At 56.5% G+C, this 115,343-nt stretch carries 104 protein-coding genes and 5 pseudogenes (2 of these 109 running past the window's edge); 78 read left to right on the top strand and 31 right to left on the bottom strand.

The window, feature by feature from the left end:
* The 18 genes from AABB92_RS07540 to AABB92_RS07455 all read left to right on the top strand — a co-directional run.
* A protein-coding gene (locus AABB92_RS07540; RefSeq protein WP_031377676.1) for a lysophospholipid acyltransferase family protein crosses the window boundary here: on the top strand, positions 1-228 show its 3' portion. 573 nt of this gene lie to the left of the window's left edge; 228 of the gene's 801 nt are visible here — the last part of the coding sequence; the start codon falls outside the window, past its left edge; its stop codon occupies positions 226-228.
* A 13-nt stretch (positions 229-241) separates the two neighbouring features.
* Positions 242-499 carry a phosphopantetheine-binding protein gene (locus AABB92_RS07535; protein WP_031377675.1) on the top strand — a complete coding sequence of 86 codons (258 nt, stop codon included), beginning with the start codon at positions 242-244 and terminating at the stop codon, positions 497-499.
* A gap of 16 nt (positions 500-515) precedes the next feature.
* Positions 516-770: an acyl carrier protein gene (locus AABB92_RS07530; protein WP_031377674.1), complete on the top strand. Its 255-nt coding sequence runs from the start codon at positions 516-518 to the stop codon at positions 768-770.
* 6 nt (positions 771-776) lie between these two features.
* Positions 777-1,337, top strand: a complete 561-nt coding sequence (locus tag AABB92_RS07525) for a COG4648 family protein (RefSeq protein WP_031377673.1) — start codon at positions 777-779, stop codon at positions 1,335-1,337.
* A complete protein-coding gene (locus AABB92_RS07520) occupies positions 1,334-2,653 on the top strand; it encodes a class I adenylate-forming enzyme family protein (protein ID WP_031377672.1) in 1,320 nt (439 codons plus the stop codon). Before AABB92_RS07525 ends, AABB92_RS07520 begins: the two co-directional genes overlap by 4 nt.
* Positions 2,640-2,987 (top strand): 3-hydroxyacyl-ACP dehydratase FabZ family protein, encoded by a 348-nt coding sequence (locus AABB92_RS07515; RefSeq protein WP_031377671.1) that lies wholly within the window; start codon positions 2,640-2,642, stop codon positions 2,985-2,987. The genes AABB92_RS07520 and AABB92_RS07515 overlap by 14 nt, the downstream gene beginning before the upstream one ends.
* Positions 2,981-4,690, top strand: coding sequence for a glycosyltransferase family 2 protein (locus tag AABB92_RS07510; RefSeq protein WP_031377670.1), 1,710 nt, complete (start codon positions 2,981-2,983; stop codon positions 4,688-4,690). Before AABB92_RS07515 ends, AABB92_RS07510 begins: the two co-directional genes overlap by 7 nt.
* A complete protein-coding gene (locus tag AABB92_RS07505; RefSeq protein WP_031377669.1) occupies positions 4,683-5,096 on the top strand; it encodes an acyl-CoA thioesterase in 414 nt (137 codons plus the stop codon). Before AABB92_RS07510 ends, AABB92_RS07505 begins: the two co-directional genes overlap by 8 nt.
* Positions 5,090-5,698, top strand: a complete 609-nt coding sequence (locus AABB92_RS07500) for a LolA family protein (RefSeq protein ID WP_046288403.1) — start codon at positions 5,090-5,092, stop codon at positions 5,696-5,698. The genes AABB92_RS07505 and AABB92_RS07500 overlap by 7 nt, the downstream gene beginning before the upstream one ends.
* On the top strand, positions 5,685-7,991 hold the full coding sequence (locus tag AABB92_RS07495) for an MMPL family transporter (protein WP_193387669.1): 2,307 nt from the start codon (positions 5,685-5,687) through the stop codon (positions 7,989-7,991). Before AABB92_RS07500 ends, AABB92_RS07495 begins: the two co-directional genes overlap by 14 nt.
* Positions 7,988-8,560 carry a DUF3261 domain-containing protein gene (locus AABB92_RS07490; protein WP_031376529.1) on the top strand — a complete coding sequence of 191 codons (573 nt, stop codon included), beginning with the start codon at positions 7,988-7,990 and terminating at the stop codon, positions 8,558-8,560. Before AABB92_RS07495 ends, AABB92_RS07490 begins: the two co-directional genes overlap by 4 nt.
* Positions 8,557-9,717 carry a beta-ketoacyl-[acyl-carrier-protein] synthase family protein gene (locus AABB92_RS07485; protein WP_046288401.1) on the top strand — a complete coding sequence of 387 codons (1,161 nt, stop codon included), beginning with the start codon at positions 8,557-8,559 and terminating at the stop codon, positions 9,715-9,717. The genes AABB92_RS07490 and AABB92_RS07485 overlap by 4 nt, the downstream gene beginning before the upstream one ends.
* Positions 9,707-10,183: a hotdog family protein gene (locus AABB92_RS07480; RefSeq protein WP_031376530.1), complete on the top strand. Its 477-nt coding sequence runs from the start codon at positions 9,707-9,709 to the stop codon at positions 10,181-10,183. Before AABB92_RS07485 ends, AABB92_RS07480 begins: the two co-directional genes overlap by 11 nt.
* Entirely contained in the window at positions 10,180-10,911 is a 732-nt protein-coding gene (locus AABB92_RS07475) for a 3-ketoacyl-ACP reductase FabG2 (RefSeq protein ID WP_031376531.1), read from the top strand. Before AABB92_RS07480 ends, AABB92_RS07475 begins: the two co-directional genes overlap by 4 nt.
* Entirely contained in the window at positions 10,908-12,143 is a 1,236-nt protein-coding gene (locus tag AABB92_RS07470; RefSeq protein ID WP_031376532.1) for a beta-ketoacyl-ACP synthase, read from the top strand. Before AABB92_RS07475 ends, AABB92_RS07470 begins: the two co-directional genes overlap by 4 nt.
* Before the next feature lie 175 nt (positions 12,144-12,318).
* On the top strand, positions 12,319-14,541 hold the full coding sequence (locus AABB92_RS07465; RefSeq protein ID WP_031376533.1) for a TonB-dependent receptor: 2,223 nt from the start codon (positions 12,319-12,321) through the stop codon (positions 14,539-14,541).
* Positions 14,542-14,682: 141 nt separating this feature from the next.
* Complete coding sequence (locus AABB92_RS07460; protein ID WP_162836818.1) at positions 14,683-14,826, top strand: hypothetical protein; 144 nt, start codon at positions 14,683-14,685, stop codon at positions 14,824-14,826.
* Positions 14,827-14,864: 38 nt separating this feature from the next.
* Positions 14,865-15,038, top strand: a complete 174-nt coding sequence (locus AABB92_RS07455) for a hypothetical protein (RefSeq protein WP_162836817.1) — start codon at positions 14,865-14,867, stop codon at positions 15,036-15,038.
* On the opposite strand, the gene AABB92_RS07450 is transcribed toward AABB92_RS07455, so the two are convergent.
* Entirely contained in the window at positions 15,026-16,189 is a 1,164-nt protein-coding gene (locus AABB92_RS07450) for a glycoside hydrolase family 1 protein (RefSeq protein WP_031376534.1), read from the bottom strand. The two genes, AABB92_RS07455 and AABB92_RS07450, sit on opposite strands and share 13 nt — an antisense overlap.
* Positions 16,190-16,345: 156 nt before the next feature.
* Here AABB92_RS07450 and AABB92_RS07445 point away from each other — a divergent pair, with 156 nt between their 5' ends.
* On the top strand, positions 16,346-17,806 hold the full coding sequence (locus AABB92_RS07445) for a phospholipase D family protein (RefSeq protein ID WP_031376535.1): 1,461 nt from the start codon (positions 16,346-16,348) through the stop codon (positions 17,804-17,806).
* A gap of 351 nt (positions 17,807-18,157) precedes the next feature.
* On the opposite strand, the gene mdoC is transcribed toward AABB92_RS07445, so the two are convergent.
* Entirely contained in the window at positions 18,158-19,282 is a 1,125-nt protein-coding gene (gene mdoC / locus AABB92_RS07440) for a glucans biosynthesis protein MdoC (protein ID WP_031376536.1), read from the bottom strand.
* Positions 19,283-19,550: 268 nt separating this feature from the next.
* Between mdoC and AABB92_RS07435 the strand changes: the two genes are divergently transcribed.
* The 3 genes from AABB92_RS07435 to AABB92_RS07425 all read left to right on the top strand — a co-directional run bounded on the left by AABB92_RS07435 (position 19,551) and on the right by AABB92_RS07425 (position 24,020).
* Positions 19,551-21,086, top strand: coding sequence for a glucan biosynthesis protein G (locus AABB92_RS07435; protein WP_176035886.1), 1,536 nt, complete (start codon positions 19,551-19,553; stop codon positions 21,084-21,086).
* Complete coding sequence (gene mdoH / locus AABB92_RS07430) at positions 21,079-23,631, top strand: glucans biosynthesis glucosyltransferase MdoH (protein WP_046288400.1); 2,553 nt, start codon at positions 21,079-21,081, stop codon at positions 23,629-23,631. Before AABB92_RS07435 ends, mdoH begins: the two co-directional genes overlap by 8 nt.
* 149 nt (positions 23,632-23,780) lie before the next feature.
* Positions 23,781-24,020 (top strand): YceK/YidQ family lipoprotein, encoded by a 240-nt coding sequence (locus AABB92_RS07425; protein ID WP_031376538.1) that lies wholly within the window; start codon positions 23,781-23,783, stop codon positions 24,018-24,020.
* On the opposite strand, the gene AABB92_RS07420 is transcribed toward AABB92_RS07425, so the two are convergent.
* The 3 genes from AABB92_RS07420 to AABB92_RS07410 form a co-directional block, all read right to left on the bottom strand.
* Complete coding sequence (locus AABB92_RS07420; RefSeq protein WP_031376539.1) at positions 24,011-24,412, bottom strand: MysB family protein; 402 nt, start codon at positions 24,410-24,412, stop codon at positions 24,011-24,013. The two genes, AABB92_RS07425 and AABB92_RS07420, sit on opposite strands and share 10 nt — an antisense overlap.
* Before the next feature lie 116 nt (positions 24,413-24,528).
* Entirely contained in the window at positions 24,529-24,795 is a 267-nt protein-coding gene (locus AABB92_RS07415) for a hypothetical protein (protein WP_031376540.1), read from the bottom strand.
* A 545-nt stretch (positions 24,796-25,340) separates the two neighbouring features.
* Entirely contained in the window at positions 25,341-26,264 is a 924-nt protein-coding gene (locus AABB92_RS07410; protein WP_031376541.1) for a Kdo(2)-lipid IV(A) acyltransferase, read from the bottom strand.
* 254 nt (positions 26,265-26,518) lie between these two features.
* On the opposite strand from AABB92_RS07410, the gene trhO reads away from it, so the two are divergent.
* On the top strand, positions 26,519-27,568 hold the full coding sequence (gene trhO / locus AABB92_RS07405; RefSeq protein WP_031376542.1) for an oxygen-dependent tRNA uridine(34) hydroxylase TrhO: 1,050 nt from the start codon (positions 26,519-26,521) through the stop codon (positions 27,566-27,568).
* Positions 27,569-27,608: 40 nt separating this feature from the next.
* On the opposite strand, the gene AABB92_RS07400 is transcribed toward trhO, so the two are convergent.
* From AABB92_RS07400 to grxB, 9 genes are all read right to left on the bottom strand, one after another.
* Entirely contained in the window at positions 27,609-28,184 is a 576-nt protein-coding gene (locus AABB92_RS07400; RefSeq protein WP_046288399.1) for a YceI family protein, read from the bottom strand.
* Position 28,185: 1 nt separating this feature from the next.
* Positions 28,186-28,758, bottom strand: a complete 573-nt coding sequence (locus AABB92_RS07395) for a cytochrome b (RefSeq protein WP_031376543.1) — start codon at positions 28,756-28,758, stop codon at positions 28,186-28,188.
* Between the two features lie 294 nt (positions 28,759-29,052).
* Complete coding sequence (gene solA, locus AABB92_RS07390) at positions 29,053-30,165, bottom strand: N-methyl-L-tryptophan oxidase (RefSeq protein WP_031376544.1); 1,113 nt, start codon at positions 30,163-30,165, stop codon at positions 29,053-29,055.
* 97 nt (positions 30,166-30,262) lie between these two features.
* Entirely contained in the window at positions 30,263-30,517 is a 255-nt protein-coding gene (gene bssS, locus AABB92_RS07385) for a biofilm formation regulator BssS (RefSeq protein WP_031376545.1), read from the bottom strand.
* A gap of 249 nt (positions 30,518-30,766) precedes the next feature.
* Positions 30,767-31,039 (bottom strand): hypothetical protein, encoded by a 273-nt coding sequence (locus AABB92_RS07380; protein ID WP_031376546.1) that lies wholly within the window; start codon positions 31,037-31,039, stop codon positions 30,767-30,769.
* Between the two features lie 146 nt (positions 31,040-31,185).
* Positions 31,186-31,431: a DNA damage-inducible protein I gene (dinI, locus tag AABB92_RS07375; RefSeq protein ID WP_031376547.1), complete on the bottom strand. Its 246-nt coding sequence runs from the start codon at positions 31,429-31,431 to the stop codon at positions 31,186-31,188.
* 62 nt (positions 31,432-31,493) lie between these two features.
* Positions 31,494-32,537 carry a dihydroorotase gene (pyrC, locus tag AABB92_RS07370; RefSeq protein ID WP_031376548.1) on the bottom strand — a complete coding sequence of 348 codons (1,044 nt, stop codon included), beginning with the start codon at positions 32,535-32,537 and terminating at the stop codon, positions 31,494-31,496.
* A gap of 131 nt (positions 32,538-32,668) precedes the next feature.
* Entirely contained in the window at positions 32,669-33,232 is a 564-nt protein-coding gene (locus AABB92_RS07365) for a lipoprotein (RefSeq protein WP_031376549.1), read from the bottom strand.
* Between the two features lie 115 nt (positions 33,233-33,347).
* Positions 33,348-33,995 carry a glutaredoxin 2 gene (gene grxB / locus AABB92_RS07360; RefSeq protein ID WP_046288398.1) on the bottom strand — a complete coding sequence of 216 codons (648 nt, stop codon included), beginning with the start codon at positions 33,993-33,995 and terminating at the stop codon, positions 33,348-33,350.
* A 294-nt stretch (positions 33,996-34,289) separates the two neighbouring features.
* Between grxB and rimJ the strand changes: the two genes are divergently transcribed.
* From rimJ to murJ, 4 genes are all read left to right on the top strand, one after another.
* On the top strand, positions 34,290-34,880 hold the full coding sequence (gene rimJ / locus AABB92_RS07355) for a ribosomal protein S5-alanine N-acetyltransferase (RefSeq protein WP_046288397.1): 591 nt from the start codon (positions 34,290-34,292) through the stop codon (positions 34,878-34,880).
* Between the two features lie 15 nt (positions 34,881-34,895).
* On the top strand, positions 34,896-35,531 hold the full coding sequence (locus AABB92_RS07350; RefSeq protein ID WP_031376550.1) for a YceH family protein: 636 nt from the start codon (positions 34,896-34,898) through the stop codon (positions 35,529-35,531).
* A 1-nt stretch (position 35,532) separates the two neighbouring features.
* Entirely contained in the window at positions 35,533-36,453 is a 921-nt protein-coding gene (locus tag AABB92_RS07345) for a Gfo/Idh/MocA family protein (RefSeq protein WP_031376551.1), read from the top strand.
* Between the two features lie 122 nt (positions 36,454-36,575).
* Positions 36,576-38,114, top strand: coding sequence for a murein biosynthesis integral membrane protein MurJ (gene murJ, locus AABB92_RS07340; RefSeq protein ID WP_031376552.1), 1,539 nt, complete (start codon positions 36,576-36,578; stop codon positions 38,112-38,114).
* A 61-nt stretch (positions 38,115-38,175) separates the two neighbouring features.
* On the opposite strand, the gene flgN is transcribed toward murJ, so the two are convergent.
* From flgN to flgA, 3 genes are all read right to left on the bottom strand, one after another.
* On the bottom strand, positions 38,176-38,607 hold the full coding sequence (flgN, locus tag AABB92_RS07335) for a flagellar export chaperone FlgN (protein ID WP_031376553.1): 432 nt from the start codon (positions 38,605-38,607) through the stop codon (positions 38,176-38,178).
* A 5-nt stretch (positions 38,608-38,612) separates the two neighbouring features.
* Positions 38,613-38,915 carry a flagellar biosynthesis anti-sigma factor FlgM gene (gene flgM, locus AABB92_RS07330; protein ID WP_031376554.1) on the bottom strand — a complete coding sequence of 101 codons (303 nt, stop codon included), beginning with the start codon at positions 38,913-38,915 and terminating at the stop codon, positions 38,613-38,615.
* Between the two features lie 103 nt (positions 38,916-39,018).
* Complete coding sequence (flgA, locus tag AABB92_RS07325; RefSeq protein ID WP_031376555.1) at positions 39,019-39,678, bottom strand: flagellar basal body P-ring formation chaperone FlgA; 660 nt, start codon at positions 39,676-39,678, stop codon at positions 39,019-39,021.
* A gap of 154 nt (positions 39,679-39,832) precedes the next feature.
* Here flgA and flgB point away from each other — a divergent pair, with 154 nt between their 5' ends.
* From flgB to flgL, 11 genes are all read left to right on the top strand, one after another.
* Entirely contained in the window at positions 39,833-40,246 is a 414-nt protein-coding gene (flgB, locus tag AABB92_RS07320) for a flagellar basal body rod protein FlgB (RefSeq protein WP_031376556.1), read from the top strand.
* Between the two features lie 2 nt (positions 40,247-40,248).
* Positions 40,249-40,653, top strand: coding sequence for a flagellar basal body rod protein FlgC (gene flgC / locus AABB92_RS07315; protein WP_031376557.1), 405 nt, complete (start codon positions 40,249-40,251; stop codon positions 40,651-40,653).
* Positions 40,654-40,665: 12 nt separating this feature from the next.
* Positions 40,666-41,340 carry a flagellar hook assembly protein FlgD gene (gene flgD, locus AABB92_RS07310; protein ID WP_031376558.1) on the top strand — a complete coding sequence of 225 codons (675 nt, stop codon included), beginning with the start codon at positions 40,666-40,668 and terminating at the stop codon, positions 41,338-41,340.
* Positions 41,341-41,366: 26 nt separating this feature from the next.
* The gene (gene flgE / locus AABB92_RS07305; protein ID WP_031376559.1) at positions 41,367-42,641 is read left to right on the top strand and encodes a flagellar hook protein FlgE; all 1,275 of its coding nucleotides are present in this window, start codon (positions 41,367-41,369) and stop codon (positions 42,639-42,641) included.
* Positions 42,642-42,661: 20 nt separating this feature from the next.
* A complete protein-coding gene (locus AABB92_RS07300) occupies positions 42,662-43,420 on the top strand; it encodes a flagellar basal body rod protein FlgF (RefSeq protein WP_046288396.1) in 759 nt (252 codons plus the stop codon).
* A 17-nt stretch (positions 43,421-43,437) separates the two neighbouring features.
* Positions 43,438-44,220, top strand: a complete 783-nt coding sequence (gene flgG / locus AABB92_RS07295; protein WP_046288395.1) for a flagellar basal-body rod protein FlgG — start codon at positions 43,438-43,440, stop codon at positions 44,218-44,220.
* Positions 44,221-44,280: 60 nt separating this feature from the next.
* Positions 44,281-44,991, top strand: coding sequence for a flagellar basal body L-ring protein FlgH (locus tag AABB92_RS07290; protein ID WP_031376561.1), 711 nt, complete (start codon positions 44,281-44,283; stop codon positions 44,989-44,991).
* Positions 44,992-45,000: 9 nt separating this feature from the next.
* The gene (locus AABB92_RS07285; RefSeq protein ID WP_031376562.1) at positions 45,001-46,110 is read left to right on the top strand and encodes a flagellar basal body P-ring protein FlgI; all 1,110 of its coding nucleotides are present in this window, start codon (positions 45,001-45,003) and stop codon (positions 46,108-46,110) included.
* A complete protein-coding gene (gene flgJ / locus AABB92_RS07280) occupies positions 46,110-47,069 on the top strand; it encodes a flagellar assembly peptidoglycan hydrolase FlgJ (RefSeq protein ID WP_031376563.1) in 960 nt (319 codons plus the stop codon). Before AABB92_RS07285 ends, flgJ begins: the two co-directional genes overlap by 1 nt.
* Before the next feature lie 124 nt (positions 47,070-47,193).
* Positions 47,194-48,843 carry a flagellar hook-associated protein FlgK gene (gene flgK, locus AABB92_RS07275; protein ID WP_031376564.1) on the top strand — a complete coding sequence of 550 codons (1,650 nt, stop codon included), beginning with the start codon at positions 47,194-47,196 and terminating at the stop codon, positions 48,841-48,843.
* Between the two features lie 14 nt (positions 48,844-48,857).
* The gene (gene flgL, locus AABB92_RS07270; RefSeq protein WP_031376565.1) at positions 48,858-49,823 is read left to right on the top strand and encodes a flagellar hook-associated protein FlgL; all 966 of its coding nucleotides are present in this window, start codon (positions 48,858-48,860) and stop codon (positions 49,821-49,823) included.
* 169 nt (positions 49,824-49,992) lie between these two features.
* On the opposite strand, the gene rne is transcribed toward flgL, so the two are convergent.
* Positions 49,993-53,367, bottom strand: coding sequence for a ribonuclease E (gene rne / locus AABB92_RS07265; RefSeq protein WP_031376566.1), 3,375 nt, complete (start codon positions 53,365-53,367; stop codon positions 49,993-49,995).
* A gap of 572 nt (positions 53,368-53,939) precedes the next feature.
* Between rne and rluC the strand changes: the two genes are divergently transcribed.
* Positions 53,940-54,896 (top strand): 23S rRNA pseudouridine(955/2504/2580) synthase RluC, encoded by a 957-nt coding sequence (rluC, locus tag AABB92_RS07260; protein WP_031376567.1) that lies wholly within the window; start codon positions 53,940-53,942, stop codon positions 54,894-54,896.
* 11 nt (positions 54,897-54,907) lie between these two features.
* On the opposite strand, the gene AABB92_RS07255 is transcribed toward rluC, so the two are convergent.
* Complete coding sequence (locus tag AABB92_RS07255) at positions 54,908-55,495, bottom strand: Maf family protein (RefSeq protein ID WP_031376568.1); 588 nt, start codon at positions 55,493-55,495, stop codon at positions 54,908-54,910.
* A gap of 140 nt (positions 55,496-55,635) precedes the next feature.
* Here AABB92_RS07255 and yceD point away from each other — a divergent pair, with 140 nt between their 5' ends.
* From yceD to ptsG, 14 genes are all read left to right on the top strand, one after another.
* On the top strand, positions 55,636-56,157 hold the full coding sequence (yceD, locus tag AABB92_RS07250; protein WP_031376569.1) for a 23S rRNA accumulation protein YceD: 522 nt from the start codon (positions 55,636-55,638) through the stop codon (positions 56,155-56,157).
* 14 nt (positions 56,158-56,171) lie between these two features.
* Positions 56,172-56,342, top strand: coding sequence for a 50S ribosomal protein L32 (gene rpmF / locus AABB92_RS07245; protein WP_003849870.1), 171 nt, complete (start codon positions 56,172-56,174; stop codon positions 56,340-56,342).
* A gap of 25 nt (positions 56,343-56,367) precedes the next feature.
* Positions 56,368-57,408, top strand: a complete 1,041-nt coding sequence (gene plsX / locus AABB92_RS07240; RefSeq protein WP_069728168.1) for a phosphate acyltransferase PlsX — start codon at positions 56,368-56,370, stop codon at positions 57,406-57,408.
* The gene (locus AABB92_RS07235) at positions 57,409-58,362 is read left to right on the top strand and encodes a beta-ketoacyl-ACP synthase III (protein ID WP_031376570.1); all 954 of its coding nucleotides are present in this window, start codon (positions 57,409-57,411) and stop codon (positions 58,360-58,362) included.
* Positions 58,363-58,378: 16 nt separating this feature from the next.
* Entirely contained in the window at positions 58,379-59,311 is a 933-nt protein-coding gene (fabD, locus tag AABB92_RS07230) for an ACP S-malonyltransferase (protein WP_046288394.1), read from the top strand.
* Positions 59,312-59,321: 10 nt separating this feature from the next.
* Positions 59,322-60,056, top strand: a complete 735-nt coding sequence (gene fabG, locus AABB92_RS07225) for a 3-oxoacyl-ACP reductase FabG (protein WP_031376571.1) — start codon at positions 59,322-59,324, stop codon at positions 60,054-60,056.
* 154 nt (positions 60,057-60,210) lie between these two features.
* A complete protein-coding gene (gene acpP, locus AABB92_RS07220) occupies positions 60,211-60,447 on the top strand; it encodes an acyl carrier protein (RefSeq protein ID WP_003849865.1) in 237 nt (78 codons plus the stop codon).
* 85 nt (positions 60,448-60,532) lie between these two features.
* On the top strand, positions 60,533-61,774 hold the full coding sequence (gene fabF, locus AABB92_RS07215; RefSeq protein ID WP_031376572.1) for a beta-ketoacyl-ACP synthase II: 1,242 nt from the start codon (positions 60,533-60,535) through the stop codon (positions 61,772-61,774).
* 106 nt (positions 61,775-61,880) lie between these two features.
* A complete protein-coding gene (gene pabC, locus AABB92_RS07210) occupies positions 61,881-62,696 on the top strand; it encodes an aminodeoxychorismate lyase (RefSeq protein WP_046288538.1) in 816 nt (271 codons plus the stop codon).
* Entirely contained in the window at positions 62,693-63,712 is a 1,020-nt protein-coding gene (gene mltG, locus AABB92_RS07205; RefSeq protein ID WP_031376573.1) for an endolytic transglycosylase MltG, read from the top strand. Before pabC ends, mltG begins: the two co-directional genes overlap by 4 nt.
* Positions 63,702-64,334, top strand: a complete 633-nt coding sequence (tmk, locus tag AABB92_RS07200) for a dTMP kinase (RefSeq protein WP_031376574.1) — start codon at positions 63,702-63,704, stop codon at positions 64,332-64,334. Before mltG ends, tmk begins: the two co-directional genes overlap by 11 nt.
* Entirely contained in the window at positions 64,334-65,323 is a 990-nt protein-coding gene (holB, locus tag AABB92_RS07195; protein WP_046288393.1) for a DNA polymerase III subunit delta', read from the top strand. Before tmk ends, holB begins: the two co-directional genes overlap by 1 nt.
* Positions 65,324-65,340: 17 nt before the next feature.
* Positions 65,341-66,132, top strand: a complete 792-nt coding sequence (locus AABB92_RS07190) for a metal-dependent hydrolase (RefSeq protein ID WP_031377249.1) — start codon at positions 65,341-65,343, stop codon at positions 66,130-66,132.
* Positions 66,133-66,424: 292 nt separating this feature from the next.
* The gene (gene ptsG, locus AABB92_RS07185; RefSeq protein ID WP_031377250.1) at positions 66,425-67,858 is read left to right on the top strand and encodes a PTS glucose transporter subunit IIBC; all 1,434 of its coding nucleotides are present in this window, start codon (positions 66,425-66,427) and stop codon (positions 67,856-67,858) included.
* 55 nt (positions 67,859-67,913) lie between these two features.
* Here the strand turns inward: ptsG and bglB are convergent, their stop codons facing one another.
* Both bglB and AABB92_RS07175 read right to left on the bottom strand, forming a co-directional pair.
* On the bottom strand, positions 67,914-69,053 hold the full coding sequence (gene bglB, locus AABB92_RS07180) for a beta-galactosidase BglB (protein WP_031377251.1): 1,140 nt from the start codon (positions 69,051-69,053) through the stop codon (positions 67,914-67,916).
* A 12-nt stretch (positions 69,054-69,065) separates the two neighbouring features.
* Positions 69,066-70,655: an MFS transporter gene (locus AABB92_RS07175; RefSeq protein ID WP_031377252.1), complete on the bottom strand. Its 1,590-nt coding sequence runs from the start codon at positions 70,653-70,655 to the stop codon at positions 69,066-69,068.
* A 363-nt stretch (positions 70,656-71,018) separates the two neighbouring features.
* Here AABB92_RS07175 and hinT point away from each other — a divergent pair, with 363 nt between their 5' ends.
* From hinT to AABB92_RS07125, 11 genes and pseudogenes are all read left to right on the top strand, one after another.
* A complete protein-coding gene (hinT, locus tag AABB92_RS07170) occupies positions 71,019-71,369 on the top strand; it encodes a purine nucleoside phosphoramidase (protein WP_031377253.1) in 351 nt (116 codons plus the stop codon).
* 20 nt (positions 71,370-71,389) lie between these two features.
* A complete protein-coding gene (locus AABB92_RS07165; RefSeq protein WP_031377254.1) occupies positions 71,390-71,758 on the top strand; it encodes a YcfL family putative periplasmic lipoprotein in 369 nt (122 codons plus the stop codon).
* Positions 71,759-71,769: 11 nt separating this feature from the next.
* Entirely contained in the window at positions 71,770-72,366 is a 597-nt protein-coding gene (gene lpoB, locus AABB92_RS07160; protein ID WP_046288392.1) for a penicillin-binding protein activator LpoB, read from the top strand.
* 16 nt (positions 72,367-72,382) lie between these two features.
* Positions 72,383-73,165 (top strand): thiamine kinase, encoded by a 783-nt coding sequence (gene thiK, locus AABB92_RS07155; protein ID WP_052720612.1) that lies wholly within the window; start codon positions 72,383-72,385, stop codon positions 73,163-73,165.
* Positions 73,166-73,204: 39 nt separating this feature from the next.
* Positions 73,205-74,245: a beta-N-acetylhexosaminidase gene (gene nagZ, locus AABB92_RS07150; protein WP_031377256.1), complete on the top strand. Its 1,041-nt coding sequence runs from the start codon at positions 73,205-73,207 to the stop codon at positions 74,243-74,245.
* A 40-nt stretch (positions 74,246-74,285) separates the two neighbouring features.
* A complete protein-coding gene (gene ycfP / locus AABB92_RS07145; RefSeq protein WP_031377257.1) occupies positions 74,286-74,828 on the top strand; it encodes an alpha/beta hydrolase YcfP in 543 nt (180 codons plus the stop codon).
* Positions 74,829-75,039: 211 nt separating this feature from the next.
* Positions 75,040-76,344 (top strand): NAD(P)/FAD-dependent oxidoreductase, encoded by a 1,305-nt coding sequence (locus AABB92_RS07140; protein WP_031377258.1) that lies wholly within the window; start codon positions 75,040-75,042, stop codon positions 76,342-76,344.
* A gap of 572 nt (positions 76,345-76,916) precedes the next feature.
* Positions 76,917-78,566, top strand: coding sequence for a ShlB/FhaC/HecB family hemolysin secretion/activation protein (locus AABB92_RS07135; RefSeq protein ID WP_238585833.1), 1,650 nt, complete (start codon positions 76,917-76,919; stop codon positions 78,564-78,566).
* A gap of 39 nt (positions 78,567-78,605) precedes the next feature.
* Positions 78,606-83,072 (top strand): annotated as a pseudogene (locus tag AABB92_RS23440) (two-partner secretion domain-containing protein); the annotation flags it as partial.
* Between the two features lie 30 nt (positions 83,073-83,102).
* Positions 83,103-89,549, top strand: a pseudogene (locus AABB92_RS23435) (hemagglutinin repeat-containing protein); the annotation flags it as partial.
* Positions 89,549-90,088 carry a hypothetical protein gene (locus AABB92_RS07125; protein WP_031377823.1) on the top strand — a complete coding sequence of 180 codons (540 nt, stop codon included), beginning with the start codon at positions 89,549-89,551 and terminating at the stop codon, positions 90,086-90,088. The pseudogene AABB92_RS23435 and the gene AABB92_RS07125, both read left to right, overlap by 1 nt.
* A 216-nt stretch (positions 90,089-90,304) precedes the next feature.
* Here AABB92_RS07125 and AABB92_RS23430 read toward each other — a convergent pair whose 3' ends face one another.
* Positions 90,305-90,415 carry a SymE family type I addiction module toxin gene (locus AABB92_RS23430; protein ID WP_082097598.1) on the bottom strand — a complete coding sequence of 37 codons (111 nt, stop codon included), beginning with the start codon at positions 90,413-90,415 and terminating at the stop codon, positions 90,305-90,307.
* A 71-nt stretch (positions 90,416-90,486) separates the two neighbouring features.
* Here AABB92_RS23430 and AABB92_RS07115 point away from each other — a divergent pair, with 71 nt between their 5' ends.
* Complete coding sequence (locus tag AABB92_RS07115; RefSeq protein ID WP_031377822.1) at positions 90,487-90,792, top strand: hypothetical protein; 306 nt, start codon at positions 90,487-90,489, stop codon at positions 90,790-90,792.
* Positions 90,793-90,835: 43 nt separating this feature from the next.
* Here the strand turns inward: AABB92_RS07115 and AABB92_RS07110 are convergent.
* Positions 90,836-91,097 (bottom strand): annotated as a pseudogene (locus tag AABB92_RS07110) (transposase); the annotation flags it as partial.
* Here AABB92_RS07110 and AABB92_RS07105 point away from each other — a divergent pair.
* The 8 genes and pseudogenes from AABB92_RS07105 to AABB92_RS07080 all read left to right on the top strand — a co-directional run.
* Positions 91,090-93,828 (top strand): annotated as a pseudogene (locus AABB92_RS07105) (hemagglutinin repeat-containing protein); the annotation flags it as partial. The pseudogenes AABB92_RS07110 and AABB92_RS07105 overlap by 8 nt on opposite strands.
* 9 nt (positions 93,829-93,837) lie before the next feature.
* Entirely contained in the window at positions 93,838-94,581 is a 744-nt protein-coding gene (locus AABB92_RS23425; protein WP_425343576.1) for an HNH/endonuclease VII fold putative polymorphic toxin, read from the top strand.
* A complete protein-coding gene (locus tag AABB92_RS07100) occupies positions 94,571-95,191 on the top strand; it encodes a hypothetical protein (protein WP_031377911.1) in 621 nt (206 codons plus the stop codon). The genes AABB92_RS23425 and AABB92_RS07100 overlap by 11 nt, the downstream gene beginning before the upstream one ends.
* Positions 95,192-95,304: 113 nt before the next feature.
* A pseudogene (locus AABB92_RS07095) lies at positions 95,305-96,084 on the top strand (hemagglutinin repeat-containing protein); the annotation flags it as partial.
* 590 nt (positions 96,085-96,674) lie between these two features.
* Positions 96,675-97,238, top strand: coding sequence for an Ail/Lom family outer membrane beta-barrel protein (locus AABB92_RS07090; protein WP_031374469.1), 564 nt, complete (start codon positions 96,675-96,677; stop codon positions 97,236-97,238).
* A gap of 298 nt (positions 97,239-97,536) precedes the next feature.
* Positions 97,537-97,947, top strand: a complete 411-nt coding sequence (locus tag AABB92_RS23420) for a DUF2569 family protein (protein ID WP_425343570.1) — start codon at positions 97,537-97,539, stop codon at positions 97,945-97,947.
* A gap of 117 nt (positions 97,948-98,064) precedes the next feature.
* Positions 98,065-98,604, top strand: a complete 540-nt coding sequence (locus AABB92_RS07085; RefSeq protein WP_031374470.1) for a hypothetical protein — start codon at positions 98,065-98,067, stop codon at positions 98,602-98,604.
* Positions 98,605-99,006: 402 nt separating this feature from the next.
* Complete coding sequence (locus AABB92_RS07080) at positions 99,007-99,549, top strand: glycine zipper 2TM domain-containing protein (protein ID WP_031374471.1); 543 nt, start codon at positions 99,007-99,009, stop codon at positions 99,547-99,549.
* 127 nt (positions 99,550-99,676) lie between these two features.
* On the opposite strand, the gene mfd is transcribed toward AABB92_RS07080, so the two are convergent.
* Both mfd and AABB92_RS07070 read right to left on the bottom strand, forming a co-directional pair.
* The gene (mfd, locus tag AABB92_RS07075; RefSeq protein ID WP_046288387.1) at positions 99,677-103,120 is read right to left on the bottom strand and encodes a transcription-repair coupling factor; all 3,444 of its coding nucleotides are present in this window, start codon (positions 103,118-103,120) and stop codon (positions 99,677-99,679) included.
* A gap of 185 nt (positions 103,121-103,305) precedes the next feature.
* Positions 103,306-103,515 carry a hypothetical protein gene (locus tag AABB92_RS07070; RefSeq protein ID WP_031374472.1) on the bottom strand — a complete coding sequence of 70 codons (210 nt, stop codon included), beginning with the start codon at positions 103,513-103,515 and terminating at the stop codon, positions 103,306-103,308.
* Between the two features lie 248 nt (positions 103,516-103,763).
* Between AABB92_RS07070 and lolC the strand changes: the two genes are divergently transcribed.
* The 4 genes from lolC to cobB all read left to right on the top strand — a co-directional run bounded on the left by lolC (position 103,764) and on the right by cobB (position 107,887).
* A complete protein-coding gene (lolC, locus tag AABB92_RS07065) occupies positions 103,764-104,963 on the top strand; it encodes a lipoprotein-releasing ABC transporter permease subunit LolC (protein ID WP_031374473.1) in 1,200 nt (399 codons plus the stop codon).
* On the top strand, positions 104,956-105,660 hold the full coding sequence (lolD, locus tag AABB92_RS07060; protein WP_031374474.1) for a lipoprotein-releasing ABC transporter ATP-binding protein LolD: 705 nt from the start codon (positions 104,956-104,958) through the stop codon (positions 105,658-105,660). Before lolC ends, lolD begins: the two co-directional genes overlap by 8 nt.
* Complete coding sequence (lolE, locus tag AABB92_RS07055) at positions 105,660-106,904, top strand: lipoprotein-releasing ABC transporter permease subunit LolE (protein ID WP_031374475.1); 1,245 nt, start codon at positions 105,660-105,662, stop codon at positions 106,902-106,904. Before lolD ends, lolE begins: the two co-directional genes overlap by 1 nt.
* Before the next feature lie 149 nt (positions 106,905-107,053).
* On the top strand, positions 107,054-107,887 hold the full coding sequence (gene cobB / locus AABB92_RS07050; protein WP_031374476.1) for a Sir2 family NAD+-dependent deacetylase: 834 nt from the start codon (positions 107,054-107,056) through the stop codon (positions 107,885-107,887).
* Positions 107,888-107,921: 34 nt separating this feature from the next.
* On the opposite strand, the gene potD is transcribed toward cobB, so the two are convergent.
* From potD to potA, 4 genes are read right to left on the bottom strand one after another with little or no spacing between them, the layout of a single operon-like run.
* Positions 107,922-108,965: a spermidine/putrescine ABC transporter substrate-binding protein PotD gene (gene potD, locus AABB92_RS07045; RefSeq protein ID WP_031374477.1), complete on the bottom strand. Its 1,044-nt coding sequence runs from the start codon at positions 108,963-108,965 to the stop codon at positions 107,922-107,924.
* 13 nt (positions 108,966-108,978) lie between these two features.
* A complete protein-coding gene (gene potC, locus AABB92_RS07040; RefSeq protein WP_031374478.1) occupies positions 108,979-109,752 on the bottom strand; it encodes a spermidine/putrescine ABC transporter permease PotC in 774 nt (257 codons plus the stop codon).
* Positions 109,749-110,600, bottom strand: a complete 852-nt coding sequence (potB, locus tag AABB92_RS07035) for a spermidine/putrescine ABC transporter permease PotB (RefSeq protein ID WP_089561182.1) — start codon at positions 110,598-110,600, stop codon at positions 109,749-109,751. Before potB ends, potC begins: the two co-directional genes overlap by 4 nt.
* Entirely contained in the window at positions 110,593-111,708 is a 1,116-nt protein-coding gene (gene potA, locus AABB92_RS07030; RefSeq protein WP_046288386.1) for a spermidine/putrescine ABC transporter ATP-binding protein PotA, read from the bottom strand. Before potA ends, potB begins: the two co-directional genes overlap by 8 nt.
* Before the next feature lie 315 nt (positions 111,709-112,023).
* Here potA and pepT point away from each other — a divergent pair, with 315 nt between their 5' ends.
* Positions 112,024-113,253, top strand: a complete 1,230-nt coding sequence (gene pepT / locus AABB92_RS07025; RefSeq protein WP_031374480.1) for a peptidase T — start codon at positions 112,024-112,026, stop codon at positions 113,251-113,253.
* Positions 113,254-113,365: 112 nt separating this feature from the next.
* Here pepT and AABB92_RS07020 read toward each other — a convergent pair whose 3' ends face one another.
* On the bottom strand, positions 113,366-114,490 hold the full coding sequence (locus AABB92_RS07020) for a ribosomal protein uL16 3-hydroxylase (RefSeq protein ID WP_031374481.1): 1,125 nt from the start codon (positions 114,488-114,490) through the stop codon (positions 113,366-113,368).
* A gap of 57 nt (positions 114,491-114,547) precedes the next feature.
* On the bottom strand, positions 114,548-115,343 hold the 3' portion of the coding sequence (gene phoQ / locus AABB92_RS07015) for a two-component system sensor histidine kinase PhoQ (protein ID WP_031374482.1). Its footprint extends 665 nt past the window's final position; only the last 796 of its 1,461 coding nucleotides appear in the window; its start codon lies off the right edge, out of view; it ends in the stop codon at positions 114,548-114,550.

Genomic DNA, 115,343 nt, shown 5'->3' with positions numbered 1-115,343 from the left:
CGTGCCGGGTGCGATCTGCGGGTGGTTCACATCACCTGTAGCCAGCGTATGCTCGATAAACAGAGCCGCTGGTATCAAATTCCGCCGGTTAAACCGTTGTTTACCGTGCGCGTACAAGCGCGAATCGACAGCCAGTCGTTTTGCGAAAGCAACCAAGATGCACAGCCGCTGGCCGCGCGTCGCCTGACCCGCCATTTACAACAGGCGCTGGTTCCCCTGAATAGGTAATACGAAAACCGGTATGGACTCATTAATCAACGATATCAAACAGATGATTATCGACACCCTCAACCTGGAAGATATCCGTCCCGATGATATCGACACCGAGGCCCCGCTGTTTGGCGAGGGGCTGGGGCTGGATTCAATCGATGCGCTTGAACTCGGTCTGGCGGTAAAAAATCGTTACGGTGTGGCCCTCTCCGCCGAGAGTGAAACCCTGCGCGCGCACTTCTTCTCTGTTGCCTCTCTGGCCGCGTTTGTTGATCAACAACGCGCCTGAACGCTGAGACAAAATTATGATGACCCAAGACCAGATATACCAGGAAGTTGCGTCACTGCTGACCAGCCTGTTTGAAATTGATGCGGCTGAGATTCATCCGGAGGCGCGTCTGTATGAAGATCTCGAACTCGACAGCATTGATGCGGTTGATATGGTGGTTCACCTGCAGAAACGTACCGGCCGTAAAATTAAACCGGAAACCTTCCGCGCGGTGCGTACCGTGCAGGATGTGGTGGATGCGGTTGAACAACTGATGCGCGAAGACGCCTGATCCGCCGTGCTTGCCGCCCTCCGACTGCTGAATCTGCTCACTCTGCTGGCCTGGCCGCTGCTGGTCTGGCTGGCGCTGACGCAACCGCGCTGGCAAGGGCTGTTCTGGCTGCTGGCGCTGCTGTTTGGCTTGCGCTGGCAGGTGCTGCGTCGCCAGCACAATGCGCTGAGTCACGTGATGGGCTGGCTGGCGCTGGCTGGCGCGCTGCTGTGTATCAGCAGCCAGTTACTGCGCAGTCAGCATCTGCTGTTGTGGTATCCGCTGGCGGTGAATCTGGCGATGCTGCTGGTGTTTGGCTCCTCGCTGTGGAGTGCCATGCCGCTGGTGGAGCGCATCGCGCGGCTGCGTGAACCGCAGCTGCCGCTCGCGGCGGTGCGCTACACCCGGCGTGTTACCCAACTGTGGTGCCTGTTTTTTATCGGCAACGGCAGCATGGCGCTGGTGACCTGCCTGCTGGGCGATCTGCGGCTGTGGACGCTGTGGAACGGCGCGATCAGCTACCTGTTGATCGGCACCCTGATGGCGGGGGAGTGGCTGGTGCGTCAGCGGGTGAGGCGAAAAGCATGAAGGTAGCCGAATGGCTGAGCGGGCCCGAACGCGAAGTCGCGTGGCGCGGCGATCGGCCGTTAATGCTCAGCACTATGCGTGCGCAGGTGCGGGCGCTGAGTCAGCGTCTGGCCGCCGACCCCGGGATGCGCTGGGCGCTCTGCTTCGATGACAGCTACCGTTTTTGCGTGGCGCTGCTGGCCTGCTGGTACGCCGGCAAAACCCCGGTGTTGCCGGGGCACTGTCGCGCCGCGCTGCTCAATGAGATGCGCGATCGGCTGGATGGCGTTATCGCCGATATGCCGCTGAGCCTCGACCTGCCGCTCTGGCATTGCGACGATGCGGAAGCGCCAGGCATCCTGCCACCGCTGTCGGCGCAGGCCGGGCTGGTGCTTTACACCTCCGGTTCCACCGGTGCGCCACGTCAGGTAGTGAAATCACTAGCGGTAATGGAGCAGGAAACCCGCTGGCTGATCGATCTGTGGGGCACGCCTCTGCAGCAGTGCCGGATTATCGCCTCGGTCAGTCATCAGCATCTGTATGGTTTATCGTTTCGCATTTTTTTGCCGATGGCGCTTGGCTTGCCGTTTGCCGCGCAGCCGGTGTTTTATGGCGAACAGCTGGCGCAACTGACGCGTCAATGGCGCTACGCCTTTATCAGCAGCCCGGCGTTTTTATCCCGGCTGGATGACGGACTCGATGCGCCCGACTGCGCGCTGATCGTCTCGGCCGGTGGCGCACTGCCGTGGTCTGATGCCGCACGCGTCCGGCAACGATTCGGCTGCCCGGTCAGCGAGATTTACGGCAGCACCGAAACCGGGGTAATCGCTGCACGGCAGTTTGACCGGCCCGACGCGGCCTGGCGCTGTATGCCCCAGGTCAGACTCGCAGCCGTCACGCCCGACCGCTGGCAGGTCTGGTCGCCGCTGATCGCCGGATCTGACGGCTGGCGGCTTGACGATCGTCTGCTGATGCAGCCGGACGGCCAGTTTCAGCTGGCGGGACGCCACGATCGGATTGTCAAAATCGGCGATAAGCGCGTCTCGCTGAGTGAGGTTGAACGGCGTCTGTTAAGCCTGCCGGAAATCACTGATGCGGCGGCGCTGGCGGTGACGCGACAGGGACGACAGGCGATTGGCGTGGTGGTGGCGCTCAACGCTGTGCTGGATGACGCCGCGCTGCATCAGCACAAGCAGCAGTGGAAACGACAGCTGCAGCAGTGGCTGGAACCGCTGGCGATACCGCGCTACTGGCGGGTGGTCGCCGCCATTCCGGTGACCAGCCAAAGCAAACGCGCCTGGCTGCAAATTGAGGAGCTTTTCGATGTTGCCGATTGAACGCAATCGCCTGCTGCAGGATAACAGCGTCACGCTGACGCTACAGATTGATGCCAGCCTGTTCTGGTTTCAGGGCCATTTTCCCACTTTACCGATTCTGCCCGGTGTCGCCCAGCTCGACTGGGTTATGCACTACGGCGTCGGCATTCTGGCGCCCGGCAAACAGTTTGCCGCCATTGATAACATCAAATTCCAGCAGCCGGTGCCGCCCGATTCGCTGCTGCAACTGCGTCTTGACTGGGATGCGGAAAAATCACGCCTCAGTTTTCGCTACAGTCTGCTGGGTGAGGGCACGGAGCAGAGCGCCAGCAGCGGGAAAATTACGCTGTGTTAGGGGCGACATTCTCTCCCTGCGTGGTGATCCCGTGTTACAACCACGGGGCGATGATGGCCTCGGTGCTGACGCGGCTGGCACCGTTTAATTTACCGGTGATCGTTGTTGATGACGGCAGCGATGCCACCACTCAGCTCCAGCTGGCGACGCTGCACGCCCCGCAGCTCAGCGTGCTGCGTCTCGACAGCAATCAGGGTAAAGGCGCAGCAGTGATCCACGGCCTGCGTGCCGCCGCCGCACGGGGCTTTACCCACGCGGTACAGATCGACGCTGACGGCCAGCATCAGGCAGAAGACCTGCCGCTGATGCTGGCCGAAGCGCAGCGCTATCCTGACTGGCTGATCTCCGGTCAGCCGCTGTATGACGATTCGATTCCCAAATCACGCCTCTATGGCCGCTACATCACCCATTTCTGGGTCTGGGTTGAGACGCTGTCGCTGTCGATCCGCGACAGCATGTGTGGCTTCCGCGTCTACCCGCTGGCGCCGGCGCTGGCGTTGTGCGATCGCCGCGCGATCGGCCAGCGAATGGATTTCGACACCGAGATCATGGTCCGGCTCTACTGGCAGGGCACCCGCAGCCGCTTTATTTCCACCCGGGTGACCTATCCGGCCAGTGGTTTGTCGCACTTTGATGCGCTCTATGACAACCTGCGCATCTCCTGGATGCATACCCGACTCTTTTTCGGCATGCTGCCGCGAATCCCGCGTCTGCTGGCGATGCGCCGGCAGACAGCTCACTGGTCGGCCGAACCGGAACGCCGCGGGCAGTGGGGATTACGTCTGATGCTGGCGGTCTATCGCTACGGCGGCCGCCTGCCGTTTATGCTGTTGTTATGGCCGGTGGTGGCGGTCTACTGGCTGAGTGGACAGCGTGCCCGTCGCGCCTCGCAGCAGTGGCTAAGCCAGGTTCGTCTGATTGCGCAGCAGCGGCAGATTTCCCTGCCTGCGCCGCTCAACAGCTACCGTCATTTTCTGCGTTTTGCCGGGGCGATGCTGGATAAAGTTGCCAGCTGGCGGGGCGATCTTCACTGGGGGCGCGATATCGATTTTGCACCCGGTGCCGAAGCGGTGATCCGCACGCCGTCGCCGCAGGGCAAGCTGATTCTGGCCTCGCACCTTGGCGACATTGAAGCCTGTCGCGCCATGGCTCAGCAGGTGAGCGGGCTGGTCATCAATGCGCTGGTGTTTACCGACAATGCTCAGCGCTTTCGCGCGGTGCTGGAAACCATTGCACCGCAGGCCGGAGTAAACCTGATGCCGGTTAGCGATATCGGCCCGGATACCGCCATTCTGCTGCAGCAAAAGCTGGATGCTGGCGAATGGGTGGCGATTGTCGGCGATCGCACCGCGGTTAATCGCCAGCGCGGTGGCGAACGCCGGGTGATCTGGAGTGAGTTTCTTGGCCGGGCTGCGCCGTTTCCTCAGGGACCGTTTGTGCTGGCTGCCGCTTTACGCTGCCCGGTACTGCTGATGTTTGCCCTGCGTCAGCAGGGTAAATTGCGCATTCATTGCGAAGCGTTCGCTGACCCGCTGCTGCTGCCGCGAGCACAACGACAGCAGGCGCTGCAGCAGGCGGTCGATCGCTATGCGGAGCGGCTGGCGCACTACGCGCTGCTGGCCCCGCTTGACTGGTTTAACTTTTTCGATTTCTGGACGCTGCCTGATTCGCAGACCTGCCACAAGGAGTCCGACCATGCCTGAACATCGTGCTGAAATAGCGCTGACCGTCTCCTTTCACGACTGCGACCCGATGGGCGTGGTCTGGCACGGTAACTACTTTCGCTATTTTGAGCAGGCACGCGAAGCGTTACTGCGCAGCATCAACTATAGCTACGCCGAGATGGCCGCCAGCGGCTACGTCTGGCCGGTGGTCGATACCCGGGTGAAATACCGTCAGCCGCTGCGCTGTGAAGAGACCATCTCGGTCATCGCGCGCATTACTGAGTATGAAAATCGCCTGCGCATTGACTACGAGGTCCGTAACGCGGCCGGTCAGATCACCACCAAAGCACATACGCTGCAGGTGGCGGTGGAGCAGGCGACCCAGGCGCTCTGCTTTGTCTCACCAGACATTTTACTGGAACGTTTAGGAGTGAAGGGATGCTAAAAGTAATGCTTACCGGCCTGCTGTTGTGGGCCAGCGCTGCCAGCGCGGTGACGCTCGACCAGCTGCAGCAGCGATTTGCCAGCCAGCCGGTGATCCGTGCCGATTTTACCCAGACCCGAAACATTGCCGGGATGCGTCAGCCGCTGGTGTCGCATGGACAGATGCTGATCGCCAGCCAACAGGGGCTGTGGTGGCATCAGCAGACGCCGTTTGTGATGACACTGCTGCTGGATGATAAGCGCATGGTGCAGAGCCTGAGCGGTCAGCCGCCGCAGGTCATCACGGCCGACAGCAATCCGCAGATGTTCCAGTTTAACCATTTGCTGCGCGCGCTGTTTCAGGCCGACCAGAAAGTGCTGAAGGAAAACTTCCGGGTCGATTTCAGCGATGGCGGTAACGGCCACTGGACGCTGAGCCTGACGCCGAAAGCCGCGCCGCTGAACAAAATTTTCAACCGCATCGACCTCGCGGGCAGCGAGTTTCTGGAGCGGATCGACCTTGATGATAAGCAGGGCGATCGGACACAGATCCTGTTAAGCCATACCCGGATTGAGCCGTCGCAGTTAAGCGATGAGGAGCAGGCGCGTTTTGCCGGGCCGTAACGCACGCCGGTTGGCCGCGCTGTGGATTGCGTTCTGCCTGCTGCTGGCGGTGGCGCTGACGCTATTGCTGCCGCGCAGCCAGCTCAACAGCAGCGTGCTGGCCTTGCTGCCACAGCAGAATCTGGGCGCGGCCCCGCCTGCGCTACAGCAGGCTTTTTTACAGCGGCTGGATCGCCAGCTGGTGTGGCTGGTGTCACCGGGTCCGACTGACGATCCGCAGGTGGCGGCATGGTGGCTGTCACAACTGCGCGCCTTGCCGGCACTGAAACAGGTGCAGGGCGATCTCGATGCGCAGCAGCAGCAACAGTGGGGACGCTTTGCCTGGCAACATCGTAACGGCCTGATCGATGACGCGACCCGCAACCGGCTACAGGACGGCGGCAACGCCCAGGCGGACTGGCAGCTGGCGCAGCTCTTCTCTGCCTTTTCCGGCGTCGGCAGCAAAGAGCTGCAGGGCGATCCGCTGATGCTGGTGCGCGGATCGCAGCTGGCGTTGCAGCAGAACGCCGATCGCATGATGCTCCATAACGGCTGGCTGACGGCGCAGGATCGGCAGGGACAGCGCTGGTATTTTCTGCATGGCGAACTGGCTACTAACGCCTTCAGCCTGCAGCAAAGTCACGCGCTGGTCAGCCAGCTCAATGCGCTGGAGCAGCAGCTGAAAAGCCGCTTTCCGCAGGCGAAATTACTGACCCGCGGCACGGTACTGTTCAGCGATGACGCCAGCCAGCGCGCGCAGCACGACGTGAAAACCCTCGGCAGCCTGACGCTGGGCGGGGTATTGCTGCTGGTGCTGCTGGTGTTCCGTTCGCTGCGGCCGCTGCTGCTGTGCATCACCTCCGTCGCGATCGGGGCGATGGCGGGAACGGTCATCACGCTGATCTGTTTCGGTGAACTGCACCTGATGACGCTGGTAATGAGCCTGAGCATCGTCGGTATCTCGGCCGATTACACGCTCTACTATCTGACTGAACGGATGGTTCACGGCGGTGAACAGACGCCGTGGCAGAGCCTGCGCAAAGTGCGCGGCACCTTATTGTTAGCGCTGGCAACCACCGCTATCGCCTGGCTGCTGATGCTGCTGGCCCCGTTTCCGGGCCTGCGTCAGCTGGCGGTGTTTGCCGCCAGCGGCTTAACCGCCTCCTGCCTGACGGTGATCCTGCTCTATCCGTGGCTGGTGCGCGGTTTGCCGGTGCGTCCGGTGCCGTTGATGGTACCGCTGGCCCGCTGGCTGGCGGCGTGGCGACGTCAGCGCGGATTGCGGGTTGGATTACCGCTGGCCGTGGCGCTGTTTGCCGTGACGGGCATCGCGCAGCTGCGGGTTGATGATGATATCGCCCACCTGCAAAGCGCCCCGGCGCGTCTGCTGGAACAGGATCGTCAGCTGGCGGCCTTAACCGGTCAGCGCGCCGACCAGACCTGGTTTGTGGTCTGGGGAGACGACGCGCAGCAGACCCTGCAACGGCTGGCCCGGCTGGCACCGGATCTGCAACAGGCGCAGCAGCAGGGCTGGCTGCAGCGCTATCGGCTGTTACCTTTACGTTCTCTGATGCAGCAGCAACAGGATCTGAAACTGCTGCGTCAGGCGGCGCCGACTATCGCCACACGGCTGCAGCAGGCGGGGATTACGCTGCCTGCGCCGGATCTCAGTGCAATGCCGGTTACGCCACAAGCCTGGCTCGCCAGTCCGTTAAGCGAAGGCTGGCGTCTGTTGTGGCTGACCCTGCCTGACGGACGCAGCGGTGTGCTGATACCGACCAGCGGGGTAAAAAACAGCCCCGCGCTCAATGCGCTGGCACAACGTCACACCGGCGTGAGCTGGATCGACCGTAAAGCCAGTTACGATACGCTGTTCAGCTTCTGGCGCACCCTGCTGAGTGGCTTGCTGATGCTGGCGCTGGCGCTAATCGCCCTGAGTTTTGTGCTGCGTCTTGGGCTCCGGGCAGGACTGCGCAGCGCGCTGCCCTCGCTACTGTCGCTGGCGGCGGCACTGGCGACGCTCGGCTGGATTGGGGCCTCGCTCAATCTGTTTGCGCTACTGGCGCTGATTCTGGTGCTGGGGATTGGAATTAACTACAGCCTGTTTTTCAGCAATCCCCAGGGCACGCCGCTGACCTCCTTACTGGCGGTCTCGCTGGCGATGATCACCACCTTATTAACTCTGGGCATGCTGGTCTTCAGCAGCACCAGTGCGATTGCCAGTTTTGGTACGGTATTGTGCAGCGGCATTTTTACCGCTTTTTTGCTGTCGCCGCTGGCGATGCGACCCACCCGATCGAGGAGCAAACGATGATGCGCGCCGCCCTGATTTTGTTGACCAGCCTGCTGCTGACTGCCTGCGCGCAGCAGGCACCGGACAACAGCCGTCCTACCGCCTGGCTCAAGCCGGGCGTGCAGATCACGCTGCCGCCGCCCGGCATTCAGCCCGCTTTTCAGCAGCAGCAGTTGCTGACCGGTCAGGTAAAGGGCCGGAGCCAGTCGCTGCTGGTACTGCTGAGCGCCGATCAACAACAGATTAAGCTGGCGGGCCTATCGTCGGTCGGGATTCGTCTGTTTAGCCTGCGCTACGATGGCCAGGGTATTCACACCGAGCAGCTGATGCCATTGCCACAGCTGCCGCCCGCCAGTCAGGTGCTGGCGGACATCATGCTCAGCTACTGGCCGATTGAGGCCTGGCGTAAACAGTTGCCGCCAGGCTGGACCCTGCAGGATCAGCCGTTAAAGCGCCAGCTCAGGGATGCCGATAACCAGCTGGTGACCGAAATTGATTATCTGCAACGCGGCAACCAGCGTCAGCCGATCGCTATTCAGCAGCATGCGTTTGGCTATCTGATCCGCATTCAACATCTGGACGCTTCATGATTTACATCTCTGCCATGGGCATGCTTAACGCCCTGGGTAATGACAACCAACAGATTGCCGCCAACCTCAGCAACGGCGTTGCGCCGGGTATGCAGCTGTGTCACGGCTGGCTGAACGGCGACAAAGCCTGCTGGCTCGGCCGGGTCGACGGCGAGCTGCCAGCGGTGCCGTCGGCGTTCAGCGCCCACAACACCCGCAATAATCAACTGCTGCTGGCGGCGCTGGCGCAGATCCGTCCGGCACTGGACCTGGCGATAGCGCGTTACGGCAGCGAGCGGGTTGCGATTGTACTGGGCACCAGCACCTCCGGTGTCGACGAAGGTGATCGTCAGGTGCGTGGTGAACTGGCTGCGTACCATTACCAGATGCAGGAGCTGGGCGATCCGTCGCGCTTTCTGGCGTACTATCTGGCGCTCAACGGGCCGGCCTACACCATTTCAACCGCCTGTTCCTCCAGCGCCCGCGCCATTATCAGCGGACAACGGCTGATTGCCGCCGGTCTGGCTGATGTGGCGCTGGTCGGCGGTGCCGATTCGCTGAGCCGGATGCCGATTAATGGATTCGACAGCCTGGCCTCGCTGTCCGGCCGCCGCTGCGCGCCCTTTAGCCGGGACCGCGATGGGATTTCAATCGGAGAAGGCGCGGCACTGATGCTGCTGACGCGTGAACCTCAGCCGCTGGCGCTACTGGGCGCGGGCGAATCGTCGGATGCCTGGCATATGTCCGCCCCGCATCCTGAGGGGGAAGGGGCGGAACGGGCGATGCGCATGGCGCTGCAACAGGCCGGCCTCACGCCGCAGCAGCTTGGCTACATCAACCTGCACGGCACCGCGACGCCGCTGAACGATCAGATGGAGGCGGCAGTCATCCAGCGTGTCACGGGCAACAGCGTGCCCTGCAGTTCGACCAAGCACCTGACCGGCCATACCCTGGGAGCCGCCGGGGTCTGTGAAGCTGCGCTCAGCGCGCTGATACTGCAGCAAAACCTGCTGCTGCCGGCGCAGGACTTTAGCTGTGCCGCGCGGGATGAGACGCTGCCCGACTGCGGTTTGCTGACTGAGCCGCAGGCGCTGCAGCGGCCGGTGATCGCCTCGAACTCATTCGCCTTTGGCGGCAATAACACCTGTCTGATAGTAGGACGTCATGATGATGATTAATTCACCTGCCGCCGTCTGGCTGCCGCACGGTTCGCCGATGATGCTGCTTGATCAGCTGATTGCGGTAACTGATGAGCAGGTTCACTGTCAGGTATCGACCTGCCGCACCGGCGTACTGGCGCCGTTCCTGACGCCACAGGGTGAATTACCGGCGTGGTTTGGCGTCGAAATCATGGCCCAGACGGTTGGCGTATGGTCGGGCTGGCACGCCAGCCAGCGCGGCGTCACCCTGATCCCACCCGGTATGCTGCTGGGCGGACGCGGCTGGAAAGCGCATCAGCCTCGCTTTCCGGCTGACGCCACGCTGGATATCACCATGACCCTGCTGATGCGCGACGATCGCATGGGCAGTTTTGAGGGCGAAATTTGCCACGGCGCACAGCGATTAGCCAGCGGGCGTCTCAACACATATCAACCCAATGAAGCAGAGTTACAGCAACTGATGTCACAAGGAAAACAGCCATGACAGCTTCCGTTTTGGTGACCGGCGCCAGTAAAGGCATTGGTCGCGCGATTGCGCTGCGCCTCGCCGGGGATGGTTTTCAGATCATCGTACATTTTAACCGCGATCGGGCGGGGGCAGAGCAGACGCTGCAACAGCTGACGGCGGCGGGCGGCAGCGGCCGACTGCTGGGCTTTGATGTGGCTGACCGGAAGGCGGCTCGCGCCGCGCTGGAGAGCGACATCGAACAGCACGGTGCCTATTATGGCGTGGTCAGCAACGCCGGTATCAGCCGTGATGCAGCGTTTCCCGCGCTGACTGATGATGAATGGGACAGCGTCATTCACACCAACCTCGACAGTTTTTATAACGTGATTCAGCCCTGCGTCATGCCGATGATTGGACTGCGGCGCGGCGGGCGGATCATCACGCTTTCGTCGGTGTCGGGGATGATGGGCAATCGCGGTCAGGTCAACTACAGCGCGGCCAAAGCTGGCATTATCGGCGCGACCAAAGCGCTGGCAATCGAACTGGCGAAACGCAAGATTACCGTCAACTGCATCGCCCCAGGCCTGATTGATACCGGGATGGAGGGACTGGAACCGCAGGTGATCGATGAAGCGATGAAGATCATTCCGATGAAGCGGATGGGCGCAGCAGAAGAGGTGGCCGGGCTGGCCAGTTATCTGATGTCTGACATCGCCGGCTACGTGACCCGTCAGGTGATCTCAATTAATGGAGGCATGCTGTGATCCAGCGCGTAGTGGTAACCGGCATGGGCGGCGTGACCGCCTTTGGTGAAAGCTGGTCGCAGGTCTCGGCGCGTATTCGCGCTGGCCGCAATGCGGTGCGCTTTATGCCGGAATGGCAGATTTATCAGGGCCTGCATACATTATTAGGCGCACCGGTGGATGACTTTGTGCTGCCTGCGCACTACACCCGCAAACGCATTCGTGCCATGGGCCGCGTCTCGCTGCTGGCGACGCGCGCCACCGAGCTGGCGCTGACCCAGGCGGGGCTGATCGATCATCCGGTATTAACCAGCGGTGATACCGGCATCGCCTACGGCTCCTCGACCGGCAGCACCGGCCCGGTTAGTGAGTTCGCCACCATGCTGACCGAGAAGCATACCAACAATATTACCGGCACCACCTATGTGCAGATGATGCCGCACACCACCGCCGTCAATGCCGGGCTGTTTTTCGGCCTGCGCGGTCGGGTGATCCCCACCTCCAGCGCCTGCACCTCCGGCAGCCAGGCGATTGGCTATGCGTGGGAGGCCATTCGTCACGGTTACCAGACGGTGATGGTCGCGGGCGGGGCGGAAGAGCTTTGTCCGTCGGAAGCGGCGGTGTTTGACACCCTGTTTGCCACCAGCCAGCGCAATGATGCGCCGCACACCACGCCAGCGCCGTTCGATCAACAGCGTGATGGCCTGGTGATTGGCGAGGGTGCTGGCACGCTGATCCTCGAATCGCTGGAGCATGCCCAGGCGCGTGGTGCCACCATCTACGCTGAGCTGACCGGCTTTCACACCAACTGCGACGCGGCCCACATCACCCAGCCGCAGCGTGAAACCATGCAGATCTGCATCGAGCGGGCGCTGCAAAGCGCCGGGATTGAGCCAGCTCAGATCGGTTATATCAATGCCCACGGCACGGCGACCGAACGCGGCGACATGGCCGAGAGCCTGGCGACCGCCGCGGTGTTTGGCGCGACCACGCCGATCTCATCACTGAAATCCTACTTCGGCCATACGCTGGGAGCCTGTGGCGCGCTGGAGGCGTGGATGAGCATTGAGATGATGCGTGAGGGCTGGTTCGCCCCGACGCTTAATCTTTCGCAACCGGCTGACAGCTGCGGCGCGCTGGATTACATCATGGCTGAGCCACGGCAGATTGAGACTGACTACATCCAGAGCAATAACTTCGCCTTTGGCGGCATCAATACCTCTCTGATCTTCAAACGCTGGCGCGGCGTCTGATCCGCCGCCCATGCCGCTCGGGCATGGGCATTCTGCCTTCGCCATACCGCGGCTGTTCCCGTCTGTTTATTGCCTGGGCTGACTGCTGATTTTGCTTGCAATTGGCAACGCCCTGCGCATAATCGCAAACCGCAATAATAATGATTCTCAGTCTAATTCAAATCAGGGAACAACCATGCGTCAGCGCCTTTTAACCCCAGGATGTAAACCGACACTGCTGGCAATGCTGATCGGTGCCAGCTGTCTGCCCGTGATGGCGGCAACCCCAGCCTCATCTGCCGCTCCGCGTGATGCCGCGCAGGACGCCAGCCAAAGCGGACAAACCATGACGGTAACCGCCAGCGCCGACGATGACTTTACGCCGGGCGGCGATCAACCGGTCCCGGCTTATCTGGAAGGGCAGGTTGCCCACGGCGGCCGGCTGGGCATGCTGGGTGAGCAAAAGGCAATGGATGTGCCGTTCAACGTTATCGGCTTTACCGCAAAAATGATTGAGGACCAGCAGGCCAAAACTATCGCTGATGTGGTGCGGAATGATGCCGGCGTGCAGAACGTCAAAGGCTACGGCAACTTCGCCGAAAGCTATCGTATCCGCGGCTTCCTGCTGGATGGCGATGATATGACCTATGGCGGCTTGCCGGGCGTGGTGCCGCGTCAGGTGATGGATGCCTCGCTGGTGGATCGGGTCGAAATTTTCAAAGGCGCTAACAGCCTGCTGAACGGCGCGGCCAGCAGCGGGGTCGGCGGCATTATCAACCTTGAGCCTAAACATGCCGGCGCTACGCCGCAGGTGCGAGTGGGTGTGGATTACACCTCCGATGCGCAGATCGGCACAACGGTGGATGCGGGACGCCGGTTTGGTGATAACGACCAGTTTGGCGTGCGGGTTAACCTGGTGCATCGTGAGGGTGAAACCGGGGTGGATGATGAGAAAAAGCGTACCACCGCCGCCTCAATCGGTCTCGACTACCACGGTGACCGGTTACGCACTTCGCTGGATGTTGGCTACCAGAAAAAGACCTTCCATGACGGTTTGCAGGGTATCAACATTAGCGGCGTCGATTTTCTTCCCGCCGTGCCGTCCAACTCGCGCAACTACAGCCAGAAATGGGTCTACAGCGACATGGAGTCGGAGTTTGGTATTGCCCGGGCGGAATACGATCTCAGCGATCGCTGGACCGCGTATGCCGGTTTAGGCGCGCAGCATGCCCATGAAACCGGTAACTACGGCACGCCAAAGCTGCTTAACCGTGAAGGCGACGCCACCATCAGTACCTTCAATACCAACCGCGTGCAGGACAACATGAGCGGTATGGCAGGGCTACGCGGCAATTTCGATACCGGCTTTATTTCGCACAAGGTCAACGTTGGTTATTCCGCGCTGACCACCAATGCGAAAAATGCCTACAACATGTCGCTGACCAGTGCGAACACCAACATCTATCATCCGGATGACGTTGCCGCGCCGCCGGCGAACTTTGCCGGCGGAAACTTCTCCGATCCGCTGACCACTGCACGTTCGCGCACCCAGGGCTATCTGCTGAGCGACACGCTGGGCCTGTTTGATGATTCGCTGCTGCTGACGGTCGGCGCGCGCCATCAGAAAGTGTGGGTGCGTAACTACGACTACAACAGCGGTGCAGAGGATACCGCGTCACGCTACACCAATAGCCGCTGGATGCCGACCTATGGCGTGGTCTACAAGCCGTGGCAGTCGATTTCACTGTATGCCAACCATACCGAAGCGCTGCAGCCAGGCGCGGTCGCGCCGCGTAATGGTACGGTAACCAATCCGGGAGCCATCACCGGCATCGCCCATTCAAAACAGAATGAAGTTGGGGTGAAAGGGGATTTCGGTCGAATCGGCGGCACGCTGTCGCTGTTTGAGATTAAAAAACCGTCGGGGATGATTGGCGCGGATGGGGCGTATGGCATGAACGGGGAGCAGCGACATCGCGGCATTGAAACCAACCTGTTTGGCGAGCCGGTATTAGGCTTCCGCCTTAACGCCAGCGCTACCTGGCTGGATCCGGTGATGACCAAAACCTCCGGCGGCACCTATGATGGCAAACAGGCGGTGGGGGTGCCACGTGACAACTACACGCTGGGAGCCGAATATGACATCAAACCGCTGGACGGGTTGACCGCTACCGCGCTGATCACCCATACCGGTTCACAGTGGGCTGATGCGGCGAACAGTAAAAAAATCGACAGCTATACCACGCTGGATCTCGGACTGCGTTACCGCACCCGGCTTAACCAGAATGAGATGGTGTGGCGCGTCGGGGTCGAAAACGTGACCAATGAGAAGTACTGGGCCAACGTTGACGATACCGGCACTTATCTGTCGCAGGGCGATGGCCGCACGCTGAAAGTCGGGGTCACCTACGACTTCTGATCGGCGTGGCTGAAAGGATAACGGAGCGCAGCACGCGCTCCGTTTTTTTTTCGGGCGAAAGAACCGGACGAAAAACAGGCTTTCATCTACACTGTGACGCGCTGCTTAGTTGACCCGTTCACCGAATTTTACAGGAAGCCCATGTCGTTACCTTCGCCACCCGACGATCAGGATGAGCCAATTCGCCAGTCGCTCGACGATGCTCACTTTGCGATTGTGGTGCTTGCGGTGACCTCGGTTACGCTTATAATCTTTGTCCTGATGATTACGCTCTGGATGAGCTGACCCCGGCGTAATTCAAGGGAATGGAAAAGGAGAAGGCGATGGAATCCAGAGATGACAAACTGATCGCAATTATCGGCCTGCTGGCGGCCTGTCTGATTGGCGTCACGTTTCTGTTCACCATGACCTGGTTAACCGATGTGCGCCATCCCACCGATCCTTCCCTTGATGTCCAGTCCTGTTACCCGAAAAAACCACCGTCTCAGCCGGTCTGATCGCGCCGGGTAAATTTGATCTGCTGACTGCGCAACACCAGCGCCAGCGCCTCATGCAGATTACGGTTACCGTTGGGATCGGCCAGGCCGAACAGCGGACCGGGTGAACGCCGATCGTCAGCCCAGGCCGGGTATTCCACCACCGGATAGAGCGACACTCCCTCCACCGCAATGCCCTGATCCAGCGCCACTGCCACATTCTCACTGATCTCCTGCAGCCAGGGCGCACGCGCCTCGCCTTCGGCACCGGTTTCGGCAATCAGCATCGGCCGCTGAAAGCGTTGCCAGCACTGTGCCAGCAAAATATGCAGCGGCACCCGCGCCGGATCGTCGAGTGACATCGGCCGATCGGGGAAGAACCAGTGATTATCGGGATAGTAATTCAGACCGAGGATATCGAGACAATCTTCACTGCCGCCTAACTCTTTGTCGAGGCGGCCAGCCAGCATGTCCCAGGCTTCAAACTGCGCCTGATGCTGGGCGTCGGCGTAGGGTTTACTGTCCGGATTGTCGGCATGATGGGCAATCTGCACCAGCGGATCGGTCAGCACAAAGCGTGCATCCGGGTAGACCTCACGAATGGCATGAATGGCCGCCAGCGAGGCGCGAACCAGTTGACGCTTCAGCTCTTTGCCGCGTCCCGCCGCGTGTGGATTAAACCAGGCGACATCGGCACCGGCCCACGACCAGAAAGAGATTTGATTAACTGGCGTGAAAAACGGCTGTTCGATGCCCTCATCGCGCATCAGCTGCGCCATCGCGCGGGCGAAACGGCTAAAATGGTCAACAAATTCCGCTTTCCAGATATTAAGATGATCGGGATAGCCGAAGTGCGCCAGTTCCCAGATAATCTGTAAATTCTGGCGCTGCGCCGCGGCGATCATCGGCAGAAAGCTCTGCCAGTCATACTGATTGGGAATTTTTTCAATCAGGTGCCAGCGTGCGCCGTCACGCGCGGTGAAAAGATGCTGTTCTGCCAGGGCGGCGTAATCCTTCTCCAGCAGCATATCGTGGCCGCTGCTGATCACCATGTCGAGTCGTTTTCCCGGCGTGCGGCAGGCGGTGGAACAGGGAAAACTGCCCTGGAAAAAACTGCGGAACAGACTGGGATGATGGCGCTGGCGGGCGTCTGTAAGGGGTTGATGTGACATATTCCTCTCCTGCCGGGCCGATGCCGGTCACAGATCGTCCGACTAAGTCTAGACTAAAAAACTGTCGCAGCGTTTTTACGAAGTCGGAAGGATCGTATAGCGTCAGACCGCGGGCCGGGGAATAATAAAAATAACTGCATTTTACAGGGAATGGTCATGACCGAAGCGTTTGAGCTGTCTCAGCAATCCGAACAGCCCAGCTGGCTGGAAGCGCAGCTGGTGCCGCAGTGCCAGCGCCATCCAGGACTCAGCGGGATTTATCCGCTCAGCGACGGGCTGGACGCTTTTGCGGCGCGCTATCTGCTGATGCAAAAAGCGGAGCGTTCGCTCGATATTCAGTACTACATCTGGCAAAACGACCTCTCTGGCCGGCTGCTGTTCAGCGCAATGCTGGAGGCGGCGCGGCGGGGGGTTAAAGTTCGCCTGCTGCTGGATGACAATAATACGCCGGGCCTGGATGAAACGCTGGCTCAGCTCAACCGTCACCCCAATATTGCGGTGCGGCTGTTTAATCCCTTCTCATTTCGCACCCTGCGGGCGCTGGGCTACCTGACCGACTTCGCCCGGCTGAATCGCCGCATGCACAATAAAAGCTTCACCGTTGATGGCGTCACCACGGTGGTCGGCGGGCGCAATGTCGGGGATGAATATTTCGGTACCGGCAATGAGCCGCTGTTTGCCGATCTCGACGTGCTGGCGATTGGCCCGGTGGTCGATGAGGTGGCACAGGATTTTGAGCGCTACTGGAACAGCCGACCGGTCTCGCCGCTGCAGCAGGTGCTGGACGAGCATGAGCTGGAGGAAGACAGCGTCAGCCTGCCGGCCGAGTGGCGTCACAGCGAGGCGGTGCAGCGTTATCTGCAGCGCCTTGAAAGCGCTTCGCTGCTCCAGGAGCTGGAGCAGGGCAGGTTAGCGCTGACCTGGGCAAGAACCCGGTTGCTGAGTGACGATCCGCGTAAAGGGCTGGGCAAAGCGCGTCGGAAAACGCTGTTGCCACAACGGATGCTGGAGGTGATCGGTACGCCGCAGCGGCAGTTTGACATCATCTCCGCCTATTTTGTCCCGACCCGCGCGGGCGTGGCGCAGCTGCTGTCGCTGAAGCGCAAAGGGGTAAAGATTGCCATTCTGACCAACTCGCTGGCCGCCAATGATGTGTCGATTGTGCATGCCGGTTACGCTAAATGGCGCAAGAAGCTGCTGCGGCACGGCATCGCCCTCTATGAACTGAAGCCGCAGGCGGCGCTGCAGGATGCGCCTCACGACCGCGGTTTAACCGGTAATTCCGGCTCAAGCCTGCATGCCAAAACCTTTTCGGTCGATCAGCAAACGCTGTTCATCGGCTCGTTCAACTTTGATCCGCGCTCGGCGGTACTCAATACCGAAATGGGGCTGGTGATTGAGAGCGAGGCGCTGGCGAAGGAAACCCATCAGCGTTTCAGCCTGTCGATGCGCGATCGTGCCTGGACGCTGCGGCTGGATAAGTGGGGACGGGTCAACTGGCTGGAGTATCCGGATGAAGCGCAGCAGGTGGTGCATAAGCACGAGCCCGGCTGCTCGTGGTGGCAGCGGCTGCAGGTGCGGCTGGTGTGGCGCTTGCCGATTGAGTGGCTGCTGTAAGCTGGACGCTGCTCAGGCTCAGGCTCAGGCTCAGGCTCAGGCTCAGGCTCAGGCTCAGGGAGCCTACGCCGTGCGCAAAAACGCGAAACCCGCCACCCCTGGCGGGCTCAGCGCGGACGGTTACGCACCTCATTCCTGAGGTGCGCCCGTCGCCGGGCCAACGCTCTGCGTTGTTCAAAAACGCTCCCGGCGTTTTTGTCCCTGGTCCGCTATGCTTTGCTACTGGCGTATGTCCCCATCGCTTTACGTTTGTCAGCTATCTTTGGCTAACACCATTGGAGGCCTGCTCCCATCAATCGCCTGAACTCGTCAGCAGACGGAAGCCAAACCCATCGATCACCTGACGCCAGGTTATTTGCGCTCAAACTTACCGGAAAACAGGAAGCGTAGCAGCGGTATCCGCAGATGAATCTCATACAGCAGGAAGGCGATTCCGAACACCATCAGCAGGCCCAGGAAGAAGCCCAGCGTGTTGTTTTCGATGCGCGGGGTCACGTAGATGCCGTACAGCAGGGTCAGCGGATGGTGCACCAGATAGATGAACAACGACGCATTGACCAGATACATGATACGCGGCGAATGTGCATTCAGCAGCTTGTGGCCAAAGCAGAAGCAGACGCTCAGCATGCACAATCCCATCAGCGTTGAAATCAGTGCATCCAGCTCATACAGCCAGCCTTCGCCGCTGCTCAGTCGCTGATTAGCGCAGTAGGCAATAAACATTACCACCGCGCCGACCCACATCAGCGGATTGAAACGGACAAACAACTGCTTCAGCGGCGGATGTTTCCACGCCAGCGCGCCCAGCATAAAGAACGGCAGGTAGAAGAGGGTTTGCATCACGATAATGCTGAACAGGCCATCCATCAGCCAGGCTGGCTGGAACAGAAAGATCAGGCGGCGGAACAGACACCACAGCAACGCCCAGGCCGTTACGCCGGCAGCCAGCGAACCCCAGCCGACCCGGCTGTAATCAATGCTGCGGTGCTGATCGCGCAACCAGCGGAACGTCACCATCCCCAGCGTGGTCAGCATCACCAGCACCACCAGAAACCACAGGTGCGAGATCAGCTCCCACATCAGGTTATTAAATTTTTCATACCGGCTGAAGCGCGGCCAGTCGGCCAGCTTGCTGGTCCAGTTTTTCAGCATAAAAAACTGCGGCAGGGTAATCAGCGGAATAGCGGTCAGTAACGGGATGCCAACCCGCTCCAGCCGCACCTTCAGAAAGCGTCGCGGCTGGTAGCGCAGATAGAGCATGTAGGAGAAATAGCCCGAGATGACGAAAAACACCTGCATACGAAACGCATGAATAAAATCATTGAACAGCGTCAGCCACAGCGAGGCTTCCTGGCTGTTGACTGCCCATTTCTGCGTCGAGTAGATCAGGGAGACGTGAAACGGCACCCCCAGTAACATCAGATACGCCCGGATTGAGTCGAGGAAGTATTCACGTTCAGGTTTTGCTGTACTCATAAAGTTCCAGTTCGTTAGTACGTTTAACCGGTTTCGCCCTGAAACCGGATTATGCTCGGGCGGAATTTTACCTGCGATAAACAAGGTATACTATCAGTGGAATCCGTAGTGTTTAATTGTCCTAAAAGCGGCTCTTTGCCTGACGAAATGCGGGAACAAAGTTGCGCATAAGCTGTCGGAAAACCGAATAATCCTTTAAGATAAGCGGGTTTGATTTAAGCACACGAAAGGGGGGGATGTGCTGACTAAAGAAAAAAATAAAGCCGGACTGATGAAGGTACGCTGGATTGGTACTGCGGTTCTGCTGGCGTTATACGCCAATAACAGTTGGGCGTTTAACATCGATGATGTTGCCAGACAAGCCAAAGCGTTGGCAGGGAAAAGCTTCGAAGCGCCAAAAAGCAATTTACCCTCTCAATTTCGTGAAATGAAATTTGCTGATTACCAGCAGATCCAGTTTAACCACGATAAAGCGTATTGGGGCAAGCTGCGCACGCCGTTCAAGCTGGAATTTTACCATCAGGGGATGTATTTCGACACCCCGGTGCAAATCAATGAAGTGACCGCTAACGCGGTGCGTGAGATCAAATATAACCCCGACTATTTTAATTTCGGCAATGTAAAACATGATGCCGACGCGGTGAAAAACCTCGGATTTGCCGGTTTCAAAGTGCTCTACCCGTTAAACAGCAAGGGTAAAGACGATGAGATCGCCAGCTTCCTCGGTGCCAGCTATTTCCGGGTGATCGGTGCCGGCCAGGTGTATGGTCTGTCAGCCCGTGGCCTGGCGATTGATACTGCGCTACCGTCCGGTGAAGAGTTCCCGCGTTTCAAAGAGTTCTGGATTGAGCGTCCGAAGCCGCAGGATAAACAGCTGGTGATCTATGCACTGCTCGATTCGCCGCGTGCGGCGGGTGCCTATCGCTTTGTGCTGCGTCCGGGCCAGGCGTCGACCGTTGATGTGCAGTCAAAAGTCTACCTGCGTGACAACGTTGGTAAGCTGGGCGTTGCGCCGCTGACCAGTATGTTCCTGTTTGGTCAGAACCAGCCGTCCACCGTGAACAACTTCCGTCCGGCATTACATGACTCAGACGGTCTGTCGATTCACAGCGGCAACGGTGAATGGATCTGGCGTCCGCTGAACAATCCGCGTCATCTGGCGGTCAGCACCTACACCATCGAGAGTCCAAAAGGTTTTGGTCTGCTGCAGCGCGGGCGTGACTTCAACAACTATCAGGATCTCGACGACCGCTACGATCTGCGCCCAAGCGGCTGGGTTGAGCCATTAGGCGACTGGGGTAAAGGCCGGGTAGAACTGGTTGAGATCCCAACGGCTGATGAGACCAACGACAACATCGTTGCGTTCTGGACCCCGGAGACGCTGCCGGAGCCGGGCAAAGAGATGAACTTCAAATATCGCCTGCACTTCTCACGTGATGAAAATCAACTGCACTCTGACGACACGGCATGGGTGAAAAACACCCTGCGTTCTGCAGGTGACGTGAAGCAGTCTAATCTGGTGCGTCAGCCAGATGGCACCGTGGCTTTCACCATCGACTTCGTGGGTAAAGACATGAGCAAGATGGCGGAGAACAGTCAGGTGGCACCGCAGGTCAGCGTGGGTAAAAACGCGGACGTGGTTGAGCAGAGCGTACGTTATAACCCGGTCACTAAAGGCTGGCGTCTGGTGTTGCGTCTGCGTGTGAAAGACAACAAGCAGCCCACCGAAATGCGTGCGGCGCTGGTTAGCGGCGACAAGACATTGACGGAAACCTGGAGCTATCAGTTACCTGCCAATGAATAAATCGACTTTTACACCTCAACGTTACGTGGAATCCCTGCCGCTGGATGCGGCGGGGAAGGCGCGCCTTAGCGCCTCGCTGCAGCATGCTGCAGCGTTTCACTTCATTCATGATGCGCTGGGCAAGGATGTGGCCGCCAGCGATCGTCCCGACGATGCACCGTTAAAATCGGTGTCATCGCGGGTCGAAATGGCCTGGCCCGACTCGCTCGCCAATGGTCAGCAGCTGGGTAAAGATGACCTGGATCGTACCACGCTGAAGGCGATGCCGAAGGTCAAACGCTCCCTGATGTTCCCGGAAGCCTGGCGGACCAACCCGGTCGCTCGCGCCTGGGACTCACTGCGTGGCCATAAATCGGTGCCGCGCTACGCTAACGCGGAAGAGCAGCGTGCCGAAGAAAAATGGCGTCATGTCGGATCGATTCGCCGCTATATTCTGCTGATCCTCACCATCATGCAGACCGTGGTTGCCACCTGGTACATGAAGACCATTCTGCCGTATCAGGGCTGGACGCTGCTGGACCCGATGGAGATGATCAATCAGAACTGGCAGCAGTCGGTGATGCAGATCCTGCCGTACGTGTTGCAGACCGGCATCCTGTTCCTGTTCGCCATTCTGTTCTGTTGGGTCTCGGCCGGTTTCTGGACCGCGCTGATGGGCTTCCTGCAGTTGCTGATTGGTCGTGACAAATACAGTATTTCCTACTCTACCGTGGGGGATGAGCCGCTTAACCCTGCGCACCGTACCGCGCTGATCATGCCGATCTGTAACGAAGATGTTGAGCGCGTTTACGCTGGCCTGCGTGCCACCTGGGAATCGGTGGTGCGGACCGGCAACGCTGAGCATTTCGACGTTTATATCCTCAGCGACAGTTACGACGCCGATATCGCCATCGCCGAACAGAAAGCCTGGATGGAGCTGGTGCGTGACGTCGGCGGTGCGGGCAAGATTTTCTATCGTCGTCGTCGTCGTCGTGTGAAGCGTAAAAGCGGCAACATCGATGACTTCTGCCGTCGCTGGGGCAGCAACTACAGCTACATGGTGGTGCTGGACGCCGACAGCGTCATGAGCGGTGAATGTCTGACCGGTCTGGTTCGCATGATGGAAGCCAACCCGAACGCCGGTATTATTCAGTCGTCGCCGAAAGCATCCGGTATGGACACGCTGTATGCGCGCTGTCAGCAGTTTGCCACCCGCGTTTACGGTCCGCTGTTTACCGCTGGCTTGCACTTCTGGCAGCTGGGGGAATCCCACTACTGGGGGCACAACGCGATTATCCGGGTGAAACCGTTTATCGAGCACTGTGCGCTGGCACCGTTACCGGGTGAAGGCTCCTTTGCCGGATCGATTCTGTCGCACGACTTTGTTGAAGCTGCGCTGATGCGCCGTGCCGGCTGGGGCGTCTGGATTGCCTACGATCTGCCGGGCTCGTATGAAGAACTGCCACCGAACCTGCTGGATGAGCTGAAGCGTGACCGTCGCTGGTGCCACGGTAACCTGATGAACTTCCGACTGTTCCTGGTGAAAGGGATGCACCCGGTTCACCGTGCGGTGTTCCTGACCGGTGTGATGTCTTATCTGTCAGCACCGCTGTGGTTCATGTTCCTGGCGCTCTCTACCGCCTTGCAGGTGGTGCATACGCTGATGGAACCGACCTACTTCCTGCAACCGCGGCAGCTGTTCCCGGTGTGGCCGCAGTGGCGTCCTGAACTGGCGATAGCATTGTTCTCCACCACGCTGATATTACTGTTCCTGCCGAAACTGCTGAGCGTGATATTAATCTGGTGCAAGGGGGCGAAATCCTACGGTGGCGCGATCCGTCTGTTCATCTCGCTGATGCTGGAAATGCTGTTCTCCGTGCTGCTGGCACCGGTGCGCATGCTGTTCCACACCGTGTTCGTGGTCAGCGCCTTCCTCGGCTGGGAAGTGGTATGGAATTCGCCACAGCGTGACGATGATGCCACGCCGTGGAGCGAGGCGTTTAAACGTCACGGTTCGCAGATGGCACTGGGACTGGTGTGGGCAATCGGTATGGGACTGTTGGATCTCAACTTCCTGTGGTGGTTGTCACCGATTGTCTTCTCGCTGATTCTGTCGCCGTTTGTGTCGGTGATGTCGAGCCGGGCAACCATCGGTATCAAGAGCAAGAAGGCCCGACTGTTCCTGATCCCGGAAGAGTATGAGCCGCCAAAAGAGCTGGTGGATACCGATCACTACCTGCAGCTTAACCGTGAGCGGGCGCTGGAAAATGGCTTTATGCACGCGCTGTTCCATCCGGCGTTTAACGCGCTGGCGACGGCACTGGCGACGTCACGTCATAAGCAGAGTCAGTTGCTCGACTATGCCCGCGATCGCCGCGTCGATCAGGCGCTGAGCGATTCGCCAGAAAAACTGAATCGTGAACAGCGCTTACAGCTGATCAGCGATCCGGTGGTGCTGGCACGTGTGCATACCCGGCTGTGGGAGAACGCTGAGAAGTATCATCAGTGGGTGGAGAGTTATCAAAAACTCACCCTCAACCCCAATGCGCTGGTCAAAAACGCGTAAAATGAAAAAGCGGCAGCGATGCCGCTTTTTTTTGCCGGTTATTTGCGGTCAGAGCAGCAGGGGAGATCTCTGTTGCGGCAGGCTAAATCGGGCCAACAGAGCGCGTAGCGCAGGATAACGATAATGGTTGTAAAGGGCGGGTATCAGTGGTGAAACGGTGTCTGAAAACAGGTGTGTTAACGCTGGCGGTGATCTGTCTGAGCGGCTGCGGCAGTATTATCAGCCGTACCGTGCCCGGTCAGGGGCACGGTAATCAGTACTATCCGGGCGTACAGTGGGATGTGCGCGACGGCGCCTGGCGGGTATTGACTATCCTTGACCTGCCGCTGTCGCTGGTGGTGGACACCCTGCTGTTACCGGTCGACGCCAGCCACGGTCCTTACGAATAACCGCGATCGGAGTCGCTGTTATCATCTTCCCACTCTTGCGCAGCGGCTTCACCTTCTTCGGTATCCAGCGGCGGCTCCAGCTGGAACTCACCGTCGTCCCATTCGTGCAGGGTGTTTTCCGCTAACCACTCCTGACGCAGTTCTACCTCATCGAAGTCAGCATCGAAAATCGCCTGGGCCGCTTCACCGCTGCGAATCGGCAGGCATTCACCCGCATCACCTTCGTCAGCCAGAAACTCCGCCTGCCACATAATATCACCGTCCTGCATGACATATTTTTGCAGGCCAAACTGGCTTACCGATGCATCGCCTTCCTCAAGTTCCGGGTGGTTAGCGAGAAACTCTTCACGTGCAGCATCAATCGCTTCCTCTAAGGTACTGTACATGCTCATCGCTCTTCTCCTTGCCTGGTTGATTTGATTTCAGTGAAGAATAGACGAAATCTGGCGGAGGGAAAGGGCGGGGCAGTTTGATTGGCGGGAAATAACGCACTTCCCGCCATTCACGGTCAGACTCCTTTTTGCGGGAAGTGCAGGACCGGGCGCACCGATTCATGAATTACCGGTGCGGAGTAGCGAATACAGCATTTTATACAGGGCTTAACTTTTTTGAAGTTAATGCGGGCGATCGATAATGCCTGACTCAGATTATATAAGGTGCCGATAAATATTATGTCTTCTTTATCCGGCATCCGGCGGCATCCTTTCCGGTGAAGCGCATGATAATTGTCCTGATCGGTGCTGATTGTCACATAATAGTAGAGACCGTTATTCATATTATAAGTCCTGCTAAGAAGGTTGCTGTGTGTCATCTTTTTATGTTTTTTGTCTTCGCAGTTAAGCATCTAACTGTCACAGCTGAAATTACCGACAAGCACCCATAACTTCAAATGCAATAACGGTCTATCAGGACGTTAAAATTTTGTAAAAAGGAATATGACCTGCGATGTAGCTACAATTGCTTGTAAATTAAGTTAATTTTACTGGATTAATAAGCAGAGGGAAATGATTAAGCCTGGCTAAATAGGAATTGGCCTGGCTTTTAAATAAATTAGCACCGCCAGTGAATATAATAAAATAATGGGAAATTAATTTATCCGGCCGCTAAAAGGGCGTCAGCGCAGATAATGTCCGGTGGATTGGTTAAGGATGCTAATTATATCGCACGGTTATCAGTAAACTCTGGCGCGCCGTTGATTAATCACTGGACCGGTAATCGGACCGGCGCGGGCTGGCGGGAGGAATGGATTGTTTTAGCAGGGGAGGAAAACAGCGAAAAAAGCGCTAAACGGCATCACTGCCACCGTTTAGCGCCGGTAACTTAATAGCGTGAAGGTTCCCCTTCCGGGCGGGTCTTAAAGCGGCGGTGCAGCCACATATACTGTTCGGGTGCCAGTAAGACGCCTTCCTCGACCACTTTATTCATCCGGGCAGCGGTCTCTTCCTCACTTGCCAGGGTAAAGCTGTCGCTAATATCAGGCAGAATCATCAGTTCATAACCACGGCCTTCTGGCAGACGGCGCGGTACAAACGGAATCACTGCCGGTTTACCCATGCGGATCAACAGATGGGTGCCGACCGTGGTAGCTGCCTTGTCGACGCCAAAAAACGGCACAAACACGCTGCTGCGCGGACCGTAATCGTGGTCAGGCGCGTACCAGATGATATCGCCACGCTTCAGGGCGCGAATCATCCCTTTGAGATCTTTACGATCGAGCATGCTTTTGTTGGAACGCATCCGGCCATGCACCTGCAGCCAGTCAATCAGCTTATTGTCGTTCGGCCGATAGACGCCGATGCCCGGGTTATGGATACCAAACATGCGGGCGCCAATCTCCAGCGTCAGAAAGTGCATACCAATCAACAGCACGCCGCGCTGAGTGTCGCGCGCCTGCTGAATGTGCTCTAAGCCAGAAGGTTTATGCCATTTGTTAATCCGCCAGTCGGGCCAGAACCATGCCATGCCGGTTTCAATCAAGCCCATGCCGACGGATTCGAAGTTGTGCTTAACCATCGCTTCACGATCGTTGGGCGGCATATCCGGAAAGCTTAATTCCAGATTACGGCGTGCGATGTTGACGCGTCGCTTCATAAAGCGCATGCCAATACGGCCAATATTACAGCCAAGCACATAAAGCAGGGGATAAGGAAGTAGCACCAAAAGATAAAGGAAGAACACGCCCAACCAGGTTAACCAATAGCGGGGGTGAAGCAGTTCTCGTGAAAATTGAGGCAACTGGGTCATGTGAAATTGTTTTTTCCTGCGTCGCGCACCGTGCGGTGCTGATATCTCGTTGATTTTCACTATTGTGCCAGTTTTTATCCTGCGCATAAATATTACTGTCGGCGGCAATTCACCCGGTAAGTATTATAAGCGAGCCGGCAGTGCGGGAAAAACAGCCAACCGGCGATCAATTTGGCCGGTGGTCTTTGCATCCCGTTGAAATCAGGTATCATGTGCGCGCTAAATTTCTTCTATTGATGACAGGAACGAACACCATGCCAGTGTTACATAACCTCGTTTCCAATAAAGAGCTGAAGGCGCGCATGCTGGCTGAAACCGAGCCGCGCACCACTGTCTCTTTTTATAAGTACTTCCAGATTGCCGATCCTAAAGCGTTTCGCGATGCGCTCTATCTTGGTCTGACCGCCCTGAAGGTGTTTGGCCGGGTTTACGTTGCGCATGAAGGGATTAACGCCCAGATCAGCGTTCCCGCCAGCCAGTATGAAAAGATGAAAGCCTATCTTTACGGCTTTGATCCGGCGCTGAATAATCTGCGAATGAACGTTGCGCTGGACGACGACGGTAAATCCTTCTGGGTGCTGCGCCTGAAAGTCCGTGACCGGATTGTGGCAGACGGCATTGCTGACGGCACGTTCGATGCCAGCGATGTGGGGCAATACCTCAAAGCCGCAGAAGTGAACGCCATGCTGGACGATCCGGATGCAGTGTTCGTTGATATGCGTAACCATTACGAATATGAAGTCGGACGCTTTGATAACGCGCTGGAAGTGCCGGCCGACACCTTCCGCGACCAGCTGCCGATGGCGGTTGATATGCTGCAGGATAAGAAAGACAAAAAGATCGTGATGTACTGCACCGGGGGAATTCGCTGTGAGAAAGCCAGCGCCTGGATGCGTCATAACGGTTTTGAAGATGTTTACCACGTTGAAGGTGGCATTATCGAGTATGCCCGCCGTGCTCGTGAGCAGGGGTTACCGGTCCGATTCAAAGGTAAAAACTTTGTCTTTGACGAGCGGATGGGCGAGCGGATTTCTGATGATGTGCTGTCGAACTGTCATCAGTGTGGTGAGCCGTGCGACACCCACGTCAACTGCGTCAACGATGGCTGCCATCTGCTGTTTATTCAGTGTAAAAGCTGCGCAGAGAAGTTTGAGAACTGCTGTAGCCCGCTGTGTCAGGAAGAGGCAAAACTGTCGCCGGAAGAGCAGCGTGCCCGTCGCGCCGGGCGTGAAAACGGCAATAAGATCTTTAACAAGTCGCGTGGCCTGTTAAACATGACCATCCCGTCACCGGTTAAAAAATAAGTGATCCCGCCTGAAGCCCGGCTTCAGGCGGTTTAGCCGTTTACTGACGCACACCTTCTACCGAAATCATCAGCTGAACCTTTTGCGAGGCCGGGCCGAGATCTTTGGTAATATTAAAATCTTTCAGCGTAATTTCACCCTCGGCTTCAAAGCCTGCGCGATATCCCCCCCACGGATCTTTGCCTTCACCCAGCAGTTTCGCTTCCAGCGTAACCGGTTTGGTAACGCCATTCAGCGTCAGATCGCCTGTAATTTCCAGCTCATCACCCTCTTTTTTCACTGAGGTTGATTTGAAGCTGGCCTGTGGATTTTTGCCGACGTTCAGGAAATCCGCACTGCGCAGATGCTTGTCACGTTCAGCGTGATTGGTATCAATACTGTTGGTGTTAATGGTGACGTCGACTTTATCGGCTGAAGGGTTACTCTCATCAAAGCTAAAACGGCCGTCAAAATCCTTAAAGGTGCCGTACAGCCAGCTGTAGCCTAAATGCTGAATACGAAACTGAATAAAGGCATGCTGGCCTTCTTTATCAATTTTATACTCAGCGGCGTTAGCGGTCAGTGAACCCAGCAGCAGGCTGGCACCCGTCATGGCCAGTAGCGTCTTCTTTAGCATATTACTTCTCCTTTTCAGCGGGTAAAGGGATGCGCAAACCTGACATCCGTTTTAAGGTGGTATCGCGATCGATAAAGTGATGTTTTAACGCCGCCAGACCGTGCAGCAGCGACAGGATCACCACCGTCCAGGCCAGCCACAGGTGGATATCGCCAGCCAGATCGGCCTGTGCGGCTGCGCCACTCAGAACGGCCGGCAGAGAAAACAGGTTGAATACCGCAATCGGCTTGCCATCGGCGGTGGAGATGAAATAGCCGCTGAGCAGGATGGCCAACAGCAGCGTATAGAGCAGCCAGTGCGCAACCATCGACCCGATCCGCACCGGTGGGGAATAACTGCTTAACGGCTGAGGCGGCGGTGAAATAATTCGCCACAACAGGCGAATCACTAATGTCAGCAACAGGATCACGCCAATACTTTTATGGATTTCCGGCGCATCGTGATACCAGCTATCGTAATAACCGAGTCCGACCATCCATAATCCCAGCGCAAACATGGCATAGATAACCAGCGCCATCGACCAGTGCAGCAGCACGGCGATCAGACCAAACTGATGAGGGGTATTTCGTAACATAGTCTGTTTATTCAGGTGAAATAATCTGAAATAAGCATCTACATTATGAAATATAAAAGCAATCGACCTTACGCTTCTATAACTTTCTGTCGGGATATTGAAAAGGGTGAATTAAAATCGCGACAGATGCGCAATATTACTGAATAAGTTATTTTCACCGCGCGATACGTCAATCAAAAAAGCGCTTAATTCACTTTCAGTGCGAATTAATCAGGCTGTGAATGTCAGTAATATTCAATTTTCTTCAATTTTTGTCAGTCGGGTGCTATCAGACGATACCACCCGCAACAAGAGTCAGAAACGCGAAAGCCGGAAGGGGGAAATATCAAACGAGAACGGTTTTTGCTGAGCAAACTCGGCTGCCAGTTCGCCCAGTACGCTGGCGAATTTGAAGCCGTGGCCGCTTAAACCGGTAATCAGTAACCGATTCGGTTCGTCTGGCAGCGTATCAATAATAAAATCTTCGTCCGGGCTGAAATCGTAACTACAGGCTTCGCCGTGCAGACACACGCCAACACCCGGCAAAAACTGACGCAGGAAACCAAACGCTTCGCTGCCATCTGCCGCAACGGTGCCAAAGGGTTTGCGATCTTCAGGCTGCTGCATCAGCTGGCCGCCATCATGACGTCCCACTTTCAGCGCGTTGTTATCCGCCGGGAAACCGTAAAACTGGCTGCCATCCGCCATTTCAACGGTAAAGCCCGGGAACTTGTTGTTCTCGCTGTAGCGACCATCCGCCTGATACCAGGCAAATACCTTACGGGTCGGCGCAACCGGCAGGTTGGGCACCAGTTTGCCGACCCAGGTGCCGGCACTGATCAGCATCTTGCGGCCACGGTAAATGCCGTCTAGCGTGGTCACCTGTTGCAGATCGCCGTCGCGCCCAATCCCGGACACCGGGCAGTTAAACAGCTGGGCACAGCCTGCCTGTTCTGCCAGCTTGATCCAGCTGCGGACCGCCTGTTCGCATTTGAGGTAGCCCGACTGCGGCTCAAAGACGCCCAGATAGCCTTCGGGTACGTTGATCTGCGGCCAGCGCTTGCGCACCTCATCAGGCTGCATCACCTCAATGTTCAACTGCCATTGCCTGGCGCTGTCGATAACGTTCTGAATAAACGCTGACTGAATCGGTGCCAGGTTCAGCACGCCGCTGCGGTGCATGATACGTTCACCGGCGTGCTGTTCCAGCTCATCCCACAGGGTCTGCGCGCGCAGCACCAGCGGGACATAACGTTCGCCTTCACCGTAAGCGTGGCGAATCAGCCGGCTTTCACCGTGATGCGTACCCTGATTATGCGGCGGATGAGCGCTGTCGATCATCAAAACCGACAGGCCCGCCTGGGTTGCATAGTAGCCCGCCGCCGCGCCCACTGAGCCGCTGCCGACAACGATAAGATCATAAATCATGGTAACCCTGCTCCTGAAAAAGACAGATAATCAAAAGCATAACAGAAACAGAAACGAAAAAGGCACCCCTGAGGGCGCCTCTTTGATGTGGCAGGAATTAGTGCTTCTTAAGGAGTCGTTCTACTTGCTCGGCTGATTCAATCTTAGCGATACCCGCTTCGAGGATCGAGATGAACTGCCTTGCCACATCCGTTGTCAGCCAGTAGGTCGGGCCAACATCCGCTTCTTCTTCTTTTTGATCCTGCGACGATAACGAGTGCAGGCGGATCATCATGGCATCATAACTGTCAACGGTACTGATATCCCAACCCACCAGTGGATGGGTCTGAATCACATCTTTTCTTCTGTCCATTATAACCTCCTTATTACTCGTTAAACGAAGTGCATGATGAGGTTCAATGCGGCTTTTTTATTCCAATAGCGAAACTATTATAACAGTAAAGCGGGCTATTACTGATGAAAAAATGCCTGCACTCAGCTTCTCACAGAATATTTGTGTTTAAAAGGTGGCGGATGAAAAAATAAAATGCCTGACGATCAGGCATTTTAATCAGTGATTCTTCAGGACCAGAAACGCGAGGGAGAGAGCCTGGGGCTGCGGTTAAAGCGCCGGAGTTTCCGGTGCGATGCCGCCACCGCGCTTTTGCAGCGCTTCAGCCAGACGGGCAAAATGCTGTTGCAGTTGCTCATCATGGTTCTGGTTTTGGGCTTCCAGCGACAGATTGTGCACCAGCAACTGACTGGCACGATCGTCAAGACAGAAAATCAGACTGGAAAAGGCATTTTCCAGCACCGTCAGCCGACGTTGCTGATCACCAATCAGTGCTAACAACTCACCAAAGGTCATCGCCTCTTCCGGTTTATCAGTAGTCATGGTATCGCACCTCCTGTTATGCATGACGAGCGCAAGGATAGGGCATTGATCATTCAGAGTCTAGATGCAGGAATAGGGAAGTGCGAGAGGGGAGAAAAGATAAAAAAACCGGGTGGCGAAACCCGGTAAAAACAGCACAGAGGCGGTTAATCGGTAATGAACCAGTCGTCAGCGCTTTCCCACGTTTGCTGCAGGATTTCGCTAATCTGATCGCGAGTCTCTTTGCCCCCGCCCAGCACGCTCAGGTTATTGGCACTGGCGTAGCGCACTTTAACCTGATTGGTGCTGTCCGGGAACTGTTCGTCAATGCGGCGCGACAGCTCGTCGCTCAACGCTTCTATCGCGCCCGCAGGAAGAGGTCGGGTATTCGATACGGTAATTTCAACACGCATGGGAGCCTCCAGATAAGATACTGTATATATTTACAGTATCAACAGGCTGGAGGCAAGCAAAATTATGCGATACGCCAGTTCAGCGTCTCACCGGCGAGGAACGGCACCAGCGAATGCGCGCCGAGTACGATGCTCTCTGGCACCTGCCACGATTCACGTACCAGCGTGATGCGGCTGTCGTTGAGCGGCAGGCCGTAAAAGCGTGGACCGTTTTCAGAGCAGAATGCTTCAAAATGCGACAGCGCATCCAGCTCTTCAAATACCGTGGCGTAGGCCGCTAACGACGTCGGCGCACTGAAGACGCCGGCGCAGCCGCAGCTCGCTTCTTTCAGGTGACGCAGGTGCGGCGCGGTATCGGTGCCGAGGAAGAAGCGGGGATGGCCGCTGGCCACCACCTTGCGTAGCGCCTCCTGATGCACATTGCGCTTGAGGATTGGCAGGCAATAGAGGTGTGGACGGATCCCACCGACCAGCATGTGGTTGCGGTTAAACATCAGATGCTGCGGGGTGATGGTCGCGCCCAGCGTCTCATCGGCCGCGGCAACGTACTCCGCTGCTTCACGGGTGGTGATATGCTCCATCACCACTTTCAGTGCCGGAAACTGCTGGCGAAGCGGCATCATCACCGTCTCAATAAAGCGCGCCTCGCGATCGAAAATATCAATGTGAGCATCGGTAACTTCACCGTGCACCAGCAGCGGCATACCGAGTTGCTGCATCCGCTCCAGTACGCTGGCGATGGCGGCGATGTTGGTAACGCCGTGGCTGGAGTTAGTGGTGGCATGCGCCGGATAAAGTTTGGCGGCGGTAAACAGGCCGGCAGTGAAGCCGCGTTCCAGCTCATCCGGGTCAAGCGAATCGGTGAGATAGCAGGTCATCAGCGGTGTGAAGGCGTGGTCAGCGGGCAGCGCTGCCAGAATCCGATCGCGGTAGGCTTCACCTGCCGCCACGCTGGTCACCGGCGGCACCAGATTGGGCATCACAATGGCACGACCATTCACCGCGCTGGTATACGGCAGCACCGTTTTAAGCATTTCATCGTCACGCAGATGAATATGCCAGTCGTCAGGGCGGCGGATAGTAAGTTGCTGAGGTTGTGCAGTCATTAATGAGGCTCCGGCAGAAAGGAAACGAAAGGCACGTTTAGGCCGGGGTCTAAGCATAAGGATTCAGGCAACCGTTTGCACCTGCTTTTTGCAGCCGGATGAAAATCCGCGCCGTCAGGCGCGGCGGTTGATCAGTCAGTAAACGGGATCACCAGCTCACCCGGTTTCACTTCCAGGCCTTTGGCAAATTTCTTCGCCAGCGACTCACCTTTACTGCGATCGGTACTCAGCACGTAAGCCGGTTTCTGATCGAAATAACTTTTCAGCGACTGATTCAGATAAGGCGTCAGCGTCTTGATGATCGAGGCCATTTTTTCCGGTGTGACCTGCGCATCAACAATCTCCAGATCGCGCAGATAGATGGCGCCCTGCTGCTGATCGAACACCGGCTGAGCGCGCATCTTCAGCTGCATATCGGCCTGCTGTGGCCCAAAGAGGGAGGTAACATTGATCTTCGCGTTACCGGAAAGTGTCACTTTGCCCGGCTCTTCGCGGCCAATCTGGCTGGTGAGATTATTGAGCACGATATGGGCATTAACCAGTCCGGAGAGCCCGATATCTTTTTCATAGTTATTGTGCTTTTGCAGCGCCTGATTCACTTCCTGTTCGCTGATGGTGTACTGCGTCAGTTGATTACAGCCGCTAACCAGCAGCACCAGTAACAGAGCGGCAAGGCCGGAAAAACCCTTTTTCATCGATATTCATCCTAAATGACGAAGCTAATTGAACAGCGCATAGCGTGCCTGAATGCATCTCAGGTGTCATCAGGAAAGGGATGAGAAACGCGTTCGGTTTCTCATCCGTTAGGGGTTACTGGGCGATCGAGGAGAGCAGATTGACCTGGGTTTGCTTAGCCATGTTATCGCGGTATTCTGCGACTCTGGCCGGCCAGTCGATACCGGCAACCAGCGTCAGCGAGCGCAGCAGCGGGAACAGGTTAAAATCATCCTCAGAGAGTTCACCGTTCACCGCATTAGGCTGAACAATTAATTTATCGAGCTGGCGCAGATCGCCGCTGACATTTTTGATCATCCCGGCAGCATGGCTTTTCAGCTCGGTGAAATCTCCAATGCTGGCCTGCTTTTTGTTGCGGAAATAGTCGCGCGCTTCTGGTGTGGCAAATTCTGCAAAAGGGGCCTCGGCGATGCGCGGTAACAGCAGTTTGTTAACATAGCCGTTCATGTGGCGCAGCCAGTCAGCGATGGCCGGATTGAGGGCGCCGGTGATCAGCGGTTCGCCCTCCAGTCGATCGATATAATGCACGATATCCATGCTCTCCGGCATGGCGCTGCCATCCTGTTTTTGCAGGATCGGGGCCATTTTCTGACCGATCAGCCGTTTGGGCGTCTCTTCGTCGTCATTGAGCATCACCACCAGCTCAACCGGCAGATTTTTCAGGCCGAAAATCATCCGCGCCTTAACGCAGAAAGGGCAGTGTTCATAGATATACAGCTTCATCCTGATCTCCTTTGTTGACAGCATGAATCAAATCATCCTGTTTTCGGACTCGCCAAAAAGTATGGAAGAGATTAAGCGGCAGGGCAAACCCACCCGCGCCGGATGCGGAACCGATCGGCGTCAGAGCGGGTCCGGGCCGGTAATCACCGTCAAAATCAATGGCGATATCAGAGCAAAATCAAGGTGTTTGCAGCTTGATCGCGGGTAACGTTTTACCGCAGCCCAGGCGACGGTTATAGTGAAAGCAGGGTAATTACGGCTCATCTTTATCAGCCTTTGATTTCAGGAGTCAGGATGTTTGGCTATCGTTCTGCCGCGCCAAGGGTGCGATTAACCACCGACCGGCTGGTGGTCCGTCTGGTTCACGAGCGTGATGCCTGGCGGCTGGCAGATTATTACGCAGAAAACCGCCTGTTTTTAAAGCCGTGGGAGCCGGTGCGCGATGAAAGCCACTGCTATCCCTCAGGCTGGCAGGCGCGTCTAGGGCTGATTACCGATATGCATAAGCAGGGATCGGCATTCTATTTCATTCTGATGGACAGCGATGAAACCGAGGTGCGCGGCGTGGCTAATTTCAGCAACGTGTTGCGCGGCTCGTTCCACGCCTGTTATCTGGGCTACTCACTCGGCGAGAAATGGCAGGGGCAGGGCATGATGTTTGAAGCGCTGCAGTCGGCTATCCGCTATATGCAGCGTCAGCAGCATATCCACCGCATCATGGCCAACTACATGCCACACAACCAGCGCAGCGGTGATTTGCTGGCGCGGCTCGGATTCGAAAAAGAGGGTTACGCCAAAGATTATCTGTTGATCGACGGCCGCTGGCAGGATCACGTCCTGACGGCATTAACCTGGCGGGAATGGACGTCTGATCGGCGTGGATAATAACAAGGAGTCAGCATGAAATTGACGTTGTCGGCGCAGGCGTTGCGCGTGTTGGGCTGTCTGCTGGAGAAAGAGGTCACGACGCCGGAACAGTATCCGCTCTCCCTGAATGCGGTGGTCAGCGCCTGTAACCAGAAATCGAACCGTGAGCCGGTAATGAACCTGAGCGAGACCGAGGTGCAAAATCAGCTCGATCAGCTGGAAAAATTGCATCTGGTGACCGCCAGCAGCGCATCGGGCCAGCGGGTAGTTAAATATGCTCAGCGCTTCTGCAACTCCGCCTTTGGCACGCTAAAGCTTAACAGCGCGGAAGTGGCGGTGCTGACACTGCTGCTGTTGCGCGGTGCCCAGACGCCGGGTGAACTGCGTACCCGTAGCGGACGTCTGCATGAATTTACCGACGTTAGTGAGGTGGAACAGACGCTCAACGCGCTGCAGCAGCGTGATGACAGCGCCACAGTGATGCGTCTGCCGCGGGAACCGGGTCGGCGCGAACACCGTTTTATCCATCTGCTGAGCGATGAGGCGGAATTGCCACACGAGAGTGACGCCGCAGAGCCGGGCGAGCTGGCTGCACGCGTCACGGCGCTGGAACATCAGGTGGCGCAACTGCAGGCGCAACTCACCCAACTGCTGCAAACGGAGAGCTGAAATGACGTTACGTATTGGCGTGGTGGGACTGGGCGGCATCGCGCAGAAAGCCTGGCTGCCGGTGTTGTCGGCGGCGACTGACTGGACGCTGGTGGGGGCTTTTTCGCCCAATCAGGCCAAAGCCCGGCCAGTCTGCGACAGTTTTCGCATCCGCTGTTTCAGCTCGATTGACGAACTGGCCGCCGCCTGCGATGCGGTGTTCGTCCACAGCAGCACCGCGAGCCACTATCAGGTGGTCAGGACGCTGCTGCTGGCCGGCAAAGATGTCTGCGTCGATAAGCCGCTGGCGGAAACCCTCGATCAGGCGGAAGCGCTGGTTGAGCTTGCCGGCCAGCAGCAGCGCAAATTGATGGTGGGTTTTAATCGTCGCTTTGCTCCACGCTATCAGCAGCTTAAAGCTGAGATGGGCAGCGTCGCCTCGTTGCGGATTGAAAAGCACCGCAGCGACAGCGTCGGACCGCACGATCTGCGTTTTACCCTGCTGGATGACTATCTGCACGTGGTGGATACCGCGCTGTGGCTCGGCGGTCAGCCGTTTAGTGAAGTGCAGGGGCGCATTACCACTACCGCGCAGGGAGAGATGCTTTACGCGGAACACCACTTTAAGGTGGGCGGCGTGCCGATCACCACCAGCATGCACCGGCGTGCCGGCAGCCAGCGTGAGCGGGTCAGCGCGGTGTGTGAGCGCAAATGCATCGATATCAGCGAAATGCGCGACTGGCAGGAGGAAACCGCAGGCGGCCTGCTGATCGCGCCGCCGCCCGCCTGGCAAAGTCATCTGGTGCAGCGCGGTTTCAGCGGCGCGGCACACCATTTTATCCAGTGCGTGCAAAATCAGACGATGCCCGAAACCAGCGGTGAACAGGCCCTGCTGGCGCAGCGCGTGGTGGAAAAACTGTGGCGTGACGCCACTCAACAATAATGCCTTGTAACACTCCGTGCTGGTCATTTCCCGCCGTGGCAGTAGACTATCGCCGGGCATCATCCGGATGCCCGCGCTAAGTCTCTCATTTTGCCGATTCTTTTCAGGATGCGCCGTCAATTATGAATTTGTTGAAATCGCTGGCAGCGGTCAGTTCCATGACCCTGTTTTCCCGCGTACTGGGCTTTGCCCGAGATGCCATTGTGGCCAGGGTGTTTGGCGCCGGAATGGCGACCGATGCATTTTTCGTCGCCTTTAAGTTGCCCAATCTTTTACGGCGTATCTTTGCTGAAGGCGCCTTCTCACAGGCGTTTGTGCCGATTCTGGCGGAATACAAGAGTAAGCAGGGCGATGAAGCGACGCGGCTGTTCCTCGCCTACGTCTCCGGACTGCTGACGCTGGCGCTGGCGCTGGTCACGGTGGCGGGGATGATCGCCGCGCCGTGGGTGATTATGGTCACGGCGCCGGGCTTTGCCGACAGCGCCGATAAGTTCGCGCTGACCAGTTCGCTGCTGCGGGTGACCTTTCCTTATATCATGCTGATTTCGCTCGCCTCGCTGGCGGGTGCAGTGCTGAACACCTGGAACCGCTTCTCGGTTCCGGCGTTTGCCCCGACCCTGCTGAATATCAGCATGATTGGTTTCGCGCTGTTTGCTGCACCGCATTTCCATCCGCCGGTGATGGCGCTGGCGTGGGCGGTGGTGGCAGGCGGCGTGCTGCAGCTCGGTTATCAGCTGCCGCACCTGAAAAAGCTCGGCATGCTGGTGCTGCCGCGCCTGAACCTGCGTGATGCTGGCGTCTGGCGGGTCATGCGTCAGATGGGACCGGCGATTCTCGGTGTCTCGGTCAGCCAGATCTCGCTGATCATCAACACCATTTTCGCCTCCTTTCTGGTATCAGGATCGGTCTCGTGGATGTATTACGCTGACCGGCTGATGGAATTTCCGTCCGGCGTGCTCGGCGTGGCGCTGGGCACCATCCTGCTGCCTTCGCTGGCCAAAAGTTTTGCCAGCGGTAATCACGATGAATATTCCCGGCTGATGGACTGGGGCTTACGCCTCTGCTTTTTGCTGGCGCTGCCGAGTGCGGTGGCGCTGGGGATGCTCTCTGGCCCGCTGACCGTAGCGCTGTTCCAGTACGGTAAGTTTACCGCCTTTGATGCGGCGATGACCCAGCGGGCGCTGATCGCTTATTCCGTCGGGCTGATGGGCTTAATTGTGGTCAAAGTGTTGGCACCGGGCTTTTACTCGCGGCAGGACATCAAAACGCCGGTTAAGATCGCGATTGTTACCCTGATTATGACTCAGCTGATGAACCTGGCGTTTATTGGTCCACTGAAGCATGCCGGTTTGTCGCTGTCGATTGGTCTCGCGGCCTGTCTCAATGCGGCACTGCTCTACTGGCAACTGCGTAAAAAGCAGATCTTTATGCCCCAGCCCGGCTGGACAGGGTTTCTGGTTCGTCTGCTGATTGCGGTGCTGGCGATGGCGGCGGCGCTGTTTGCGATGCTGCAGTGGATGCCAGCCTGGGAACAGGGTTCGATGCTGTGGCGGCTGCTGCGACTGGCGGCGGTGTGTGCGGTCGGGGGCGGCGCTTACTTCGTGACGCTCGGGCTGCTCGGCTTCCGGCTGCGCGATTATGCGCGACGCACAACAGTCTGATAAAAAACAGGCATACAAAAAATCCCGCAAGCTGGCGGGATTTTTTTTGCTCAGTCAGTCGTCAGGCTTTGCGGCTGAGTGTCGCCTGGCCTTTACCCATCCCGTCGGGACCATAAAACGCCTGGGTCTGGTGCGGCTTCAGCACCTCCAGCGCATCCTGGGTGTAACGAATCTGATGTTGCAGCAGCAGGCCATTATGCACGTTGGCATCCTGCAGGCGACGGGTGTGCTGCTGAATACGTTGCCAGCGGCTCGCCATGTCGCTCTGACCACGATAAGGTGCCGACGTTGCCAGGCTTTGCTCGGCGGTACGGCGCATCTCATCCAGATAGTTAAGCGTACTGAGCAGCGCACCTTTATCTTCAGTGATACGCTGCAACAGGTTGCTGTTAATGTTTCCGGCTGCCAACTGCTGCTGCTCTTCTTCCAGCAAGGTTGACAGCGATGCCAGCACATCCTGCATCTTATCTAATGTGGTCAGCAAGTTACTCATGGGGACTAGTTACCCTCTAAATACGCCTTAGTGTCGGCAATCAGCGCGTCGGCGATCTTGCCGGTATCCATTTTAAGTTCGCCATTACGAATGGCGGTTTTCAGTTGTTCAACCCGCTGGACGTTGATGTCCTGGCTGCCTGGCTGCATCAGCTGTGACTGCGCGCTGCTCAGGCTAACCTGGGCGGCGGCTGGCGTGCTGGCCGCCGGCGTGGTGCTTTGACGCACTTTGGTGCTGGCGGGCTCGCTGGTGTCGCGGCTCTGTACGGTGCTGGCGGGTTTCAGCGGTTGCGTTCTGTCGATGCTCATATTCGGGCTCCTGTACGGTCAGGGGAGTCTGCCACCTGAATCAGAATAGCGTAATTGCTTAGTTGATTCTTCTATCGGCAGAACAACTGGCTTCTTTAACGCTTTATAGTGTTATAAGAATATTCCCATCATCCCGCACCCGACCGCTGACAACCTGCCCATTTCCCATCCGCACCCGCACCCACTGAGACTGGGTGGCATTGTTCAGTGCCTTACCCTCTCCGCTGGCGTCAAAACCGTCACCACTGGCAATCACCATCACGCTCTGACCCGCCTTCACCCGCCACGGCTGACGCAGCATCGACGGATTAATCGGCTGTCCCGGCTGGATGTCACGCAGCACCACGGCATCCGCTACCGCCTCATCGTTCAGCAGCGCACGCGCCGGCAGGGTATCGAGCCGGCCCGTCTGCAGGCTGAAATCAGCCGCACTGACGCTGCTGCCGCGCGTTAACAGCCGGTTTGCGACCAGGTAAGGTCCGGTGACCTGCACCTGCACCTGAATGTAGCGGCGATTCTCACCGCAGTTGGCGGCTACGCTCATGTTGCCCCACAGGCGGCTGTTGCCCGGCAGGGTAAATTTCGGCGCGTCGCAATCGGGCCACTGGGCCTGCGGCGTGCGGACCACCACGGTCATGCCGTCGGCATGCTGGGGGTCACGCGCTTTAAAAAATTGGTTCAGTTGTGCACTGAGATCGCCGGCCGCAACCGGCAGGGCGATCAGGACCAGCAGACTGGCCAGCAGGCTTTGATATCCACGCATGGTGCTTTTCCTCACTGATGATGGCAACGAGTGTACGCGCAGCAAAAAATATTCAAGAGCCAAAATAGCGTGGGTTTTTGGCCTTATTCAGACGATCACCTCTTGCTTTTCCAAATTAAGCTGCCAGCTCGAAATTCTCATTCGCGGAGGAACCATGCTCGACAAACTGGATGCGGCGCTGAAATTTGGTACGGAAGCCCTCAACCTGCGTGCTCAACGTCAGGAGATCCTGGCGTCAAACATTGCCAACGCCGATACCCCTGGTTATCAGGCCCGGGATATCGACTTTGCCAGCGAGCTGAGTCGGGTGATGGCCAATGGTCGTGCGGAAGGCAGCAGCATGGCGTTAAAAGTCACGTCAGCTCGCCACATTGAAGCGCAGACCAACTCGGCACCGTCGATGGACATGCTCTATCGCATTCCCGATCAGCCAGCCGCCGACGGCAACACTGTAGATATGGACCGTGAACGCACTCAGTTCGCGGATAACAGCCTGAAATATCAAACCGATCTCACCCTTATCAGTAGCCAGATCAAAGGCATGATGAGCGTGTTACAAGGGCAATAATTATGGCCTTGCTGAACATTTTTGACATTGCCGGCTCAGCGATGACCGCGCAATCACAGCGATTAAACGTCAGTGCCAGTAACCTGGCCAACGCCGACAGCGTAACCGGCCCGGATGGGCAACCTTACGTCGCCAAACAGGTGGTATTCCAGACCGATGCCGCGCCTGGCGCAGCCACCGGCGGCGTGAAAGTGGCGAAGGTGGTGGACGATCCGACCCCCGCCAAACTGGTGTATGACCCGGGTAACCCGATGGCCGATGCCAAAGGCTACGTCAAAATGCCCAACGTGGATGTGGTCTCTGAGACCGTCAACACCATGTCAGCGTCACGCAGTTACCAGGCGAACGTTGAAGTCCTCAACACCGTGAAGTCGATGATGATGAAAACCCTGACGATCGGGCAATAACGGAGAACAATTATGGCTATCGCGGTAGGCGTTAATGAGAAGCTGGACCCCACGGTCCTCAGCTCCTCCAGCACCAGTGGCACCGGCAACAGCGCGCAGGATCTGCAGAATCAGTTCCTGACCATGCTGGTGACCCAGTTACAGAACCAGGATCCCACCAATCCGATGGATAACAGCCAGCTCACCACCCAACTGGCACAGATCAACACCCTGAGCGGGATTGAGAAACTCAATACCACGCTGGGATCGATTTCCGGCCAGATCAGCACCAGCCAGTCGCTGCAAAGCTCGACCCTGATTGGGCACGGCGTGATGGTTAACGGCTCGCAGGTTCTGGTTGGCAGCGGCACGACCACGCCGTTTGGGGTTGAACTGACCTCGGCGTCCACTGCTACCGCCGCCACGATTAAAGATGCGAATGGCACGGTGATCGATACCGTTGACCTCGGCGCACTGAGCGCGGGTGTTCATACCTTCTCGTGGGACGGCAAACTGAGCGACGGTTCAACCGCGCCAGACGGTAAATACAGCGTTGCGATTGCCGCAAGCAATGGCAGCACACAACTGGTGGCACAACCGCTTAACTACGCCTACGTCAATGGGGTGAGTACCGCGAACGACACCACAAAACTGGATCTCGGCACCATGGGCTCCGCTTCCCTTGACGAAGTACGTCAGATTCTCTGATTAACCTGTAGACAGGAGACACACACATGTCATTTTCCCAAGCGGTCAGCGGCCTTGGCGCTGCCTCAAGTAACCTTGATGTCATCGGCAACAACATCGCCAACTCCGCGACAGCGGGTTTTAAATCGAGCACCATTGCCTTTGCTGATATGTTCGCCGGTTCTAACGTCGGCCTCGGTACCAAAGTGGCGGCAGTGATCCAGAACTTTAACGACGGTTCGACCACCACCACCAGCCGCGGCCTCGACGTCGCCCTGAGCGGCAACGGTTTCTTCCGTATGACCGACACCAGCGGCGCGGTTTATTACTCACGTAATGGCCAGTTCACGCTGGATGCTAACCGTAACCTGATCAACACCCAGGGCCTGAACGTGACCGGTTATCCGGCCAGCGGCTCGCCAGCGACTATCCAGGCGGGTGCTAACCCGGTGGCGATCAGCATTCCGACCGAGCAGATGCCGGCTCGCGCAACCACCACCACTGGCCTGGTCGCGAACCTGAACTCAACCGACACCGCACCGACAGTGACGACGTTCTCTACTGCTAACGCCGACAGCTACAACAAGAAGACCACCGCGACCGTCTATGACTCGCAGGGTAACGATCACGCGCTCGATATGTACTTTGTCAAAGACACTGCCAGCAACAGCTGGACCGTGCACGCGATTGATGCCAACACCGGTTCATCTGCGGGTGACTTCAAAATGGCGTTCGACACCAGCGGCAAGCTGACCCGCATGGACAAGCTGGATGCGACCGGCGCTGTTGTCAGCAGCAGTACTGATGGCACCGTCGGGTTAACCCTGAACGTGCCGGCAGCCGGCCAGACTACCGCAGCCAACGGTGCAGTAGCTAACCAGCCGATCACCCTGAGCATGCTGGGCAGCCTGCAGCAGAACACCGGTGCCACCACTTTCGGCAGCCCGACCCAGGACGGTTATGCGCCTGGCGATCTGACCAGCTACGCCATTAACGATGACGGCACCATCACCGGCACCTACTCCAACCAGAAAACCCAGTTGCTGGGTCAGATCGTGCTGGCGAGCTTCTCTAACCCGGAAGGCCTGCAGTCACAGGGCGACAACGTCTGGTCGGCGTCGAATGCCTCCGGTCAGGCAGCAATTGGTCTGGCGAACACCGGCACCTTCGGTTCTCTGACCGCTGGCGCGCTGGAAGCTTCTAACGTCGACATGAGTAAAGAGCTGGTGAACATGATTGTGGCGCAGCGTAACTATCAGGCGAATGCGCAGACCATCAAAACTCAGGACCAGATTCTTAACACGCTGGTTAACTTACGTTAATTCGCTAACAGGATTGCTTTATGGATCACGCGATATATACCGCGATGGGCGCGGCCAGCCAGACGCTGGATCAGCAGGCGGTCACCGCCAGCAACCTCGCCAACGCCTCAACGCCAGGCTTTCGTGCGCAGCTTAATGCGTTGCGCGCAGTGCCGGTCAATGGCTGGTCACTGCCAACCCGCACGCTGGTGACCGCGTCCACGCCGGGCGCCGATATGAGTCAGGGCTCGATGGATTACACCGAGCGCCCACTCGACGTCGCGGTACAGCAGGATGGCTGGCTGGCGGTGCGTACTGCTGACGGCAGCGAAGCTTATACCCGCAACGGCAACATGCAAATCAGCCCGAACGGGACGCTGACGATTCAGGGCAATCCTGTAATGGGCGATGGCGGTCCGATTGTGATCCCACAGGGATCGGAAATCACCATTGCCGCTGACGGTTCAATCACCGGCCTGAATGCCGGCGATGCACCGAATGCCACGGTCCAGCTGGGTAAGCTCAAGCTGGTGCGGGCCACCGGTCAGGAGTTGCAGCGCAGCGATGACGGCATGTTCCGCCCGACGGCAGCCACCCAGAACACCCGCGGCGCGGCGTTGCAGGCTGACGCTACCATGCAGGTGATGCCGGGTGTGCTGGAAGGCAGCAACGTTAAGCCGGTTGAAACCATGGTCGACATGATCGCCAACGCCCGACGTTTTGAGATGCAGATGAAAGTCATCACAAACGTTGATGAAAACGAACAAAAAGCCAACCAGCTGCTGAACATGAGCAGCTAAGGCGCGAGGATAACAACATGATTCGTTCTTTATGGATCGCTAAAACCGGTCTTGATGCGCAGCAGATGAACATGGACGTGATTGCCAACAACCTGGCAAACGTCAGCACCAACGGCTTTAAGCGTTCGCGTGCGGTGTTTGAAGATCTGATGTATCAGACCATGCGTCAGCCCGGCACCCAGTCGTCTGAACAGACCACGCTGCCGTCCGGCCTGCAGATTGGTACCGGTGTTCGTCCGGTCACCACTGAGCGTCTGCATACGCAGGGCAACCTGTCGCAGACCAGCAACTCAAAAGATATCGCCATTAATGGTCAGGGTTATTTCCAGATTCAGATGCCGGATGGCACTTCTGCCTATACCCGTGACGGCGCGTTCCAGGTCGATCAGAACGGTCAGCTGGTGACCAACTCTGGCTTCCCGGTGCAGCCCGGCATCACGATTCCGGCCAACGCCACCAGCATTACCGTGGCGCGTGACGGGGTGGTGAGCGTGACGCAGCAGGGCCAGGCGCAGGCGACCCAGGTCGGCCAGCTGACCCTGAGCACATTTATGAACGATGCCGGTCTCGATAGCGTGGGTGAAAACCTCTATCAGGAAACGCAGGCTTCGGGTGCGCCAACTGACAGCACGCCAGGCCAGAACGGCGCCGGTCTGCTTTATCAGGGCTATACCGAAACCTCGAACGTCAACGTGGCAGAAGAGCTGGTAACGATGATCCAGACTCAGCGCGCTTACGAAATCAACAGCAAAGCGATCAGTACTTCCGATCAGATGCTGGCGAAACTGACTCAGCTTTAATCCCCAACAGGGCCAGTTCCGGCTGGCCTGAAGAACAGACACAGATAAGGTCGTGACTCCGTGGCGAAGCAACAGATTCTCAAGCCTGGACATTGGTTAGTCGCCTCGCTGCTGCTAACCCTTAACGGTTGTGCACTGGTACCGCGTACACCGCTGGTAGAAGGGGCGACGACGGCGCAGCCGATGCCGTCCGCGCCACCGGTGGTTAACGGTTCGATTTTCCAGGGCGTCGCGCCACTCAACTACGGCTATCAGCCGCTGTTTGAAGATCGTCGCCCACGTAACATTGGCGACACCCTGACGATTACGCTGCAGGAAAACGTCAGCGCCAGCAAAAGCTCCTCGGCGAATGCCAGTCGTGATGGCAGCAACAGCTTCGGCTTAAGCGCGGTTCCGACCGGGCTGGCAGGGCTGGTTGGGGCCGGTGGTGAAAAAGCCAACTTTGGCGCCGAAGGCAAAAACGATTTCGCAGGTAAAGGTGGCGCATCCGCTAACAACACCTTTACCGGCACCATTACCGTCACCGTGGATCAGGTGTTGTCGAACGGCAACCTGCACGTGGTGGGCGAGAAACAGATCGCCATTAATCAGGGCACGGAGTTCATTCGCTTCTCGGGCGTGGTTAACCCTCGCACCATCAGCGCCAGCAACGCCGTGTTATCTACTGCCGTCGCCGATGCACGTATTGAGTACGTCGGAAACGGTTATATCAATGAGGCGCAGACCATGGGCTGGTTACAGCGTTTCTTCCTGAACATCTCGCCGATGTAAGAGGTTTCAATGAAAAAGTTAACGCTGTTACGCGTCGGACTGGCGCTGCTGCTGGGCGTCAGCCTGCTGGCAAAAGCCGATCTGATCCGTGATTTAACCACCGTACAGGGCGTGCGGGAAAACCAGTTGCTCGGTTACGGACTGGTGGTGGGACTGGACGGTACCGGTGACCAGACCACTCAGACGCCGTTTACCACCCAGACGGTGAGCAACATGCTGTCACAGCTCGGGATTACCGTGCCGACCGGCACCAACATGCAGCTGAAAAACGTGGCGGCGGTGATGGTGACGGCAAAACTGCCAGCATTTGCCCGTCAGGGACAGACGCTTGACGTGGTGGTGTCGTCACTGGGTAACGCTAAAAGCCTGCGCGGCGGAACGCTGCTGATGACTCCGATGAAAGGGGTGGATAACCAGGTCTATGCGCTGGCTCAGGGGAACATCCTGGTCGGCGGTGCCGGTGCGTCGGCAGGCGGCAGCAGCGTACAGGTTAACCAGCTGAACGGTGGCCGGATTACCGGCGGCGCGACGGTAGAACGTGAACTGCAAAGTAACTTTGGTTCGCAGAACACCATTAACCTGCAGCTCAACAATGAAGATTTCTCGATGGCGCAGCGCATTGCCGATGCGATTAACGCGCGTGGCGGTTACGGTGCCGCCCAACCGCTGGATGCGCGTACCGTTCAGATCCGCGTATCGCCGAATAACGAGGCTCAGGTACGCCTGCTGGCGGATATCCAGAACATCAACGTCTCGATTCCGGTCGAAGATGCGAAAGTGATCATCAACTCCCGTACCGGTTCGGTAGTGATGAACCGCGAGGTAACGCTGAATCAATGTGCCGTGGCGCAGGGCAACCTGTCGGTGACGGTGAATCAGCAGCAGAACGTCAGCCAGCCTGATACGCCACTGGCCGGTGGGCAGACGGTAGCCACCACCCAGACCCAGATCGATCTGCGTCAGAGCGGCGGGGCACTGCAACGTGTGAATGCCAGCGCCAACCTGAACAATGTAGTGCGCGCGCTGAATGCGCTGGGTGCATCGCCAATCGAGCTGATGTCGATCCTGCAATCAATGCAGAGCGCCGGCTGTCTGCGCGCCAAACTGGAAATTATCTGATGACTGATACGCAATCTCTGATGAGTGCGGCTTACGACAGCCGCTCACTGAACGAACTGAAACACCAGGCCAGCAGCGATCCGAAAGGCAAAGCGCTGCAGGTGGCTCGCCAGGTCGAAGGGATGTTTGTACAGATGATGTTGAAAAGCATGCGTGAGGCGTTGCCGCAGGACGGCATGATGAGCAACGAGCAAACCAAACTTTTCACCTCAATGTACGATCAGCAGATTGCGCAGGAGATGGGTAAACGTGGACTCGGGCTGGCGGAAACCATCGTTAAGCAGATGCAGCCCGCCACCGCCCCGGATGAAAAAGCCGGCACGGTGCCGATGAAGCTGGATAACAGCTTTATTCTCAGCACCGTCGGCGCGGTACAACAGCCGGCGCAGCAGCTGGAGCAGCTGGTGCGTAAAGCCATGCCGCGCCTGCCGGTCTCGTCACCGACCGGCCTGCCGTCCGACAGCCGTGAGTTTATCGCCCAGCTGACCCAGCCAGCCCAGGCGGCCAGTCAGCAGAGCGGCATTCCTCACCATCTGATTCTGGCGCAGGCGGCGCTGGAGTCGGGCTGGGGCCAGCGCCAGATCCTGACCCGCGACGGTAAACCGAGCTATAACGTGTTCGGTATCAAGGCCAGCGGCGACTGGAAAGGCGACACCACCGACATCATGACCACCGAATATGAGCAGGGCGAAGCGAAGAAAGTGCGTGCCAGCTTCCGGGTCTACAACTCCTATTTCGAGGCTCTGACCGATTACGTCAAACTGATCAGCAATAACCCACGCTACGCGGCGGTCGCTAACGCGTCGAGTGCCGAGCAGGGTGCACAGGCGCTACAGGCGGCAGGCTATGCTACCGATCCTAAATATGCGCAAAAGCTGGTGGGAATGATTCAGCAATTCAAGAGCATGGGCGACAAAGTCGTAAAAGCCTACAGTCAGGATTTAGGCGACCTGTTCTGATAATTCAGCCTCAAGTTTCACTTAAGCACGCCGATAACACCATCATAAGCCAGATGCGTTTTCGCCTGCTGGCGCCCACTTTGATGACTGCCAGCCCGGTTGACGGGGAATGTAAGGAACCGAGATGTCCAGCATAATTAACTCCGCGATGAGCGGATTGAGTGCCGCGCAGGCCGCCCTGAGTACCACCAGTAATAACATTACTAACTACACCGTGGCGGGCTATACACGCCAGACCACCATCCTTGCCCAGGCAAACAGTACTCTGCAGGGCAATAGCTACTACGGCAACGGGGTTAATGTGACCGGCGTACAGCGCGAATATGATGCTTTTATCGCCGCCCAGCTGCGTGGCTCCAGCGCAAACTACAGCGCGGTGAACACCCAGTACAGCCAGATTTCCAATATCGACGATCTGCTGTCAACCTCGACCACCAGCCTGGCAACCTCCATCCAGAAATTCTTTACCAACCTGCAGAACGTGGTGAGCAACGCCAACGATCCGTCGGCGCGCCAGTCGATGTTGAGTAACGCCCAGGGACTGGTCAGCCAGTTCCAGACCACCTCGCAGTATCTGACCAGCATGCAGAACAGCGTAAACAGCGACATCGGTTCCAGCGTCAATCAGGTCAATACCTATACCACTCAGATTGCCGATCTCAACAAGCAGATCGCCAGGCTGACTACCGGTACCGGCACCGCACCAAACGATCTGCTGGATAAGCGCGATCAACTGGTCAGCGACCTCAACAACGTGGTCGGCGTGACCGTCTCAGAGCAGGATGGTAGCTACAGCGTCTCGATGGCTAACGGCCTGACGCTGGTCAATGGCACCAAATCAAACCAGCTGGTGGCGATGACCTCCAGCAGCGATCCAACCCGGACCACCATCGGCTATGTTGATAAACAGGCGGGTAACGTTGAGATCCCGGAGAAGCTGATTACCACCGGTTCACTGGGTGGTCTGCTGGCGTTCCGTTCTCAGGATCTCGATCTGGCGCAGAATCAGCTCGGCCAGCTGGCCGCCACCTTCACCAGCAGCTTCAACGCCGTGCATAAGCAGGGCTTTGACAGCAACGGCGATCAGGGCGTCGATTTCTTTAATATCGGCACCCCGACCGTGGTCAGCAACAGTAAAAACAGCACTGCCGCTTCGGTCACCGCCGAGTGGACCGATACCAGCGCGCTGAAAGCGTCAAACTATACCCTGAGCTATGACGGCAGCAACTGGACCGCGACCCGCGCGTCTGACAGCATCTCCGTCCCGATTACCCCAGGTACCGATGCGAACGGCAATACCACGCTGAGTTTTGATGGCATGAAGCTGACCGTCGCCGCTACGCCTGCGCCGGCTGCGAAAGACAGTTTTCTGGTGAAACCGGTACAGAACGCCATTAACGATATGTCGGTGGCGATCACCAGTGAATCACAGATTGCCGCTGCCGGTGCGACCGGTGGCGAAAGCGATAACCGTAATGCGCAAAAGCTGCTGGACCTGCAGGATGCCAAACTGGTAGGCGGCAACGCCACGCTGGCGCAGGCTTATGCCAGCATCGTCAGTACCGTCGGCAACAAAACCAGCTCGCTGGAAACTACCAGCACCACGCAGAAAAGCGTGGTCGGTCAGCTGACCGATCGCCAGCAGTCAGTTTCTGGCGTCAACCTCGATGAGGAGTACGCTAACCTGACAAAATATCAGCAATATTACATGGCAAATGCGCAGGTGCTGCAGACTGCCAGCACCATTTTTGATGCATTGATCAATATTCGCTAAGGGTAGGGTAAAGCATGCGAATCAGTACAAATATGATGTTTAACCAGCAGGTGCGCGGGATTACCGACTCGCAAGCCTCCTGGCTGAAAGTGGGCGAGCAACTCTCCAGCGGCCGCCGCGTCACCAATCCATCTGACGATCCGATTGCCGCGTCACGCGCAGTGGTGCTGTCACAGACTCAGGCGCAAAGCAGCCAGTATGCGCTGGCACGTACCTTTGCTAACCAGGGATTATCGCTGGAAGAGAATGCGCTGAAAGGCGTGACCAGCAGTATTCAGGATGCGCAAACCCTGATCGTTAACGGTTCAACCGGTACGCTGAGTGACGATGACCGTGGCTCGATTGCAACCCAGCTTGAAGGCATCCGCGCCCAGTTACTTAACCAGGCCAACAGCCAGGATGCGAACGGTCGCTATATCTTTGCGGGTTACAAAACGGACAGCGCGCCGTTTGTCGATGGCACCGGCACCGGCGTCAGCTATGCGGGCGGAACCGATGCGATCACCCAGAAGGTGGACAGTAGCCGCACCATGACCGTTGGTCATACCGGTGACGACATCTTCATGGCGATCACCGGCAATGCCACTAAAGAGCCGGACGGCAGCGCCAGCGAAACCAACCTGTTCGCCATGCTCGACAGCGCAATTGCAGCGCTGAAAGTGCCGCAGGATGACGCTGATGCTGCCACTAAACAGACTTTCCAGGCTGCGATGGATAAAACCAACCGTGGTCTGGGCAACTCGCTGAATAACGTGTTAACCGTACGCTCCGAGATTGGTACCCAGCTGTCGGAACTCGATACGCTGGATGCGCAGGGCGACGATCGTAATGTGATTTACAGTTCGCAGATGAGCGATCTGGTGGATGTCGATTATACCGCTGCGGTCTCCAGCTACACCATGCAGCAGACGGCGCTGCAGGCGTCGTACAAGACCTTTACCGATATGTCCAAGATGTCACTGTTCCAGCTGAATTCATAATCTGACCTGAAAATTTGAGCGTACTTTAACCGGGTGCGCTTAGTTTCTCCCACCCTCCTGATAAAAGAGGGTGGGATTTTTTTTGCCTGAATTCGGGCTGAATCCCGCACCACAGGCATAAAAAAAACCCGGCTTGCAGGCCGGGGTCAGGTTCAGGTCAGGGTCAGCGTTATGGCTTGGTTGCTGGCGCAGTGGCCTGATGGGTTGCCGCGTGACCGCCAGCAGATCCACGACCGTCGAACTCGTACGCCGAACGTACCCAATCGCTGTGACGTGCAGGTTCTGGCTGCCAGACCGGCGCCGGCGCTTTGGTCATCGGGGCAGAAGCGAAGTGCTTCCAGCGCGTGACGTCCGCGGCGGCCATTGGCTCAGCAGCAGGTGCTGGCGTGGCGGCCGGTTGCGCTACCGCGGCCGGCTCGATATCACGGGCAGCGACAGGTGCATGCGGTTCACTGACCGGTGCCGTTTCTGCTGCGGCAGCGACCGGGGCGTTCAGCACTTCTTCTACCTGTGCTTCCGTTTCGCGGCTGACTTCAACTGGCGCTTGCTGCGCAATCTCTGTCGGCTGTGCGCTGTCATCAGCAGAAGCGGTCGCTGGCGTATCTCTGACCGGCTCAGCAGGCTGTGCCTGAGCAGCAACAGTTTCAGCGGTCGCTTCAGCCGCAGCCGGGATCACCGAAGGCTGATGATCAACCGGCGCGTCGATAGCGCTGGTATCGTCAGTGTTAACCACGGTTACCGGCGTTTCTGCCTGTGGTTCAGCCTGCTGTACTGGCGCGTCCTGTGACGCTGCTGATTCAACCGCAGCAGCAACCGGCAGCGCAATGGCGCCTGCTGTCTCTTCGCGGGTGTAATCTGCCGTTTCCTGAACCGCATCCTGCACAACCTGCTCTTCGCTGGCCTGGCTCACCGGATAACGTACCCACACTTTACCGGATGCCATCTCTGGCGACGCGGCTGCCGCAGCCAGTGGCATAGCGGACTGAGTCGGATAACGCTCATCACGATAACGGCGACGACGCTGACCGCTGACGCGCAGATGACGTGGCGAACGACGTGAACGACGCGGCATATTGGCGTTGTCACGGCTATCGTTATCATCCTGCTCTTCGATCTGCGGCGCTTCCGTCGGCAGCACTTCAGCCGCTGGCTGCTGTACTGCACGCGCTTCGGTCGGCACGGCAATGTCAGTGGCTTCTGCTGGCAGTGGCCGACGGTTATCATCAACGCGGACTTTCTGGCTCAGCTGACGCGGCTTACGACGCGGCATAACCTGCACGCGATCGTCATCCTGCGCTTCGGGTGCTTCCACAACTGCTTCAGCCACAACCGGCTGCTCGGCGGCTTTGGCCGCTTCCTGCTGGGCGCGTTTCTCTTCCTGACGACGACGCTGACGCTCAGCACGCTGCTCACGACGCTGTTGCTGCTGCTCGTCGCGCTGCTGACGGGCTTCTTCGCTCAGTGCCGGACGCTCTTCACGCGCTTCATTAGGCTGAGACTGACGTTTGTTGCGACGGTTATCATTGCCTTCACGCGGCTCACGATTTTCACGTGGTTCGCGACTTTCGCGCGGTTCACGGCTTTCACGTGGCTCACGTGGTTCACGGCTTTCACGCGCCTGACCGTTCTCACCGTTACGCGGCGTACGCTCACGACGGTTATTATTGCGGCGGTTGTTGTTACGACGTTCGCCACGCTGACTGGCGTTCTCTTCTTCGCTTTCCGGCGCTTTCTGTGGTTCCGCTGCTTCAGTGGCGGCTGGCGTCACTGCAGGGGTTTCTTCGCCACCGAACATTTTCTTCAGACCACCAAACAGGCGGCCAAAGAAGCCGGTGCTGACCGTGGCCGGCGCTGCGACGGCAGGGGCCGCTTTCGCTGCCGGTTGCGCTTCGGCGCGTGGCGCTTCAGGCGCGACTTCTACCGGAGCCGGTGGGGCATCTGGCATCACGAATGCCGCCAGTGCCGGCTGTTCAGGACGACGACGTTCGCCATGCTCTTCTTCAGATGGCAGCGCCATTTCTGCTTCATGCAGCTTCGGCAGGTGGTAGCTCAGGGTCTGAGTCTCTTCACCTTTGCGCACGCGCAGCACCGAATAGTGCGGGGTTTGCATCTTGTCATCAGGTACGATGATCGCCTTCACGCCACCCTGACGCTTTTCAATGGCGTTCACGGCTTCACGTTTTTCATTCAGCAGGTAAGAGGCCACCTGAACCGGAACGATCGCGTGGACTTCTTTGGTGTTGTCTTTCAGCGCTTCTTCTTCAATCAGACGCAGAATAGAGAGCGCCAGCGATTCGTTATCACGGATGGTGCCGGTGCCGCTACAGCGTGGGCAGACGTGATGGCTGGATTCGCCTAACGACGGGCTCAGACGCTGACGTGACATCTCGAGCAGGCCGAAGCGGGAAATATGGCTAATCTGGATACGCGCACGATCCTGACGGACCGCTTCACGCAGACGATTTTCTACTGCGCGCTGATGGCGTACCGGCGTCATATCGATAAAGTCGATAACGATCAGTCCGCCGAGGTCACGCAGACGCAGCTGACGGGCAATCTCGTCTGCCGCTTCAAGGTTGGTGTTAAAGGCGGTTTCTTCGATATCGCCGCCGCGCGTAGCGCGTGCTGAGTTGATATCGATCGCGGTTAACGCTTCGGTGCTATCAATCACAATCGAGCCGCCGGAAGGCAGGCGCACTTCACGCTGGAAAGCGGATTCGATTTGCGATTCGATTTGATAATGGCTGAACAGCGGAATTTCACCGGTGTAGAGCTTAATTTTGCTGCTGAAATCCGGACGGCCCAGCGCCGCGATATGCTGACGCGCCAGCTCAAGCACTTTTGGATTATCAATCAGGATCTCACCGATGTCCTGACGCAGGTAGTCGCGGAATGCACGCACGATCACGTTACTTTCCTGATGGATCAGGAACGGAGCAGGGCGGTTTTCAGCGGCTTTTTTAATCGCTTCCCAGTGCTTAAGACGGAAGCTTAAATCCCACTGCAGCGATTCGGCTGATTTGCCGACGCCGGCGGTACGCACGATCAATCCCATGCCTTCCGGCAGTTCCAGCGCAGAAAGGGCTTCTTTCAGTTCGGTACGATCGTCACCCTCAATGCGGCGGGAGATCCCTCCGGCACGTGGGTTGTTCGGCATCAGCACCAGATAGCTGCCCGCCAGAGAGATAAAGGTTGTCAGCGCAGCGCCTTTATTGCCGCGTTCTTCTTTATCAATCTGAACAATGACTTCCTGACCTTCACGCAGGACGTCTTTGATATTTGGACGACCGTGCGCGTTGTAGCTGGAGGGGAAATATTCGCGGGAGATTTCTTTTAAGGGGAGGAAACCGTGACGCTCTGCGCCATAATCGACAAACGCAGCTTCAAGGCTGGGTTCAATACGGGTGATTTTACCTTTGTAGATGTTGGCTTTTTTCTGTTCGTGTCCTGGGCTTTCGATATCCAGATCGTACAGACGCTGACCGTCAACCAGGGCAACGCGCAACTCCTCCTGCTGAGTTGCGTTTATTAACATTCTTTTCATCGTGACTTACTCGTTATTCTTTCATGAGTGATTACAGCTGCGGGCATAGTTACCCTGGACGAGTATCAACCGATGGCCCCGTGACTTAGTGCAATGTCGTCAACCTCACGGCTGTCGACCGCGCGAGGGGCGCAAATAACGTCGGTGGCCTGTTTTTCATAAGGGAAAACAGCACCAGATAGTGGAAATGCCTGAGACAAATAAAAAACCCGTGCACTCCATACTGCTGTCCAGGCCGCAACCCGCAGCCCGCTAAGTGCCTGATTTCGCATTACGTCTTACGCCATTGCTGCGTGTCTGCTCGATCCGGCAAAATGACAATTTCGCTCTTTTTCTGCCCTGAAACCCTTCAGGTAAGAAACTTAAGCATTATTCCATTGCTAACCTTCATATAGCAAGGCGACTTTAGCCAGCTTGTGAAGTTTCTTTACATTTAACGCTATACGGTGTCGGGGAAAACATCCGGTTGCTGAAAAAGCCAGCAGCCGAAGCGCTTATCGCGACACTAACCCCAGAGTTAAGCACAGAAAAAGGGGTGGCGCTATCAGGGGACACTATTTAGAATCGCCGCCATGAAAACAGAGAATCCGGGCGTACAACTTGTCGCCATCACGGCTGAAAATGCCGGACAACGAATTGATAACTTTTTGCGCACCCAACTGAAAGGTGTGCCAAAAAGCATGATTTATCGCATCGTACGTAAAGGCGAGGTGCGGGTGAATAAAAAGCGCGTCAAGCCGGAGTATAAGCTGGAGGCGGGCGATGAGGTCCGTATTCCGCCGGTGCGGGTGGCGGAGCGTGATGAAGATGCGGTGTCGCCGAAGCTGGCCAAAGTCGCCTCGCTGGCTGACGCCATCCTGTATGAAGATGAATCCCTGCTGGTGATGAATAAGCCGTCAGGCACCGCGGTACACGGCGGCAGCGGGCTGAGCTTCGGGGTGATCGAAGGATTACGTGCGTTGCGGCCCGAAGCCCGCTTCCTGGAGCTGGTGCATCGACTGGATCGTGATACCTCCGGCATTTTACTGGTGGCGAAGAAGCGCTCAGCGCTGCGTTCCCTGCACGAACAGCTGCGCGAAAAAGGGATGCAGAAAGATTACCTGGCGCTGGTGCGCGGTAACTGGCCTTCACATCTGAAAGTGGTGCAGGCGCCGTTACTGAAGAATATTCTGCAGAGCGGCGAACGTATCGTGCGCGTCAGTAGTGAAGGGAAGCCTTCTGAAACCCGCTTTAAGGTGGAGGAGCGTTTCGACTTTGCCACGCTGGTGAAAGCCAGCCCGGTAACCGGTCGAACTCACCAGATTCGCGTTCATACCCTGCATGCGGGTCATCCAATCGCCTTCGACGATCGCTACGGCGAACGTGAGTTTGATAGCCAGTTAGCCTCAACCGGCTTAAAGCGGCTGTTCCTGCACGCCGCGGCGCTGACCTTTACCCATCCTGGCACCGGCGAAGTGATGCGGGTGGAAGCGCCGCTGGATGACGGCCTGAAGCAGTGTCTGATCAGGCTACGCCAGCTGAAAGCATAATTATCCCGGCATCAGTCCGACAGCGGATTGATGCCGGCTTGCCGTAACATGCCGTTCAGCGCGATCAGTGGCAGTCCCACCAGCGTGTTGGGATCCCGTCCTTCCAGCCGCTCAAACAGACAAATCCCCAGTCCCTCACTTTTGAAACTGCCGGCGCAGTGCAGCGGCTGTTCCTTCTCTATATAAGCCGCAATCTCCGCGTCGGTTATTTCACGGAAATGCACCACAAACGGTTCGCAGCACTGCATCAGTTGCTGACTGGCAGGATGATAGAGCGCCAGGCCGGTGTAAAAGGTGATGCGGTTACCGCTGGCGGCGCGTAACTGCGCCCGGGCGTTCTCCACGCTGTGCGGTTTACCGGTAATCACCCCATCCAGCACGCAGACCTGATCGGAACCGATGATCCAGTGATCGGGAAAGGCCTGCGCCAGCGCCTGCGCTTTTGCTATCGCAAGGCGTGTCACCAGCGCTGACGCGGTTTCGCCGGGCAACGGGGCTTCATCCACCTCGGGCGCGGCGGTGATAAAGGGCAGGCCCAGCTTTTGCAATAATGCCTGGCGAAAGGGCGAGGTTGAGGCTAAAAGAATCGATGTGGTCATTTTTTTTCAATAGTGATAGCGAATTGGTGACAGTCATTTTAAACTGTGCGCCGCACTGGATGCGAATAGTGGTTGAAAGATGCTGTTTAACGGCCTTTTTCTTTGACTCTATGACATTACAAAGTTAATATGCGCGCCCTATGCAAAAGGTAAAATTACCCCTAACACTGGACCCCGTCCGCACCGCTCAAAAACGCCTTGATTATCAAGGTGTCTACACATCTGCACAGGTGGAGCGCGTGGCCGAGTCAGTGGTTAGTGTGGACAGTGATGTGGATTGTGCCATGTCGTTTGCGGTTGACAGTCAACGTCTGGCGGTACTGACGGGTACAGCTGAAGTACAAGTGACGTTGCGTTGTCAGCGCTGCAACCAGACCTTTCCTCATCACGTACACGTAAGTTATTGCTTCAGTCCTGTCTCTTCTGAAGAGCAGGCCGAGGCATTGCCGGAAGCGTACGAGCCGATCGATGTCAACGAGTTTGGTGAGATCGATCTGATGGCAGTCGTCGAGGACGAAATCATTCTCGCGCTGCCGGTCGTTCCGGTACATGATTCTGAACACTGTGAAGTGTCCGAGGCGGACATGGTCTTTGGCAAACTGCCTGCAGAGGCGGAGAAACCAAATCCATTTGCCGTATTAGCCAGTTTAAAGCGTAAGTAATAGGAGTAAGGTCCATGGCCGTACAACAGAATAAACCCACCCGTTCTAAGCGTGGTATGCGTCGTTCGCACGATGCGCTGACCACTGCTGCTCTGTCAGTAGATAAAGTTTCTGGCGAAACTCATCTGCGTCACCACATTACTGCGGATGGTTACTACCGCGGTCGCAAGGTTATCGTTAAGTAAGTTTCTTGCTTAGCAAGGCGATACCTTGACACGTTTGACCCTGGCTATTGATGCCATGGGCGGGGACTTCGGTCCTTGCGTGACAGTGCCTGCAGCATTGCAGGCACTGGCCTCTCATTCGCAGCTATTCCTTCTTCTGGTCGGAAATCCCGACATTCTCACGCCATTGCTTGCCAAAGCGGATTCCTCCTTACTGGGGCGTTTGCAGGTCATTCCTGCCGAATCGGTTATTGCAAGTGATGCGCGACCCGCTCAGGCTATTCGAAACAGTCGCGGCAGCTCAATGCGTGTGGCGCTGGAGATGGTCAAAGAGGGACGTGCGCAGGCCTGCGTAAGCGCAGGCAATACCGGTGCCCTGATGGGACTGGCCACGCTGATATTAAAGCCGCTGGATGGCATTAAACGTCCGGCGTTAATGTCCGTTTTACCGCATCAGCAGCAGGGTAAAACCGTGGTGCTGGATCTGGGGGCTAACGTCGGCTCAGACAGTGCGATGCTGGTGCAATTTGCGGTGATGGGATCGGTGATGGCGGAACATGTGCTCGGCATTGCCCGGCCGCGTGTCGCGCTGCTCAATATTGGTCATGAAGAGACCAAAGGGCTGGAAACCATTCGCGACGCAGCGGTAATCCTGCGAGAATCACCGCAGATCAACTATATTGGTTACCTTGAAGGTAATGAGCTACTCACCGGTAAAACGGATGTGATGGTCTGTGACGGGTTTGTCGGTAATGTCACGCTGAAGACCATGGAAGGCGTGGTAAGAATGTTCCTTTCCCTGCTGAAGTCGTCGGGGGAAGGCAAAAAACGGTCATGGTGGCTGAGATTGCTGGGACGCTGGATCCAGAAACGACTGGCGAAGCGTTTCGGGCATCTCAACCCTGACCAGTACAATGGCGCTTGTCTGTTAGGATTGCGCGGGACAGTGATCAAAAGTCACGGTGCAGCAAGTCAACATGCTTTCACCGTGGCGATAGAACAGGCAGAGCAGGCGGTGCGGCAGCAGGTTCCCGAACGAATTGCTGCGCGCCTTGATGCTGTATTAGCCAGGAGTGACAAAGCCTAGATGTATACCAAAATTATCGGTACGGGCAGTTATTTGCCTAGCCAGGTTCGCACCAATGCCGATCTGGAAAAAATGGTGGAGACGTCGGACGAGTGGATTGTCACCCGCACCGGCATCCGTGAGCGCCGTATTGCTGCGCCTGATGAAACGGTCGCCACCATGGGATTCAGCGCGGCTCAACGCGCCCTCGAAATGGCCGGCATTGAGGCGAACGATGTTGGGCTGATTATTGTCGCCACAACCTCTTCCAGCCATGCCTTCCCCAGCTCCGCCTGCATGATCCAGCAAATGCTGGAGATCAAAGACTGCGCGGCGTTTGACCTTGCTGCCGCCTGTGCGGGCTTTACTTACGCCCTGAGCGTGGCCGATCAGTACATCAAAAATGGCGCGGTTAAGCATGCGCTGGTGATTGGTGCTGACGTGCTGGCACGTGCGCTGGACCCGGAAGATCGTGGCACCATTATTCTGTTCGGCGATGGCGCCGGCGCGGTAGTACTTGGCCAGAGTGAAGAGCAGGGGATTATTTCGACCCACCTGCACGCCGATGGCCGCTACGCCCAGTTGCTGACCCTGCCTTATCAGGATCGCGCGCATCAGGACCAACCCGCCTACGTCACCATGGCTGGCAACGAAGTCTTCAAAGTTGCGGTCACCGAGCTGGCGCACATCGTTGATGAGACGCTGCAGGCCAATAATCTCGACCGCGAAATGCTGGACTGGCTGGTACCGCATCAGGCCAACCTGCGCATTATCAGCGCGACGGCGAAGAAACTGGGTATGACCATGGATAAAGTAGTGGTTACCCTTGATCGCCACGGCAATACCTCTGCCGCATCGGTGCCAAGCGCACTGGATGAAGCGGTCCGTGATGGCCGCATCAAACCCGGACACCTTATTTTGCTGGAAGCCTTTGGTGGTGGATTCACCTGGGGTTCTGCACTGGTTCGCTTTTGATTGACAGGAACGTAAGATGACGCAATTTGCTTTTGTTTTCCCAGGCCAGGGTTCACAGACGGTCGGTATGCTGGTTGATTTAGCCGCTACCTATCCGCAGGTGGAAGAGACTTTCCGTGAAGCCTCTGCGGTACTGGGATATGACTTATGGCAGTTAGTCAGCCAGGGGCCGGCTGAAGAGTTGAACAAAACGTGGCAGACCCAGCCAGCGCTGTTAGCCGCCTCGGTCGCTATTTACCGTGTCTGGCGGCAGCAGGGCGGTGAGCAGCCGTCAATGATGGCCGGTCATAGCCTGGGTGAATATTCCGCGCTGGTATGTGCTGGCGTGCTGGATTTTGCCGATGCGATCAAGCTGGTTGAGCTGCGTGGCAAACTGATGCAGGAAGCCGTGCCGGAAGGTACTGGCGCAATGCAGGCGATTATTGGCCTGGATGACGCATCAATCCGCAAAGCCTGTGAAGAGAGTGCGCAAGGTCAGGTCGTCTCGCCGGTTAACTTTAACTCGCCAGGCCAGGTGGTCATCGCGGGTAACAAAGAAGCGGTAGAGCGTGCCGGCGCAGCCTGTAAGGCTGCCGGAGCTAAGCGTGCGCTGCCGTTACCGGTCAGCGTGCCGTCTCACTGCGCGCTGATGAAGCCAGCGGCGGACAAACTGGCCGTGGCGCTGGAGTCCATCACCTTCAATACGCCTGCGGTGCCGGTGATCAATAACGTCGATGTCAAAGCCGAAACTGACGCTGGCGCGATTCGCCATGCGCTGGTGCGCCAGCTCTACAGCCCGGTTCGCTGGACCGAAAGCGTGGAAGCGATGGCGGCACAGGGTGTGACCCAACTGCTGGAGATCGGTCCAGGCAAAGTGCTGACCGGTCTGACCAAACGCATTGTGGATAGCCTGACAGCGGCTGCCGTCAACGATAGTGCATCACTGACGGCTGCACTCGGAAAGGAATAAGAGGAAAATCATGAGCTTTGAAGGTAAAGTTGCGCTGGTAACCGGCGCGAGTCGCGGCATTGGTCGTGCGATTGCAGAGACGCTGGCGGCAAAAGGCGCTAAAGTTGTAGGTACCGCGACCAGCCAGAATGGCGCTGACGCCATCAGTGCTTACCTTGGCGACAAGGGTAAAGGCCTGTTACTGAACGTGACTGACGCTGCATCGATCGACAGTGTTTTAGAGAATATTCGCGCAGAATTTGGCGAAGTGGATATTTTAGTCAATAATGCAGGCATTACGCGTGATAATCTCCTCATGCGCATGAAGGACGATGAGTGGCAGGATATCCTCGATACCAACCTCACTTCTGTCTTCCGCCTTTCTAAGGCGGTATTGCGTGCCATGATGAAAAAGCGCGTGGGCCGTATCATCACCATCGGTTCCGTTGTTGGAACCATGGGTAACGCGGGCCAGGCAAACTACGCGGCAGCAAAAGCGGGTTTAATTGGCTTTAGCAAATCACTGGCGCGCGAAATCGCGTCACGTGGCATTACCGTCAACGTCGTGGCTCCAGGTTTTATTGAGACAGACATGACGCGGGCACTGAACGAAGATCAACGTTCTGGTATTTTGGCGGAAGTACCTGCGGGTCGCTTAGGCGAAGCGCAAGAAATCGCCAATGCTGTGGCATTCTTAGCCTCTGACGAAGCAGCCTACATCACAGGTGAAACGCTGCACGTCAATGGCGGCATGTACATGGTCTGATAAATCACGAAAACATTTGCATTATTTGCGGCTAAAACCGCAAAATAGCGTAAAATCGTGGTTCGACCAGCCGGGATTTTGTTGCATCTTTTTCACCATTTTATACACTACGAAAACCATCGCGTAAGCGAGTTTTGATAGGAAATTAAATAGTATGAGCGATATCGAACAACGCGTTAAGAAAATCATCAGTGAGCAGCTGGGTGTGAAAGAGGAAGAAGTGACCAACTCTGCATCTTTCGTAGAAGACCTGGGTGCCGATTCTCTTGATACCGTTGAGCTGGTAATGGCTCTGGAAGAAGAGTTTGATACTGAAATTCCAGACGAAGAAGCTGAGAAAATCACTACCGTTCAGGCAGCGATCGACTACATCAATAGCCACAAAGGCTAATGAATATCTTCAGGCGGTCGCTCGACCGCCTGATTTTTATGTTTGTCCCACATAGTTCCCTATTTCCCCTCCCTGGAGGACGAACGTGTCTAAGCGTCGTGTAGTTGTGACCGGTCTTGGCATGTTGTCTCCTGTCGGCAATACCGTAGAGTCTACCTGGAGTGCTCTCCTTGCCGGTCAGAGCGGCATTAACCTGATCGACCATTTTGATACCAGTGCCTATGCAACCCGTTTTGCAGGTCTGGTAAGAGGTTTTAATTGTGATGACTACATCTCGCGCAAAGATCAGCGCAAGATGGATGACTTCATCCAATACGGCATTGTTGCCGGCATGCAGGCTATGCAGGATAGCGGTCTGGTTGTGACCGAAGAAAATGCAGGTCGTATGGGCGCAGCGATTGGTTCCGGCATCGGTGGTTTAGGTCTGATTGAAGACAATCATACTTCACTGGTAAACGGTGGCCCGCGTAAAATCAGCCCGTTCTTTGTGCCTTCGACTATCGTAAACATGGTGGCGGGTCATCTCACTATCATGTACGGCCTGAAAGGTCCGAGCATCTCTATTGCGACTGCCTGTACCTCTGGCGTGCACAATATCGGCCACGCCGCGCGTATCATCGCCTATAACGATGCTGACGTGATGCTGGCAGGCGGTGCTGAAAAAGCCAGTACGCCATTAGGCGTTGGCGGATTTGGCGCAGCACGTGCACTCTCCACCCGTAACGACAACCCACAGGCAGCAAGCCGCCCATGGGATAAAGATCGTGACGGTTTTGTGCTGGGTGACGGTGCCGGTATTGTAGTACTCGAAGAGTACGAACATGCTAAGCAGCGCGGCGCGAAAATCTATGCGGAAATTGTCGGCTTTGGTATGAGCAGCGATGCTTACCACATGACCTCTCCGCCGGAAGATGGCTCGGGCGCAGCAGCAGCGATGATCAATGCGCTGCGTGATGCTCAGCTTACGCCAGAGCAAATCGGCTATGTCAACGCGCACGGCACCTCGACGCCAGCCGGTGACAAAGCGGAAACACGTGCAGTGAAATCGGTATTCGGGGCAGCAGCCAGTACGGTAATGGTGAGCTCAACCAAATCGATGACCGGGCATTTGCTGGGTGCTGCGGGTGCCGTTGAATCGATCTACTCGATTCTGGCTCTGCGTGACCAGGCGGTACCGCCGACCATTAACCTCGACAACCCGGATGAAGGCTGCGATCTCGATTTCGTGCCGCATACCGCGCGTCAGGTTTCCGGACTGGAGTACACCTTGTGTAACTCCTTCGGCTTCGGTGGCACCAACGGATCATTGATTTTCCGTAAAGTGTAATCGCAGCTGATTGCTAAAAAGGCCCGCAATGCGGGCCTTTTTTTATCCTGATAATTCAAAACAGTCAGCATCGGCGCAGCCGATCGCTGCCCAACCGGAGATAACCATGTGGATTAACGGCATCGAACAATCAACTCTGGCGGCCAGCGATCGCGGACTGCAGTTCGGGGATGGCTGCTTTACCACCGCGGCGGTGCTGCAGGGCAAGATCCTGTTACTTGAACGCCACATTCAGCGTCTCAGAGAGGGCTGTGAGCGGCTGTTAATCAACGGCATCGACTGGCTGCAGCTGGAAAATGAAATGCGTCAGGCAGCCCGGGATCAGAGGCAGGCTGTGCTGAAAGTAATACTCAGCGCCGGCAGCGGCGGACGCGGTTACAGCCGGAAAGGGGGAGGTGAGCCGACGCGTATCGTCTCGCTGGCAGCGTGGCCGCAACATTATGCTGACTTACAGCAGCGCGGTGCGTCGCTGGCTCTCAGCCCGATTCGGCTGGCGCGCAATCCGCAGTTTGCCGGTCTGAAGCATCTCAACCGGCTGGAACAGGTGATGATCCGGGCTCATCTTGACCAGACAGACGCCGACGAAGCGCTGGTGCTTGACACTGAAGGTTGGGTGGTGGAATGCTGTGCGGCCAATTTATTCTGGCGCCGGGGCTCGGAGATTTTTACCCCTGACCTGCGCTGGGCGGGCGTCGATGGCATTATGCGACGCAGTCTGATGGCACAGCTCGCCGCTGCAGGGCAGGCTTGCCGGGTTGTTCAGTGTGAACCTGACGCGTTGCTGGCTGCCGATGAAATCGTGATATGTAACGCCCTGATGCCGGTTTTACCGGTACGACAGCTGGAGGCGGTGAACTTTACTCAACGCACGCTGTTTAATCAGTTGCACGCAAGCTGTAAAAAGATAATGGATGCATCATGAGCCGAAGTAAAAAAATTCTCGCCAGCATTGTGGCGATAGTGGGTGTCGCGGCTGCCTTAAGTTACTGGCAGATAAAACAGTTCGCGTCCACCCCGTTAACCCTGCACCAGGAAACGATCTACACGCTGCCCGCCGGTACTGGCCGGGTGGCGCTTGAAGCGCAGTTAGAAAGTCAGAACATCATTCCGCACAGCATCTGGTTTGGCGCGTTACTGAAGGTAGAACCCGAACTGGCGACTTTCAAAGCCGGGACCTACCGCCTCGAACCGACCATGACGGTGCGTTCGCTGCTGCAGCTGCTGGCCAGCGGCAAAGAGGCACAGTTTCCGTTGCGCCTGGTCGAAGGTCAGCGCCTGACGGAGTGGCTGAGCGAGCTGCGCAAAGCGCCCTATATCCGGCATACGCTGAAAGATGACCAGTTTGCGACGCTGGCCAGCGAGCTGAAGGTTGATCCGCAGCAGCTGGAAGGCAACTTCTTCCCGGATACCTATCTCTATACCGCTAATACCAGCGATCTGGCGATCCTGCAGCGCGCCCATGAGCGGATGAAGAAAACCATCGATCAGGTCTGGCAGGAAAGGGCGGATAATCTGCCGTATAAAACGCCGCAGGATCTGGTGACCATGGCCTCGATCATTGAAAAAGAGACTGCCGTCAGTGAAGAGCGCGCCCGTGTCGCCTCGGTGTTTATTAATCGACTGCGAACCGGCATGCGACTGCAAACCGACCCGACGGTGATTTACGGCATGGGCCCGGCCTATAACGGTACCCTGACGCGTAAAGATCTGGAGACGGCAACCGATTACAATACCTATATCATTAATGGTCTGCCGCCAGGCCCGATTGCCATGCCGGGCAAAGCGTCGCTGCAGGCGGCGGCTCATCCGGAAAAGAGCAACTATCTCTATTTTGTGGCGGATGGAAAGGGCGGACACACCTTTACCACCAATCTTGCCAGCCATAACCGGGCGGTGCAGGTTTACCGGCAAACACTGAAGGAAAAAAATGAACAGTAAGTTTATCGTCATTGAGGGCCTGGAAGGCGCCGGTAAAACCACGGCGCGCGATGCGATTGTCGCCACGCTGCGCGAACGCGGGATTGAAGATATCGTCTTCACCCGCGAGCCTGGTGGAACGCCGCTGGCGGAGCAGTTGCGGCTGCTGGTCAAGCAGGGCATTGAAGGTGAACAGGTGACCGATAAAGCGGAACTGCTGATGCTCTACGCGGCGCGCGTGCAGCTGGTCGAAACGGTGATCAAACCGGCGCTGGCTCGCGGGGCCTGGGTAATTGGCGATCGGCACGATCTCTCTTCACAGGCTTATCAGGGCGGCGGACGCGGACTCGACAGTGAACTAATGCGTACCCTGCGCGATGCAGTACTGGGCGATTTTCGCCCCGATTTGACGCTCTATCTCGACGTAACGCCAGACATCGGCCTGCAACGCGCCCGTGCCCGTGGCGCGCTGGATCGCATTGAGCTGGAGTCGCTGCGCTTTTTTGAGCGCACCCGCGACCGTTATCTGGCGCTGGCGGCAGACGATCCCACTATTCTGACAATTGATGCCACCCAGTCGCTGCAACAAGTGACGGCGTCACTTCAGTCCACCCTGAAGGGCTGGCTGGCGGAGCAGGCGTGATGAACTGGTTCCCGTGGCTCAACCAGCCCTATCGCCAGCTGATCACGCAGCATCAGCAGGGCCGGAGTCATCACGCGCTGCTGATTCAGGCGATGGCCGGAATGGGCGATGATGCGCTGGTGTGGGGAATCAGCCGCTGGCTGATGTGCCAGCAGCCCGATGGCCTGAAAAGCTGCGGGCAATGCCACGGTTGCCAGCTGATGCAGGCCAATACCCATCCGGACTGGTACCGGCTGGAAGCAGAGAAAGGTAAAAATACCCTCGGCATTGATGCGGTTCGTCAGGTGACCGAGAAAATGTATCATTTCGGTCAGCAGGGCGGTGCCAAAATTGTCTGGCTGCCTGATGCGGCTCAGCTCTCTGAAGCTGCGGCCAACGCCCTGCTGAAAACGCTGGAAGAACCGCCGGCCAATAGCTGGTTTTTCCTCAGTAGCCGTGACCCGTCGCGCCTGCTGGCGACCTTGCGCAGCCGATGCATGACGCTGCATCTTTCACCGCCGGAGGAAGGACTCAGCCTGAACTGGCTGAAGAAACAGACGTCGCAGGATGAAGCGATGCTGGTCGCCGCGTTGCGACTCAGCGCCGGCGCGCCGGAAGCGGCGCTCAATCTGCTGGCGGCAGGCCCGTGGCAGGCGCGACAGAAATTGTGCGATGCGCTGCCCGCGGCACTGCAGCAGGACATTCTGCAACTGCTGCCGGTGCTCAATGGCGACGACGCGGCGGTGCGCATTGGCTGGCTGCTCTCGCTGCTGCTGGATGCGATGAAATGGCAGCAGAATGCAGGACAGTGGTTGAGTAACGTCGATCGTCAGGACGTGGTGACGCTGCTGGCAGAACACTTTACCCCGACTGCGCTGAACAGCAGTGCGCAGGGCTGGATGCGCTGTCGCGAGCAGTTGCTGCACGTGGCGGCGGTTAACCGCGAATTATTGCTGACCGATCAGCTCCTGAGCTGGGCTGATAATATGAAGCCTGCGCTGATCGGCTAAACCTTCTGAGAGTAACTATGTTTATTGTTGATTCCCATTGCCACCTTGATGGCCTGGACTATGAGAAAAACCATCGCGACCTGGATGATGTGATCGCCAAAGCGGCCGCGCGTGATGTGAAATTTATGCTGGCCATTGCCACCACGCTGCCCGGTTTTCATACCCTGAAAGCGCTGGTTGGTAACCGCCCCGAAATCGCGCTCTCCTGCGGTGTTCATCCGCTGAATCAGGAGGAGGCGTATGACGTAGAGGAGTTTCGCCGTCTGGCTGCCGATCCACAGGTGGTGGCGCTGGGGGAAACCGGGCTCGATTATTACTATCAGCAGGAGACCAAAGCGCAGCAGCAGGCTTCCTTCCGTGAGCACATCCGTACCGGCATCGCCCTGAACAAACCGATCATTGTGCATACCCGTGATGCGCGGGAAGACACGCTGGCAATTTTACGTGAGGAACAGGTTGAGCGCTGCGGCGGCGTGCTGCACTGCTTCACCGAGGATCAGCCTACCGCGGCTAAACTGCTGGATATGGGATTCTATATTTCGTTCTCCGGCATCGTCACCTTCCGTAATGCGGAGCAGCTGCGTGAAGCGGCGCGTTACGTTCCGCTGGATCGGATGCTGGTTGAAACCGATTCACCTTATCTGGCCCCGGTTCCTTATCGCGGCAAAGAGAATCAGCCCGCCTACACCCGCGATGTCGCCGATTATCTGGCGGTGCTGAAAGGCGTGGATATTGACACGCTAGCCGCCACCACGACCCGCAATTTCTCGGCGCTGTTCCACATCCCAATGAGCCGGCTGGGTGCCTGAGTCGCTCGTTTATTTCATACTCTGTAATTAATCTGTAATCTGCACATATGGCCTTGTTTTTCCAACAAGGCCAGCTTTTTATTGCTGATTATTCGTGCGGGTCAGTAAGAAATTTCGTAAAGTGCACGCTTGCGATTGTCGAAACGTGATAACCGTCAAAGTAACAAATAACGATTTATTTTACCCTTCGTAATAAATCAAAAGGCGGTCACCGCCAACCCGGTAAAGAATCCTCCCTCTTTGCCACGCGCAATGCGCGAAAAAATGCACTCATACTCAGGAGCTTCACGCTATGTTCAAAAATGCTTTTGCCAACCTGCAAAAGGTCGGTAAATCGCTCATGCTACCGGTATCGGTTCTGCCGATTGCCGGGATTTTGTTAGGTGTCGGTTCGGCCAATTTCAGCTGGTTGCCTGCAGTGGTTTCGCATGTGATGGCAGAAGCGGGCGGATCGGTGTTCGCCAATATGCCGCTGATTTTTGCCATCGGTGTGGCGCTGGGCTTTACCAATAACGACGGTGTATCAGCACTGGCCGCGGTGGTCGCTTACGGCATCATGGTGAAAACCATGGCGGTGGTGGCTCCGCTGGTGCTGCATCTGCCAGCGGCAGAAATTGAGGCGAAACACCTGGCGGATACCGGGGTACTGGGCGGTATTATCGCCGGCTCGATTGCCGCGTATATGTTCAATCGCTTTTACCGCATCAAGCTGCCGGAATATCTCGGCTTCTTTGCCGGTAAGCGTTTCGTACCGATTATCTCCGGTCTGGCAGCCATCATTCTCGGCGTACTGCTCTCCTTTATCTGGCCACCGATAGGTTCCGCGATTCAGGAGTTCTCACAGTGGGCCGCCTATCAGAACCCGGTTGTCGCCTTTGGTATCTACGGTGTGGTAGAACGTTCGCTGGTGCCGTTTGGCCTGCATCACATCTGGAACGTTCCTTTCCAGATGCAGATCGGTGAATACACCAATGCGGCAGGTCAGGTGTTCCATGGTGATATCCCGCGCTATATGGCGGGTGACCCGACCGCGGGCAAACTCTCCGGTGGCTTCCTGTTCAAAATGTACGGTCTGCCAGCGGCAGCGATTGCTATCTGGCATTCAGCGAAGCCTGAAAATCGCGCCAAAGTGGGCGGTATCATGATCTCCGCTGCGCTGACTGCGTTCCTGACCGGTATCACCGAACCGATTGAATTCTCATTCATGTTCGTTGCGCCGATCCTGTACGTAATCCATGCGCTGCTGGCCGGTCTGGCTTTCCCAATCTGTATTCTGCTCGGAATGCGTGACGGTACCAGCTTCTCGCACGGTCTGATCGACTTTATCGTGCTGAGCGGTAACAGCAGTAAAATCTGGCTGTTCCCGATTATCGGTATCATCTACGGTCTGGTTTACTACACCATCTTCCGCGTGCTGATCGCTAAACTGGACCTGAAAACACCAGGCCGTGAAGAGACCAGCAGCGAGCAGTCCACTGCGACCGGCACTGAAATGGCGGGCAAACTGGTGGCGGCGTTTGGTGGTAAAGAGAACATCACCAACCTTGATGCCTGTATCACCCGTTTACGTGTCAGCGTGGCTGACGTCGCGAAGGTGGATCAGACTGAACTGAAAAACCTCGGCGCACGTGGCGTGGTAGTGGCAGGTTCAGGTGTTCAGGCGATTTTCGGTACCAAATCCGATAACCTGAAAACCGATATGGATGATTATATCCGCAGCATGTAATGCCAGCGGAATGATAAAAAGCCCCGCTCAGCGGGGCTTTTTTTATGCGCGTGATTTACAGATAGACGCGCAGATACTCGGTCAGGCACAGCAGCGCCATCGCCTGGCCGTACGGCATTGAGGTCAGTGGAATGGTGCGGTAATAGTCCAGATCGCTGCCCATCGCCGTGCCAAACGATACCTGCTTCAGCTCACCGTCGGCATCGATGTTGGCAATCACGCCGCGCAGCGCCTTTTCCGCCATCTCACGATATTCCGCCGGCAGGTAACGCTTGCGCACCGCTTTCAGAATGCCATAGGCGAATCCTGCGGTAGCCGAGGCTTCCGGATAGCTCTGCGGGTCATCGAGCAGGGTATGCCACAGTCCGCTGCTGTGCTGGCACGCCTGCAACGCCTTCACCTGCGACGCCAGCACCTGCTGCAGAAAGCGGCGGGTAGCATGATGCTCAGGCCAGTTCATCATCTCCAGAAAATCGGGAATAACGATGGTCAGCCAGCTGTTGCCGCGTGCCCAGCGAGCATTGGCGAAATTATGCCGACCGTCAAAGTTCCAGCCGTGGAACCACAGCCCGGTTTCACGATCCATCAGATACTGGGTATGCAGCAGGAACTGGTAGCTCGCTTCCTCAACCCACTCGTCACGCTTCAGTAACTGACCAATTTTCGCCAGCGCCATCACGCTCATCATCAGGGTGTCGTCCCAAAGCTGCTGGGTGTTTTCATTGTTATAGACAATGTGTTGCAGCCCGCCCTGTTCCGTGCGCGGCATTTCATACATCACCCATTCTGCCCAGCGCTCCAGCACCGGCAGCCATGCGGCATTGCCGGTCTCCTCATAGCGGTAAGCCAGCGTCAGAAAAGGGCAAACGGTATTCACGTTTTTGGTGGGCGTTCCCTCCGCCAGACGCTGGGCGAACCAGTCATCAATGATCGCCAGCGTCTGCCGATCACCGGTCTGCTGATAGTAGTGCAGCATGCCATACAGGCCGATGCCGTGTGTCCATTCCCAACCCGCCCAGCCTTTAGTATCGATCACCCGGCCATCGTCCAGCCGCAGCAAAAATTCGCCGGTTTCGTCGGTGATGTTGACCAGATTTTGTATCAGCTTGTGGATCAGCTGGACCAGTTCGCTGCGTGGCAGCAGATGTTCAGGTTGGCACAATAGCGCGCTGTGTTTAACGGGAAATACAGTCATGGTTTATTCCTGTCATTTTAAGGTCGGGTTGATAGATGAGAGTAAAGGGCGATGCGTGGGTAACGGTGGCGCGGCGGGCTTCATGCGATTGAGGAAGCCAATGTTATTGTTGCCCCACAGGTTTTCATAGGGCATGCCGGCCAGCGTTTCGACGATCTGTCGCGCTTCAGGCGTGATTTTTTCCGGCACAATGCGTCCCGCTTCGCGCATCTTCAGGGTCTCTTCACGCAGCACGGTATGCGTCTGCAGATTCAGCTTGAAGCGCAGTGAAACCAGGAAACCGCAGGTGAGAACCGCCACGGTGCCAAGGCTGAGGATCGCCAGAATGGTATGACTGACGCCCGGCACCTGGGTCGCCTGACCCGAGACGAAACCAGAGAGCTGCAGCACAATACCTACCAGCATTACCGCACCGGCCTGCGAAGCTTTGCGGGTTAAGGTCATGATGCCAGCAAAAATGCCTTCACGACGCTGACCGGTGATCACCTCATCGACATCGGCGATATAGGTATAGGTGTTCCAGGGGACGTAGTTGATGCCGCCACGGCCCAGACCCGCTACTGCGGAGATCAGTAACAGCAGCGCGAGGTTATCGTTCATCCCGGCATACCACAGCCCGGCATACGAGAGCGCCGCCAGCCCGAACAGCACCGCCACCAGGCGATAGGCGGGAGCCGGTCCCATGCGGATACAAAGCGGAATCATCCCCATCACCGCGATAAACTGTAGAACCGCCATGGTGCCCATCAGGTTTGAGGCAATCTGGGCGCTCTGCATCAGGACAAACACCACGTACCAGGTGAAGACCGCGTTAAACACGTCCTGAGCGATATAGCCGCCGAGATACATGCCCAGATGCTGACGGAAGATACGAACGCGTAAGGTCGAGGAGAGCTCAACATAGAGCCGTTTAAGATTTTGCAGCAGCGTCAGCTGCTGTTTTTCCTGTTCTGCCCGGCGTGACTCGGCGGAGAAATCATCCGGATGACGTTCCCAGGTAAAGAACCACACCAGCGTCAGCACCAGGGCGCAGATGATCGAGAACACCAGGCTGGCATAAAAGAAGGAGTGCGGGTTGTCTTTGCCAAGCGCCCCCAGCAGGATGCCGGGTAAAAAAGCCGCCAGGATCGCCGAAAGCTGAGCCAGGCCGATCCGTGCGCCAGAGAAGCGGGTTTTCTGCCGGAAATCGTCGGTCATCTCAGGGACCAGCGTTTCATAAGGCACCAGAATCATGGTGTAGATAATATCGAACAGCAGATAGGTGCAGAGATACCACCAGAAACTCATGTCGCTGATCCACATCAGGCTGTAACTAAAGACACAGGGGATGCCCAGCAGGATAAAAAAGCGGCGGCGGCCAAAGCGTTTGCCCAGCCAGGTCGAACCAAAGTTATCGGTCAGGAAGCCCATCAGCGGACTGACGACCGCATCCAGTACCCGGGCGGCAGCAAAAATCAGGGTCGCCTCAATCGGGGTCAACCCACAAAAAGTGGTATAGAAATAGAGCAGCCAGGCGGCAGTCAGCGCCGTAGTGCCTGCTCCAAGAAAATCCCCGGACCCGTAGGCCAGATAATGGCCAAGACCAATCTTACGTGAGCGCATGGTGCGTGCTCCTTGATGGTGAATGTCGGTAAATCCCTCATGACGACGCCGGGCATCTCAGCCGGACTGAATAGCAAAGTAGAACTGCGACGCCGGGTTAACCTTCGTAATCTGGCAAAGGTCCGGGATGATGTGGCAATGATACAAAGAAAAGGGCGGCTAAAATCTAATTTATAAAACGGCGTTTCATTTTTGTGCGGTGGCGCGCATCAATATCGACCTGTAAAGGTGAGCGGAAGCGCAGGCAGCAGAGGTTGCTGTAAAGAGAGACGAACAATGCAAGAAAAGTGGACCTGAGGTTGAAAGAAAACAAATTTCTCCCGCATACTGATTGATTACGACCCTGGCTAAAGGAATTGCACCATGGCTGAAGAAACCATTTTTAGTAAAATTATCCGTCGCGAAATCCCCGCTGATGTGGTTTATCAGGATGAACTGGTCACCGCCTTTCGCGATATCTCGCCGAAAGCGCCGACCCACATTTTGATCGTACCGAATGTGCTGATCCCGACGGTCAATGAGGTGGAGGCTGCACATGAACATGCGCTGGGCCGCATGTTTACCATCGCCGCCAAAATTGCCCGTCAGGAAGGCATCGATCAGGATGGCTACCGTTTGATTGTCAACTGCAACAAACACGGCGGTCAGGAGGTTTACCACATTCATATGCATCTGCTGGGCGGCGAACCGCTGGGCCCGATGCTGTCAAACTGAACCTCTAACGGAAACGTGCTATGCGATCCTGGCTGATTGGCCTGCCGTTCCTGCTCAGCCTGACCGGCTGCAGCAGCGATAAACCGATGATCAATACCTCGCAGTCACTGGTGATGGAGTCATCCGTCTTATCGGCGGGCATTATTACCGATGAACCGACGCTGGATGAGAAGGATGGCCAGATGCGTGCCGCCAGCGTGCTCTATAATCAGCGCGAAACGCCGGTGATTGTGCACTATCGTTACTACTGGTACGACGACAAAGGGCTGGAAATTACCCCGCAGGAACCGGCACAAACCGTCAGTGTTCCGGCGCAGGGCAGCATTGTCGTGATGTCGCAACTGGGTAACCTGACTGCCAGCAAGGTTCGCCTTTATCTCTATCTTTAAGGATTGTTTACGTGATACGCAGTGTTAATCGTACTGGAGCGCTACTGATGGCGCTCATTCTGAGCGGTTGTGTGGTGAAACAGCAGCAACCTGCGCCGGTCGAACCGACGCAGCCGACTGAGCCGCCGGTACAGCCGGTCCCGCAACCTGAACCGGTGCCGCAGCCGCAGCCTATCCCGCAGCCGCCGAAGCTGAAAACCATTAACTGGGATGCCAGCGTGCAGCCTTTAGTGGCGCAAATGCTGCGTGCCGCCAGCGCCGAGCCGGGCAGCGTACTGCTGGTGGATCGCATCAAAAACAGCACCAACGGCGCACTGCAAAGTGAGAAAGCCACGGATGCGATCCAGAATGCGCTCAACAACAACGGTAAGTTCACGCTGGTGTCGACTGATCAACTGAATCAGGCCAAGCAGACGCTGGGCTTATCGCCCGATGACAGTCTCAATTCGCGCAGTAAAGCGATCGGCCTGGCGCGCAACGTTAACGCGCAGTATGTGCTTTACAGCAATGCGCAGGGCGATGTGAAAACGCCAACGCTGCAGATGCAGCTGATGCTGGTACAGACTGGCGAGATCATCTGGTCCGGCAACGGCGTTGCACAGAATTAATCCGGCCTTCCAGCGGATTATTCAGCAGGTGATGGGTGAGACCGATTCTCTGTCGGTCACACCGCTGGCTGGCCTGACCGGTCAGAGCCAGAAAATTGTCACGCCGCGCGGCATCTTTATCGCGCGGCCTGCGCCACAGCCGGCCATTCCGTTTGTCGATCGGCAGCGTGAGTTTCGTCTGTTAAGCAAACTGCAGCCGGCTGGTGGGGCGGTGCGACCGATCGCGGGCGATCGTCATGGCGTGCTGCTGGCGTGGTTGACCGGCGAGGCGCTGGATAGCGCGGCGTTCAGCCAGCAGCGTCCGGCAATTATCGCGCTGCTACTGCAGTTACATCAGCAGCCGCTGACCGGTTATCGCCTGTTACTGCAACCGCTGTTGTGGCACTACTGGCAGCAGTGTCAGCAGCGCCATTCCCGCTGGCTGCGTGCGCTGCAGGCATTAACCCGCCACGGCGAACCCCAGCCGCTGAGGCTGGCACCGCTACATATGGATGTCCACGCTGGCAACCTGATTGATGGTGAGCAGGGGCTGCGTTTAATCGACTGGGAGTATGCGGCAGATGGCGATGTGGCGCTGGAACTGGCGGCGGTGTGCGCGGCCGATCCGCATCATCAGGCTGACTGGCTGAGTGAGTATGCCGAGGCAGCACGGCTGCCGTTAAGTACGCTACAGCGGCAGGTGGCACGCTGGCAGCCGTGGCTGCGGCTATTGATGGCCAGCTGGTATCAACTGCGCGCCGAGCAAAGTGGCGATGAAACTTTGCAACAGATGGCTCGACAGAGCTGGGAACAGATTTAATCGTTTTGCGCTGTGACGCAAAGCTACAGGATTCAGGTTATGACATCACATTTACCCGGCCCATTGATGCTCGACGTTGAAGGCTACGAGCTGGACGGCGAAGAACGCGAGATTTTGCAGCATCCGCTGGTGGGCGGATTAATTCTGTTTGCCCGTAATTATCACGATCCGGCGCAGTTGGCGGAGTTAGTGCGGCAAATCCGCGCGGCATCGCACACCCGGCTGGTGGTGGCGGTCGATCAGGAAGGCGGACGGGTACAGCGTTTCCGTGACGGCTTTACCCAGTTACCCGCGATGCAATCTTTTGCCGCGTTACACGATCTCACCAGCGCCGGGGAACTGGCACAGCAGGCGGGGTGGCAGATGGCGGCCGAGATGATCGCCATGGATATCGACATCAGCTTCGCGCCGGTACTCGACATTGGCCACATCAGCGCGGCGATCGGCGATCGGGCGTTTCATGCCGATCCGGCAATTGCGCTGGCGGTTGCCCGTCGCTTTATCGCCGGAATGCAGGAAGCCGGCATGAAAACCACCGGTAAACATTTTCCCGGTCACGGTGCAGTAAGCGCCGATTCGCATAAAGAGACGCCACGCGATCCGCGTGATGAAGCGACGCTGCGTGAGCATGACATGTCGATCTTCAGCACATTGATTAGTGAGCAGGTGCTGGATGCGATTATGCCGGCGCACGTGATCTACAGCGAGATCGACCCGTTGCCCGCCAGCGGGTCGCCTTACTGGCTCAAAACGGTGTTACGTCAGCAGCTGGGCTTTGATGGGGTGATCTTCTCCGACGATCTGTCAATGGAGGGCGCGGCGGTGATGGGAAGCTATCCGGAGCGGGCGCAGCAATCGCTTTCCGCCGGATGTGACATGATTCTGGTCTGCAATCATCGTCAGGGTGCGATCAGTGTGTTAGATAACCTGACCTTGATCGGGGCAGAGCGGGTGACACAGTTGTATCATCGGGGCACTTTTACCCGCGACAGCCTGCAGGCAAGCAGTCGCTGGAAAAGCAATGCACAGCAACTGAGTGCGCTTCAGGAACGCTGGCTGGCTTATAAAGCGTCGCGGTAAGCAGTGACTGCCCGGCGCCATCTTTACCTTGAGGATTATCATGATCATCTATCTGCACGGTTTTGATTCCACGAGTCCGGGCAATCACGAAAAGGTGCTGCAGCTGCAGTTCATCGATTCCGATGTCAGGTTAATCAGTTACAGCACCCGTCATCCTAAACATGACATGCAGTTTCTGCTGAAAGAGACCGATAAAATGCTGAGCCTGTGCGACGACGACCGGCCGCTGATTTGCGGTGTCGGTCTGGGTGGCTACTGGTCAGAGCGCATCGGTTTTCTGTGTGGTATCCGCCAGGCGATTTTTAATCCTAATCTCTATCCGTATGAAAATATGGAAGGGAAGATCGATCGTCCTGAGGAGTATCAGGATATCGCCACTAAGTGCGTCAGTGATTTTCGCGAACGTAACCGCGAGCGCTGCCTGACCTTTCTCTCCCGGCAGGATGAGGCGCTCGACAGTCAGCGTATCGCCGATCAACTGCGTCCCTACTATGAAATTGTCTGGGATGAGGACGAAGGGCATAAATTCAAAAATATATCCCCACATCTTCAGCGGATAAAAGCTTTTAAAACATTGAGTTAAGCGATAAGGCACCGCAAGGTGCCTGTTTTCACTGCGTAATTATCTGAGTTTCATCTGCCTGCTTTGATGTATATCAATTTTCTTATGTTCTCCTCTTCCCGTCATGTTATTCTGCCATCAGATTGCGATTTTAACTTCGCCAACCCTATGTTTATTAAGGTTTATTTTAACCATTGATTAACTTTTGGTTCACAATTTGAGGGGGTCTTTGTTGACTACATCTGTTAAGAAAATTGTTATCGTTGGAGGGGGCGCTGGCGGCCTGGAAATGGCGACGCAGCTGGGTCATAAACTCGGCCGTAAAAAGAAAGCCGAAATCATTCTGGTCGACCGTAACCACAGCCACCTGTGGAAACCGTTGCTGCATGAAGTGGCGACTGGCTCAATGGATGAAGGCATTGACGCGTTAAGCTACCTGGCGCATGCGCGTAATCACGGGTTTGAGTTTCAGCTGGGATCGCTGACCGATATTGACCGCACGCGCAAAGTGATCCAGCTGGCAGAAGTGCTGGATGCGAACGGTGACGTGCTGGTGCCACAACGTGAAGTGGCCTACGACCAGCTGGTGATGGCGCTGGGCAGTACCTCCAATGACTTCGGTACGCCGGGCGTCAAAGATCACTGTATTTTCCTCGACAACCCACATCAGGCCCGTCGTTTCCACAATGAGATGCTTAACCTGTTTCTGAAATTCTCGGCCAGCGAAGGCAAGGTCGAGAAGGTTAACATCGCGATTGTCGGCGGTGGCGCGACCGGCGTTGAGCTATCGGCGGAACTGCACAATGCGGTAAAACAACTGCACAGCTATGGCTTCAAGGGCCTGGGCCGTGAAGCGCTGAACGTCACGCTGGTCGAGGCGGGTGAGCGCATTCTGCCTGCACTGCCGCCACGCATTTCGGCTGCCGCACATCAGGAACTGACCAAGCTGGGCGTGCGGGTGTTGACGCAGACCATGGTCACCAGCGCTAAACGTCACGGCCTGAATACCAAAAGCGGTGAGTTTATTGAGGCCGATTTAATGGTCTGGGCCGCCGGCATCAAGGCACCAGACTTCCTGAAGGAGATTGGCGGGCTGGAAACCAACCGCATCAATCAGCTGGTGGTCAAAGAGACGCTGCAAACCACGCTGGATGATGACATCTATGCGATTGGTGACTGCGCCTCCTGCGCCTTGCCAGGCGGCGGGTTCGTGCCACCGCGAGCCCAGTCTGCGCACCAGATGGCGTCACGCGCCATGGAAAACATTCTGGCGCAACGTCAGGGCAAGCCGCTGAAAGCCTACGTCTATAAAGATCACGGATCGCTGGTCTCGCTGTCACGCTTCAGTACCGTAGGCAGCCTGATGGGGAACCTGATGCGCGGATCGATGATGGTCGAAGGACGTATTGCGCGTTTTGTTTACATCTCGCTGTATCGTATGCACCAGATTGCCCTGCACGGTTATTTTAAGACCGGCCTGATGATGCTGGTTGGCAGTATCAACCGGGTGATCCGCCCGCGGTTAAAACTGCACTGATCTCCGGACGCCGGTGATTCAAATCGCTGTCTGTTGCCTTCTATCAAGCCCCCATACCAGGGGGCTTTTTTTTGCCGTGGGATGACACTTTCTGAAGCGTTTTACGGGCAGGAAACCGATCCACCCTGGCGGCAGTAGCAGAAAACCCGGTTGATTAGCGAATTTTAACCTTTCGTACATGCGCGTGAAGGGCGGAAGGCGGATTTCAGATCCGCCAGTAGATAGGGAATTAGCCGATATTACAGGCAGCGGAGTCAAGGGCGGTTATCGGAATCGGACATATCAAAAAGCACCTGGTGAGAGGGGTTAGTATTGAGGACGCTTTTACGGCGTAATGGGCGATCAACCGCTATTGCTGGTAATTACTGGTACTTTTATCAGTAACGAGTTTCGTTATTTATTGTAAATTTTGTGTAAGTTTTCTGCTTATTTTTCTTGAGATTTTACCGGCTGGCTGCATAATAAACAGCGAATATGCGGACTGACATATTCGGTTATAGCTATTAAATGGACCTATTATGCAGCCAGAAAATAAAGGACGATTTTCAGCGACAGCGCTTCTGCTATGCGGAATGTTCACCGGTATTACCCAGGCTGCGCCAGGCGATGCGCAGTTGCAACATCAGCAGGAACAACAGAAAGCGCGACAGCAACGTTTACAGCCTGAGGCACCGGACATCCGATTGTCTGAGCTGGTTCCGTCGCCTTCTCATCTCCGTTTCCCGCAGGAATCTCCCTGTTTTGTGATCCGCCACGTCACGCTCTCCGGTCAGGAGGCTCTGCCGCACTGGGTGCCGTTGCAGCGCCTTGCCAGTCAGGCGAATGGCCAGTGCCTGGGCGTAAAGGGCATCAGTCAGTTAATGGCTACCCTGCAGAACCGGCTGATAAACCATGGATGGGTGACGTCACGTGTGCTGGCACCGCAGCAGGATCTGCGTCAGGGTGAACTGCATTTTCTGATTGTGCCCGGTAAAGTTCGCCGGATAGAGCTGTCACCGTCCTCTTCGCACTATGTCAGCCTGTGGTCTGCCGTACCGGCGCACTCGGGCGATTTGCTGGACCTGCGAGACATAGAACAAGGGCTGGAGAATCTGCAGCGACTGCCCAGTGTGGAAGCGCACATGGCGCTCCGTCCGGGGGATATTCCAGGTGAAAGCGACATCGTTATCGAGCGCACACAGCGCCGCTTCTGGCGTTTAGGTGCCTGGGTGGACGATTCGGGTACCGAAAGCACCGGACGTTATCAGGGCGGATTGATGCTGGCGCTGGATAATCCCACCTCACTCAGCGATCTCTTTTATCTCACTGCCAGCCGCGATCTCGGCTTTGCTGGCCGAAAAAGCAGCAAAAGCCTGTCGGGACACTATTCGGTGCCGCTGGGCTACTGGCTGCTGGGCGTAACCGCCAGCGATTACGATTATCATCAGACGGTGGCCGGTTACAGCCGCGACTTTCTCTACGCCGGTAAAAGCCGCTCGCTGGATCTCCAGGTCAGCCGGATATTGCACCGCAACGCTGCGTCCAAAACCACCGTCAGCGCAGATGTGCTGGTGAGGGAGTCACGTAATTTCATTGATGACACGGAGATAGTCAGCCAGCAGCGACGCACCAGTGCCTGGCGACTGGGGCTGTCGCACCGTCACTATATCGGTCCGGCGACGCTGGATGCAGGCGTCAGCTATCAGCGCGGTACGCGTTGGTTCGGCGCGCTGCCTGCCTGGGAAGAGTCATGGCAGGATTCAACGTATGCCACTGCGCTATCAAAAATTCTCACCTGGCAGGCCGGGCTGATTACCCCGTTTACGCTGGGTAAACAGTGTTTAAGTTACAACATCCAATATCGGCGGCAGATGAGCAATACCCCGCTGACCGCGCAGGATGAGTTCGCGATTGGCAACCGCTGGACGGTACGGGGATTTGATGGCGAACGCACCCTGAGTGCCAGCCGTGGCTGGACGGTGCAAAACACCCTGGCCTGGCAGACACCGCTCCCTGCCCAGGAACTCTACCTGGGTGTTGACTACGGCGAGGTCGGGGGCAACAGCGTAACCCAGGGCGGGCCAGTAGGACGTCATCTTGCCGGCGGCGTTGTCGGCCTGCGCGGCGCAATCACGCCCGCCAGTCTCAGCTATGACTTTTTTGCCGGTATGCCGTTATCTAAACCCGATGGCTTTAAAACCGATCCGGTCACCTTTGGTTTCAGTGTTAACTGGAACTATTAGGCCTCTTATCTCTCTTGCTGACAATGGACTGTGCGCATTATGAATAAACTTTGCTATCGCATTATCTTCAACCGGGTTCGCGGCATGCTGATGGTGGTGTCTGATATCACCCGCAGCGGTTACTCACCGGTGGCCCGTCGCCGCCAGCGCGCCGCACGTGCAGAAGCGCGACTGCGTATCTCACCGCTGAGCTTCTCACTATGGCTAGCCGCGGGCATGGTCAGCCTGCCGGTGCAGGCGAATATCGTGGCGGACAGTCACGCGCCAGCCAGCCAGCAGCCAACGGTCATGTCTACGGCTAACGGACTGCCGCAGATCAATATCCAGACGCCAAACAGCCAGGGCGTATCGCGCAACCAGTATAGTCAGCTGGATGTGGATGCGCGGGGCGCCATCCTGAACAACAGCCATCAGAATAGCCAGACGCAGATTGGCGGTATGGTCGCGGCTAACCCGTGGCTTTCAAAGCAGGAAGCCAGCGTTATCCTCAACGAAGTCAACAGCCGTAATCCCAGCCAGCTAAATGGTTTTATCGAAGTGGCCGGCAAGCGGGCGGCGGTGGTGATTGCTAACCCGTCAGGGATTACCTGTAATGGTTGCGGATTTATCAACGCCAGCCGCAATACGCTGACCACCGGACAGGCACTGATTGAAAACGGCCAGCTCAAAGGCTTCGATGTTAATGGCGGCCGAATCAATATCGAAGGTCAGGGCCTGAATGACAGCGATGCTGACTACACCCAGATCATTGCGCAGTCGGTAGCGGTTAACGCAAAAGTTCATGCCCGCGAACTCAATGTGGTCACAGGCAGGAACCAGGTTGCGGCTGAAGGTACCGTCACTACGGTGAAAGCGGATAATGGAACGACACGGCCTGAATTTGCGCTCGACGTCGCGGCCATTGGCGGCATGTATGCCCATAAAATCACCCTGACCGGCACTGAAAAGGGCGTTGGCGTGCGTAATGCCGGTGAACTGGGTGCCAGCGCCGGTGAGCTGCACCTGACCGTGGATGGCAGACTGGAAAACAGCGGCACGCTGCAAAGTCAGGCATCAATGCAGATAGCCAACACTGGCGACCAGGAAAACCGCGGGAAAATCGTGTCACAGCAGGATGTCACGCTGACCTCCAGCGGCATGCTGCGCAACAGCGGGCTGGTGAGCGCAGGCCGTAATGCTACGCTCTCCGCCAGTACCATTGAGAGCACCGCTGAAAGTACGCTGGCGGCAGGCGTTGGCGGCAATGAGACGCTGAGCCAGCCCGGTAATCTGCTGCTGACCAGCCAGAGTGAGCTTAAAGCGCGGGGTAAAAACCTGGCGCACGACCAGATTCAGGCGCGGGGCAGCCGGGTCGATCTTGCCGGGAGCCAGACCTCTGCAGATGCCATCGCGCTGACCTCTACGCAGGCGGATATCAGCACTCAGGGCGCCACGGTGGCGGGCCGTACACTCGGGATTCAGGCTGCGACAGCACTTAACAATGATGACGGCAAACTGGCGGCGGGCAGCCTCGCTGTCGCAGCACACAACATCAGTAACAATCGCGGCCTGCTGCGCCAGCAAAACCGCGAAGCCCTGACGATCTCCACGGGTTCGTTGCTTAACAATCAGGGCACGCTCAGCAATGAAGGCGATACCCGGCTGCAGGCAGAGCATATTGAAAACCGCAGCGGACTCATCGCAGGTAACGGTGACTCACTGCAGCTTGATACGCCATGGCTGGATAATCAGGGCGGCACCGTGCAGCTGGCGGGCAATAATGGCGCGCTGACCCTCAATGCTGCCCGGCTGCAGGGCAATCAGGGCAATCTGCTGTCAGCGGGTGCGTTAACGCTCAGCGGCGACAGGCTCGATCTCTCACAGGGACACACCCAGGCAGAGGCGCTGACGCTGACGGCGGCCACGCTGGATCACCATCAGGGTCTGCTGTCGCAGCGTGGCGCAGGCGAGATGGCGATTGCGGTTGCGGGTGACACAGACAACCGTGGTGGACGGATTGAGAGCGGCGGTAATCTGCATCTTGCATCAGGCAGCCTGGATAACAGCGGGGGCACGCTGCTGGCTGCGGGTAGCGGTGATCTGCAACTGCAGGTTCAGGAGACCCTGACGAACACGCAGGGTGCGCTGCAGGCCAGTCGCAATCTGCAGCTCACCAGCGCAAGCCTGAATAATCAGCAGGGCCTGATTGCTTCAACTGGCGGTGAGGCTGCACTGTTAACCCGTGAGGCTATTGATAACACCCAGGGTCGCATCGAAGCGGGTCAGCAGGTCACCCTGCGCAGTCAGGCGCTGGAGAATCAGCGTGGAACCCTGCTCGGCCGCGGCGTGACCATCGACACGCAGCAGGGTGAACTGAACAATACTGGCGGCAACCTGGTCGCCCGTACCGATCTCAGCATTTCCAGCGGGACAACGAACAATCACACCGGTCTGATCCAGTCAGGCGGCGGTCTGACACTTGATACCCACGGCCAGGCGCTGATTAACCGTGACAGCGGTAAAGCAGGGATAATCAGCGGTGGCGCACTTGCCCTTAACAGTGGCGACCTGGATAACCAGAACGGCGTTATCGCCGCTGCCTCGGCGGCCAGTATCAGCAGCGACCTGCTGACCAACATTGACGGCACACTGATGTCTGATGAGGCGCTGACGCTGAAGACCGGCGCGCTCGACAATCAGCGAGGTTTATTACAATCGGGTCAGGCGCTCTCACTGGATACTCACGGCGCACAGCTGAACAACAGCGCCAGCGGCGATCGCGGCGGCATTGTGGCGCGTGGCAATCTGCAACTCTCAACCGGAAAGTTAGCGGGCGATCACGGCGTCATTCAGGGACAAAACCTGGTGATCGATACGCAGGGCCAGTCCGCTGATTTCAGAGCTGCTCTGCTCAGCGCCAGGGGTGAATTATTGCTGAACAGTGGCGCGCTGGATAACAGCGGCGGACGACTGCAGTCCGGCGGTGATATGCAGCTTAATACGCACGGAGAGGTGCTGAATAACACGGCATCAGGCGGCGTTATTGCTGGGGCTAATCTGCATATCAGCAGTGGTGATCTTGATAACAGAACGGGCTCGCTGGTCTCTGCGGGCACTATGCGGCTCACCAGCGGTGGACTGAACAACGTCGATGGGATTATTAATGCCGATCATGGACTAACGCTGGAAAGCAGCAGCGTGGATAACCAGCGCGGCCTGCTTCAGTCGGGTGAGGCGCTGTCAGTCAACACCCAGGGCGGCGAACTGAATAACCGCGACAGCGGCGAACGCGGCGGTATTATTGCAGGCGGCGATCTGCTGCTCTCCAGTGGCCAGATTGATGGCCGTAGCGGGGTGATGCTGGGACAGAATATTCGCATCGATACTCATCAGCAGACCTTCGACCACCAGCAGGGTCAACTGGGTGCTAAAGGCACCCTGCAACTGGATAGCGGACTCCTCAACAACCGGGCAGGCAGGATTGAGTCGGGTGGCGATCTGCATCTGGACACCCACGGCAACAGCCTGATCAACCGTGACAGCGGAGCCGCAGGCGGCCTGTTCAGTGCGGGCATGCTGAAGCTCTACAGCGGCGCATTGGATAATCTGCGCGGCTTCATCACCGGTCATAGCGGCGCGCAGGTTGTGACGGGCGATATCAACAACCAGTCCGGCACGCTGACGGGCGGCAAAGGGCGGCTCGATCTCACCAGCGGGGAGCTGCAAAACCAGGGTGGCCTGTTACAGGCTGGCAGCGACATGACGCTGGACACTCAGGGTCACGCCCTGATCAATCGCGACAGTGGTGACCAGCGCGGTATCGTTGCCCTCAACAGTCTGGATCTGCGCAGCGGGGCAATTGATAACCAGACGGGTTTCATTGCCGCCGGACAGCAGGCATCACTCAGCGCCAGTGAACTGAACAATAGCCAGGGGCAGATCGCAGGCAATGGCGGGCTGACTTTCAACGGTCAGGCGCTGAACAACAATGACGGTAAACTGCAGTCAGCGGGGGATATCACCCTCACTACGGCAGGTCAGACGCTGACTAACCAGCGCGGGCTCATTGCCAGTGTCGGTAACCTCAATATTGAAAGTGGCGCGCTGGATAACCAGCAGGGACAGATTCAGGGTGGGTCGGATCTGACGCTCAATGCGGGACAGAACGCACTGCACAATCAGGCGGGTAAACTCCTTTCAGCAGGCACGCTATCGCTGACGGCGGGTCAGTTGGTCAACAATGACGGCCTGGTGCAAAGCGTCGGCAACGGCACCCTGTCTCTGAGCCAGCAGCTGGATAACCGCAGCGGGCTGATTCAGGGCGGCCAGCAGATGACGATCTCTACGCCATCGCTAATCAACCGCGATACCCGACAGAGCGGCAAAGGGATTGAAGCGGATAGTTTAACCCTCGAAACCGGCACGCTGGACAACAGTCAGGGTGCACTGCGCGCAAAACAGAGGCTGGCACTCACAGTGCAACAGGCGCTGGATAACGTCAGCGGGCTGATCTCGTCAGCGGATACGTTGACTATTCAGAACTCAACCCAGGGGCAGGCGCTCGCCATCAACAATCAGCAGGGTACGCTGATTGCTGATAAAGAGGCACAGATCAACGCAGCTTCCCTGAGTGGCGACGGACAGGTTTTGTCGCAGGGGAATCTTGGCATCACGCTGGCAGGTGATTTTCATAATCTCTCAGAGGTCAAAGCCAACGGCACGCTGCGCCTGACGGCGGGCGGAAACGTGACCAACGATGGCACCCTCGCTGCTCAGCAGGCGCTATTCCTTACCGCGCAAAATATCAGTAATCAGGCGAATGGCGAGATCAGCGGCGGGCAGACTGAAATTACGGCAGCTGACACCCTGAACAATCGCGGTCTGATTGACGGCGGACTGACACACCTGGTAGCGGGCGTCCTGAATAACAGCGGCACCGGCCGTATTTATGGCGATCACATTGCCATTGCAGCCACGCTGCTCAACAACCTCAGCGAAGCGGGCAAATCAGCGGTGATTGCGGCGCGGCAGCGACTGGATATTGCGGCTGGCACGCTGAACAACCGTGACCACGCGCTGATCTACAGTGATGGCGATCTGCATATAGGCGGCCAGCTGGACGCGAACAATCAGGCCACCGGACAGGGGCAGCAGCTCAACAATGACGGGGCAACAATTGAGGCCGGGCAGGATGCCACGATCAGCATGGCGGAAATCAACAATACCAACCGTCATCTGGCCACGCAGGTCGTTACGACCGAAGATAGCCAGCATCATGAAGCGGTACTTAAAGGCCACACCGATCGTTTTGACTGGGCCGACGTGGATACCAGCAAAAAAAACAAATATGGCGTGCACACGGCAAAAATGCCGGACGGCACCAGCGGCAGCGAGTTTTATGAATATGACTACCGGCGGATAGTGAAGGAAACCCAGATCAAAGAGAGCGATCCGGGCAAAATTCTGTCGGGCGGTAACATGACCTTTAGCGCCGGCCGTCTTAACAATCACGACAGCCAGATTGTCGCGGGTGCTATGCTGGGCGGTCAGATAGGCGAGCTGAATAATCAGGCGACAAAAGGAACGCGCGTTACCACGGACGACGGGAAATCGGTTCGCTGGTACGCGAAGAAGAAGAAAAAGAAACTGGGTGGAACCAAAACGTCGCAGGGCAAAGACAAGAAAACGTATCGCCCTGCGCCCGTGACGGAAACCATCGATTTACAGACGCTGAGCTGGCAGGCGAATGCTGCGCCGCAGGGTAATGGCTATCAGACCGGCAACCGCCAGCTGCAGGGCGTCACCGCGCAGGCTGACCGCATCGGCACACCAGCCGTCCAGCAGACGGTTGCGGCGGTTGCGCTGAGTGCCACGGATAGCGGCAGTGCGTTACTGCCAGCCGGATTACGCTATGACAGTGCGCTGACGCTGGATAAGCTCGGCAGCCTTAAAGACCGGCCGCTGCTGTTACCGGCCGGGCAGCAGTTCTCGCTGACGCTGCCAGCAACGGTCGTCGACGGACAGACGATTACGCCGGTGATCCGCGCCGTCTCACCTGATATCCGGCTGCCGGATAACAGCCTGTACCAGCTGCAACCTGGCAGTGACAGCCATTACCTGGTCGAGACCGATCCGCGCTTTGTGAATCAGAAGCAGTGGCTCAGCAGCGACTATATGCAGAACGCTCTGACCACCGACAGCAGCCGGATCCTGAAGCGGCTGGGCGATGGTTATTACGAGCAGCGACTGGTGCGCGATCAGATTATCCAGCTGACCGGCAACCGCTATATCAGCGGGTATGGCAGTGATGAAGATCAGTATCGCGGACTGATGAATAATGGGGTAGTCTTCGGCAAAGCCTACGACCTGGAACTCGGTGTGGCGCTGACCCCGGCGCAGATGGCGCTGCTCACCAGCGATATCGTCTGGCTGGTGAATCAGACCGTGACGCTGCCGGATGGCACACAGCAGACCGTGCTGGTACCGCAGGTTTACGCGAAGGTGAAGCAGGGTGACTTAACCGGCGACGGCGCGTTGATCGGGGGCGGTAGCGTGGCGCTGAATGCCCGCAACGACATCACTAATAGCGGGGCCATTAAGGGCCGCGACGTGACGCAGCTGACGGCGCAGTCGCTGACCAACAGCGGCTACATCAGCGGCAACACGGTCAGTCTCACCGCCCGTCAGGATATCACTAACCTGGGCGGCGTCATCAGCGGTGATAAGCAGGTATCGCTGCTGGCCGGTCGGGATATTATCAGCCAGTCAACGCTGCGCGGCGACGGCACCGGCCGCTGGATAGATCGTCCGGCCGGTATCTACGTGCAGGGCACCGACGGTGCGCTGACGCTGAGCGCGCTGAACAACATCACCCTGGCCGCTAGCGATATCGGCAACGCCGGAGAGAAGAGCACCACGAAGATTCAGGCGGGCAATGACCTGACGCTCGGCACACTCAGCACGCAGCACACTGAAAATGACAGCTGGAACAGCAGCAACTACCGTCGCCTGTCACAGCAGAGCGATGCCGGGACGCGCATCACCGCCGGCGGCGCGCTGCAGCTGAGTGCCGGACAGGATATCCGCGCTACGGCAGCGGACGTGACGGCGGGCGGGGCACTGACCGCCAGTGCCGGACGCGACATCGTGCTCAGCGCGGGCAACAGCCGTACCGATCTCACCGAACACAGCAGGCAGTCCAGCAAAGGGCTGCTGTCGGGCAGCAGTCTGGAAACCCACGACGAACTGCACAGCAGCGAGGCGCTCAGTACCACGCTGAGCGGCGACAGCGTCCGGCTTCAGGCGGGCCGCGACATTGCCGTGACCGGCAGCAACGTCGCCGGTACGCAGGATGTTGCCCTGACCGCGGGTAACGATCTTAATCTCAATAGCGCGACGACCAGCCAGAATGATATGAAGGGTAAACGTGAAACCCATTCAACCGGGCTGGATCGCACGACGCTGACCAGTGGCGGCGACTTAGCACTTCAGGCCGGACGCGATCTCAATAGCCTGGCGGCAGGCATCGCCGCAGACAAAGACGTGACCTTGCAGGCGGGGCGTGATGTCAATCTGCTGGCGGCTGAAACCGGTTCTGGTAATAGCTACAAATCCGGCAAGAAGGTTGAGATTAATGAGTCGGTACGCCAGCAGGGCACTGAAATTGCCAGCGGCGGGAGTACGACGGTTAAAGCGGGTCAGGATGTTAACAGTGAAGCGGCTCAGGTTACGGCCAGCGGTAATATCGCAGTGGGTGCCGGACGCGACATCAACCTGACCACCGCCACTGAAAGCGATTATGCCTACAAAGAAGAGACCAAAACCAAAAAAGGATTTTTGAGTAAAAAGACCACGCATACCATCAGCGAAGACAGTGACACCCGTGAAAATGGCACCTTACTGAGCGGCGATAATGTCACGCTTAATGCGGGCAACAATTTACTTGTCCAGGGTTCACAGGTCGTGGGCGATGGCACCGTAGCGCTCAGGGCCGGTAACAACGTGGATATCGTTGCTGCGACCAACACGGACTCAACCTGGCGTTTTTCGGAAACTAAGAAAAGCGGCCTGATGGGAACCGGTGGCATCGGCATCACGGTAGGCAGCAGTAAATCGGTCCATGACTTACGTGACAAGGGCACCACCCAGAGCCAGAGTGCCAGCACGGTGGGCAGTACGGGCGGTAATGTCAGCATTGTTGCGGGCGGACAGGCTCATGTCAGCGGCTCAGATCTGGTGGCGGGGCGCGATCTCGCCATTACCGGCGACAGCGTGATCATCGATCCGGGCCATGATAAGCGTACACATGATGAACTGTTTGAGCAGAAGAAGAGCGGGCTGACACTGGCGCTCTCCGGCGTCGTGGGTGATGCCATCAACAACGCCGTTGCGGCCGCACAGTCCTCGAAAAAAGAGAGTGATGGTCGCCTGGCAGCCCTGCAGGCAACCAAGGCTGTACTCTCTGGCGTACAGGCGGCCCAGGCCGGACAGCTGGCGGAAGTGAGTGCCGATCCCAGCAATGGAATAGGCGTCAGTCTTTCTCTGAATACGCAGAAATCTAAGTCACAGCAGCATCAGGGCACGGACAGCGTCTTGGGTTCTACGATTAATGCCGGCAATAATCTCGCCATTACTGCCACGGGGAAAAATAACAGTGCGCACAGTGGTGATATTCAGATTGCCGGAAGTCAGTTAAAAGCAGCGGGCGACAGCAGTCTGAATGCGGCTAATGATATTTTACTGACTGGCGCAGCGAATACCCAGGATAGCAGCGGTAAGAACAGCAGCAGCGGTGGCGGGGTGGGCATCAGTATTGGTGCCGGACAGGGCAGTGCAGGCATCAGTATCTTTGCCAGCATTAATGGCGCGAAGGGCAAAGAGAGCGGCAACGGCACGCGATGGACCGAGACCACACTGGACAGTGGCGGCAAACTCAGCCTTATCAGCGGGCGGGACACTACACTGGATGGCGCGCAGGTCAGCGCTGACCAGGTCATCGCAAATACAGGCCGCGATTTAACCCTGACCAGCCAGCAGGACAGCGATCGTTACGATTCAAAACAGACCAGCTACGGCGCGGGCGGCAGCTTTACCTTTGGTTCGATGACGGCTTCAGGTTATGCCAGCATCAATCAGGACAAAATGCACAGCAACTACGACAGTGTGCAGGAGCAAAGCGGTATCTATGCCGGTAAAGGCGGCTTCGATATCACCGTTGGCAATCACACGCAGCTTAACGGTGCAGTGATTGCCAGCCAGGGTGATGCCGCAGACAACCGTCTTGATACCGGCACGCTGGGCTTCAGCGACATCGGTAACTCTGCTGATTATAAAGTCAGTCACAGTGGCGGCAGCGTCGGGCTGTCCAATGGCGCTGGCATGGGTAAACAGATGCTTGCCAATGCAGCCTCCAACAGTGCCAGCACGCTGTTATCGGGTCTGAACAACAAGGGGCACGCTGAAGGCACGACCCAGGCCGCGGTGGCCAATGGCACTCTCATTGTCCGCGATCAGAACAGGCAGACCCAGGACGTATCGGCGCTCAGTCGTGACACCGAACATGCCAATGACAGCATCAGCGCGATCTTTGACAAAGAGAAAGAGCAGAAGCGGCTTCAGACGGCTCAGTTAGCCGGTGAAATCAGCGGTCAGATGACAAATATCGTCACGACCATGGGCGATATCAAAGGGCTTGAGAAGGCGCGGAGTGCGAAGAACGCCGAGACGCTGCCCGCCGGAGCAACGGAAAAACAGCGGAGAGAGTGGCTGGAGAAAATGCGTGATTCGCCAGAGTATCAGGCGGAGATGAAGCAGTGGGGCATCGGCAGCACGTCTCAGAAGGTCGCACAGACGGTCGGCAGCATCCTGACGGGGCTGGTGACCGGCAATGCAGGTCAGGCGGTCGCAGGCGGCCTTAATCCGTGGGCAGCTCAGCTGATTAAGAAGGAAACGACCGACGCTTCCGGCAACGTTGATGTGGCAACCAATGCCATGGCCCATGCCGTGTGGGGTGCAGTATCATCGCAGATGTCGGGCGGCAGTGCGGCAGCGGGCGCGGCAGGTGCCTTCAGCGGCGAACTGGCCACACGCTATATTGCAGAGAAGTACTGGGGCGCGGACACGCCGGAGAAGATAGCGGCGCTGGGGCAGGAAGACCGCGAGCAGCTGAGCCTGCTGGGAACACTGGCGGCAGGACTGGCGGGCGGCATGGCGGGCAACAGCAGTGCAGCGGCGACGAGCGGCGCGATTGCGGGCAAAAATGCAGTTAATAACAACCTGTTTGGCGGAACTGAAGACGGTCAGGAGAAGTTCGTGCGTGAGCAGGGCAAAGATATCCTGTCCTGTGCCGATGATCCGACGTCAGCCAGTTGTCAGCGTGGTCAGGCGATGAAGGATGCGTTGACGGTAGCACTTCCTGTGGGGCTTGGTGGCGGTGTATTGATTGCGGCTACTCCTGAAGTCGCTGCCTTGCTGAAAACAGGTGTTGAGTCCTGCGCTGGTGTGCTGGCGCTGTGTATTAACAATCTTGGTCTTCAGGCTTCAGAGATTATAGTACCAGGCGGCGTTGGTGCTGGCGGTGCTATTGGTGTAGGTAAGACTGCGGCAGAAGCGGTAGCTGCGAAAGCTGAAGCTGCAGCGCTTAGTGCAGCGAAGAATAGCCCGTTTCCAACGGGAACCGTTTTTGATTCCATTAAAGCAACTCAACCTGCGATACCTGGAACGTCCATTCCGAAATCCTTTGAATTAAATGTTAATGGGCAAACGGTATGGGTAAACCCAAATGCGACTAAACATATGGGGGAATATTTAACACGAAATGGATTATCTCATAGTACAACTGAAGGAAGTCAGGCTATGCTAAGCAGTCTTCACAGTGCGATTGGAGATGCATCTTCGCAGGGACTTAAATTTAACGAAAAAATGCAAATTGGACGTTGGGAGCTAATATTTAGTCAGCGCCCAACAGACCCTTATCCAGTATTAAAACATGCGTTGTATAAATAATGAGATTAACAATAGATGGTGTTATTAATGAGTTTGCAAGCGTAGCTGTCACTATAGACGGTTATGTTCCCGTTGATATAAATATTATTAATGATAAGCTACTACCTCCTTTGTATTGGCGGGTTGGCAATGGAAAAAAAAGCCTGCTTGAGCTAGCTGTGCTACCAGATAATGGATTTATATCATCTATTACATTGGTAATGATAGAGCCAGAATCAATCCATAAAGTTGACTCTCAATCAATATTTTTATCAGATAGTGAGCATGGCCTTCCAGTTGTTAATACAGCGATGTGGAAAAATAAAGAAAGTGATGATTTTAATCAGCGTTTCATTGATGATTTTAGTCTTGATATTCAAGTTGATGTATCTTCAGATTCAATGTTGGTGGTGATTGGTGAGAATAAAAAAGTTGCGGGTTGGATAAGGTGTAGTGATAATTTTTATCTGGGAGTGGATGATGAAAGGAATATGGTCAATTTGTTTTTGAACAAGTTAACTCACAAAGAGATAGAAAGATTTTTTGAAGCAGTGGTTTAGTTAAAAACCCCGGCTTTGAATTCGGCATTTTATTTCCAAATTAAAACCACGTCATATGGATGTGGTCATCAGTAATTTTTGGCTCTACCTTATTGTCTTTGGGTTGAAACTTACCGAACTGGTAAAAGCTTCTTTTTTGGGCTTTAAGTACATTTTTAAGGGTGCGGGCAAATTCGCCTTCTATGATGGCGGGGTTTCTCTTTACATATCAACAAGTTATGCTTGTTTCGCCAGCCGGATGATCAACTTTCCTGGCCCGGTAATCACCACGATTTTCTTCCCGATGATAAATCCCCACTGTTCCAGCCATCGTCCTTTGATGTTCAGTTGGGGTGGGTATGGATAAGCTAATTGTTATCGATAAATCCGGTAATGCGATTAGGATAAAGTGAGGGAATATGTCAATAAGTATAAGGTGTTACACTAAATTTTCAGTTTCTGAGCTACAACCTCACTTGGATCGCCTTTTATCAAGCAATCCAAAGGTATTCCCCCAACATTACATTTTGTATAAAGCAAAAAGATTGGGACCTTTTGATAAAGAGATATCTAATGAATTTGGTTTAGACCCTGAATCATTTTTTTACATTGATGTGAACAATAAAGCATTAGAAATATCGACTGATGAAATGGCCGATATGGTTAGAAATGAGCTTGGTAAGGAAAATGTCATTGTATTGTTAAATGGTGAAGATCTGATCTGAGCCTAAATAGCTGCGCATAATACCGCTACACCTTTGCCAGACCCTATTTTCCTCCGGGGAATGGGCTGACTGTTTCCATAAAGTTCCTTACCTTTTTCAGCAGTTGCCTCATTGAACGGCATTGATGGTTGCGGGTTATCGTGTCATGAAGTCCCTGCCATACCGCTCAACGTGATTCACCCACGGCGAGTAAACTGGCTGGTAAATAACCCTGAACTTTGGGTGCGCTTTCAGCCAGCGCTGTGTTTCATGGTTTTTGCCCGTCGATACGTGGCCTTAAGGTGTTTGAGCAGGCTAATGCTCAGCACGCAGCACACTGAAAATGACAGCTGGAACAGCAGCAACTACCGTCGCCTGTCACAGCAGAGCGATGCCGGGACGCGCATCACCGCCGGCGGCGCGCTGCAGCTGAGTGCCGGACAGGATATCCGCGCTACGGCAGCGGACGTGACGGCGGGCGGGGCACTGACCGCCAGTGCCGGACGCGACATCGTGCTCAGCGCGGGCAACAGCCGTACCGATCTCACCGAACACAGCAGGCAGTCCAGCAAAGGGCTGCTGTCGGGCAGCAGTCTGGAAACCCACGACGAACTGCACAGCAGCGAGGCGCTCAGTACCACGCTGAGCGGCGACAGCGTCCGGCTTCAGGCGGGCCGCGACATTGCCGTGACCGGCAGCAACGTCGCCGGTACGCAGGATGTTGCGCTGACCGCCGGCCGCGATCTCAGCATCGCGACCGCCACAGAAACGCGTGATGAAGTGCATCAGCGCGAGGAGAAAAAATCGGGCCTGATGGGCACCGGCGGCATCGGTTTCACCGTGGGTCAGGCGATGCAGAAGAGCAGCACCGATGCCAGCGGCTCACTCAGCCGCGGCAGCACGGTGGGCAGCAGCGACGGCAGCGTTACCCTCAGCGCCGGTAGCCAGCTTACCGTGCACGGCAGCGACGTAATCGCCGGTAAAGATCTCTCCCTGAGCGGCAGCGACGTGACCCTCAGTGCGGCCGAAAACAGCCACACCGCACTGACGAAAACCGAGCAGAAGCAGAGCGGGCTGACGCTGGCGCTGTCCGGCACGGTGGGCGCGGCGCTGAACACGGCAGTGCAGACCGCCCGTACCGCCGATGAGAGCGGCGATGACCGGCTGAAGGCGCTGCAGGGCACCAAAGCGGCGCTGACGGCGGCCCAGGCCGCGCAGGCGTATCAGATGGACGGTGCGCAGACCGGTGCGGCGAACGCCAGAAACACCGCCGCAGGCCTGAAGCCGGGCGACAAAGGTTATGAAGAAGGCTCCACCAACTCGGTCGGCATCAGTCTTTCTTACGGCAGCCAGTCGTCGAAAAGCGAGACCCGCACCGAAAGCCACGAGGCACAGGGCAGTACGCTGGGCGCGCGCGGTAACCTGGCCATCACCGCCACCGGCGCACAGCCGGGCAGCGCGGGCGACATCCTCGTGCAGGGCAGCCAGCTTCAGGCGGGCGGCGACCTCGGGCTGACGGCGAAAAACGACATCAGCCTGCTTTCAGCGCAGAACAGCGAGCGCACCGACAGCACTAACAGCAGTAAGGGTGGCAGCCTGGGTATCGGCCTGACCGCCGGGTCGGGCGGCTACGGCATCAGCGTTTCAGCCAGCGTCAACGCGGGCAAAGGGCGCGAGAACGGCAGCGGGCTGACCCATACCGAGACTACGCTCACGGCGGGCAACGGGCTGAGCCTGAACGCCGGGCGCGACACCACGCTGACCGGCGCACAGGTGCGCGGGGACAGCGTGAAGGTGGATACCGGCCGCAACCTGACGCTGACCTCAGAACAGGACAGCGACCGCTACGACAGCAGGCAGCAGAACGCCAGCGCGGGCGGCAGCTTCACCTTCGGCTCGATGACCGGCTCCGCAAGCGTCAACCTCAGCCAGGACAAGATGCACAGCAACTGGCAGAGCGTGGCCGGGCAGACCGGCATCTTTGCCGGGAAGGGCGGCTTTGACGTGACGGCGGGTGGGCACACCGAGCTGAACGGCGCGGTCATCAGTTCCACCGCCACCGCCGATAAGAACCGTCTCGACACCGGCACGCTGGGCTTCAGCAATATTGAGAACCACGCGGACTATAAAACCGAGCACCAGAGCGTGGGCATGAGCACCGGCGGCAGCATCGGCAGCCAGTTCGAAGGCAACATGGCGAACGGCCTGCTGGCGGGGCTGAACGGCAGCGGCAGCGCGTCGTCGGTGACAAAGGCGGCGGTGAGCGACGGCACCCTCATTATCCGGGATAAGGCGAAGCAGACGCAGGACGTGTCGGCGCTGAGCCGCGACGCGGCGGGTGCGAATCCGGGGCTGGATAAAATCTTCGATAAGGAGAAAGAGCAGCGGCGGATGGAGACGGCGCAGCTGCTGGCGGAAATCGGCAGCCAGGCGGGCGACATCGCGCGGACGCAGGGCGAGATTGCGGCGACCAGAGCGGCCACGGAGAAGATGAAGAACATCTCGCCGGACCAGAAGAAGGACGCTGAAGCGCAGTGGCGCAAAGCGAATCCGGGTCAGGAGCCGACCGCGGCCGACATCACCGGACAGGTCTATCAGACGCTGTACAACCGGGAGATGCTGGCCGGCGGAATGGGAACCGGCGGGCCGGTGCAGCAGGGCATCAGCGCGGCGACGGCGGCGATTCAGGGGCTGGCGGGGGGCGATTTGAAAGCCGCACTGGCTGGCGGTTCGGCCCCTTACCTTGCAGAACTGATTAAGCAGAAAGCGCCGGATGAGGCCAGTCGTATAATGGCACATGCTGCGGTAGCCGGAGTCATCGCTGCGGCACAGGGGAATTCAGCGGCAGCGGGCGCTGCAGGCGCGGCTACCACCGCCGCGATGGGTGAAGCCATCAAAAATGCACTTTATGGTGACGTTCCGGTAAGCCAGATGAGCGAACAGCAGAAGCAGACGCTGGTTGCACTGGGCACGGTTGCGGCGGGCCTTGCGGGCGGCATTGCCGGAGACAGTGCGGGAGGTGCGGTGGCGGGCGCGCAGGCGGGCCAGAATGAAATCAGCAATAACATGGTCGGTATGGGCATGTTGCAGCAGATGCTGGCGCACGAAACGCTGAACTCGGCGGCGATGGCTGAAGCAGGCAAAGGCGGAGCTAATGAGCAGGCGGCCCTGGCACTGACAAAAGCAGTTAAGGAAGGCCTTGATTCGACCTGCCGGGCAAATCCCAGCTGCGTGCTGATGGCAATCGTTTCGGCGCAGAGCCAGCAGCATACAAATGGGGCAGGCAGCAAAACGGAAACCGTGCCGGTTGATGATGACCTGACGGGTGGCAAGCTGGTCAATCCGGCGCAGGATGAGAATAAGGGAACTCCGCTGATCTCGCCGGATCGGTCTGGTGAGCAGGGATCCAGCAATACCGGAAATACGGATGGTATGCCGGATACGGGAGGCAATACCACGGTTACGCCGATTTCTGAACAGAATAAGGATGATCTGGCTTATCTGGCTGAAGGGGACAAGCCTGCAAATCTTTCTCCTGAAGGGGCTGGTCGCTCAGGTGCTTTTAATGAGGCGAAGAGACAGTCTGGTATACCAGTGAGTCAGAGCCCCAATAAGGTATCCCCTAATATAGACAAGCGTGGTAATCCTCAACCAGGTTATATATATGAATTTATAGTTCAAAAACCGGGAGGAGGTACGCAAAAAGTTTGTATAAGAGATGATGCTGGAGGCCATTTCTTTGGAGTCGATGATCCTCAAAATCGAGGCTCACATTTTAACGATCCTGCAGGTAACCACTATGACTACTGATGTTGTTATTAGATATGCTGAAGATATAAATGAAAAAAATGAGATTACAGATTTTAACTTATTTTCAATAAGCGGCAAGGGTATCTCTGCAGTGAGCTGGGAATTACCCAATGCGCCACTAAAAAAATTTGGTGAGGGTTTATTGAAAAAAATGGTAGAGAGTTATTCTGCAGGTGTTAGCGATGAAGATATATACACATTTGTCGTTTTATCAGCGGAGCAACCTGATAGCGCAATTGTTAACCACAGAAAAACCTGGGGTTTACTTAATGTTAGAGGTGTTAAAGTTAATGGGGTTGAGGAAAAAAAAGATGTGATAGTTAAGGGAAGTGAAGGGTTGATTCTTTCCGGCTTAGGTTCTGTTAAATCAAATAGCTTGGGAGTAATTGAAAGCTTAATTAATAGCGGCGAGAAGGTGTTTTTTTCAACCATCCAATCAACTAATGTAAATATGACTGCTTCCATACCGAGGCAGATAACAGAATGGATGAGTAATATCTGGATAAATAATGGTGTTGTTTTTTTTGCATTGGGGCGTTATGACGAACCTGATTGTGAAATTGTTGCTTTAGGCCAAAAAAGAAACCTGCAAAAACTTAAGTACACCTGACGTTAAGGCGGTGGACATCGCCAGGACACAGGGGCAGATTGCGGCGACGAAAACAGCCACTGATAAGCTGAAGATGATAACGCCAGAGCAGAAGAAGGATGCAGAGGTGTAGTGGCAGTACGCTGGGCGCGCGCGGTAACCTGGCCATCACCGCCACCGGCGCACAGCCGGGCAGCGCGGGCGACATCCTCGTGCAGGGCAGCCAGCTTCAGGCGGGCGGCGACCTCGGGCTGACGGCGAAAAACGACATCAGCCTGCTTTCAGCGCAGAACAGCGAGCGCACCGACAGCACTAACAGCAGTAAGGGTGGCAGCCTGGGTATCGGCCTGACCGCCGGGTCGGGCGGCTACGGCATCAGCGTTTCAGCCAGCGTCAACGCGGGCAAAGGGCGCGAGAACGGCAGCGGGCTGACCCATACCGAGACTACGCTCACGGCGGGCAACGGGCTGAGCCTGAACGCCGGGCGCGACACCACGCTGACCGGCGCACAGGTGCGCGGGGACAGCGTGAAGGTGGATACCGGCCGCAACCTGACGCTGACCTCAGAACAGGACAGCGACCGCTACGACAGCAGGCAGCAGAACGCCAGCGCGGGCGGCAGCTTCACCTTCGGCTCGATGACCGGCTCCGCGAGCGTCAACCTCAGCCAGGACAAGATGCACAGCAACTGGCAGAGCGTGGCCGGGCAGACCGGCATCTTTGCCGGGAAGGGCGGCTTTGACGTGACGGCGGGTGAGCACACCCAGCTGAACGGCGCGGTCATCAGTTCCACCGCCACCGCCGATAAGAACCGTCTCGACACCGGCACGCTGGGCTTCAGCAACATAGAGAACCACGCGGACTATAAAACCGAGCACCAGAGCGTGGGCACCAGCGGCAGTATTGGCAGTCAGCTTGAAAGTACCGCTTTTAGGGAAAATACAGGTGTTATCTTTCCGAATACCTTCATTTATTCAGAGGGGTTTAAATAGAACCGTAACTCAGTGTCTTAATGGATTGGGAACATTTCAGGCAAGTTAATAATCTGCGTTAATGGGTTGTATAAGGAAGAATGACTCTCAGGATGCATATGTAGTAATGGTTTGCAGGGATTTTTGCTTTCTTATGGCAATCCGGTCTTGATACCACTAATTATTTTTGGTCTAATAATGCCATTAAGAATGGATTGACAACTAACCGCGAGGATTAATCCTGTAGTTAAATTCTTTACATAACCTAAATTAAATGGCCGAAGTGCCATTTAATAAGGCTGGACTTTAATTTTCACATTGACTCAGGTCGGTCTTTTTTAAAAATCCGGGTATGAATAGATGCTTTCCGACCGATCTGACCATCAGGCGCGGAGCGCTACATGAAATTCCTGTCCGATACAGACGGATAGATAAAAACTCTATTCTGTCCGTCGGGTATTGGTGATTCAGGGAACGAAGCCCTGCGTTAAGCGCAGGGAAATAATGTTAAATTATGAAAAGGAATTAATTACATGACCTCTAAAATGACAATGCTGGCATTACTGTGTGGCGGTCTGCTCGTGGGCAGCAATGCGCTGGCTGATAATCACACCGTCTCGGTTGGATATGCACAAAGCAAAGTTGAAGACATTAAAAACATCCGTGGCGTCAACGTTCAGTATCGCTATGAATGGGATTCTCCTCTCAGTGTGATTGGCTCATTCAGCTACATGAAAGGTGACGAAAGTTTTTCTGAGCGTGAAGATTTTTATGGCGATGTTAGCGGATATGATGGAAAAACCAAAGTAAAATATTACTCACTGATGGCAGGTCCGGCATATCGTATCAATGACTACATCAGCTTCTATGGATTAATTGGTGTTGCCCATACCAAAGTGGATGAGAACGTGAATTATCTCGGAGTCTATTCCGAAGAATATAGCGAAAATAAAACCTCTTTTGCCTATGGCGCTGGTGTTGTCGTGAATCCTATCAGCAACCTCTCTGTGAGTGTTGGCTATGAAGGTACTCGCGTAAAATATAACGAAGATGTTGCCATCAATGGTTTTAACATCGGCATCGGATACCGTTTCTGATTCAACGCTAAAAACCGCAACCCTGGCCATCTGGTCAGGGTTGTTTTTTTGCACTCTGGAAAGGACCGTGTTTTATAAAGGTCGAATCAGGCAGTTCTTCGATACATTTAAAATAGTATCTAATCCTGTCTGACCAGAGACGTCGACCTTCTGAATTAACCGGTTTGAGTTTTGTTAAAACAAAGGAAAACAATGACACCTTCAGGGGGATAAGAATGTTATGCATTAAATGTCAGGAAGCGGAAGGGAATAAAGAATCAGGCTTTTGTGATAATTGTGAAAAAAAGAAGAGGGCAGGATTAATGGTTTATTATATCTGCCAGCTTTAGGCTTGATGACTGGTTTTTTTTCGATGCTGTATAATGATTTTTGTATTGTTTCGTTGATTGCCAACACTTATCAGAAACAAGGTGTGGTTAATAGTTTTAGTCTTTTACTATTAGCGCTGTCCATTATTAATGCCCCCGTAACAGTGCTGGCTTGCTGGTTCTTCCTTAGGAAGAAAGTAAAAACCAGATACGTGATGATAACGTACTATTTTTACGGCCTTATCTTTGCGAGTTTTTGCACGCTTTATCCTGCTTTGGTTTTTCACGTAAACCTTACTCAGCCTGATATCAATATGCTGGCTCGCGCCTTAATCAGTTGTCTGATATGGGTACCGTATTTTATTTTTTCCAGCAGGATTAATAAAGTCTTTGTGCATTAATACGGTCAATGTTCTTTGTCAAAAAATAAACGATGTGTAACGCAACACACGCCTCGTTATAGTATCAATAAAATAACCAATTCCAGTCTGTGTCAGTTAAATTAAGGATAATAAAGAATGGCTGCAAAAATCTTCATCACCGGATTGATAGCACTATTATTGAGCGGTTGCACGGCAGGTTTCAGACCTTCACTGGATGATTATAAAGGGCAGGATGCGGCCCGAATCCGGGTGGGTTCAGAGGGCAATACGGCACTTCAGTTCTATGAAAAACAGAGTTCAGGTTGCTATAAAAAAATGCTGGAACGCCGTATTACTTCTGGTTTTGCCGTTCTGGGCATCCCCGTTACAGGTAATAAACGGGTAGGTATGCCAGCGTCGTCTGAAAACAAGGGTGCTTTCATCAATGAATTTACCCTGAAGCCAGAACAAATGATTCGTGTCATTCACTACTGGACAGAGGCTGGATACTATCAGAACACTCAAAAATCGGCCACTGTTGAATTTATTCCTCAGGCTAACCATGACTACGATATTGTAGTCAGAGGATCCGAATATTCAGGTGATAGCGTTTCCATCAAAGACCTTACCCCAAATGGCACCATTGTGGGCTGGGGCGAGGTAAAGGTATGCCCATCCGAGAGCATTTTTGATTAATTTCCTTTTTCTTCATTCCTGAAGCCTGAGTGCTTCAGGAATGAATGTTCCGATACGGTACATAAAGACGATACTTTTGGGTGACGATGAAAAGACCGTTGCCATAACGGGCATTCAGCCTCTACATAAGGCATATAAAATTATATGCCTTTGATTTAATTGGTTTAATTTTCTTAGCGAAAAAGCATCATTAATAACGCTCCCCACCTCAGAACTCTCCTAAAAACTGGTCCTGTTGCGTAAGTGACCGTTTTCCTCCATTTATCTGATGTTGCAATTTCGGTCCATCTGTAAAACTTCATCCCAACAAACACGGCGAGTCGCGCACGCCGATCTGCCTCAGTTGAAGAGGATGCTTCAGCGGCAGGAATGCGCGGTAACACTTTTCAGGAGGAACTTCCTGTGAATAAATCAATGTTAGCGGGTATCGGTATTGGTGTGGCAGCTGCGTTAGGTGTTGCCGCCGTGGCAGGCATGAATGTGTTTGATCGCGGTCCACAATACGCTCAGGTGCTGGCTGCAACGCCGATTAAAGAGAGCATCAAACAGCCACGTCAGGAATGTCGTAATGTGACACTGACGCACCGTCGTGCGGTCCAGGATGAAAACCGTATTGCTGGCTCAGTATTAGGCGCAGTGGCGGGTGGAGTGTTAGGTCACCAGTTTGGTGGCGGTCGCGGTAAAGACGTGGCGACCGTGGCGGGCGTAGTAGCAGGCGGTTATGCCGGTAATCAGGTCCAGGCAGGCATGCAAAACCGTGATACCTACACCACGACTGAACAGCGCTGCAAAACGGTCTATGACAAACAAGAGAAAATGCTGGGATATGACGTGACCTATAAAATAGGCGACCAGCAGGGCAAAATCCGCATGGAAAGTGACCCTGGCACACGTATTCCACTGGATCGCAATGGTCAGCTGATTCTTAACAGCGACCAGGCGTAATTGGGCAAAGTCTTTTGCCGCGTTAGCGGCCACACAGCACCGACGTAAGAAAAAGGCGCATCTCAGGATGCGCCTTTTTGTTGTTGCGTTCCGCTTCGTCTTCAACTGATGGCGGCAGGTAAGGGGATTACGCGCGGTTTTCCGCCAGCTGGGAGACGAATCCCTGTACCCACTCCATGCGGATTTTTCTTTCCGACAGTTCACGGTTAAAGCGCAGACGCGTCGGACCTTCCAGCTTCCACTGCTTAGGATCTTTCTGCAGCAGACCGATTAACCAGGCTGGATCAACGCTGTTGTTGGGGGCAAAGTCGAAATAGCCGCCTTTGTCGCTGGCTTCAATCTTCCGGACACCCACGGCGCGGGCTTTAAGCCGCAAAATTGCCACGTCCAGCAGGTTACGCGCCGGATCGGGCAACAGGCCAAAGCGGTCGATCATCTCTACCTTCAGCTCCTGCAACTCTTCCTCGCTTTCTGCGCTGGCGATGCGTTTATACAGTGACAGACGGGTACTGACATCCGGAATAAACTCTTCCGGCAACAGAGCTGGCATCCGCAGCTCCACTTCGGTCTGGTTGCTGGTGAGATCTTCCAGCGACGGCTCACGACCCTCTTTCAGCGCATCCACCGCATTTTCCAGCAGCTCCATATAGAGCGAGAAGCCAAGCGTCTCCATCTGGCCGCTCTGTTCTTCACCCAACAGTTCACCGGCACCGCGGATCTCCAGATCGTGGGTAGCCAGGGCAAAACCGGCGCCCAGATCTTCCAGCGAGGCGATCGCTTCGAGGCGCTTTTGCGCATCGGCGGTCATCGCTTTAGGATGCGGGGTCAGCAGCCAGGCGTAAGCCTGATGATGCGAGCGGCCGACGCGGCCACGCAACTGATGCAGCTGCGCCAGACCAAAGTGGTCCGCACGTTCAATAATGATGGTGTTCGCGGTCGGAATATCGATACCGGTTTCAATGATGGTGGTACAGACCAGCACGTTAAACCGCTGATGATGGAAATCGTTCATCACCCGCTCCAGGTCGCGTTCACGCATCTGTCCATGGCCGATGGCGACGCGCGCCTCCGGCACCAGGTCGGTTAAACGCTGAGCCGCTTTCTCGATATTCTCCACGTCGTTGTAGAGGTAGTAGACCTGACCACCGCGTAAAATCTCACGCAGAATCGCTTCCCGGATCACCAGATCGTCAAATTCACGCACAAAGGTTTTTACCGCCAGGCGACGAGCAGGCGGGGTGGCAATGATCGACAGATCGCGCATGCCGCTCATCGCCATATTCAGGGTGCGCGGAATCGGCGTAGCGGTCAGGGTGAGGATATCCACATCGGCCCGCATCGCTTTAATCCGCTCTTTGTGACGCACGCCGAAGCGGTGCTCCTCATCGACGATCAGCAGGCCGAGATCGCGCCATTTGAGATCGCTCATCAGCAGCTTGTGGGTGCCGATCAGGATATCGATCTTGCCCTCGCTGGCCTGCTCCAGCACCTGCGCCTGCTCTTTTGCCGTGCGGAAACGTGACAGCATTTCAATCCGCACCGGCCAGTTAGCGAAGCGATCGCGGAAATTATCGTAATGCTGCTGCGCCAGCAGGGTGGTCGGCACCAGCACCGCCACCTGCTTGTTGTTTTCCACCGCCAGAAACGCGGCGCGCATGGCCACTTCGGTTTTACCAAAGCCCACGTCACCGCACACCAGACGATCCATCGCCAGCGGTTCACACATATCACTGAGCACCGCATTGATCGCCTGCGCCTGATCGGGCGTGGTCTCAAACGGGAAGCTTTCGCAGAACAACTGATACTGCTCACGGTTGTGCTTAAAGGCGAAGCCGGTTTTAGCGGCTCGCTGGGCGTAGATATCCAGCAGTTCTGCCGCCACGTCACGAACTTTTTCGGCCGCTTTCTGCCGGGCGCGTGACCAGGCATCGCTGCCAAGCTTGTGCAGCGGAGCATTATCGTCGGCACCGCCGGCGTAACGGCTGATCAGGTGCAGCGAGGAGACCGGCACATACAGTTTGGCGTCGTTAGCGTAGGAGAGCATCAGGTATTCAGCCTGGATGCCGCCTGCTTCCAGCGTGGTCAGGCCAATATAGCGACCCACACCGTGCTCAAGATGCACCACCGGCTGGCCAGGATGCAGCTCGGCCAGGTTACGAATCAGAATATCCGGGTTGATGGTGCGGCGGGTATCCTGGCGGCGACGACTGACGCGTTCGCCCAGCAGATCGCTCTCACAAATCAACGCCCGGTTACCCTGGGTATCGATAAAACCGCGCTCGCTGGCGCCGATCATCAGGCTGAAACGTTCTTCGCCGGTCTGATCGAAGCGTTTTACCGGTTGAGGACGAAGTTTAATCCGTGCCAGCAGCTCCTGCAGGCTTTCGCGGCGACCTTCACTTTCGACCGAGAAGACCACCGCACCGCTGAAGGTTTCGATGAACTGACGCAGATGATCCAGCGGCGCTTTAGCCTGCGCCTGCACCGTCAGGTCGGGCAGCGGCTGATAACCCAGATTGGTGTTGGCGGCTTTAGCGGGCAACTGCTCATTGGTCATCTGGATTCGCGGCCAGCTTTTCAGCTCACCCATTAACGCATCAGGGCGTAACCACAGGTTGGTGGGTTCCAGCAGCGGACGCATCGGATCAACCCGACGGTTCTCATAGCGAGCTTCAGCGTCCTGCCAGAAGCGGGTCGCGCTGCCTTCCAGATCGCCACAGTTAACAATCAGTGTATTGTCAGGCAGATAGCTGAACAGGCTGGGTAACGGCTGCTCAAAAAACAGCGGCTGCCAGTATTCGATACCGGCGGGCAGGGTGCCTTTGCTGACCTGCTGATAGACATGCTCCGACTCGCGGCGCACATCAAAAATTTCGCGCCAGCGGCTGCGGAACAGTTCAATTGCCGCTTTGTCGCTGGGGAACTCATGCGCGGGCAGCAGGTTGATTTCCGCGACCGCTTCCAGCGTACGCTGGCTGTCGACATCGAACAGGCGCAGGCTGTCGATCTCGTCATCAAAAAAGTCGATGCGATAGGGCTGGTCGCTGCCCATCGGGAACAGGTCGAGCAGCGCGCCGCGCGTGGCGTATTCACCGTGCTCCATCACCTGATCGACATGGCGGTAACCCGCCTGCTCCAGCTGATCGCGCAGGCGATCGCGCGACAGTTTCTGTCCCTGCTTCATCACCAGCGCATGGCCGTGCAGGAAGCTGTGCGGGCAGACGCGCTGCATCAGGGTATTGACCGGCATAATCAGCATGCCGCGCTGCATCACCGGCAGCTGATAAAGCGTCGACAGACGGGCAGAGATAATATCCTGATGCGGTGAAAAGCTGTCGTAGGGCAGCGTCTCCCAGTCGGCGAGATGCGCCACCGGCAGATCGGTAAACTGGCGGATTTCGTCCAGCAGACGCAGGGCGGTTTGGGTATCGGGCGTAATCATTAACACCGGACCGGCATGTCGCTCGGTAATGCTGGCACACTCCACCGCGTGCGCAGCGCCAATGAGCTGGCCGAGCTGACGGTGATCGCCGGATTTAACGGGCAGGGTATAGCGAGTCTGTTCGGACATGGGATCTCGGGGTTGCTCCATTTTTACCATGACGTAATCATTCCATATTACGTCATGGCGATCACCTCTGCGGCACAATTTTCCTGCTGCCCGACGGTCAGCGGTAATGGTCTGCAGAGAAGAGGGAACGGGAAAACCCCCGTCGCGCGCTGGCGACGAGGGTTAAGACCCGGACAGGGGGGATTTTATTTTATAGATTGCTGTGTGTAATACATGCGCGGGCGGTCAATGTTCGCCCAGGTTAATTCCTGCTCAGAATGATAGCTATGATTGCCATCATCCCATTTTATGTAGTAGCCGGCTGGCGCATCTCCCTGCGCAAAGACGTTGATAACTTCGCCTCTGATCTCCCCGGATTTATGTTTTACAATACTGCCTTTGGGAAATTTAAACATGGTCGCTACCTCTACCGCTGTGCGATAACGTCACGCTTTATCGTCTTACTGATTGTAGTCTAGCGCGATGAGTGGCGGATAATCCGCCAATAACCGACTGCTTTAGGCGCTATACCTGCGCTTTGTGGCTCGCCGTGACCTATTCTGATGCAACTTTGCTGCCGACTCAGAGGGTTAGAGGTTTCATAAAGGCAGCGGCTCCTTTATCATCCCACTACCTATTTTCAGGCAACGGCTTACTGGATTCCATGTATCAACCTGTCGCGCTATTTATCGGTCTGCGTTACATGCGCGGACGCGCATCGGATCGCTTCGGTCGCTTTGTCTCCTGGCTTTCTACTATTGGCATTACGCTTGGCGTGCTGGCGATGGTGACGGTTCTGTCAGTCATGAACGGCTTCGAACGTGAACTTGAAGGCAATATTCTTGGGCTGATGCCGCAGGCGCTGATTACCAGCGACAAAGGCAGTCTCAACCCGCAACAACAACCGCCTTCCAGCCTGGCGCTGCAGGGCGTCAGCCGCATTGCGCCGCTGACCACCGCTAACGTGGTGCTGCAAAGTCCGCACAGCGTCTCGGTCGGCGTGATGCTCGGTATTCAGCCGGATGAAAAAGATCCGCTGACGCCTTTCCTGGTCAATACCCAACAGAGCGTGCTGCAACCCGGCCAGTATAATGTGATCCTCGGCGAACAGCTGGCATCACAACTTGGCGTGAAGCGCGGCGATCAGCTGCGTCTGATGGTGCCGTCGGTCAGCCAGTTTACCCCGATGGGGCGGGTCCCGAGTCAGCGTCTGTTCACCGTGGCGGGCACCTATGCCGCCAACAGCGAAGTCGATGGCTACCAGATTCTGGTCAATCAACAGGATGCGTCGCGCGTGATGCGCTATCCGGCCGGGAATATTACCGGCTGGCGCTTATGGCTGGATAAGCCGCTGGAGGTTGATAGTCTCAGTCAGCAAACTTTGCCGGCCGGGCTGGTGTGGAAAGACTGGCGCGAGCGCAAGGGCGATCTGTTCCAGGCGGTGCGGATGGAGAAAAACATGATGGGGCTGCTGCTGAGCCTGATCATTGCGGTCGCCGCCTTTAACATCATTACCTCGTTGGGCCTGCTGATTATGGAGAAGCAGGGTGAAGTAGCGATTCTGCAAACGCAGGGGCTGACACGCCGGCAGATTGTCGCGGTGTTCATGGTACAGGGCGCCAGCGCCGGCATTATCGGCACCTTACTCGGTACGCTGCTGGGCGTACTGCTGGCCAGCCAGCTGAATAACCTGATGCCGGTGATCGGCCTGTTCCTCGATGGCGCAGCGCTGCCGGTCGACATTAATCTGTGGCAAGTGGTGACCATCGCCCTGAGCGCGATGGTAGTGGCGCTGCTTTCTACGCTCTATCCTTCGTGGCGCGCTGCCGCCGTTCAACCCGCTGAGGCTTTACGTTATGAGTAACTCTCCTTTGTTGCAGTGTCGCGACCTGTGCAAACGCTATCAGGAAGGCAGCGTGCAGACCGATGTGCTGCGCAATGTGGCTTTCAGCCTGCAGCCTGGCGAACTGACGGCGATTGTCGGCAGTTCCGGATCGGGTAAAAGTACCCTGTTGCACCTGCTGGGCGGTCTGGATGCCCCGACCTCGGGTGACGTGATCTTTGATGGTCAGTCGCTGAACGCCATGTCCTCCTCCGCTAAAGCGGATCTGCGCAACCGCGAGCTGGGCTTTATCTATCAGTTCCACCATCTGCTGCCCGATTTTAGTGCGCTGGAGAACGTGGCGATGCCGCTGCTGATTGGCAAAGTCGCCAAAGCTGAAGCGCAGGACCGCGCCCGCGAGATGCTGGCTGCCGTCGGGCTGGATCATCGCGCCGCACACCGCCCGTCAGAATTATCGGGTGGCGAGCGTCAGCGCGTGGCGATTGCCCGGGCACTGGTCAACCGTCCTCGTCTGGTGATGGCGGATGAGCCCACCGGTAACCTTGATGCGCGCAACGCCGATGCCATTTTTGCCCTGCTGGGTGAACTCAACGTGCGTCAGGGCACCGCGTTCCTGGTGGTGACCCACGATCTGCAACTGGCGAAACGGATGTCGCGCCAGATGGAGATGCGTGATGGTCAGTTAAGCGAACAGCTGAGCATGGCAGGAGCAGAGTAATGGGATCGTCGTTATCGCTGCTGTTAGGCCTGCGCTTTAGCCGTGGCCGCCGCCGTGGCGGCATGGTATCGCTGATTTCGGTGATCTCAACCATCGGTATTGCGCTGGGTGTGGCGGTATTAATCATTGGCCTGAGCGCGATGAACGGGTTTGAGCGTGAGCTAAATAACCGCATTCTGGCCGTGGTCCCACACGGTGAGATTGAGGCGGTCAATCAGCCGTTTCAGCGCTGGCAATCAATGATTGCGCCGATTGAAAAGGTGCCAGGCATTGCGGCGGCGGCCCCGTATGTCAATTTCACCGGACTGATTGAAAGCGGTGCGCGACTCGAAGCGCTGCAGGTTAAAGGCGTGGATCCGGCGCAGGAGCCGCGACTGAGCGCACTGCCGCAGTTTGTCGCTAACAACGGCTGGTCGACGTTTGCCGCCGGTAAGCAGCAGATCATCCTCGGCGGCGGCATTGCCACTACGCTCAAAGTCAAACAGGGCGACTGGATCACCATCATGATCCCGAATAACGATGGGGATAACAAACTGCTGCAACCGAAGCGCATCCGGCTTCAGGTCAGTGGTATCCTGCAACTGAGTGGCATGCTCGATCACAGCCTGGCGCTGGTGCCGCTGGCCGATGCGCAACAGTATCTTGATATGGGCAACAGCGTAACCGGCATTGCGTTGAAAATGAACGATCCGTTCCAGGCGGTTAAGCTGGTGCGTGACGCTGGTGAAGCGACCCATTCCTATGTCTATATCAAAAGCTGGATCGGCACCTACGGCTACATGTACCGCGACATTCAGATGATTCGCGCCATTATGTATCTGGCGATGGTGCTGGTAATTGGCGTCGCCTGCTTCAACATCGTTTCCACCCTGGTGATGGCGGTCAAAGACAAAAGCAGCGACATTGCGGTGCTCCGGACGCTCGGTGCCAAAGATCGCCTGATCCGCGCCATCTTCATCTGGTACGGTCTGCTGGCGGGCTTGCTCGGCAGCGTCAGCGGCGTGGTGGTGGGCGTGCTGGTATCACTGAACCTGACGCATCTGGTGCGCGGGCTGGAGTCGCTCACCGGCCATCATCTGCTGGCCGGCGATATCTACTTTATCGACTTCCTGCCGTCGGAGCTGCACTGGGTCGATGTGTTCTCGGTCCTGATCACCGCCATCGTGCTGAGCCTGGTGGCCAGCTGGTATCCAGCCAGACGCGCCAGCCGCATCGACCCGGCTCGGGTACTGAGCGGACAGTAATTGACACGCGGCGCGAATTCACTCTTCGCGCCGCGCACATTTTCGGCCTCTGCTGCATGGCGCTGTCATGCGCAACCGTTATTATCGGGTGAATTCAGCCCAGAATTTGTTTATAGCGGCTCGCCGAAGCCGCTGCTCCAGGAGATTTTATGCGTACACCACGTCGCCGCATACGACTTGCCCGCCTTAAAAAGACCCGGAGAAAGGTGCATCAGCGCTTTCGCCAGCGAATTTTCGAGCGTGATCGTCAGGCCGAGCTGGCCGCCCATCCACAGCCGCACGTTGTGGTGCTGACCGGCGCTGGCATTTCAGCCGAGTCCGGTATCCGCACCTTCCGCGCCGCTGATGGTTTGTGGGAAGAACATCATGTCGAAGATGTTGCGACCCCGGAAGGCTTTCAGCGCGATCCTGCGCTGGTGCAACGTTTCTATAACGCCCGTCGTCAGCAACTGCAGCAGGCAGAGATTCAGCCTAATGCCGCCCATCTGGCGCTGGCCGAACTGGAACAGGTGTTAGGCGATAACTTCCTGCTGGTAACCCAGAATATTGATAATCTGCATGAGCGTGCCGGCAATGCCCGGGTACTGCATATGCACGGTGAGCTGCTGAAAGTGCGCTGCGTCAACAGCGGTCAGGTGATTGAGTGGACCGGGGATATTACTCCTGACGACCGCTGTACCTGCTGCCAGTTTCCTTCAGCGCTGCGTCCGCATGTGGTGTGGTTTGGTGAAATGCCGCTGGGCATGGAGCAGATCTATCAGGCACTGGAGCAGGCCGATTACTTTATTGCTATCGGGACCTCTGGCCATGTCTATCCGGCAGCAGGCTTTGTCCATGAAGCCAAACTGCAGGGTGCGCATACCGTTGAGCTGAATCTGGAACCGAGTCAGGTTGGCAATGAGTTTGCCGAGCGGCATTACGGCCTGGCCAGTGAAGTGGTGCCGGAGTTTGTGCATACGCTGCTGCGTGGCCTGTATAAATAAGCCGGGTGACGACGGGCCGCCCGGCTTCTGTGGCTTAGCGGCCCGCTTTCAGCTGCTGGAACAGCGTCTCGTACTGCACGCTAGCATCGCCGACATCATCCTGCCATTCACCGTGCTGAATGACGTCAGCAGACGGATAGAGTGACGGATCGTTTGCCACCGAGGCCGGTAACAGCTTCTTCGCGGCCAGATTCGGCGTCGGGTAACCGATGGTTTCCGCCACTTTTGCCGCCACGTCCGGGCGCAGCAGGAAGTTGATCAGCTTCAGCGCGCCCGCTTTGTTCTTCGCGTTGGCGGGAATGGCAAGATTATCCATCCAGAAAATGCCGCCTTCTGCAGGCCAGACGATCGTCAGTGGGGTGCCCGCCTGCCGGGCCACATAGGCCGATCCGTTCCAGATCATCCCCAGATTCACTTCGCCTTCCATAAACGGGTTGCCCGGATTATCGGAGTTGAACGCCAGCACGTTGGGCATCAGCTTTTTCAGCTCCTGATAGGCAGCCTTGATCTGCGCCGGATCGCGGGTGTTTCCGGAGTAACCCAGCTTACGCAGCGCCATCTGAAACACTTCCCGCGCATCGTCGGTCAGCAACAGGCTCTGCTTATATTCAGGCTTCCACAAATCGGCCCAACGGGTGACGCTCTTTGGATCGATCTCGTCACTGTTCACGCCAATGGCGGTCGCACCCCAGATGTAGGGAATGGAGTAATCGTTATTGGGATCGAACGGCTTGTTCAGCAGATTCGGATCCAGATTGCTGAAGTTGTTCAACTGGCTCTTGTCGATCTTCTGCAACATGCCTTCGTTACGCATTTTGGCGACAAAATAGGTTGAGGGCACCACCAGATCGTAAGCGCCATCTTTCCAGGTTTTGAGCTTGGCGTACATGCTCTCATTGGATTCATAAGTCGAGTAGATCACCTTGATGCCGGTCTCTTTGGTGAACTGTTCCAGCAGACCCGGCGGGACATACTCGGTCCAGTTATAGAAGTAGAGCGTTTTACCGTCGTCCGCCTGAGCAGACTGCATCCCCAGTGCCAGCGCGCCAGCCGCCAGCCAGTGAGACCATTTTTTCATTATCAATCCTCGGTTATTTATTTCTGTCACGCAGTAACCACTGACTGCCCGCCACCAGCAGCAACGACAGCAACATCAGAATCGTGGCGAGCGCATTCACTTCAGGCGAAACGCCCACTTTTACCATTGAGTAAATTTTCAGCGGCAATATTTCAAAGGTGGGGCCGGTCACAAACGAAGAGACCACCACATCATCCATTGACAGGGTAAAGCTCAGCAACCATCCGGCCGCGACGGCTGGCATAGCCAGCGGCAGGATAATTTTGCGCAGAATTGTGGTCTCGCTGGCACCCAGATCTTTTGCCGCTTCCAGCATCCGCACATCAAAGCCTTTCAGCCGCGAGTAAACGGTGATCACCACAAACGGCAGACAGAAGGTGATGTGGGAGAACAGCAGCGACCAGAATCCCAGCGAGATCCCCAGCAGCATAAACAGCACCAGCAGCGAAATCGCCATCACAATATCTGGCGACATCATCACCACAAACAGCATGCCGCTGACAAAAGGCTTGCCGCGAAAGCGATAGCGATAGAGCGCTACCGCAGTGAGCGAGCCTATCAGCGTCGCACAGCTGGCCGACAGCACGCCCATGATCAGCGAATGCTGCGCCGCCTGCAGCAGGCTGTCGTTGTTCAGCAGCAGGTGATACCACCGGGTAGTGAACCCTTGCCAGTTAATGCCAAAGCGGGAAGCGTTGAACGAATTCACGATTAAAATCACAATCGGAATATAGAACCAGGCATAAATGAGCGTCATAAAACTGCCGCGTAACAGGCGTGTCATCATCCTAAATCCACCTTGTTATTCAGCAGCCGCGCAACGCGCCAGTAAATCAGCAGCAGCAGGCCCATTAACAGCGTCATCACAATGCTGGTGGCGGCACCAAACGGCCAGTCACGAATATTGAGGAACTGACTCTTGATCACGTTGCCAATCAGCAGGTTTTTCGCGCCGCCCATCAAATCCGCCACATAGAACAGCCCCATCGCCGGGATCAACACCAGCAGGCATCCGGCGATAATTCCCGGCATGGTGAGCGGCAGGATGATGCGGAAAAAGGTCTGTATTTTTCCGGCACCCAAATCACGCGCCGCTTCGAGCAGCGGTTTATCCAGCTTCTCCAGACTGGAGTAAAGCGGCAGCACCATAAACGGCAGCAGAATGTAGATCAGCCCGAGCACCACCGCTTCCGGGGTATAGATAATACGAAACGGCTTATCGATCAGGCCGATCGACAGCAGAAAATCATTCAGCCAGCCGCGGGTACTGAGGAATATTTTCAGCCCATAGATGCGGATCAGTGAGTTGGTCCAGAACGGAACTATCAACAGAAACAGCATCAGCGGACGCAGTCGCGCCGGTAACATCGTCAGGCACCAGGCGAACGGGTAGCCCAGCAGCAGGCAGCAGAGGGTGGCAATCAGCGCCATATTAAGCGAATGCAGCAGCACTTCGGCATACAGCGGATCAAGCAGGCGCGTGTAGTTGCTAAGGGTAAATACCGCGCTGACAAAGTGTGCATCGTCACGTGTCAGGAAGCTGGTGATAAAAATCATCAGATTGGGCAGAAAGACAAACAGCGCCAGCCAGCCAACAATCAGCGCAATGACGCTTTTCTGGAAACCATTACGCATCAGCTTCATACGGCAATACCACCTCCCAGCTGGGCACCCAGTTCACCGCCATTTTCTGGTTCAGTGAGTGGTCAAAGTCAGGATCGTCTTCATTAAAGAACTCGCTCACCGTTACCAGCTTGCCGTTCTCCAGTTCCACGGTAGATTCCAGCGTCATGCCTTTGTAGTTACGCTCACGGACATAACCGATCAGGCCGTCAGCCGCGCTATCACCATGAATCTCCTCCACCCGCAAATCCTCCGGGCGCAGCATCACGTGCAGCCGATCGCCTGGCCGGACCGGGAAAGCACAGTGGATATCACACTCACGACCTTCCACTCTGGCGCGTATTAATGGTGCGCTGTCGCTGGCGATCACTTCGGCATCAAAGACGTTGATCTCACCGATAAAGCGGGCGACAAACAGATTATCAGGTTCTTCGTAGATCTCACGTGGCGTGCCATCCTGCACAATTTTCCCGTCGCGCATCACCACAATCCGATCGGACATGGTCAGCGCCTCTTCCTGATCGTGGGTGACGAAAACAAAGGTAATACCCAGCTTGCGCTGTAGCGCTTTTAGCTCATTCTGCATCTGCTTACGCAGCTTGTAGTCCAGCGCAGAGAGTGACTCGTCCAGCAGCAGAACTTTTGGCCGGTTAACGACCGCGCGGGCGATAGCGACGCGCTGTTGCTGTCCGCCCGACAGCTGATGGGGACGCCGATCGGCAAAGCTTTCCAGCTGCACCATTGCCAGCGCATCATTAACCCGGGTAGTGATTTGTGCCGCCGGCGTTTTTTGCATCCGCAGACCAAACGCGACGTTCTCAAATACCGTCATATGCGGGAACAGCGCGTAGCTCTGAAACACCGTATTGACGTGGCGGTGTTCGGCCACGGTGTCAGTAATATCCTGATTGTCCAGCAGGATGCGACCGCGATCCGCCTCTTCCAGACCGGCGATCAGTCGCAGAATGGTGGTTTTGCCGCAGCCCGACGGACCGAGCAGGGTAATAAATTCGCCGTGGTGAATGGTCAGATTAAAATCATCAATGATGGTTTTGCCATCGAAAGCTTTACTGATGCCAGAAAGCGTAACCAGCGCCTGCTGTGCGCGTGTTTGCGTCATTTTAGTCTCAGTCTGTCAAAGGTCGAACAGGTTACAGCATAGCCGTCTACTGCGGCCAGCCAGCAAGAAGGGGCGGATGATACCTGAAAAATGTGGCAATGCCATGTTTTGACCCCACCGGGCAGGCGATAATCAGGATTGTTAACAACACATTGCGAGACTTGCCGCAACAATCTCACAATCCGGCTTTTTTTTCGGCGTGATCGCTTCCCCAAATGGGATCGACAGCGCTAACCTGTCTGCTGATGATTTGACGCAACGTTGCGTCCGGCTGGTCTGTGAATAATAACGGACGGCACTTTTAAAGGATGGGATATGGAACAGTTACTTGAGCGTTTTTTGAGTTACGTCGCAGTCGAAACCCAGGCAAAACCGCAGGCGCGTCAGGTGCCAAGCAGTGAAGGGCAGTGGACGCTGGCGCGTCAGCTGCAGGAAGAACTGCTGGCGTTGGGTTTTGTTGACGTCACGTTAAGCGATCACTGTTGCGTCATGGGCACGCTGCCGGCCAATGTAGACTGGCCAACGCCGGTGATTGGTTTTATCTCCCATATGGATACCTCGCCTGACTTTACCGCGAAACATGTTAATCCGCAGATTATTGAGAATTACCGCGGCGGTGACATTGCGCTGGGCAATGGCGATGAGATCCTTTCGCCGGTGATGTTTCCGGTGCTGCACAAGCTGATCGGCCACACGCTGATTACCACCGATGGCAAAACCCTGCTGGGGGCGGACGACAAGGCCGGTATTGCCGAAATTATGACGGCGATGGCGCGGCTGGCGGACAGCGATATTCCGCATGGTGCCATCCGCGTCGCCTTTACGCCCGACGAAGAGATTGGGCGCGGCACCTCGCATTTTGATGTCGAAGGCTTTGCCGCTGACTGGGCCTACACCGTTGACGGCAGCGACCTGGGGGAGTTTGAGTATGAAAACTTTAATGCCGCCTCCGCCACGGTCAAAATCGTGGGCAATAATGTGCATCCGGGCTCAGCCAAAGGGGTGATGGTTAACGCGCTGGATCTGGCCAATCAGTTTCATGCTGCCGTGCCGGCCAATGAAAAACCGCAGTACACCGAAGGCTATGAGGGCTTCTATCATCTGCACCAGATGAAAGGCACGGTTGAACACGCTGAGCTGCACTACATTATTCGCGACTTTGATACCGACAGTTTTGAGCAGCGCAAACAGACGCTACAGCAGATTGCGACGGAGATGACCAAAACCCTGCATAAAGATTGTTCCGTCACCGTAGAGATCACCAACAGCTATCGCAACATGCGTGAAAAGGTGGAACCTTTCCCGCATATCATTGAGTTAGCGCTACAGGCGATGCGTGACTGCGCTATTGAGCCGGTGGTCAAACCGATTCGCGGCGGTACTGACGGATCCGCGCTGTCATGGAAAGGCTTGCCGTGTCCGAACCTGTTTACCGGCGGCTACAACTATCACGGCAAACATGAATTTGCCTCGCTGAATATCATGGCGAAGTCAGTGGAGGTGATTGTGCGGTTGTCGGAACTGGCGGCGCAGAAGAAAGGTTAAGTTGCGAACGGGGTTTTACTGAAGCAGGCTCTCTGCCGCTAATGGCGGAGAGCCTGATGAGGAGACTGGCTTGCGGAGGGCAGGCGGCGGATGCGTCTGCCCTCCAGGTCAGTTATTCTTCGCCAAAATACCAGTATCCGGCATTCACCAGACCGGCAATCTGCGCCAGCACCGCCGGATCGTCCAGCGCATCCCCGAGATCTTCCAGCGTGATGCGATAATGATGCGCCAGCACGGCCATCACTTCAGGATGTGAACATTCAACCCGCTCACCGTTGACGTAGACCGCATCGCCAATTGTCAGGACCCGCAGGCCACCTAACCGGCTCAGCGCATCACCCTGTTGCAGCGCGTCATAAATCTCATCAGGCTGATAAGGCGGCTCTGGCGGCGCGACATCCAGCTCATGACGGGATTGAGAAATAAACTCGCCAAACCACTGAGCAAAGTGTTCCGGTTGGTTGATCACGTCCAGCATCACCTGACGGACGCCTTCAATCTCCTGCGGCAGGATCTGTGAAGGGCACTCGCGCGACGGCACGTCCGGATCGCTAAAGCGCAGGCTGCCCAGCTCGTTGGCCAGCGCGTAATCGGCAAAGCCGCTGATCAGTTCACGTCCGCTTGGCGCACGGAAACCCACCGAATAGTTCAGCGCATTTTCCAGCGAATAGCCTTCGTGCGGGAATCCAGGCGGAATGTAGAGGATATCGCCCGGCTCCATCTCTTCATCAATAATGGCATCGAACGGTTCCACCTGCAGCAGATCCGGATGAGGGCAATGCTGCTTCATCGGCACTTTTTCACCGACGCGCCAGCGGCGACGGCCACTGCCCTGAATAATGAAGACGTCATACTGATCGAAATGCGGACCGACACCGCCTCCCGGCACCGCGAACGACACCATCAGGTCATCGATACGCCAGTCAGGCAAAAAGCGGAAAGGGCGCATCAGGGCGGCAGAAGGTTCATGCCAGTGATTAACCGCCTGCACCAGCAGCGACCAGTTATTCTCACCCAGATGGTCGTAGCTCTCAAACGGGCCGTGACTGACCTGCCATTTGCCATCCTGATGGCTCACCAGGCGGCTATCTACCTCGTTTTCCATCGCCAGTCCGGCCAGTTCATCCGGAGAAAGGGGATCGACAAAGTTTTTGAAGCCACGCTTCAGTACCACCGGGCGTTTTTGCCAGTAGCGTTGAATAAAATCGGGCCAGTTGAGATCGAGCTGATAGTCCATACAAGGGTTCCGCTTAGGGCTGTAAATGCCAGCAAGTATAACAGCCCGGACGGTTTTCTACTCGCGGCGATGTTCGACTTCCTGGCGCTGAAAGACTACTTCCATCCGGGTGCCACCCAGTGCGCTGCCTGAAGCGATAACCTTACCCGCATATTGCTCAAGTATATCCAGCACCACCGCCAGCCCCAGTCCCTGACCGGGGCGCAGGGTGTCGGCGCGCTGACCGCGGACAAACACCAGATCGCGTTTGCTCTCCGGAATACCGGGACCGTCATCGTCTATGTAGAGATGCAGCGCTTTTTCGCTCTGATAAGCGCTGACTTCAATAAACTCGAGGCAATATTTACAGGCGTTATCCAGCACGTTACCCATCACTTCCATAAAATCGTTCTGGTCGCCGACGAAAGTGAGTTCCGGTGAGATATCGAGGGTGATTGCCACCCCTTTACGCTGATAAACCTTGTTCAGCGCCGAACACAGGCTGTCGAGCAGACCGGAGACCGAATGCAGGTCGCGCTGCAGCGGATTGTGATCGGCCTGCATACTGGCGCGATGCAGGTAATAACCGACCTGTTGCGAGATGCGGCTGATCTGCTCCAACATCACCGGTTCAGCCTCTTCTACCGTCAACTCTTTGCCGCTGCGTAGCGACCGCAGGGTGCTTTGCAGTACCGCCAGCGGGGTTTTGAGACTGTGCGTCAGGTCCGACAGAGTGGTGCGATAACGGGTATAGCGCTGCCGTTCGTTCGTCAGCAGCAGGTTGAGGTTGCGCACCAGGCTGCGCAATTCCTGCGGCGGATTATCATCCAGTTTTTCACGCTGGCTGGTCTCCAGTTCCCGCACCTGCTGAGTC

This window comes from Pantoea brenneri, from assembly GCF_038594305.1.
Classification (GTDB): domain Bacteria; phylum Pseudomonadota; class Gammaproteobacteria; order Enterobacterales; family Enterobacteriaceae; genus Pantoea; species Pantoea brenneri.
The sequence above is the reverse complement of the archived record's forward strand: the minus strand, read 5'-3'. Positions and strand labels throughout refer to the sequence as shown.

What these genes read in the sequence shown, in the direction of transcription:
- flgK (WP_031376564.1), top strand. Translation starts at nt 47,194, where the DNA reads ATGTCCAGCATAATTAACTCCGCGATGAGCGGATTGAGTGCCGCGCAG.
- AABB92_RS07125 (WP_031377823.1), top strand. Translation starts at nt 89,549, where the DNA reads ATGAGATTAACAATAGATGGTGTTATTAATGAGTTTGCAAGCGTAGCT.
- flgC (WP_031376557.1), top strand. Translation starts at nt 40,249, where the DNA reads ATGGCCTTGCTGAACATTTTTGACATTGCCGGCTCAGCGATGACCGCG.
- murJ (WP_031376552.1), top strand. Translation starts at nt 36,576, where the DNA reads ATGAATTTGTTGAAATCGCTGGCAGCGGTCAGTTCCATGACCCTGTTT.
- AABB92_RS07350 (WP_031376550.1), top strand. Translation starts at nt 34,896, where the DNA reads ATGAAATTGACGTTGTCGGCGCAGGCGTTGCGCGTGTTGGGCTGTCTG.
- ycfP (WP_031377257.1), top strand. Translation starts at nt 74,286, where the DNA reads ATGATCATCTATCTGCACGGTTTTGATTCCACGAGTCCGGGCAATCAC.
- AABB92_RS07520 (WP_031377672.1), top strand. Translation starts at nt 1,334, where the DNA reads ATGAAGGTAGCCGAATGGCTGAGCGGGCCCGAACGCGAAGTCGCGTGG.
- AABB92_RS07400 (WP_046288399.1), bottom strand. Translation starts at nt 28,184, where the DNA reads ATGCTAAAGAAGACGCTACTGGCCATGACGGGTGCCAGCCTGCTGCTG.
- flgL (WP_031376565.1), top strand. Translation starts at nt 48,858, where the DNA reads ATGCGAATCAGTACAAATATGATGTTTAACCAGCAGGTGCGCGGGATT.
- flgM (WP_031376554.1), bottom strand. Translation starts at nt 38,915, where the DNA reads ATGAGCATCGACAGAACGCAACCGCTGAAACCCGCCAGCACCGTACAG.
- AABB92_RS07100 (WP_031377911.1), top strand. Translation starts at nt 94,571, where the DNA reads ATGACTACTGATGTTGTTATTAGATATGCTGAAGATATAAATGAAAAA.
- flgB (WP_031376556.1), top strand. Translation starts at nt 39,833, where the DNA reads ATGCTCGACAAACTGGATGCGGCGCTGAAATTTGGTACGGAAGCCCTC.
- flgJ (WP_031376563.1), top strand. Translation starts at nt 46,110, where the DNA reads ATGACTGATACGCAATCTCTGATGAGTGCGGCTTACGACAGCCGCTCA.
- fabG (WP_031376571.1), top strand. Translation starts at nt 59,322, where the DNA reads ATGAGCTTTGAAGGTAAAGTTGCGCTGGTAACCGGCGCGAGTCGCGGC.
- tmk (WP_031376574.1), top strand. Translation starts at nt 63,702, where the DNA reads ATGAACAGTAAGTTTATCGTCATTGAGGGCCTGGAAGGCGCCGGTAAA.
- grxB (WP_046288398.1), bottom strand. Translation starts at nt 33,995, where the DNA reads ATGAAGCTGTATATCTATGAACACTGCCCTTTCTGCGTTAAGGCGCGG.
- AABB92_RS07365 (WP_031376549.1), bottom strand. Translation starts at nt 33,232, where the DNA reads ATGAAAAAGGGTTTTTCCGGCCTTGCCGCTCTGTTACTGGTGCTGCTG.
- AABB92_RS07500 (WP_046288403.1), top strand. Translation starts at nt 5,090, where the DNA reads ATGCTAAAAGTAATGCTTACCGGCCTGCTGTTGTGGGCCAGCGCTGCC.
- potD (WP_031374477.1), bottom strand. Translation starts at nt 108,965, where the DNA reads ATGAAAAAATGGTCTCACTGGCTGGCGGCTGGCGCGCTGGCACTGGGG.
- bglB (WP_031377251.1), bottom strand. Translation starts at nt 69,053, where the DNA reads ATGACTGTATTTCCCGTTAAACACAGCGCGCTATTGTGCCAACCTGAA.
- AABB92_RS07175 (WP_031377252.1), bottom strand. Translation starts at nt 70,655, where the DNA reads ATGCGCTCACGTAAGATTGGTCTTGGCCATTATCTGGCCTACGGGTCC.
- AABB92_RS07505 (WP_031377669.1), top strand. Translation starts at nt 4,683, where the DNA reads ATGCCTGAACATCGTGCTGAAATAGCGCTGACCGTCTCCTTTCACGAC.
- bssS (WP_031376545.1), bottom strand. Translation starts at nt 30,517, where the DNA reads ATGGACAGAAGAAAAGATGTGATTCAGACCCATCCACTGGTGGGTTGG.
- potB (WP_089561182.1), bottom strand. Translation starts at nt 110,600, where the DNA reads ATGCGTAATGGTTTCCAGAAAAGCGTCATTGCGCTGATTGTTGGCTGG.
- AABB92_RS07090 (WP_031374469.1), top strand. Translation starts at nt 96,675, where the DNA reads ATGACCTCTAAAATGACAATGCTGGCATTACTGTGTGGCGGTCTGCTC.
- AABB92_RS07190 (WP_031377249.1), top strand. Translation starts at nt 65,341, where the DNA reads ATGTTTATTGTTGATTCCCATTGCCACCTTGATGGCCTGGACTATGAG.
- rne (WP_031376566.1), bottom strand. Translation starts at nt 53,367, where the DNA reads ATGAAAAGAATGTTAATAAACGCAACTCAGCAGGAGGAGTTGCGCGTT.
- fabD (WP_046288394.1), top strand. Translation starts at nt 58,379, where the DNA reads ATGACGCAATTTGCTTTTGTTTTCCCAGGCCAGGGTTCACAGACGGTC.
- lolD (WP_031374474.1), top strand. Translation starts at nt 104,956, where the DNA reads ATGAGTAACTCTCCTTTGTTGCAGTGTCGCGACCTGTGCAAACGCTAT.
- AABB92_RS07165 (WP_031377254.1), top strand. Translation starts at nt 71,390, where the DNA reads ATGCGATCCTGGCTGATTGGCCTGCCGTTCCTGCTCAGCCTGACCGGC.
- AABB92_RS07450 (WP_031376534.1), bottom strand. Translation starts at nt 16,189, where the DNA reads ATGTCACATCAACCCCTTACAGACGCCCGCCAGCGCCATCATCCCAGT.
- AABB92_RS07465 (WP_031376533.1), top strand. Translation starts at nt 12,319, where the DNA reads ATGCGTCAGCGCCTTTTAACCCCAGGATGTAAACCGACACTGCTGGCA.
- AABB92_RS07300 (WP_046288396.1), top strand. Translation starts at nt 42,662, where the DNA reads ATGGATCACGCGATATATACCGCGATGGGCGCGGCCAGCCAGACGCTG.
- holB (WP_046288393.1), top strand. Translation starts at nt 64,334, where the DNA reads ATGAACTGGTTCCCGTGGCTCAACCAGCCCTATCGCCAGCTGATCACG.
- AABB92_RS07395 (WP_031376543.1), bottom strand. Translation starts at nt 28,758, where the DNA reads ATGTTACGAAATACCCCTCATCAGTTTGGTCTGATCGCCGTGCTGCTG.
- yceD (WP_031376569.1), top strand. Translation starts at nt 55,636, where the DNA reads ATGCAAAAGGTAAAATTACCCCTAACACTGGACCCCGTCCGCACCGCT.
- potC (WP_031374478.1), bottom strand. Translation starts at nt 109,752, where the DNA reads ATGATGACACGCCTGTTACGCGGCAGTTTTATGACGCTCATTTATGCC.
- AABB92_RS07085 (WP_031374470.1), top strand. Translation starts at nt 98,065, where the DNA reads ATGGCTGCAAAAATCTTCATCACCGGATTGATAGCACTATTATTGAGC.
- flgN (WP_031376553.1), bottom strand. Translation starts at nt 38,607, where the DNA reads ATGAGTAACTTGCTGACCACATTAGATAAGATGCAGGATGTGCTGGCA.
- mdoH (WP_046288400.1), top strand. Translation starts at nt 21,079, where the DNA reads ATGAATAAATCGACTTTTACACCTCAACGTTACGTGGAATCCCTGCCG.
- mdoC (WP_031376536.1), bottom strand. Translation starts at nt 19,282, where the DNA reads ATGAGTACAGCAAAACCTGAACGTGAATACTTCCTCGACTCAATCCGG.
- AABB92_RS07485 (WP_046288401.1), top strand. Translation starts at nt 8,557, where the DNA reads ATGATTTACATCTCTGCCATGGGCATGCTTAACGCCCTGGGTAATGAC.
- AABB92_RS07480 (WP_031376530.1), top strand. Translation starts at nt 9,707, where the DNA reads ATGATGATTAATTCACCTGCCGCCGTCTGGCTGCCGCACGGTTCGCCG.
- AABB92_RS07380 (WP_031376546.1), bottom strand. Translation starts at nt 31,039, where the DNA reads ATGACTACTGATAAACCGGAAGAGGCGATGACCTTTGGTGAGTTGTTA.
- rpmF (WP_003849870.1), top strand. Translation starts at nt 56,172, where the DNA reads ATGGCCGTACAACAGAATAAACCCACCCGTTCTAAGCGTGGTATGCGT.
- potA (WP_046288386.1), bottom strand. Translation starts at nt 111,708, where the DNA reads ATGACGCAAACACGCGCACAGCAGGCGCTGGTTACGCTTTCTGGCATC.
- AABB92_RS07410 (WP_031376541.1), bottom strand. Translation starts at nt 26,264, where the DNA reads ATGACCCAGTTGCCTCAATTTTCACGAGAACTGCTTCACCCCCGCTAT.
- flgA (WP_031376555.1), bottom strand. Translation starts at nt 39,678, where the DNA reads ATGCGTGGATATCAAAGCCTGCTGGCCAGTCTGCTGGTCCTGATCGCC.
- dinI (WP_031376547.1), bottom strand. Translation starts at nt 31,431, where the DNA reads ATGCGTGTTGAAATTACCGTATCGAATACCCGACCTCTTCCTGCGGGC.
- AABB92_RS07345 (WP_031376551.1), top strand. Translation starts at nt 35,533, where the DNA reads ATGACGTTACGTATTGGCGTGGTGGGACTGGGCGGCATCGCGCAGAAA.
- AABB92_RS07235 (WP_031376570.1), top strand. Translation starts at nt 57,409, where the DNA reads ATGTATACCAAAATTATCGGTACGGGCAGTTATTTGCCTAGCCAGGTT.
- mfd (WP_046288387.1), bottom strand. Translation starts at nt 103,120, where the DNA reads ATGTCCGAACAGACTCGCTATACCCTGCCCGTTAAATCCGGCGATCAC.
- AABB92_RS07460 (WP_162836818.1), top strand. Translation starts at nt 14,683, where the DNA reads ATGTCGTTACCTTCGCCACCCGACGATCAGGATGAGCCAATTCGCCAG.
- AABB92_RS07135 (WP_238585833.1), top strand. Translation starts at nt 76,917, where the DNA reads ATGTTCACCGGTATTACCCAGGCTGCGCCAGGCGATGCGCAGTTGCAA.
- flgE (WP_031376559.1), top strand. Translation starts at nt 41,367, where the DNA reads ATGTCATTTTCCCAAGCGGTCAGCGGCCTTGGCGCTGCCTCAAGTAAC.
- ptsG (WP_031377250.1), top strand. Translation starts at nt 66,425, where the DNA reads ATGTTCAAAAATGCTTTTGCCAACCTGCAAAAGGTCGGTAAATCGCTC.
- lolC (WP_031374473.1), top strand. Translation starts at nt 103,764, where the DNA reads ATGTATCAACCTGTCGCGCTATTTATCGGTCTGCGTTACATGCGCGGA.
- AABB92_RS07490 (WP_031376529.1), top strand. Translation starts at nt 7,988, where the DNA reads ATGATGCGCGCCGCCCTGATTTTGTTGACCAGCCTGCTGCTGACTGCC.
- AABB92_RS07255 (WP_031376568.1), bottom strand. Translation starts at nt 55,495, where the DNA reads ATGACCACATCGATTCTTTTAGCCTCAACCTCGCCCTTTCGCCAGGCA.
- AABB92_RS07515 (WP_031377671.1), top strand. Translation starts at nt 2,640, where the DNA reads ATGTTGCCGATTGAACGCAATCGCCTGCTGCAGGATAACAGCGTCACG.
- AABB92_RS23425 (WP_425343576.1), top strand. Translation starts at nt 93,838, where the DNA reads ATGGTCGGTATGGGCATGTTGCAGCAGATGCTGGCGCACGAAACGCTG.
- hinT (WP_031377253.1), top strand. Translation starts at nt 71,019, where the DNA reads ATGGCTGAAGAAACCATTTTTAGTAAAATTATCCGTCGCGAAATCCCC.
- rimJ (WP_046288397.1), top strand. Translation starts at nt 34,290, where the DNA reads ATGTTTGGCTATCGTTCTGCCGCGCCAAGGGTGCGATTAACCACCGAC.
- AABB92_RS07530 (WP_031377674.1), top strand. Translation starts at nt 516, where the DNA reads ATGATGACCCAAGACCAGATATACCAGGAAGTTGCGTCACTGCTGACC.
- solA (WP_031376544.1), bottom strand. Translation starts at nt 30,165, where the DNA reads ATGATTTATGATCTTATCGTTGTCGGCAGCGGCTCAGTGGGCGCGGCG.
- acpP (WP_003849865.1), top strand. Translation starts at nt 60,211, where the DNA reads ATGAGCGATATCGAACAACGCGTTAAGAAAATCATCAGTGAGCAGCTG.
- AABB92_RS07285 (WP_031376562.1), top strand. Translation starts at nt 45,001, where the DNA reads ATGAAAAAGTTAACGCTGTTACGCGTCGGACTGGCGCTGCTGCTGGGC.
- lolE (WP_031374475.1), top strand. Translation starts at nt 105,660, where the DNA reads ATGGGATCGTCGTTATCGCTGCTGTTAGGCCTGCGCTTTAGCCGTGGC.
- AABB92_RS07115 (WP_031377822.1), top strand. Translation starts at nt 90,487, where the DNA reads ATGTCAATAAGTATAAGGTGTTACACTAAATTTTCAGTTTCTGAGCTA.
- AABB92_RS07020 (WP_031374481.1), bottom strand. Translation starts at nt 114,490, where the DNA reads ATGGACTATCAGCTCGATCTCAACTGGCCCGATTTTATTCAACGCTAC.
- AABB92_RS07420 (WP_031376539.1), bottom strand. Translation starts at nt 24,412, where the DNA reads ATGAGCATGTACAGTACCTTAGAGGAAGCGATTGATGCTGCACGTGAA.
- flgG (WP_046288395.1), top strand. Translation starts at nt 43,438, where the DNA reads ATGATTCGTTCTTTATGGATCGCTAAAACCGGTCTTGATGCGCAGCAG.
- AABB92_RS07070 (WP_031374472.1), bottom strand. Translation starts at nt 103,515, where the DNA reads ATGTTTAAATTTCCCAAAGGCAGTATTGTAAAACATAAATCCGGGGAG.
- mltG (WP_031376573.1), top strand. Translation starts at nt 62,693, where the DNA reads ATGAGCCGAAGTAAAAAAATTCTCGCCAGCATTGTGGCGATAGTGGGT.
- AABB92_RS07535 (WP_031377675.1), top strand. Translation starts at nt 242, where the DNA reads ATGGACTCATTAATCAACGATATCAAACAGATGATTATCGACACCCTC.
- AABB92_RS07475 (WP_031376531.1), top strand. Translation starts at nt 10,180, where the DNA reads ATGACAGCTTCCGTTTTGGTGACCGGCGCCAGTAAAGGCATTGGTCGC.
- pabC (WP_046288538.1), top strand. Translation starts at nt 61,881, where the DNA reads ATGTGGATTAACGGCATCGAACAATCAACTCTGGCGGCCAGCGATCGC.
- nagZ (WP_031377256.1), top strand. Translation starts at nt 73,205, where the DNA reads ATGACATCACATTTACCCGGCCCATTGATGCTCGACGTTGAAGGCTAC.
- AABB92_RS07455 (WP_162836817.1), top strand. Translation starts at nt 14,865, where the DNA reads ATGGAATCCAGAGATGACAAACTGATCGCAATTATCGGCCTGCTGGCG.
- pepT (WP_031374480.1), top strand. Translation starts at nt 112,024, where the DNA reads ATGGAACAGTTACTTGAGCGTTTTTTGAGTTACGTCGCAGTCGAAACC.
- pyrC (WP_031376548.1), bottom strand. Translation starts at nt 32,537, where the DNA reads ATGACTGCACAACCTCAGCAACTTACTATCCGCCGCCCTGACGACTGG.
- trhO (WP_031376542.1), top strand. Translation starts at nt 26,519, where the DNA reads ATGCCAGTGTTACATAACCTCGTTTCCAATAAAGAGCTGAAGGCGCGC.
- flgD (WP_031376558.1), top strand. Translation starts at nt 40,666, where the DNA reads ATGGCTATCGCGGTAGGCGTTAATGAGAAGCTGGACCCCACGGTCCTC.
- AABB92_RS07415 (WP_031376540.1), bottom strand. Translation starts at nt 24,795, where the DNA reads ATGAATAACGGTCTCTACTATTATGTGACAATCAGCACCGATCAGGAC.
- AABB92_RS07445 (WP_031376535.1), top strand. Translation starts at nt 16,346, where the DNA reads ATGACCGAAGCGTTTGAGCTGTCTCAGCAATCCGAACAGCCCAGCTGG.
- cobB (WP_031374476.1), top strand. Translation starts at nt 107,054, where the DNA reads ATGCGTACACCACGTCGCCGCATACGACTTGCCCGCCTTAAAAAGACC.
- rluC (WP_031376567.1), top strand. Translation starts at nt 53,940, where the DNA reads ATGAAAACAGAGAATCCGGGCGTACAACTTGTCGCCATCACGGCTGAA.